General features: G+C 40.9%; 116 protein-coding genes, 1 pseudogene and 6 riboswitches (2 of these 123 cut by a window edge). Of the genes and pseudogenes, 86 read left to right on the plus strand and 31 right to left on the minus strand.

Annotated features, from left to right (window positions below; translation table 11 throughout):
- Both LQ216_RS02230 and LQ216_RS02235 read right to left on the minus strand, forming a co-directional pair.
- On the minus strand, positions 1 to 882 hold the 5' portion of the coding sequence (locus LQ216_RS02230; protein ID WP_230126491.1) for an inorganic phosphate transporter. It extends 117 nt beyond the left edge of the window; the window shows 882 of its 999 coding nt (coding positions 1-882); it begins with the start codon at positions 880 to 882; its stop codon lies beyond the left edge, outside the window.
- A 15-nt stretch (positions 883 to 897) separates the two neighbouring features.
- Positions 898 to 1,515 carry a DUF47 domain-containing protein gene (locus tag LQ216_RS02235; protein ID WP_230126492.1) on the minus strand — a complete coding sequence of 206 codons (618 nt, stop codon included), beginning with the start codon at positions 1,513 to 1,515 and terminating at the stop codon, positions 898 to 900.
- Positions 1,516 to 2,135: 620 nt separating this feature from the next.
- On the opposite strand from LQ216_RS02235, the gene LQ216_RS02240 reads away from it, so the two are divergent.
- Positions 2,136 to 2,966, plus strand: a complete 831-nt coding sequence (locus tag LQ216_RS02240; protein WP_230126493.1) for an aldo/keto reductase — start codon at positions 2,136 to 2,138, stop codon at positions 2,964 to 2,966.
- A 495-nt stretch (positions 2,967 to 3,461) separates the two neighbouring features.
- The gene (locus tag LQ216_RS02245; protein WP_230126494.1) at positions 3,462 to 3,716 is read left to right on the plus strand and encodes a GlsB/YeaQ/YmgE family stress response membrane protein; all 255 of its coding nucleotides are present in this window, start codon (positions 3,462 to 3,464) and stop codon (positions 3,714 to 3,716) included.
- A gap of 51 nt (positions 3,717 to 3,767) precedes the next feature.
- Here the strand turns inward: LQ216_RS02245 and LQ216_RS02250 are convergent, their stop codons facing one another.
- Complete coding sequence (locus LQ216_RS02250; protein ID WP_230126495.1) at positions 3,768 to 4,649, minus strand: RluA family pseudouridine synthase; 882 nt, start codon at positions 4,647 to 4,649, stop codon at positions 3,768 to 3,770.
- 235 nt (positions 4,650 to 4,884) lie between these two features.
- Between LQ216_RS02250 and LQ216_RS02255 the strand changes: the two genes are divergently transcribed.
- A complete protein-coding gene (locus LQ216_RS02255; protein ID WP_230126496.1) occupies positions 4,885 to 5,301 on the plus strand; it encodes a DUF5365 family protein in 417 nt (138 codons plus the stop codon).
- 428 nt (positions 5,302 to 5,729) lie between these two features.
- Here the strand turns inward: LQ216_RS02255 and LQ216_RS02260 are convergent, their stop codons facing one another.
- Entirely contained in the window at positions 5,730 to 6,209 is a 480-nt protein-coding gene (locus LQ216_RS02260) for a thioredoxin family protein (protein WP_230126497.1), read from the minus strand.
- Positions 6,206 to 6,631 (minus strand): disulfide oxidoreductase, encoded by a 426-nt coding sequence (locus LQ216_RS02265; RefSeq protein WP_230126498.1) that lies wholly within the window; start codon positions 6,629 to 6,631, stop codon positions 6,206 to 6,208. The genes LQ216_RS02260 and LQ216_RS02265 overlap by 4 nt, the downstream gene beginning before the upstream one ends.
- A gap of 149 nt (positions 6,632 to 6,780) precedes the next feature.
- Between LQ216_RS02265 and LQ216_RS02270 the strand changes: the two genes are divergently transcribed.
- Together LQ216_RS02270 and LQ216_RS02275 are read left to right on the plus strand one after the other, a co-directional pair.
- Entirely contained in the window at positions 6,781 to 7,320 is a 540-nt protein-coding gene (locus LQ216_RS02270) for a GNAT family protein (protein WP_230126499.1), read from the plus strand.
- Positions 7,321 to 7,646: 326 nt separating this feature from the next.
- Positions 7,647 to 9,197 carry a bifunctional GNAT family N-acetyltransferase/carbon-nitrogen hydrolase family protein gene (locus LQ216_RS02275; protein WP_230126500.1) on the plus strand — a complete coding sequence of 517 codons (1,551 nt, stop codon included), beginning with the start codon at positions 7,647 to 7,649 and terminating at the stop codon, positions 9,195 to 9,197.
- A 131-nt stretch (positions 9,198 to 9,328) separates the two neighbouring features.
- On the opposite strand, the gene LQ216_RS02280 is transcribed toward LQ216_RS02275, so the two are convergent.
- On the minus strand, positions 9,329 to 9,568 hold the full coding sequence (locus tag LQ216_RS02280) for a YhdB family protein (RefSeq protein ID WP_230126501.1): 240 nt from the start codon (positions 9,566 to 9,568) through the stop codon (positions 9,329 to 9,331).
- Between the two features lie 129 nt (positions 9,569 to 9,697).
- Between LQ216_RS02280 and LQ216_RS02285 the strand changes: the two genes are divergently transcribed.
- From LQ216_RS02285 to LQ216_RS02320, 8 genes are all read left to right on the plus strand, one after another.
- Complete coding sequence (locus LQ216_RS02285) at positions 9,698 to 10,717, plus strand: M14 family zinc carboxypeptidase (protein ID WP_230126502.1); 1,020 nt, start codon at positions 9,698 to 9,700, stop codon at positions 10,715 to 10,717.
- A gap of 28 nt (positions 10,718 to 10,745) precedes the next feature.
- Positions 10,746 to 11,060 carry a DUF3889 domain-containing protein gene (locus tag LQ216_RS02290; protein WP_230126503.1) on the plus strand — a complete coding sequence of 105 codons (315 nt, stop codon included), beginning with the start codon at positions 10,746 to 10,748 and terminating at the stop codon, positions 11,058 to 11,060.
- Between the two features lie 125 nt (positions 11,061 to 11,185).
- Positions 11,186 to 12,607 carry a SpoVR family protein gene (locus tag LQ216_RS02295; RefSeq protein WP_230126504.1) on the plus strand — a complete coding sequence of 474 codons (1,422 nt, stop codon included), beginning with the start codon at positions 11,186 to 11,188 and terminating at the stop codon, positions 12,605 to 12,607.
- Positions 12,608 to 12,855: 248 nt separating this feature from the next.
- Entirely contained in the window at positions 12,856 to 13,599 is a 744-nt protein-coding gene (locus LQ216_RS02300) for a GTP cyclohydrolase II (RefSeq protein ID WP_230126505.1), read from the plus strand.
- 6 nt (positions 13,600 to 13,605) lie between these two features.
- Positions 13,606 to 14,706 (plus strand): bifunctional diaminohydroxyphosphoribosylaminopyrimidine deaminase/5-amino-6-(5-phosphoribosylamino)uracil reductase RibD, encoded by a 1,101-nt coding sequence (gene ribD / locus LQ216_RS02305; protein WP_230126506.1) that lies wholly within the window; start codon positions 13,606 to 13,608, stop codon positions 14,704 to 14,706.
- A 1-nt stretch (position 14,707) separates the two neighbouring features.
- Entirely contained in the window at positions 14,708 to 15,286 is a 579-nt protein-coding gene (locus tag LQ216_RS02310; RefSeq protein WP_230126507.1) for an HAD family acid phosphatase, read from the plus strand.
- A gap of 470 nt (positions 15,287 to 15,756) precedes the next feature.
- Entirely contained in the window at positions 15,757 to 16,194 is a 438-nt protein-coding gene (locus tag LQ216_RS02315; protein ID WP_230126508.1) for a C40 family peptidase, read from the plus strand.
- Positions 16,195 to 16,468: 274 nt separating this feature from the next.
- Complete coding sequence (locus LQ216_RS02320; RefSeq protein WP_230126509.1) at positions 16,469 to 18,172, plus strand: methyl-accepting chemotaxis protein; 1,704 nt, start codon at positions 16,469 to 16,471, stop codon at positions 18,170 to 18,172.
- Positions 18,173 to 18,605: 433 nt separating this feature from the next.
- Here the strand turns inward: LQ216_RS02320 and LQ216_RS02325 are convergent, their stop codons facing one another.
- From LQ216_RS02325 to LQ216_RS02335, 3 genes are read right to left on the minus strand one after another with little or no spacing between them, the layout of a single operon-like run.
- Positions 18,606 to 19,781 (minus strand): glycosyltransferase, encoded by a 1,176-nt coding sequence (locus tag LQ216_RS02325; RefSeq protein WP_230126510.1) that lies wholly within the window; start codon positions 19,779 to 19,781, stop codon positions 18,606 to 18,608.
- A 14-nt stretch (positions 19,782 to 19,795) separates the two neighbouring features.
- Positions 19,796 to 22,123: an FtsX-like permease family protein gene (locus LQ216_RS02330; RefSeq protein ID WP_230126511.1), complete on the minus strand. Its 2,328-nt coding sequence runs from the start codon at positions 22,121 to 22,123 to the stop codon at positions 19,796 to 19,798.
- The gene (locus LQ216_RS02335; RefSeq protein WP_230126512.1) at positions 22,120 to 22,818 is read right to left on the minus strand and encodes an ABC transporter ATP-binding protein; all 699 of its coding nucleotides are present in this window, start codon (positions 22,816 to 22,818) and stop codon (positions 22,120 to 22,122) included. The genes LQ216_RS02330 and LQ216_RS02335 overlap by 4 nt, the downstream gene beginning before the upstream one ends.
- A gap of 662 nt (positions 22,819 to 23,480) precedes the next feature.
- Between LQ216_RS02335 and LQ216_RS02340 the strand changes: the two genes are divergently transcribed.
- The 4 genes from LQ216_RS02340 to LQ216_RS02355 all read left to right on the plus strand — a co-directional run bounded on the left by LQ216_RS02340 (position 23,481) and on the right by LQ216_RS02355 (position 28,009).
- Positions 23,481 to 24,824 carry a glycosyltransferase gene (locus LQ216_RS02340; protein ID WP_230126513.1) on the plus strand — a complete coding sequence of 448 codons (1,344 nt, stop codon included), beginning with the start codon at positions 23,481 to 23,483 and terminating at the stop codon, positions 24,822 to 24,824.
- 116 nt (positions 24,825 to 24,940) lie between these two features.
- Positions 24,941 to 25,831 (plus strand): UTP--glucose-1-phosphate uridylyltransferase GalU, encoded by an 891-nt coding sequence (galU, locus tag LQ216_RS02345; RefSeq protein ID WP_230126514.1) that lies wholly within the window; start codon positions 24,941 to 24,943, stop codon positions 25,829 to 25,831.
- A 26-nt stretch (positions 25,832 to 25,857) separates the two neighbouring features.
- A complete protein-coding gene (locus LQ216_RS02350; protein WP_230126515.1) occupies positions 25,858 to 27,198 on the plus strand; it encodes a UDP-glucose/GDP-mannose dehydrogenase family protein in 1,341 nt (446 codons plus the stop codon).
- 22 nt (positions 27,199 to 27,220) lie between these two features.
- Entirely contained in the window at positions 27,221 to 28,009 is a 789-nt protein-coding gene (locus LQ216_RS02355) for a YusW family protein (RefSeq protein WP_230126516.1), read from the plus strand.
- Positions 28,010 to 28,058: 49 nt separating this feature from the next.
- Here the strand turns inward: LQ216_RS02355 and LQ216_RS02360 are convergent, their stop codons facing one another.
- Positions 28,059 to 29,282 carry a glycoside hydrolase family 55 protein gene (locus tag LQ216_RS02360; protein ID WP_230126517.1) on the minus strand — a complete coding sequence of 408 codons (1,224 nt, stop codon included), beginning with the start codon at positions 29,280 to 29,282 and terminating at the stop codon, positions 28,059 to 28,061.
- Between the two features lie 423 nt (positions 29,283 to 29,705).
- Here LQ216_RS02360 and LQ216_RS02365 point away from each other — a divergent pair, with 423 nt between their 5' ends.
- The 10 genes from LQ216_RS02365 (at position 29,706) to LQ216_RS02410 (ending at position 35,911) form a co-directional block, all read left to right on the plus strand.
- Complete coding sequence (locus LQ216_RS02365) at positions 29,706 to 30,359, plus strand: HAD family hydrolase (protein WP_230126518.1); 654 nt, start codon at positions 29,706 to 29,708, stop codon at positions 30,357 to 30,359.
- Between the two features lie 238 nt (positions 30,360 to 30,597).
- Complete coding sequence (locus LQ216_RS02370) at positions 30,598 to 31,011, plus strand: DUF4275 family protein (RefSeq protein WP_290369218.1); 414 nt, start codon at positions 30,598 to 30,600, stop codon at positions 31,009 to 31,011.
- 179 nt (positions 31,012 to 31,190) lie between these two features.
- Complete coding sequence (locus LQ216_RS02375) at positions 31,191 to 31,721, plus strand: GNAT family N-acetyltransferase (protein WP_230126520.1); 531 nt, start codon at positions 31,191 to 31,193, stop codon at positions 31,719 to 31,721.
- A 126-nt stretch (positions 31,722 to 31,847) separates the two neighbouring features.
- Positions 31,848 to 32,150, plus strand: a complete 303-nt coding sequence (locus tag LQ216_RS02380) for a DUF3784 domain-containing protein (protein ID WP_230126521.1) — start codon at positions 31,848 to 31,850, stop codon at positions 32,148 to 32,150.
- 152 nt (positions 32,151 to 32,302) lie between these two features.
- Positions 32,303 to 32,911, plus strand: a complete 609-nt coding sequence (locus tag LQ216_RS02385) for a transglutaminase family protein (RefSeq protein WP_230126522.1) — start codon at positions 32,303 to 32,305, stop codon at positions 32,909 to 32,911.
- A gap of 50 nt (positions 32,912 to 32,961) precedes the next feature.
- Entirely contained in the window at positions 32,962 to 33,444 is a 483-nt protein-coding gene (locus tag LQ216_RS02390; RefSeq protein ID WP_230126523.1) for a GNAT family N-acetyltransferase, read from the plus strand.
- A 49-nt stretch (positions 33,445 to 33,493) separates the two neighbouring features.
- Positions 33,494 to 33,859, plus strand: coding sequence for a nuclear transport factor 2 family protein (locus LQ216_RS02395; RefSeq protein WP_230126524.1), 366 nt, complete (start codon positions 33,494 to 33,496; stop codon positions 33,857 to 33,859).
- A 55-nt stretch (positions 33,860 to 33,914) separates the two neighbouring features.
- On the plus strand, positions 33,915 to 34,232 hold the full coding sequence (locus LQ216_RS02400; protein ID WP_230126525.1) for a hypothetical protein: 318 nt from the start codon (positions 33,915 to 33,917) through the stop codon (positions 34,230 to 34,232).
- Between the two features lie 24 nt (positions 34,233 to 34,256).
- Positions 34,257 to 34,601 carry a hypothetical protein gene (locus LQ216_RS02405; protein WP_230126526.1) on the plus strand — a complete coding sequence of 115 codons (345 nt, stop codon included), beginning with the start codon at positions 34,257 to 34,259 and terminating at the stop codon, positions 34,599 to 34,601.
- Positions 34,602 to 34,636: 35 nt separating this feature from the next.
- Positions 34,637 to 35,911, plus strand: coding sequence for an MFS transporter (locus tag LQ216_RS02410; protein WP_230126527.1), 1,275 nt, complete (start codon positions 34,637 to 34,639; stop codon positions 35,909 to 35,911).
- Positions 35,912 to 36,509: 598 nt separating this feature from the next.
- Here the strand turns inward: LQ216_RS02410 and LQ216_RS02415 are convergent.
- The 3 genes from LQ216_RS02415 to LQ216_RS02425 all read right to left on the minus strand — a co-directional run bounded on the left by LQ216_RS02415 (position 36,510) and on the right by LQ216_RS02425 (position 39,359).
- Entirely contained in the window at positions 36,510 to 37,406 is an 897-nt protein-coding gene (locus LQ216_RS02415) for an ABC transporter substrate-binding protein (protein WP_230126528.1), read from the minus strand.
- A 94-nt stretch (positions 37,407 to 37,500) separates the two neighbouring features.
- A riboswitch (TPP riboswitch) is annotated at positions 37,501 to 37,605 on the minus strand.
- A 92-nt stretch (positions 37,606 to 37,697) separates the two neighbouring features.
- Entirely contained in the window at positions 37,698 to 38,669 is a 972-nt protein-coding gene (locus LQ216_RS02420) for a CopD family protein (RefSeq protein WP_230126529.1), read from the minus strand.
- A gap of 132 nt (positions 38,670 to 38,801) precedes the next feature.
- Positions 38,802 to 39,359 (minus strand): copper resistance CopC family protein, encoded by a 558-nt coding sequence (locus LQ216_RS02425; RefSeq protein WP_230126530.1) that lies wholly within the window; start codon positions 39,357 to 39,359, stop codon positions 38,802 to 38,804.
- A 307-nt stretch (positions 39,360 to 39,666) separates the two neighbouring features.
- Here LQ216_RS02425 and LQ216_RS02430 point away from each other — a divergent pair, with 307 nt between their 5' ends.
- The 3 genes from LQ216_RS02430 (at position 39,667) to LQ216_RS02440 (ending at position 43,301) form a co-directional block, all read left to right on the plus strand.
- Positions 39,667 to 40,035: a metalloregulator ArsR/SmtB family transcription factor gene (locus tag LQ216_RS02430; protein WP_230126531.1), complete on the plus strand. Its 369-nt coding sequence runs from the start codon at positions 39,667 to 39,669 to the stop codon at positions 40,033 to 40,035.
- Positions 40,028 to 42,166, plus strand: a complete 2,139-nt coding sequence (locus tag LQ216_RS02435; protein ID WP_230126532.1) for a heavy metal translocating P-type ATPase — start codon at positions 40,028 to 40,030, stop codon at positions 42,164 to 42,166. The genes LQ216_RS02430 and LQ216_RS02435 overlap by 8 nt, the downstream gene beginning before the upstream one ends.
- A 214-nt stretch (positions 42,167 to 42,380) precedes the next feature.
- Positions 42,381 to 43,301: a cation diffusion facilitator family transporter gene (locus LQ216_RS02440; RefSeq protein ID WP_230126533.1), complete on the plus strand. Its 921-nt coding sequence runs from the start codon at positions 42,381 to 42,383 to the stop codon at positions 43,299 to 43,301.
- Here LQ216_RS02440 and LQ216_RS02445 read toward each other — a convergent pair.
- Positions 43,298 to 43,624 carry a metalloregulator ArsR/SmtB family transcription factor gene (locus tag LQ216_RS02445; RefSeq protein ID WP_290369212.1) on the minus strand — a complete coding sequence of 109 codons (327 nt, stop codon included), beginning with the start codon at positions 43,622 to 43,624 and terminating at the stop codon, positions 43,298 to 43,300. The genes LQ216_RS02440 and LQ216_RS02445 overlap by 4 nt on opposite strands.
- 227 nt (positions 43,625 to 43,851) lie before the next feature.
- Here LQ216_RS02445 and LQ216_RS02450 point away from each other — a divergent pair, with 227 nt between their 5' ends.
- The 11 genes from LQ216_RS02450 to LQ216_RS02495 all read left to right on the plus strand — a co-directional run bounded on the left by LQ216_RS02450 (position 43,852) and on the right by LQ216_RS02495 (position 52,264).
- Positions 43,852 to 44,196, plus strand: a complete 345-nt coding sequence (locus LQ216_RS02450; RefSeq protein WP_230126534.1) for a metal-sensitive transcriptional regulator — start codon at positions 43,852 to 43,854, stop codon at positions 44,194 to 44,196.
- 14 nt (positions 44,197 to 44,210) lie between these two features.
- On the plus strand, positions 44,211 to 44,417 hold the full coding sequence (copZ, locus tag LQ216_RS02455; RefSeq protein WP_230126535.1) for a copper chaperone CopZ: 207 nt from the start codon (positions 44,211 to 44,213) through the stop codon (positions 44,415 to 44,417).
- A 193-nt stretch (positions 44,418 to 44,610) separates the two neighbouring features.
- Complete coding sequence (locus LQ216_RS02460) at positions 44,611 to 47,043, plus strand: heavy metal translocating P-type ATPase (protein WP_230126536.1); 2,433 nt, start codon at positions 44,611 to 44,613, stop codon at positions 47,041 to 47,043.
- 30 nt (positions 47,044 to 47,073) lie between these two features.
- Positions 47,074 to 47,208 (plus strand): hypothetical protein, encoded by a 135-nt coding sequence (locus tag LQ216_RS20315; RefSeq protein WP_290369213.1) that lies wholly within the window; start codon positions 47,074 to 47,076, stop codon positions 47,206 to 47,208.
- A 198-nt stretch (positions 47,209 to 47,406) separates the two neighbouring features.
- Complete coding sequence (locus tag LQ216_RS02465) at positions 47,407 to 47,958, plus strand: VTT domain-containing protein (protein WP_230126537.1); 552 nt, start codon at positions 47,407 to 47,409, stop codon at positions 47,956 to 47,958.
- Between the two features lie 77 nt (positions 47,959 to 48,035).
- The gene (locus LQ216_RS02470; protein ID WP_230126538.1) at positions 48,036 to 48,260 is read left to right on the plus strand and encodes a hypothetical protein; all 225 of its coding nucleotides are present in this window, start codon (positions 48,036 to 48,038) and stop codon (positions 48,258 to 48,260) included.
- Positions 48,261 to 48,484: 224 nt separating this feature from the next.
- A riboswitch (TPP riboswitch) is annotated at positions 48,485 to 48,594 on the plus strand.
- A gap of 96 nt (positions 48,595 to 48,690) precedes the next feature.
- Positions 48,691 to 49,683, plus strand: a complete 993-nt coding sequence (locus LQ216_RS02475; protein WP_230126539.1) for an ABC transporter substrate-binding protein — start codon at positions 48,691 to 48,693, stop codon at positions 49,681 to 49,683.
- Between the two features lie 11 nt (positions 49,684 to 49,694).
- Positions 49,695 to 49,985, plus strand: a complete 291-nt coding sequence (locus LQ216_RS02480) for a thiamine-binding protein (RefSeq protein WP_230126540.1) — start codon at positions 49,695 to 49,697, stop codon at positions 49,983 to 49,985.
- A complete protein-coding gene (locus LQ216_RS02485; protein ID WP_230126541.1) occupies positions 49,985 to 50,752 on the plus strand; it encodes an ABC transporter permease in 768 nt (255 codons plus the stop codon). Before LQ216_RS02480 ends, LQ216_RS02485 begins: the two co-directional genes overlap by 1 nt.
- On the plus strand, positions 50,749 to 51,504 hold the full coding sequence (locus LQ216_RS02490) for an ABC transporter ATP-binding protein (RefSeq protein ID WP_230126542.1): 756 nt from the start codon (positions 50,749 to 50,751) through the stop codon (positions 51,502 to 51,504). The genes LQ216_RS02485 and LQ216_RS02490 overlap by 4 nt, the downstream gene beginning before the upstream one ends.
- Complete coding sequence (locus LQ216_RS02495) at positions 51,488 to 52,264, plus strand: TatD family hydrolase (RefSeq protein WP_230126543.1); 777 nt, start codon at positions 51,488 to 51,490, stop codon at positions 52,262 to 52,264. Before LQ216_RS02490 ends, LQ216_RS02495 begins: the two co-directional genes overlap by 17 nt.
- Positions 52,265 to 52,535: 271 nt before the next feature.
- Here the strand turns inward: LQ216_RS02495 and tnpB are convergent.
- Positions 52,536 to 53,731: pseudogene (gene tnpB / locus LQ216_RS02500) on the minus strand (IS200/IS605 family element RNA-guided endonuclease TnpB).
- Between the two features lie 466 nt (positions 53,732 to 54,197).
- Between tnpB and LQ216_RS02505 the strand changes: the two are divergent.
- Entirely contained in the window at positions 54,198 to 54,884 is a 687-nt protein-coding gene (locus LQ216_RS02505) for a response regulator transcription factor (RefSeq protein ID WP_230126544.1), read from the plus strand.
- 85 nt (positions 54,885 to 54,969) lie between these two features.
- Positions 54,970 to 56,301, plus strand: a complete 1,332-nt coding sequence (locus tag LQ216_RS02510) for a HAMP domain-containing sensor histidine kinase (protein ID WP_230126545.1) — start codon at positions 54,970 to 54,972, stop codon at positions 56,299 to 56,301.
- 40 nt (positions 56,302 to 56,341) lie between these two features.
- Here LQ216_RS02510 and spx read toward each other — a convergent pair whose 3' ends face one another.
- Positions 56,342 to 56,737 carry a transcriptional regulator Spx gene (spx, locus tag LQ216_RS02515; RefSeq protein ID WP_230126546.1) on the minus strand — a complete coding sequence of 132 codons (396 nt, stop codon included), beginning with the start codon at positions 56,735 to 56,737 and terminating at the stop codon, positions 56,342 to 56,344.
- Positions 56,738 to 57,147: 410 nt separating this feature from the next.
- On the opposite strand from spx, the gene modA reads away from it, so the two are divergent.
- Entirely contained in the window at positions 57,148 to 57,921 is a 774-nt protein-coding gene (modA, locus tag LQ216_RS02520; RefSeq protein ID WP_230126547.1) for a molybdate ABC transporter substrate-binding protein, read from the plus strand.
- Between the two features lie 2 nt (positions 57,922 to 57,923).
- The gene (gene modB / locus LQ216_RS02525) at positions 57,924 to 58,580 is read left to right on the plus strand and encodes a molybdate ABC transporter permease subunit (protein ID WP_230126548.1); all 657 of its coding nucleotides are present in this window, start codon (positions 57,924 to 57,926) and stop codon (positions 58,578 to 58,580) included.
- Between the two features lie 10 nt (positions 58,581 to 58,590).
- Here modB and LQ216_RS02530 read toward each other — a convergent pair whose 3' ends face one another.
- A complete protein-coding gene (locus LQ216_RS02530) occupies positions 58,591 to 59,052 on the minus strand; it encodes a GNAT family N-acetyltransferase (RefSeq protein ID WP_230126549.1) in 462 nt (153 codons plus the stop codon).
- 259 nt (positions 59,053 to 59,311) lie between these two features.
- On the opposite strand from LQ216_RS02530, the gene LQ216_RS02535 reads away from it, so the two are divergent.
- The 3 genes from LQ216_RS02535 to crcB (LQ216_RS02545) all read left to right on the plus strand — a co-directional run bounded on the left by LQ216_RS02535 (position 59,312) and on the right by crcB (LQ216_RS02545) (position 60,407).
- Positions 59,312 to 59,509, plus strand: coding sequence for a cold-shock protein (locus LQ216_RS02535; RefSeq protein WP_117307213.1), 198 nt, complete (start codon positions 59,312 to 59,314; stop codon positions 59,507 to 59,509).
- A 143-nt stretch (positions 59,510 to 59,652) separates the two neighbouring features.
- On the plus strand, positions 59,653 to 60,042 hold the full coding sequence (gene crcB / locus LQ216_RS02540; RefSeq protein ID WP_230126550.1) for a fluoride efflux transporter CrcB: 390 nt from the start codon (positions 59,653 to 59,655) through the stop codon (positions 60,040 to 60,042).
- Positions 60,039 to 60,407: a fluoride efflux transporter CrcB gene (gene crcB, locus LQ216_RS02545; protein ID WP_230126551.1), complete on the plus strand. Its 369-nt coding sequence runs from the start codon at positions 60,039 to 60,041 to the stop codon at positions 60,405 to 60,407. The genes crcB (LQ216_RS02540) and crcB (LQ216_RS02545) overlap by 4 nt, the downstream gene beginning before the upstream one ends.
- 198 nt (positions 60,408 to 60,605) lie before the next feature.
- Here the strand turns inward: crcB (LQ216_RS02545) and LQ216_RS02550 are convergent, their stop codons facing one another.
- The 3 genes from LQ216_RS02550 to LQ216_RS02560 form a co-directional block, all read right to left on the minus strand.
- On the minus strand, positions 60,606 to 61,649 hold the full coding sequence (locus LQ216_RS02550) for a ribonucleotide-diphosphate reductase subunit beta (RefSeq protein ID WP_230126552.1): 1,044 nt from the start codon (positions 61,647 to 61,649) through the stop codon (positions 60,606 to 60,608).
- A 420-nt stretch (positions 61,650 to 62,069) separates the two neighbouring features.
- The gene (locus LQ216_RS02555) at positions 62,070 to 64,343 is read right to left on the minus strand and encodes a ribonucleoside-diphosphate reductase subunit alpha (RefSeq protein ID WP_230126553.1); all 2,274 of its coding nucleotides are present in this window, start codon (positions 64,341 to 64,343) and stop codon (positions 62,070 to 62,072) included.
- A gap of 128 nt (positions 64,344 to 64,471) precedes the next feature.
- Positions 64,472 to 64,652: riboswitch (cobalamin riboswitch) on the minus strand.
- A 190-nt stretch (positions 64,653 to 64,842) separates the two neighbouring features.
- The gene (locus LQ216_RS02560) at positions 64,843 to 66,318 is read right to left on the minus strand and encodes a SulP family inorganic anion transporter (protein ID WP_230126554.1); all 1,476 of its coding nucleotides are present in this window, start codon (positions 66,316 to 66,318) and stop codon (positions 64,843 to 64,845) included.
- A 286-nt stretch (positions 66,319 to 66,604) separates the two neighbouring features.
- On the opposite strand from LQ216_RS02560, the gene LQ216_RS02565 reads away from it, so the two are divergent.
- Positions 66,605 to 67,009: a universal stress protein gene (locus LQ216_RS02565; RefSeq protein ID WP_354958373.1), complete on the plus strand. Its 405-nt coding sequence runs from the start codon at positions 66,605 to 66,607 to the stop codon at positions 67,007 to 67,009.
- A 29-nt stretch (positions 67,010 to 67,038) separates the two neighbouring features.
- Here LQ216_RS02565 and LQ216_RS02570 read toward each other — a convergent pair whose 3' ends face one another.
- Complete coding sequence (locus tag LQ216_RS02570; RefSeq protein WP_230126555.1) at positions 67,039 to 67,242, minus strand: hypothetical protein; 204 nt, start codon at positions 67,240 to 67,242, stop codon at positions 67,039 to 67,041.
- A gap of 144 nt (positions 67,243 to 67,386) precedes the next feature.
- Here LQ216_RS02570 and LQ216_RS02575 point away from each other — a divergent pair, with 144 nt between their 5' ends.
- The 3 genes from LQ216_RS02575 (at position 67,387) to ytvI (ending at position 69,768) form a co-directional block, all read left to right on the plus strand.
- Entirely contained in the window at positions 67,387 to 67,701 is a 315-nt protein-coding gene (locus LQ216_RS02575; RefSeq protein WP_230126556.1) for an antibiotic biosynthesis monooxygenase, read from the plus strand.
- A 118-nt stretch (positions 67,702 to 67,819) separates the two neighbouring features.
- Positions 67,820 to 68,527, plus strand: a complete 708-nt coding sequence (locus LQ216_RS02580; RefSeq protein ID WP_230126557.1) for a TrkA C-terminal domain-containing protein — start codon at positions 67,820 to 67,822, stop codon at positions 68,525 to 68,527.
- Positions 68,528 to 68,733: 206 nt separating this feature from the next.
- Entirely contained in the window at positions 68,734 to 69,768 is a 1,035-nt protein-coding gene (gene ytvI / locus LQ216_RS02585; RefSeq protein WP_230126558.1) for a sporulation integral membrane protein YtvI, read from the plus strand.
- A gap of 47 nt (positions 69,769 to 69,815) precedes the next feature.
- Here the strand turns inward: ytvI and LQ216_RS02590 are convergent, their stop codons facing one another.
- Positions 69,816 to 69,968 carry a hypothetical protein gene (locus LQ216_RS02590; RefSeq protein WP_230126559.1) on the minus strand — a complete coding sequence of 51 codons (153 nt, stop codon included), beginning with the start codon at positions 69,966 to 69,968 and terminating at the stop codon, positions 69,816 to 69,818.
- Positions 69,969 to 70,119: 151 nt separating this feature from the next.
- Positions 70,120 to 71,511: a hemolysin family protein gene (locus LQ216_RS02595; protein ID WP_230126560.1), complete on the minus strand. Its 1,392-nt coding sequence runs from the start codon at positions 71,509 to 71,511 to the stop codon at positions 70,120 to 70,122.
- Positions 71,512 to 71,944: 433 nt separating this feature from the next.
- Between LQ216_RS02595 and LQ216_RS02600 the strand changes: the two genes are divergently transcribed.
- Both LQ216_RS02600 and LQ216_RS02605 read left to right on the plus strand, forming a co-directional pair.
- Positions 71,945 to 72,496, plus strand: coding sequence for a YitT family protein (locus LQ216_RS02600; RefSeq protein WP_230126561.1), 552 nt, complete (start codon positions 71,945 to 71,947; stop codon positions 72,494 to 72,496).
- A 324-nt stretch (positions 72,497 to 72,820) separates the two neighbouring features.
- Positions 72,821 to 73,003 (plus strand): hypothetical protein, encoded by a 183-nt coding sequence (locus tag LQ216_RS02605; RefSeq protein WP_230126562.1) that lies wholly within the window; start codon positions 72,821 to 72,823, stop codon positions 73,001 to 73,003.
- 211 nt (positions 73,004 to 73,214) lie between these two features.
- Here the strand turns inward: LQ216_RS02605 and LQ216_RS02610 are convergent, their stop codons facing one another.
- Both LQ216_RS02610 and LQ216_RS02615 read right to left on the minus strand, forming a co-directional pair.
- Positions 73,215 to 74,048, minus strand: coding sequence for a glycerophosphodiester phosphodiesterase family protein (locus LQ216_RS02610; RefSeq protein ID WP_230126563.1), 834 nt, complete (start codon positions 74,046 to 74,048; stop codon positions 73,215 to 73,217).
- A 197-nt stretch (positions 74,049 to 74,245) separates the two neighbouring features.
- Positions 74,246 to 75,127: a cation diffusion facilitator family transporter gene (locus LQ216_RS02615; RefSeq protein ID WP_230126564.1), complete on the minus strand. Its 882-nt coding sequence runs from the start codon at positions 75,125 to 75,127 to the stop codon at positions 74,246 to 74,248.
- Between the two features lie 220 nt (positions 75,128 to 75,347).
- A riboswitch (TPP riboswitch) is annotated at positions 75,348 to 75,452 on the plus strand.
- Between the two features lie 94 nt (positions 75,453 to 75,546).
- On the opposite strand from LQ216_RS02615, the gene thiT reads away from it, so the two are divergent.
- The 3 genes from thiT (at position 75,547) to LQ216_RS02630 (ending at position 77,301) form a co-directional block, all read left to right on the plus strand.
- Entirely contained in the window at positions 75,547 to 76,134 is a 588-nt protein-coding gene (gene thiT, locus LQ216_RS02620) for an energy-coupled thiamine transporter ThiT (RefSeq protein WP_230126565.1), read from the plus strand.
- A 230-nt stretch (positions 76,135 to 76,364) separates the two neighbouring features.
- On the plus strand, positions 76,365 to 76,829 hold the full coding sequence (locus tag LQ216_RS02625; protein ID WP_230126566.1) for a helix-turn-helix domain-containing protein: 465 nt from the start codon (positions 76,365 to 76,367) through the stop codon (positions 76,827 to 76,829).
- 130 nt (positions 76,830 to 76,959) lie between these two features.
- On the plus strand, positions 76,960 to 77,301 hold the full coding sequence (locus tag LQ216_RS02630; protein WP_230126567.1) for a DUF3243 domain-containing protein: 342 nt from the start codon (positions 76,960 to 76,962) through the stop codon (positions 77,299 to 77,301).
- 34 nt (positions 77,302 to 77,335) lie between these two features.
- Here the strand turns inward: LQ216_RS02630 and LQ216_RS02635 are convergent, their stop codons facing one another.
- On the minus strand, positions 77,336 to 77,860 hold the full coding sequence (locus LQ216_RS02635; protein WP_230126568.1) for a universal stress protein: 525 nt from the start codon (positions 77,858 to 77,860) through the stop codon (positions 77,336 to 77,338).
- 250 nt (positions 77,861 to 78,110) lie between these two features.
- Here LQ216_RS02635 and LQ216_RS02640 point away from each other — a divergent pair, with 250 nt between their 5' ends.
- The 3 genes from LQ216_RS02640 (at position 78,111) to LQ216_RS02650 (ending at position 80,763) form a co-directional block, all read left to right on the plus strand.
- Entirely contained in the window at positions 78,111 to 78,311 is a 201-nt protein-coding gene (locus tag LQ216_RS02640) for a hypothetical protein (protein ID WP_230126569.1), read from the plus strand.
- A gap of 159 nt (positions 78,312 to 78,470) precedes the next feature.
- The gene (locus tag LQ216_RS02645; RefSeq protein ID WP_230126570.1) at positions 78,471 to 80,558 is read left to right on the plus strand and encodes a PBP1A family penicillin-binding protein; all 2,088 of its coding nucleotides are present in this window, start codon (positions 78,471 to 78,473) and stop codon (positions 80,556 to 80,558) included.
- Positions 80,542 to 80,763 (plus strand): hypothetical protein, encoded by a 222-nt coding sequence (locus LQ216_RS02650; RefSeq protein ID WP_230126571.1) that lies wholly within the window; start codon positions 80,542 to 80,544, stop codon positions 80,761 to 80,763. Before LQ216_RS02645 ends, LQ216_RS02650 begins: the two co-directional genes overlap by 17 nt.
- Before the next feature lie 148 nt (positions 80,764 to 80,911).
- Here the strand turns inward: LQ216_RS02650 and LQ216_RS02655 are convergent, their stop codons facing one another.
- Entirely contained in the window at positions 80,912 to 81,235 is a 324-nt protein-coding gene (locus LQ216_RS02655; RefSeq protein WP_230126572.1) for an HPr family phosphocarrier protein, read from the minus strand.
- Between the two features lie 112 nt (positions 81,236 to 81,347).
- On the opposite strand from LQ216_RS02655, the gene iadA reads away from it, so the two are divergent.
- Positions 81,348 to 82,526, plus strand: a complete 1,179-nt coding sequence (gene iadA, locus LQ216_RS02660) for a beta-aspartyl-peptidase (RefSeq protein ID WP_230126573.1) — start codon at positions 81,348 to 81,350, stop codon at positions 82,524 to 82,526.
- A gap of 586 nt (positions 82,527 to 83,112) precedes the next feature.
- Here iadA and LQ216_RS02665 read toward each other — a convergent pair.
- Positions 83,113 to 83,901 carry a TIGR00266 family protein gene (locus LQ216_RS02665; protein ID WP_230126574.1) on the minus strand — a complete coding sequence of 263 codons (789 nt, stop codon included), beginning with the start codon at positions 83,899 to 83,901 and terminating at the stop codon, positions 83,113 to 83,115.
- Between the two features lie 404 nt (positions 83,902 to 84,305).
- Between LQ216_RS02665 and LQ216_RS02670 the strand changes: the two genes are divergently transcribed.
- The 6 genes from LQ216_RS02670 (at position 84,306) to LQ216_RS02695 (ending at position 93,209) form a co-directional block, all read left to right on the plus strand.
- Positions 84,306 to 85,136, plus strand: a complete 831-nt coding sequence (locus LQ216_RS02670) for an MIP/aquaporin family protein (RefSeq protein ID WP_230126575.1) — start codon at positions 84,306 to 84,308, stop codon at positions 85,134 to 85,136.
- Positions 85,137 to 85,204: 68 nt separating this feature from the next.
- On the plus strand, positions 85,205 to 86,695 hold the full coding sequence (glpK, locus tag LQ216_RS02675) for a glycerol kinase GlpK (RefSeq protein WP_230126576.1): 1,491 nt from the start codon (positions 85,205 to 85,207) through the stop codon (positions 86,693 to 86,695).
- Between the two features lie 452 nt (positions 86,696 to 87,147).
- Positions 87,148 to 88,899 carry an ABC transporter transmembrane domain-containing protein gene (locus tag LQ216_RS02680; RefSeq protein WP_230126577.1) on the plus strand — a complete coding sequence of 584 codons (1,752 nt, stop codon included), beginning with the start codon at positions 87,148 to 87,150 and terminating at the stop codon, positions 88,897 to 88,899.
- Positions 88,896 to 90,914 (plus strand): ABC transporter ATP-binding protein, encoded by a 2,019-nt coding sequence (locus LQ216_RS02685; RefSeq protein WP_230126578.1) that lies wholly within the window; start codon positions 88,896 to 88,898, stop codon positions 90,912 to 90,914. The genes LQ216_RS02680 and LQ216_RS02685 overlap by 4 nt, the downstream gene beginning before the upstream one ends.
- 69 nt (positions 90,915 to 90,983) lie before the next feature.
- Positions 90,984 to 91,093, plus strand: a riboswitch (SAM riboswitch).
- Between the two features lie 85 nt (positions 91,094 to 91,178).
- Positions 91,179 to 92,438, plus strand: a complete 1,260-nt coding sequence (locus tag LQ216_RS02690; RefSeq protein ID WP_230126579.1) for a homoserine dehydrogenase — start codon at positions 91,179 to 91,181, stop codon at positions 92,436 to 92,438.
- Positions 92,439 to 92,585: 147 nt separating this feature from the next.
- Positions 92,586 to 93,209, plus strand: coding sequence for a rhomboid family intramembrane serine protease (locus LQ216_RS02695; RefSeq protein WP_230126580.1), 624 nt, complete (start codon positions 92,586 to 92,588; stop codon positions 93,207 to 93,209).
- Positions 93,210 to 93,260: 51 nt separating this feature from the next.
- Here LQ216_RS02695 and metC read toward each other — a convergent pair whose 3' ends face one another.
- Positions 93,261 to 94,436, minus strand: coding sequence for a cystathionine beta-lyase (gene metC, locus LQ216_RS02700; protein WP_230126581.1), 1,176 nt, complete (start codon positions 94,434 to 94,436; stop codon positions 93,261 to 93,263).
- Positions 94,433 to 95,545 (minus strand): methionine biosynthesis PLP-dependent protein, encoded by a 1,113-nt coding sequence (locus LQ216_RS02705; protein WP_230126582.1) that lies wholly within the window; start codon positions 95,543 to 95,545, stop codon positions 94,433 to 94,435. Before LQ216_RS02705 ends, metC begins: the two co-directional genes overlap by 4 nt.
- An 86-nt stretch (positions 95,546 to 95,631) precedes the next feature.
- Positions 95,632 to 95,748: riboswitch (SAM riboswitch) on the minus strand.
- A gap of 239 nt (positions 95,749 to 95,987) precedes the next feature.
- On the opposite strand from LQ216_RS02705, the gene LQ216_RS02710 reads away from it, so the two are divergent.
- The 10 genes from LQ216_RS02710 (at position 95,988) to LQ216_RS02755 (ending at position 104,417) form a co-directional block, all read left to right on the plus strand.
- The gene (locus tag LQ216_RS02710) at positions 95,988 to 96,131 is read left to right on the plus strand and encodes a YezD family protein (protein WP_230126583.1); all 144 of its coding nucleotides are present in this window, start codon (positions 95,988 to 95,990) and stop codon (positions 96,129 to 96,131) included.
- Between the two features lie 256 nt (positions 96,132 to 96,387).
- Positions 96,388 to 96,777 (plus strand): GntR family transcriptional regulator, encoded by a 390-nt coding sequence (locus LQ216_RS02715; protein WP_230126584.1) that lies wholly within the window; start codon positions 96,388 to 96,390, stop codon positions 96,775 to 96,777.
- Positions 96,774 to 97,460 carry an ABC transporter ATP-binding protein gene (locus LQ216_RS02720; protein ID WP_230126585.1) on the plus strand — a complete coding sequence of 229 codons (687 nt, stop codon included), beginning with the start codon at positions 96,774 to 96,776 and terminating at the stop codon, positions 97,458 to 97,460. The genes LQ216_RS02715 and LQ216_RS02720 overlap by 4 nt, the downstream gene beginning before the upstream one ends.
- Complete coding sequence (locus LQ216_RS02725) at positions 97,457 to 98,293, plus strand: hypothetical protein (RefSeq protein ID WP_230126586.1); 837 nt, start codon at positions 97,457 to 97,459, stop codon at positions 98,291 to 98,293. The genes LQ216_RS02720 and LQ216_RS02725 overlap by 4 nt, the downstream gene beginning before the upstream one ends.
- Positions 98,294 to 98,306: 13 nt before the next feature.
- A complete protein-coding gene (locus LQ216_RS02730) occupies positions 98,307 to 99,542 on the plus strand; it encodes a hypothetical protein (RefSeq protein WP_230126587.1) in 1,236 nt (411 codons plus the stop codon).
- Positions 99,543 to 99,899: 357 nt separating this feature from the next.
- Positions 99,900 to 100,607 carry a 5-oxoprolinase subunit PxpB gene (gene pxpB, locus LQ216_RS02735; protein WP_230126588.1) on the plus strand — a complete coding sequence of 236 codons (708 nt, stop codon included), beginning with the start codon at positions 99,900 to 99,902 and terminating at the stop codon, positions 100,605 to 100,607.
- A gap of 1 nt (position 100,608) precedes the next feature.
- The gene (locus tag LQ216_RS02740; RefSeq protein WP_230126589.1) at positions 100,609 to 101,610 is read left to right on the plus strand and encodes a biotin-dependent carboxyltransferase family protein; all 1,002 of its coding nucleotides are present in this window, start codon (positions 100,609 to 100,611) and stop codon (positions 101,608 to 101,610) included.
- 13 nt (positions 101,611 to 101,623) lie between these two features.
- Positions 101,624 to 102,388: a 5-oxoprolinase subunit PxpA gene (locus tag LQ216_RS02745; RefSeq protein WP_230126590.1), complete on the plus strand. Its 765-nt coding sequence runs from the start codon at positions 101,624 to 101,626 to the stop codon at positions 102,386 to 102,388.
- A gap of 29 nt (positions 102,389 to 102,417) precedes the next feature.
- Entirely contained in the window at positions 102,418 to 103,608 is a 1,191-nt protein-coding gene (locus LQ216_RS02750) for an NRAMP family divalent metal transporter (RefSeq protein WP_230126591.1), read from the plus strand.
- Between the two features lie 17 nt (positions 103,609 to 103,625).
- On the plus strand, positions 103,626 to 104,417 hold the full coding sequence (locus LQ216_RS02755) for a putative hydro-lyase (protein WP_290369214.1): 792 nt from the start codon (positions 103,626 to 103,628) through the stop codon (positions 104,415 to 104,417).
- A gap of 44 nt (positions 104,418 to 104,461) precedes the next feature.
- Here LQ216_RS02755 and LQ216_RS02760 read toward each other — a convergent pair whose 3' ends face one another.
- Positions 104,462 to 104,716 carry a sporulation protein gene (locus LQ216_RS02760; protein ID WP_230126592.1) on the minus strand — a complete coding sequence of 85 codons (255 nt, stop codon included), beginning with the start codon at positions 104,714 to 104,716 and terminating at the stop codon, positions 104,462 to 104,464.
- A gap of 172 nt (positions 104,717 to 104,888) precedes the next feature.
- Between LQ216_RS02760 and LQ216_RS02765 the strand changes: the two genes are divergently transcribed.
- From LQ216_RS02765 to LQ216_RS02805, 9 genes are all read left to right on the plus strand, one after another.
- The gene (locus LQ216_RS02765; RefSeq protein WP_230126593.1) at positions 104,889 to 105,506 is read left to right on the plus strand and encodes a spore coat protein; all 618 of its coding nucleotides are present in this window, start codon (positions 104,889 to 104,891) and stop codon (positions 105,504 to 105,506) included.
- Positions 105,507 to 105,547: 41 nt separating this feature from the next.
- On the plus strand, positions 105,548 to 105,715 hold the full coding sequence (locus LQ216_RS02770; RefSeq protein ID WP_160118405.1) for a hypothetical protein: 168 nt from the start codon (positions 105,548 to 105,550) through the stop codon (positions 105,713 to 105,715).
- A 193-nt stretch (positions 105,716 to 105,908) separates the two neighbouring features.
- Complete coding sequence (locus tag LQ216_RS02775) at positions 105,909 to 106,604, plus strand: FadR/GntR family transcriptional regulator (protein ID WP_230126594.1); 696 nt, start codon at positions 105,909 to 105,911, stop codon at positions 106,602 to 106,604.
- A gap of 67 nt (positions 106,605 to 106,671) precedes the next feature.
- Positions 106,672 to 107,997 (plus strand): FAD-binding oxidoreductase, encoded by a 1,326-nt coding sequence (locus LQ216_RS02780; protein WP_230126595.1) that lies wholly within the window; start codon positions 106,672 to 106,674, stop codon positions 107,995 to 107,997.
- A 2-nt stretch (positions 107,998 to 107,999) separates the two neighbouring features.
- Positions 108,000 to 109,358, plus strand: coding sequence for a (Fe-S)-binding protein (locus tag LQ216_RS02785; protein ID WP_230126596.1), 1,359 nt, complete (start codon positions 108,000 to 108,002; stop codon positions 109,356 to 109,358).
- Positions 109,358 to 110,818 (plus strand): FAD-linked oxidase C-terminal domain-containing protein, encoded by a 1,461-nt coding sequence (locus LQ216_RS02790; RefSeq protein WP_230126597.1) that lies wholly within the window; start codon positions 109,358 to 109,360, stop codon positions 110,816 to 110,818. The genes LQ216_RS02785 and LQ216_RS02790 overlap by 1 nt, the downstream gene beginning before the upstream one ends.
- A gap of 221 nt (positions 110,819 to 111,039) precedes the next feature.
- Entirely contained in the window at positions 111,040 to 113,220 is a 2,181-nt protein-coding gene (locus tag LQ216_RS02795) for a malate synthase G (protein WP_230126598.1), read from the plus strand.
- Positions 113,221 to 113,366: 146 nt separating this feature from the next.
- A complete protein-coding gene (locus tag LQ216_RS02800) occupies positions 113,367 to 114,569 on the plus strand; it encodes a malic enzyme-like NAD(P)-binding protein (RefSeq protein WP_230126599.1) in 1,203 nt (400 codons plus the stop codon).
- A 13-nt stretch (positions 114,570 to 114,582) separates the two neighbouring features.
- On the plus strand, positions 114,583 to 115,343 hold the 5' portion of the coding sequence (locus LQ216_RS02805; protein ID WP_230126600.1) for a fumarylacetoacetate hydrolase family protein. The gene runs 10 nt beyond the window's last position; 761 of the gene's 771 nt are visible here — the first part of the coding sequence; its start codon is at positions 114,583 to 114,585; its stop codon lies off the right edge, out of view.

The following is a 115,343-nucleotide window of genomic DNA, read 5'->3' on the forward strand; positions in this document are numbered from 1 at the left end:
CCGATGGGCGGAGCCAACACCAAGGATGGAGGAAGAGATAACGTGTGTTGTGCTTACTGGCAAGTGGATTAATGTTGCTCCAAAGATGATAGATGCACCGGTCAAGTCAGCTGCCACTCCGTTTACCGGGCGGATTTTCATAATTCCGCCGCCCACTGTCTTAATGATTTTCCAACCGCCGACTGAAGTACCAAGGCCCATGGCCAGGGCACAAGAGAATTGAACCCAAAGTGGTATATCAGCATTATCGAGCTGGCCGTTTGCTATCAAGGCCATTACGATGATTCCCATAGCTTTCTGAGCATCGTTCGTACCGTGGGTGTATGCCTGTAGGGCTGCGGTACCTATTTGGACATAACGGAAACGCTTATTGGTTTTTGTCAGGTTATTATTTTTAAATATGACTTTAAAAATGCTGTAAACCAGGAAACCAACTCCAAATGCCAACAATGGAGAGATAATCAAGGCTTGAAGAATCTTGAGAAAACCGCCCCATTCCAATACGCCAAAACCGGCAGCCCCAATTGCTGCGCCTGCTATTGAACCAATGAGTGCATGAGAGGAACTGCTCGGTATTCCGTAATACCAAGTAATTAAGTTCCAGGCAATCGCCGCAAGCAGCGCTGCAAGAATAACAAGAGATCCGTTCGGCAAAGTGAACGGGTCTACAATATCTTTCGTAATCGTTTTGGCAACCCCTGTAAAAGTCATCGCACCAACAAAATTCATTGTTGCAGCGAGAAAGATCGCATGCCTTGGTTTTAAGGCCTTAGTAGAAACGGAAGTAGCGATGGCATTTGCCGTATCATGGAATCCGTTAATAAAGTCAAATGCGAGAGCCATGATCACAATCAGTATAGTTAAGATAAATAAAGTATCCATGTTTTAAAGGACTCCTCACGCATTCTTCATGACAATTGATTCAAGAGTATTGGCAACACCTTGACAGCTGTCCGCGATTTCTTCCAGGTTTTCATAAATTTCTTTATATTGAATGATGCGAATAGGATCCTTTTCGACGGAGAACAAGTTTTTAATGGATTGGCGTTGAATGCCATCACAAACCGATTCAAGGTCTTTAATTTTGATTGCATTTTCACGAACGCTTTGTAGTTTCTTCGAAGATAATAAGTCCACAGCCTTTTCGATTTCATACGTGCATTCCTTAATAGCCTCGACAAATTTCAGCATGTATTTATCTGCATTTATGATCGAATACATTTCGAATAACGCGGAAGTATGTTCTAATCCATCTAGGACATCATCCATGCTCATCGTTAAAGCCAGGATGTCTTCACGTTCAATCGGAGTGATAAAGGCATTGTTCAATTCCCTGATGACCTCATGCACCATGTCGTCGCCCTTATGTTCAAACTCTTTCATCTTTTCTTCGAAAACTCTTAAATCACTGACATTATTTAGTTTATAGTCAGCGAAATAGTCTGCGCCTTCTCTTAAGTTTTGTGCAATGCTTAAAAGCAGAATGGCAAACTTGTCCTTTTTCTTGAAAACCATAAGAAAACCCCCATTTTTTAAATGCGCGTTTACGCATAACCCTTCATCCAAAAACGGTATATGCATAATATGAGCGTAGACTATTCTATCTGATTCTCTTCGTTTAGGGGAGCAATTTCGATAAAAATTTACAAAATCTTAACAAAGTAAATATTAAATTTTAAAAAAATACTAAGCAAATTTAAAATTATTGTGGTAAAGACGAGTTTTTTGTCTGAAATTAGCAGGAAACAACAGGTGTTTTGTTGCCGCTTTTTCCGTTTGGTTGCCAGTACTCGGACTTTCATTGCCGGAAATTCTGTTTTGTTGCCAGTTCCAATTTTTGTTGCCGAAGTTTTGATTTTCTTGCGACTTTTCCTGTTTGGTTTCAAGTACGCGGACTTTCGTTTCCGAAAATTTCTAAAAGATCAAATGTCGGCTACAACCCAGGTAGAATCGGCTACAAAATCAGGAGTTCCCGCTACAAAAACGGTCCCCGGCTACAAATCGTAAATCCAGAACAGGCACCTTAAAAAGGTTTGCCAATTGTCGATGTTTCTCTCTTATTTTAAAGGCTAAACGCTAGGTAATACCATTCCTGTAATGATACAATCGGAAATAAGTAAAAAGGAGGTTTGGTTATGATCCAAAATATTCAAGATACGATCACTCTGAATAATGGTGTGAAAATGCCTCAGCTTGGATTTGGGGTTTTTAAGGTGGAGAGCGGCAGCCAAACGGTGGACTCGGTAAAGAAAGCTCTTGAGGTTGGGTATCGGGCGATCGATACAGCCGCGATTTATAAAAATGAAGAAGGTGTAGGCCAGGCAATCAGGGAAAGCGGCATACCGCGCGCGGAGCTTTTTATTACTTCGAAAGTATGGAACAGCGATCAAGGGTATGAATCTACACTTAAAGCTTATGATGAAAGCTTAAAAAGATTAGGTCTGGAATATTTGGATCTCTACTTAATTCACTGGCCTGTAAAAGGAAAATACAATGATACATGGAGAGCGCTTGAAAAACTTTATAAAGATGGAAAAGTTCGCTCTATTGGCGTCAGCAATTTCCATGTCCATCATCTGGAGGATTTATTTGCGAACAGTGAGATCAAGCCTGTCATTGACCAAGTGGAATTGCACCCGCGTCTTTCCCATGAGGAGCTAAGAGATTTCTGCCAGAAACATGAGATGAAAGTACAGGCATGGGGTCCTCTCGGTCAGGGGCACTTAATTGAAGAACCGACCTTAAAACATATTGCGGATAAGCATGGCAAAACGACTGCTCAAGTCTTAATCAGATGGCATTTACAGCATGACATTGTTGTCATTCCTAAATCTGTGACGCCATCCCGCATAGAAGAGAATGCACAGGTTTTTGATTTTGAATTAAGCATGGATGAAATGAACAAGATTGATGCTTTAAATCTTAATGAAAGATTTGGTGCCGATCCGGACAACTTTAATTTTTAAACGTAAAGGAAAAGGCTGTCCAGCCTTTTCCTTTTTTTATATACGCCACTGTATAATTGTGTATAAATATACAAAATAACCATTTGATTTATTATAATTACCCTGTTTTCAATGAATTAACCATTTTATTTATATACCATTTTTTATTCGTTTTTAGGTTTTGATTTTTGTGAATGGGGAAATTAATAAGTACAACGGCGGAACAACAACTAAAGAATAACTTCACAAAGGATTGCCTTTTTAAGGATATTACAAAAATGAAAAATGAATGAAATGCAGATTTACAACAGATAATATCCTTAAAGATGCAGCCCAATTAAAACGCTTTATATGCCTGTAATTCAAAAACAGGGAATTATAAGTTAAATACAAAGGCAAATAAAGCTGTTTTAATTCGAGTTTATTCTTTTGTTGAACTGCCGTAAGAGGAGAAGTTAGGATTCATCCTGCTTTTGCACTCTAAAAACTAATCTAATTTTATAGGAGGAATAAGACATGGGTTTTTTATGGTCATTAATTATTGGTGGAATTATCGGTTGGTTAGCTGGGATGATTATTGGGAGAGACGTTCCATTTGGTATCATTGGTAACATCATCGCAGGTTTCATTGGTGCTTGGTTAGGATCATTAATCTTAGGCGACTGGGGTCCTGTGGTAGGCGACTTTGCGATTATACCAGCTTTAATCGGGGCAATCGTGCTTGTTTTCATCTTAAGCCTTATCTTCAAAAGCATGCGAAAAGCTTCATAATGGATGTTTATGTGAAAAACCTTCCCGTTAGCGGGAAGGTTTTTTTCTGTATCATGGAAGATCAATCTCAGGGAAAATGGCTGGGTCATCTAAAAATGGCGCGCGGCAAACAATCCTTACTTCTGTGATAGGATGGATGAATTCAATTTTGTATCCATGCAAAGCCTGGCGCCCGAAAACAGGCTTTCCGCCATATAAAGTATCTCCCGCAAGCGGATGGCCCATATGGCTGAAATGTACTCGAATTTGATGGGTTCGTCCGCTTTCAAGGGAACACTTTACGAGCGAGAGCATTTTTTTAGAGTAGTGTTCTAATACCTGATAGTGCGTGATTGCTGTTTGACCTGTTGGCGAAACCCTTCGTCTAGTAGCATGATGCCTGTCCCGGCCGATCTTTTCATTGATCGTTCCTTCGTTTTTTTTCAATATGCCTTCACAGAGAGCAACATAGCTACGTGTAATCTTTCTTTCCTCCAGCATTTTATCAAGCAGGGCACCGGTGAGATGATTTTTAGCAAAGAGAACGGCTCCAGTGGTATCTTTATCGAGGCGATGAATATGCTTTAATATCCCCGATTCTTTTTTTAAATGATAGGCTACTCCATTCAGAAGTGTATCGATTTGCCCGGGTGATGAAGGGTGGGTTTCCATTTCTGCCGGTTTGTTGGCGATTAATAAGTGCTCATCTTCATATAATATAGAAGTTTCTAAATTGGAAGCTTTGACACCTGTATGATTGCCCTCATCGAAAATAGGAAGATGTAAATGTTCCCCAGCATGCAGAGGTGAATTCCAAGAGCGATACTCATTGTTAATCGTAACTTCTTTACTCATGCGCCATTCGTGGATCATTTTTTTCGGAACCTTCCAATAATCCCTAAAAATCCCTTCAATAGTCAGCTGATTCCATTTGGCGGGAATGGTGATAATCAAGAATCTTCCTCTTCTGACAGTTTGAATCAAATTTCTCACTACTTTCGACATGGTTTATTATTATTCAATACAATTAATCCTGAAAATGACATCATCAGGAAAAATACAGCATCTTTCTTCCTATGGCTGGATCAGGAGTGGGTATAATTTCCACCCTTTTTTTCATAGGTCTTATGTTATTCTAAAAAAAAGAATTTTACATATACTTCTGTATAATTTAAAAGGTGGGTTGTTAGTGAGGATTGTTTTTGCTTCAACATCTGAACAGGAGCAGGAAATTGGAAATCTTGTCTCATTCTTTTACAGATCTATTTTTCCGAAGTATTTTACTAAAGACGAAATTCTTCATTTCGAAAAAATAGGGGTCTTACAGACTCCTGCAAACAGCATAACTTATTTTGGCACTCTTAAAGATGCATTTCAAGTCATGACCTGTTTACAGGTTATTATCTCAATTCTTGAGAAAAAAGAAAGCAGTAATATGGCCTTAGAGGGGAAATTTATAAGGCTGTTCGAAAACAATGTCAGAATTCTAAATGACTATGGTGTTTTGTTTCCTTTAGATCTTAATCATTTTGACAGCTTAAAAAATGAGGAAAATGACGATTCGTTTCTTTTATATGTAGAAGCTGCCAACCAATACTTGATTTAAGCACTTATCCTAATTAATTATGAAGAACCGGGGCCGGACTTATATTGAGTTCGGCCCCGGTTTTTAACTCTGGGTACGTAAAGCGTGAGACTTGCTAAATATGCCCCTTTTATATACATGTGGTTGCATGTGTCGAAATATAGTGGATATTGTCGAGAAATCGATATATGAGCTAAGTTGATAATATATGTGCCAAAGTTGATAATATAATGGAAAACTTGAAAATAAATAGGTCAAAGTTGATAATAAATTCGAAAACTCGATGATAAATATGCCAAAGGGATGATAAATCCAGAAACTTGATAAAATCACCGGACTTAAGGTTTACGAAATACAGATAGTAAAAGAGGCTGACTCCATAGGGTGCAATAGGAGTCAGCCTTTAAGCGCAATTACGTCTAATCTCCGTCTTACGGCTCGTCAATCGACTAGTTTTCTTTATTTACCTCATTTTTTTCAAACCAGTTTTGAAATACTGATTCTTCATTAGACCCGACAATGCGGTCTTGTTCTTTACCATCTTTAAAGTGAACGATGGTAGGCGTGGATTCTATATAATAATCTTCCCATCCTTGCTCGAACTCCAATAAATTGTATTGGACAAGGTCAATCCCCATATTCTCTGCCAGCGGAGCTACGACCGGAGTAGTTGCCTGACAATGGGAGCATTCCGGGCTATAGAAATAGACGGTGACGTCCTCGTTATTTTTCAGCTTTTTCTCTAACTGCTCCGGCAGAATCAGGTTTTGATAATTGGGATCATCCAGCTGATCGGCTGTGGAAGCCTTTAAGTCTTTCTTGCCGTACGGATTATCTTCAGATTGCTCTTCTTTTTGCATATTCGTGATAATGGCAATTGCCGCGAATATAACGATGATGATGCCTAAAAAAATAAGTATCTTTTTCATGAGGCTGCCTCCCTGGTTTTTTTCCATACGAGATAACTGCAGATAAATATAATAACAAAGGCAGTTAAAGCTAGAAAAGGAATTGTAATAAAGCCGAACCAGTTAATATATTGTCCTGTGCATGGAACCCGACCGCAAGCAGGAGCGCTTTCAGAGAAAAACGTAACCTTCTGAATCAAGTAATGGTATGCAGAAATACTCGCACCGATAGCGGAAAGGACCATGGTGTAAAAGCTGATCCAGTAATCTTTTCTTATAATCGCTATCCCTAATATGACCGTAAAAGGGTACATAACGATTCTTTGATACCAGCAAAGCTCACAAGGTTCATATTGCTTAATCTCTGAGAAGTATAAACTGCCAAACATGGCAATGATGGCAACAGCCCATGCCGTAAAAAAAATATTTTCCTGATTCTTCATTCATTTTCCACCTACCTATGATTTCTTCAAAATTATATTATGTAATCACCTGCGTTGTAAAATATATATTCTTATCATTTATTTTGGGTGGACGTTGTTTCATAATAAAACTAGAATAAATCTTACAATTCAATAGGGGGACCCATGAAATGTTTCCAATAATCGAAACGTCCGGATTAATCCTTAGAGAAGTCACCGAAAATGATGCTGAAGATCTCTTTGAATATTTTTCGCAGGAGAAAGTAATGTCCCATTATGGCCAGGAGGCTTTTGAACGCATTGAAGATATCCAACGTTTAATCGCAATATTCAGGAGCAATTATGAAGCAAAAAAGGGAATAAGATGGGGGATTCAGCCTAAAGAGGATGAGCGCCTGATTGGAACTGTTGGTTTTAATGCCTGGTCGACGAAGCATAAACGGGCAGAGATAGGATATGAATTAAATCCCCTCTATTGGAGAAAGGGAATTACCTCTGAGGCTGTCGAAAGAGTCATAAGTTACGGTTTTGAAACATTGAGCCTGAACAGAATCGGAGCTATCGTTTATCTTGAGAATTCGGGCTCCACTAACTTACTTCAAAAAGTTGGTTTCCGTAAAGAGGGCGTATTGAGGGATTATCTATACTCATATGGAGAATCCCACAGTGTAAATATGTACTCTTTATTGAAGGAAGAATGGCTCAGATAAATGTTGAATGAAAAGAAGCTGCAAGTGAGGCTTTTTTAAAAAAGATAAGAAAGTATAACTATTTTAACTTTGATAGGTGTCTAGCTACGACGTACAGGACGTACTAGTGCCGACGTCGCCACACGATGTGGCGGTCTTAGTCGTTCTTCCTTACTTCCAGGGCGCGTATGCTTTTCTGATTTGGGAATAAATATTAGAAATGCCCCTGCGGTGCAATCGTTTGAGTATTTCACAGGAAGGGTAAAACAGAAACACTACATATATGAAGGTTTGAAACTTATGTCAGCATGGCTGACGGTTCATGTAAAAGAAGGAGTGCAAGACGGATGACAAAGCTTGATTTACACAAGTTTGAAAAAATTATGGAAATACGGAACATGAAGCATGAGGATATCGATCAAATTATCGCGATGCAGGCAGTTTGCTTTCCTGGAATGAGCCCATGGAAGCGGAAGCAGCTAGAGAGCCATCTTGAAATCTTTCCTGAAGGGCAATTTGTTGCTGAATATGATGGAAAAGTCATCGGTTCATGCTCAAGCCTGATCATCAATTTTGACGAATACGATGACCGCCATTCATGGGATGACGTCACAGATAACGGTTATATCACGAACCACGATCCAAACGGCTATAATTTATATGGCATTGAAGTCATGGTTCACCCGGACTTCCGGCGCATGAAAATCGGGCAGCGCCTATATGAAGCAAGAAAAGAACTGGCTGCGGAAATGAATCTAAAAAGCATCATCATTGGCGGCCGGATCCCTAACTATCATAAACATGCCGGTGAACTCTCGCCGAGAGAATATGTTAAGGAAGTCCAGCATCATAAGATTTATGATCCGGTTCTCACTTTCCAGCTGTTAAATGGCTTTACTTTAATGCGGATTAATCCAAATTATCTTCCGGATGATAAGGCATCGAATAAGTATGCGACCTTGATGGAATGGAATAATTGGGATTACCACCCAAAATCAAAGCGGAAGCACTATAAAACGTCAGAGCCGGTCCGGATCTGTGTCGTCCAATATATGATGCGCCAAATCAGTTCCTTCGACGATTTCGCGAACCAGGTGGAATATTTCACGGATGTTGCTGCGGACGCCAATGCAGATTTTGCTGTATTTCCGGAATTGTTTACAACCCAGCTGATGTCGTTTTTAGACGAAAGATCTCCGAGCCTGGCGATAAGGAAATTGACCGACTTCACGGAACAATATATTGAGTTATTCACAACCTTGGCAGTCCGTTATAACGTAAATATTATTGGCGGGTCTCATGTCGTGAAAGAGGATGATGATAATATCTATAACATCGCTTACCTTTTCCGCAGAGACGGAACAATTGAAAAGCAATATAAAATCCATATCACCCCGAATGAACGGAAATGGTGGGGAGTGAGTGCGGGTGACCGGGTCAAGGTGTTTGACACGGACTGTGGCCGGATCGCGATTCAGATTTGCTATGATATCGAATTTCCGGAGCTTGCCCGAATCGCGACGGAAATGGGTGCGAAAATTATTTTTACCCCTTTCTGTACCGAAGATCGCCAGGGCTATCTGCGTGTCAGGTATTGCGCCCAGGCCCGTGCCGTGGAAAATCAAATTTACACGGTCATTTCCGGGACGGTCGGAAACCTGCCGCAAACCGAAAATATGGATATTCAATATGCCCAATCAGGGATTTTCGCGCCGTCTGACTTTGAATACGCGCGCGATGGAATCGTCGGAGAAACCAGTCCAAATCTGGAAATGGTCTTGATTGGGGATGTGGACCTTGAAATATTGCGAAGGCAGCGGCAATCTGGCACCGTAAGGCAATTGAAGGATAGACGACATGATGTTTATAAAATTCAATATAATCTAGGGTCGAAATGAGAAAGAGGCTGACGCGATGTCAGCCTCTTTCGTGTTGTTCCGCTTACCTTAGGAGTACCAGCCAAGTAACCCATTTTTTTGCGTATAGAAATTCCCGATATGCAAAACCTATTTGTAACATAATTTGTAAGCTAGCCATATAAGCAAATATCTTGTGAAGACATTTCCGCCGCATGATCCAGATACCGGAGCAAGGTGTACAGCTTTTCCTCAATGACGTTGTAATCATGGTCAAAGTTGTAGGCATGCAGAAAATGCTCGATCTTCTTTGACAAAAAGTTGTCTTTCGTTCTGACCATTAGAATCAGCAAGTTATCCCATTCAGAGCGATGTGTGTAAAACAAAGCCCGATCATAATCCGCTTTAATCATTTTTCTCTCCTCCTTAAAGGAGTTACTTGTAGTTTGTGCGGGAAGACAAGGAACATTCCCATACAAAATGTGGAGAAGTCCCAAACTGCGGTCTGTATCAATTTACCTGAATAAAAAAGCAGGTGTTCAATGAAACGAATCATCCTTTTAAGTGTAATGTGTTTTTTATTTTTCCCTTTGCCTATACGAGCTGAAGGAATTGTTAAACCACATCATATTTATACATATGAGAAACTGGAAGCAGATTTGAATGTTTTAGAGAAAAAAAACAAAAATATCGTCATCCGGGAAATTGGGAATTCCCATCACGGCAGAAATATTTGGGCGGCGCAATTGGGAAAAGGCGATCAGGCCATTTTACTTGTTGGCGCACATCATGGCAGGGAGTGGCTTACGACTTCGTTATTGATGAAGATGCTCGAAACATATAGTGAAGCTTACGCCAAAAACAGCTCGATAGACGATTTTTCAACCGATATCTTGGATGAGGTCAGCATCTGGTTCGTACCGATGCTTAATCCAGATGGAGTCAGCATCCAGCAGGGTGATCTATCGCACCTTGACTGGAAGGAAAAGATGGCACTTTGGAAAATGAACAAGCTCAGATTGGATTATCGCAGCTGGAAAGCAAATGGAACTGGAATCGATCTTAACCGCCAATATCCTGCCGGTTGGGAAGACAGCAAGACAGAGGTAAACCGTCCGCATTATCAATACTACAAAGGAACTCGGCCACTTCAAGCAAAAGAAGCTCGGGCTTTAGCGGAATTCACAAGGCGAATTAATCCGGAGATCGCAGCAAGCTACCATACCTCAGGAAGAGAAATATTCTGGCATCACAACAATAAAGCGGAAAACGTAATCAGGGATTATCAAATAGCCCGTAAAACGGCGGCCCTGACTGGTTATCAACTTTCCATGCCTGAAAAGCATGCGGTAGGAAGCGGGTTTACGGATTGGTTCATAACTGAATTTAACCGGCCTGCATTAACGATTGAAATTAGTTACCTTGTAAAGGAAACGAATCCTCCGCTTTCGGTTTTTACCGAGGAGTGGAAAAGAAATAAGGCTGCCGGTCTCATGCTTGCAGAAGAAGCCCGTAATCTAAGTAAGAATAAGCATAAGAAGGACAATCTTATCGCATATTAAACATATATGAAGTAAAAGGAGGCGCATCATGAAAAAGATTTTAAGCATCTTATTTGCTGTAATGATTATGTTCCAATCAGGTGTCATCGCAGCAGAGAAGCCGGATTATGAAAAGTATGGACAAATCGCCATCGCGGTTGTGAAGGCTGACTATCCGGGTGAAGCCGTCACCGAATATCAGTACCTTGGCCGTAAAAAGTTAATGAACGATCAGGTTGAGGATGGTTTTCTATTTAACGTGACCGAAAATGGGAAAAAAGTCGATGTGACGGTAAAGGTGCGGCATAGCCTTGCCGACAATAAAATGTTGAATTTGACGGTTGAGGAAATTAGGGGGCAGTAGCAACCTTAATCATACCAATATCTTTAATTGAAAAACGCTTGGAATTCCAAGCGTTTTTTTATCATGTATTTTTTCCGGTTCTTCTATCATACATTGTGGTAAGACTCAAAATGGGGGAGAAGCCGATGAACATTGCGGAACGAAATGCCCTGGAGAATTCAATCAGTGAGATTACCGAGATTGCGAAAGGATTCGGTCTCGATTATTATCCGATGCGCTACGAAATATGTCCTTCTGAAATCATTTATACGTTTGGTGCGTATGGCATGCCGACGCGTTATTCCCACTGGAGCTTTGGGAAGCAATTTCATAAAATGAAGCTCCATTACGATTTTGGTTTAAGCAAGATTTACGAATTGGTGATTAACTCCAATCCGTGTTATGCCTTTTTGCTTGATTCCAACACATTGATCCAGAACAAGTTAATTGTTGCCCATGTCCTGGCCCACTGCGATTTTTTCAAAAATAATGTCCGCTTTCAAAATACGAAACGTGATATGGTCGAAAGTATGGCGGCAACAGCTGAAAGAATCCGGCAATATGAGATTGAACACACAAAAGAGGAAGTGGAAACATTCCTGGATGCCGTCTTGGCGATTGAAGAGCATATTGACCCATCGCTGGTTCGTCCGAAGCTGTCTTGGACAATGGAGGATGCGGCGGAGGAAGAAGAGGAATCAGCCAAACCATCTTCGTCTCCGTATGACGATTTATGGTTGCTTGATCAAAGAGCTGATACCCATACGAAATGGATGAAAAAGAAAAGAAAATTCCCGCCGCAGCCGGAAAAAGACCTTCTTTTATTCATTGAGCAATATAGCCGCGAGCTGACAGACTGGCAGCGGGACATCTTAACGATGATGCGAGAAGAAATGCTTTATTTCTGGCCACAGCTGGAAACGAAAATCATGAACGAAGGCTGGGCATCATATTGGCATCAGCGAATCCTGCGCGAATTGGATCTGACATCGAATGAAGCGATTGAATTCGCGAAGTTGAATGCGGGAGTGGTTCAGCCTTCAAAGACCAGTATCAATCCTTATTATTTAGGATTGAAGATTTTTGAAGACATCGAAGAGCGATATGATAACCCGACAGAGGAAATGAAGGAGCGGGGTGTTAAGCCAGGTTCTGGGCGTGAGAAAATGTTTGAGGTTCGCGAAATTGAAAGCGACATTTCTTTTTTGCGAAATTACCTGACGAAGGATCTTGTCATGCGGGAGGATTTGTATTTGTTCCAGAAGCAGGGCAAGGATTACAAGATTGTCGACAAGGCTTGGGAACAAGTGCGCGATCAGCTCGTCAGTATGCGCGTCAATGGAGGGTTTCCGTATATCACGGTTAACGACGGGGATTATCTGCGTAATGGAGAATTATACCTGAAACATTGGTATGAAGGAATTGAACTTGATGTGAAATACACGGAGAAAGTGATGCCATATATCCACCAGCTGTGGGGACGTTCCGTTCACCTCGAATCGATGATGGAAAATAAGGAAATTCTGTTTTCCTATGATGGGAAAGGAATTCACCGAAAGTATTTATAAAATGACTGGCTGCCGCAAAAAAATGGATTGCGGCAGCCTTTTTCTGTTACGAAGGAGGCATCTAAAGTATAGAAATGAACTAAGCTACATTTTTTTAGTTATTTAAACAAACTTACTTACATTTAGTAAGCGAATTGTTGTAGAATAGAAATGAATTAGGTATTCTTTAAGAAGTACAAAACTAACTGGAATTCCGCATAGATAACAAATTGAGTCGCAAAATAAACGATAAAAAGGTGAATATAAGCATGAATGAAACAACAAAAATCAATCAAGAAATCATTTCAATTTTAGAGGATAAAATTCAGTTAATCAAAAGAGATTCAGGGGCGATTTATTTAGTCGGCCCCATCAGATTGCCAGTTAATTTAGACGGAGAAACCGTTACATTCAAGTGGTATTGTTGGTTGAATTGTGATGAGGTGACGGAGGATTATGAGCGGATCATCGAGAAGCTTTCCTCTGAAAACCTGGCTGAATACCAGCAATCCAGTGTTCTGGTATACGGGGATTTTGAATACGATCAAGAGGCATTAATCCGTATGCATTCCATCTGTCATACTGGCGATATTTTTGGAAGTAAACGATGTGATTGCGGCTTCCAGCTTAAACAATCGATGAAAATGATCGTCGAACACGGAACAGGAGCATTATTTTATTTAGCAAACCATGAAGGAAGAGGCATTGGTTTGTTTAGTAAAGCAATGGCGTATGTTTTGCAAGAAAATGGACTTGATACCGTTGAAGCGAACGAAAGCCTTGGTTTTGTCGATGATTCTCGGAATTACAGCGATGCGATTGAAGTTTTAAAAGCCTTGCGTACGAAGCCCGTAACGCTCATTACGAATAACCCTAAAAAAATGGACGCCCTGCAAAGCTCAGGCATGCGTGTATCAGGCAGGACGCCTTTATGGGGGGATATTTCCGAATTCAACGAGAAATATTTGCAGACAAAAATCAATCGTTCCGGACATATCGAAGACGGAGGGTGAGTTCAAATGACTAACCATGAATTTTACATGGAATTGGCGTTGAAAAACGCACAAGCCATGAAAGGGCAAACAGATCCGAATCCATTAGTTGGCTCTGTGATTGTCAATGAAAATCGGGTTGTCGGCATTGGCGCCCATCTTAAGGCGGGAGAGCCGCATGCGGAAATCCATGCCATTCGAATGGCGGGAGAAAAGGCTAAAGGCGGAACCATCTATGTGACGCTCGAACCTTGTTCTCATCACGGAAAGACCGGTCCATGTGCAGTCGCCATTGTCGAAGCCGGTATCAAGACAGTGGTCATTGCCACGCTGGATCCAAACCCGCTTGTTTCCGGCAGAGGTGTCAAAATCCTTCAGGATGCGGGCATCGAGGTTGTCGTTGGAATTTGTGAAGCAGAATCACGGAAGATGAATGAAGTATTCAATAAATTCATTGTCCGCCAAACTCCTTTCGTGACATTGAAATCCGGCATTACATTGGACGGGAAGATCGCCACCGCTTCAAATAGCAGCAAGTGGATCACATCCGCGGAGGCTCGCCATGATGTCCATCAATTAAGAAACGAAAATATGGCGATACTTGTCGGGATTAATACAGTGATTCAAGATAACCCGGAGTTAACGACAAGAATCCCGAATGGCAGAAATCCGATACGCGTAATTTTGGATTCGACTTTAAAACTCCCTCTCGAATCGAGAGTGGTAACTGATAAGCAGGCGGATACCTGGGTGTTTACAAGTGAATCGCATCAACCAGAAAAGAAAAAGAAACTGGAAGAGCTGGGTATCAAAGTTTTTGTAACGAAAAATCCATCCCGGGTCAATCCATCAGAGGTATTGGAAATTCTCGGAAAACAGCTTGTGTCTTCTTTATTAATTGAGGGCGGAGGAGCGATCAACGCTTCATTTGTTGAAAACAAATTAGTGGACAAAGTGATAATCTATATCGCTCCCAAATTGATTGGCGGCTCTTCTGCGCCTACTTTTTTAGAAGGAGCGGGTATCGATCAGATGGGAGATGCGATCGAACTATCCGATGTGTCCGTTACGAATCTGGGCAAAGACTTTAAGTTTACAGGCTATCCCATCTACAAAGAGGAATCTTGATATGAAGTTTGGTTTTGATATTGATGATACGTTAATCAATTTAAGGGAACATGCCTTTCATATATACAATAAAAATTTGAATCAGAATGTGGCCATCAATGTATTCCAAGCATTAGAGACCGTTGAAATTCATGAAGCATTTGGCTTAAACGCGGAACAAGGCAAGCAAATGTGGAACAGTTCTTTGGAGGATATTTATTATACCTCCTGTCCTCCTTATCCAGACGCGGTTGAAACGCTGAGCGCATTAAATGAACAAGGCCATGAAATTTACTATATTACAGCACGACCAAAAGAACATGGAAAACGGACGAAGAAGTGGTTAATGGCACAGGGATTTCCGGTTCAAGAAGGCAGATTCTTCTGGGGAATGAAAGATGAGGAAAAGGTGAAAATCATTCAAGAGTTGGGGCTGGATTTTTACTTTGATGATAAGCCTGCAGTCCTCGAAACGTTAACGAAGGCTTCATTACAATTATATGTAAAAAACCAATCCTACAATCAACATGTTAATTTGCCTCGGATTACAGATTGGGCTGAAATGAATGAAGTCATCAAGCAAACAATCAAGCCGGAATGAATAGTAGGGCATTACTTCACATTTGAAGTAGTGTCTTTTTGTTTTGAACCGTTGCAAAGTGAAACTTATAAAGATTTGGTTCCTCACTTGACTATATAAGTTGAACTAAAGATTACGTATTAATAAATTTTTGGCTCATTTAAGCTCCAACAGGATAGGCCGGGGAGAAAGCGAGCTTTCTCTCGGCCTATCCTGTTGGAGCAACCTTTCAGCTATGCTGAAAGGCATGTGAAACTCTGGTTTCACATGAATGAGCCAAAATTAAATCATTAATTCAACTTATATAGATTGTTATTCTATTTGCTTTGTTAAAGTTTTGTTGACAAATAAACAGTGATATTTAACATAGCTATTCTAGTAAATTAACGATTTATATTATTTTGTAATAGAATTGTAATATCCCTGTGATGCGACTGTTATGCTAAATCGTTTATATTATGTTTAGCAAATCACAACCGGGGGTAAAGTAAATGCTTAAGAAATTTATTGCTGCTCTATCAATTGCAGCCATCGTTGGAACTGTTGCACCGTCAATTGGAGAAGCTGCACCTCACCATTCAAAAGCTATCTCAACTGCCAAGAGCAATTTAGGAGTTAAGTATAAATGGGGCGGCATTACACCCAAAGGATTCGATTGCTCAGGACTTGTGAAATATTCATACAGCAAGGCAGGAAAAACATTGCCTCGTACAGCAGCCGAAATGTACAAAAAAGGTACACGAGTAAGCAAGCTGGCAGTCGGTGACCTAATGTTCTACGCACCGAATAGAGCTTCTAGACCGACTCACGTCTCTATCTATATGGGAAGCGGGAACATGATCCACGCTGCTTCATCAAAAGGCGTGTCCATCGCAAAGACAAACAACACATACTGGAAACCAAAATACATTGGCGCAAAGCGCATATAATAGTTAAGAGAGCCGTAATGGTTCTCTTTTTTTATGAAAAAATCAGAAGTCTTCAATCAAATGAAGGCTTTTTGTTATTTCTCTATTAAAAGTATTCTAAAAAGCTTATGAAATTATAGTATTTTCCGATAAAAGTAATATGAAGTAAACTAAGAATATTTTGTTATTTCTTGTGGTGCTTGTAATTATTCAGATTTAAAGGGGATATGGAAAATTACAAATACTTCAGATGAACCAAACCAGAGGAATTCAAAACACAAAAAGGGGCCGGGAAATGAGAAAGAATAAGTTAAAGCTAAAATTAGGTACAAAAATAAATTTTATTGTTTTAGGGATTTTACTATCCTTATCGATTGTGATGGGAATCGTGGTTGTACAGCAAGTCACCGCCGGAATTAAGGAATTCGCAGTCGAAAAAGCAAAGGGGGATTTAAGTGTTGCCTACGAGTATTTAAACTCTGAACACCCTGGGGCTTGGAGCGTTAAAGATGGAAAGCTGTCTAAAGGTTCCACCGTATTCAATGATAATTTCGAATTTGTTGATTTGATTGGGGAACAAACGGGCGATACAGTAACGATGTTTCAAGGGGATACGAGAATCGCCACAAATGTTATGGTCGATGGCGAGCGGGCTGTTGGAACACAAGTTTCCCCGGAAGTTGCCGAACAAGTGCTCAATAAAGGTGAAAAATACTATGGGGAAGCAGAGGTTGCCGGCAATGGATATCAAACGGCCTACATGCCTTTGAAAGATGCTGATGGAGAAATAATAGGGATTTTTTATGTAGGGGCGTCACAGAAGATTATAGATAGCACAATAGCCGGTTTTCTTAAATCGTTTATATTAGTTCTTGCAGTTGTGATTGTTGCTGCCATCATTATAACCATATGGTTCACTAGAAGATTAAGAAAAAGATTAACAACACTATCAGAAGCTCTTGGAAATGCCGGGAAAGGGAATTTTACAATGGAAGTTTTAGACCAAGCCGGTGATGAACTTTCAGACCTTTCAAATAGTTATAATGATATGAGAGAAAGCCTGAAAAAGATGATCATAGAAGTAACTGAAACCACTGAGCAGGTTGCAGCATCCGCAGAGCAGCTGAATGCAGGTGCAGAGCAAACGAGTAAGGCCACAGAGCAAATCACTGAGGCGATCCAACAGGTAGCAAATGGCGCCGAAAGCCAAACGGAAAATGTCGAAGAAAGTGCAAAGACAATGGAAGAGATCACAAAAGGGATTCAGGGAATAGCAGAAAATTCCTCATCCATCGCTGAAATTGGCTTGCAGACGACGGAGCAAGCGCAAGCTGGAGAGGTATATGTCAGTAAAACCGTGGAACAGATTAATGCTATCGATAAAGCGGTTAATACAAGCGGTGAAGTTATCACTCTATTGGATAAGCGATCACAGGAGATTGGTAAAATCACAAACGTGATTACAGATATCGCCGATCAAATAAATCTATTAGCTTTGAATGCGGCCATCGAAGCTGCGCGTGCAGGTGAACATGGCAAGGGGTTTGCAGTCGTTGCCGATGAAGTTCGTAAGCTGGCAGAGCTTTCCCAGGCATCATCCTCTCAAATCTCTGAGCTTATTAAAGGGATCCAGGTCGATATGAAACGGTCAAACAGCTCAATGGAGCAGGTGAAGTCAGAAGTTCAAGACGGGTTAAGCATCGTCGAGAAAACTCAAGAGAGCTTTAAGGAAATCCTTGCTTCGACAGAAATAATGGGTTCAAGAGTAGATGAAATGGCAGCAGCTTCTGAACAAGTATCCGCCAGCGCCCAGGAGGTAGCGGCATCAGTCGCGAGTATTTCTACCGTTTCCCATGAAACCTCGATGCATTCCCAGACAGTGGCAGCATCTGCGGAGGAACAACTGGCTTCAATGGAAGAAATCACATCCGCCGCCAATGCCTTATCGGAAAGAGCGATGCACCTGCAGGAAATGATGGGTGAATTCAGTATAAAATAAATCGGCTTCAGAAATGTTAAGTCGTATTGAGTTGCTATATAAGTTGAACTAAAGATTACGCATTAATAAATTTTTGGCTCATTTAAGCTCCAACAGGATAGGCCGGGGAGAAAGCGAGCTTTCTCTCGGCCTATCCTGTTGGAGCAACCTTTCAGCTTTGCTGAAAGGCATGTGAAACTCTGGTTTCACATGAATGAGCCAAAATTAAATCATTAATTCAACTTATATAGTTGCAAAGATAAAAAAAGCGGCTGACTCCAAAGGTGTAATATTGTAGCCTTTGAAGTCAGCCGCTTTTTGTTTTGTTGAACTATGACTCCCTGCAGCTGTTGCTCTATATGATTAGCCAATATAGTTCATAAGTCCTTCAAGGTTTTTTACTCAATAGAAAAGTTTTTACTACAACCATGCTTCAGAACTTTTCAACTAAAAATCAGTGTTCAAGGTTTCCATAAAGCTTATGGAAGATTGTATCTATATAAGCTGAATGTTCCGTTTCACCGTAACCCAGTATTTGTTTTTCAATAAACCGGCAAACTTCAGCTGATGTGTTTAATTCGATTTCGTTTAGATAGGACTGTACCGCTTTGTATTTTTTAAAAGCAACAGGTTGATTTTGAATGAAGGAGAAAATTTGCCCTTCAAAATTTAAATGAGAATGAAGAATATAGACAAGATCTCGGGTTTGTAAATACTCAACATTTTTCTCTTCCTGTCCGGGCAGGACGGAGTGCAGAAAAATAGGCAGCTGCTTTCTGAGTGCTTCACTTACGGTTACACCACCTGGTTTGGTAATGATTAAATCTGCCCAGTCATACAATTCATTCATTTTCTCCTGGCTTGCAATGTAAGGATAGGGAATTACGGAAGGATCTTGTATATCCTTAATGCTTTCATATAAACGTGAATTGGTTCCACATAAAACTTTGTACTCAGCCGAACTGGATCGGGGCCCTCCCCCTTGGGTGAGGTTGAACTCATTGATAAGTCCAAGATTACCTCCAGCGACAAGGATATGTACCGGTATATTATATAATTTTCTTTTCTTCTTTATTGTAATTTTATCATTTACGCAAATACCGGAAATTTTAATGTTTTCTGCTGGAACTCCAGTTTTTTTCAACTCTGTTTTAACATGATGTGAAGGAACAAAGTGCCAGTCAATGTCATTTTTGTTCCATAGGCTATTCATGAAAAAGTCAGTATATATGTTGATAACAGGAATCGTTAGTACCCTATATTTCTTCAGTTTACCCACAAGGTAGGAAGAGAAGCTATGGGTGCATACAATAAGATCTGGTTGTTCGCGCACAAGAAGTTCTTCCATTTTTTCTATAAAGATGGATTCGTAAATCCCTTGAATAAGATGGGAATCTTGGCTGAAAAAATGATGATAGAAGCTGCTGTAATAAGAAGGCGCTTTTTTAATCCAGTTAATATAGAAACGGGAAATTCCTTTTTCAAGAGCCGGACTCATGAAGTGTAAGAAATCCACCTTTTTACAAAGGATCGACGGAAATTCATCCTGAAAGGCTTCTATAATGGCATCTGTCGTTTTATGATGGCCTGATTCCATGGTAAACAGCGGTAAAAACAGTACCTTTTTCATTTTTCTCCTCCATCCTATTTGCCGGCAATAAGGTGCTTTACCGGCTGTTTTACTGCTTTTTGCGCGGGGATTATACTGGCGACGCAGCCAATGATTAGGGACATAATCAGCCATAACCCTACACCTAAGGGTGAAAATGAAAAGTGCAGTGGGGAATGAATTAGCGATTCCCCAATTTTTTGATTTAATATGAATTGCAGTGGAAATGACAATGCAGCGGATATAATCCACGATATAAAAGCGATGAAAATCCCTTCACCTATAAATAACTGATGTATTTTATATGATGGTCCCCCTACAGCACGAATTAATCCAATCTCATGGGTTCTTTCAAGAACATTTCCACTCATCGCTGTAATCAAATTCACTATGCCGACAACTGAAAAAAGAATACCCGTAAATAATAAAGAATAAACAACAAGATCAATTATTTCATGGGGCCTGCTATTCATATTTCCAACTGTATCAAATGCTTCAATTGCAATTTTATTGTTATTAAAAAGCTGCTCCATGTTGTTTATAACTACGGAGGAATATGTTTTCCCGTATGAATCAAGTTTTACAATGACCCTGTTTGGCTGCTGTCCAGGCATCCAGGAATGATAATCGTCAGAAGCCATAAAAATAACCGGACCATTTAATTGTCCCTGGATAACCCCGCCTATCTTCAAGGTTCGTTCTTGATTTCCAACTTTTAACGAAATGGATTGGCCAGTCTGAATGTTTCCTGCCAATGCTTGAAAATCACTGTTAATAACGATATGAGTTTTAGGTAACCGGTCTAACCACAATCCTTCAGTTATGGCAGGCTGTATCATCTTGCTCTCTCTTGGAACCGAAAGCAATAGAGTACTAACCGGCTTTTCTTTTGAAAAAAGTTCTGCTTCAGCACTTCTTCCCGTCCAGCTTTCCGCTTGAAGAACACCCTGTGATTGTTTAGCGAGCTGTGTAACTTCACTAATGTTCAAGCTTGTTCGAATATCCCATTCCAGATCATGCTTCCAAAAGCTTTGCATGTCTTTAACTGTGCCCGTTAAGGAGTTATTCAAGCCGATACAGGCAATAATAACGGCTCCTCCAAAAGAGAGCATTAGAATATTGGTGATAAACTGAATTCTTTTTTTTCCTGCATTTCTTAAAGAGAGGAGAAAAAATGAAAACCTGGAGGCCTTATGTTTGCCTCCTTTGCGGTATGGACGGCTACCATGAATCAATCCCTGGACAATCGGTACTTTCAAAGCAATAGTGATTGGTACAATTCCTGAAACGATCGGAACCAGGAAGGACAGCCCTGTGATAATAATAAGTACATCTTTAGAATATTCAAATTGGAACACACCTATATTCAGCTCTTCTATGAGATATTGGGAAAAATAATAGGAAAGGCCAGCGCTTAATAGCAACGTTACCAAAAATATAACTGATCCGATTATGCCCAGTGTGACACTAAACTCCTTCCATAAGTGCTTCTTCTCTGCACCCAAAACTTTTAAAATGCTCATACTTTGGATCTTTCTTGCTGTAAGGCTATAGAAAAAGTGAATGACAAGAATGATGCCGAGTACTAATGCCAGTGACCCCAGGATGATTAACAATAGGAAAACCGTATCAGTCATTTGTTGTCTAAGCAGGAGGGAATCGTTTGATGATTCAGTACGGTACACCGTAATCTCATCAGGCTTCAATTGATTCTTAGCATTTTGGAGAATTTCCGCTCCATTTTTCTCATATTCCTTTGAATTGACCGTGATTTGAATGGAGTTCTTGTCATCAGTCAATCCAAGCGTTTTTAGTGAAACAGGGGAAATGTAAGCACGCCCCAGACCGCTGTATTTAGCAGGAATATAATCATAATCGGTAATATAGCCTGCGACAGGCACCTCTTTTTTTGCTTTCCCCGGTAAGGTAATGGAAACCATGTCATCCTTTTTCAGGCGAAAATAGTCCATGGTTGTTTTCTCAAGATAAATACCCGATTTATAGGGATGAGCAGGAACTATATTAATCGATTCCTCATGATTAGGTAAAACTATTAATTCGAAATTTTCTTGGGAACCATTGATCTCTAATCGACCCGGGGTTTTAAAACGGGCATCAGCGTTCGTAATTCCTTCTATATCAGTCAATTCAGGAAGCTTATTCCCAAAGAGATTCGTATAAAAATAAATAGTAGAATCTTGCTGTCCGTTACCCGGTTGTAATGAGTCACTGAACGATTTACTCGTATTCAGTAGCGTAGCTAAAGTAGTTAAGCAGATAGAGATAGAAATAATAATTAAGAAGATGTTGGCTCTATCCTGCCATAAATCTCTCCACGCTTTCTTCATATATATAGGGATCATAGCTGGCCTGCTTTTTTGTCCAGAAGAAACTGTTCTGAGACGACCCCGTCCTTAACGAGTAAAGAACGCGATACTCTCTGTGAGAAATCTGTATCATGAGTAACCATAACAATTGTTTTACCTTGCTTTGAAAGCTCATTAAAAAGCGAAAATATTTGCTCGGCATTTTCAGAATCGAGATTGCCAGTAGGTTCATCAGCCAAAAGCAAAGGCGGATCATTGGCTAAAGCTCTCGCTATCGCACATCTTTGTTTTTCACCCCCGGATACGGAGTCAGGGAAAAGATTAGCTTTATGTTGCAGCCCCACACGTTCGAGCAGCATCAAAGCCCGTTCCTTTCTTTTTTTTCGGTTTAAGGAACGGGAAAATTCCATTGGAAGCATCACGTTTTCCAGTAGTGTGAGTGTCTGCAACAGGTAGAAAGACTGAAAGACAATCCCCGTTTCAAAACAACGCCACTTCGTCAGAAGCTTTTCTGGAAAACTAGAAATCTTTTTTCCTAAAACTGTAACCGTTCCTTTTGTAGGAGAATCTATTCCCGACAGGATGTGTAGTAAAGTGGATTTTCCACTACCTGACTTCCCGATGATTCCGACAAACTCCCCTTTATTAATGGAAAGGGTAACCTCCTTGAGTGCTGAAAATTGCCCAGCTTCATTTGAATACAGCTTTGAAACATTTTCTAGTTCTATCATTAACAGGTACTCCTTATGTAACCTTTTACTATTGTAATAACATGTTGCTTTATCGAAAGCAACTTCTCTAGAAGGCTCTATTATTTAAAGGGTTTTTAACTATGAGAAAAAATTCACAAAAAATAGGTTTTATCTCAATGGATTCTATTAGTTTCATCGTCAGATCAAGAAGATTTATGATTTAGGAACTATATATTTTACTTATTTCTTCCAAATTTTTGATTATTAGTATTTATTTTTTTGGAAAATATTCGTTGCTTCTTTTAAAAAAGAAAATTTCAATAAAAAAAATTTAATTAGATATTTTTAAAAAAAGACAAAAATGAAGAAATGTAAAGGGAGAGTTAGCATTTGTATAGTGACTTTTCACCATGATAAAGCGGTGGGATAGAAATAGTAAAGATGAATTTGGAAGATAATGGTTAAACATTAAAGTTATTTTACAAAAGTAACAAAGATATAAAATCGGTAAATGTCACCGTTTCCAATTGCGTAGCAAAAAGGGTTTTAGAATACTGTGGTAAAAAAGAACGGTTTTCTATTCTGTGAAAAACGTCGGATTGATAAAAATATTTGTCGTCATTAATCTAAGTTTGACAAAGGCCATGTCGATTTTTAAAGTGAGCGTGGAAAGTCAACTAAATAGCGAAAGGAGAACTATCATGTCAAAAGTTGTAGAAGATTTATCTGCAGCACAAATGCAGGAAATTACAACAGAAAAAAAGTTTTCCATGAAGGAAAAAACGTTTGTTATCACGCTTTTCAGTCTAACGGTAGCTGCGCTGTTCTATGTTAACTGGTCAGCCTCGGATAAATGGAATTTAACCATCGGCTTATACGGTTCAGTAATGATTGCGTATCTGCTAGGAAAAATGATTCTTTCTTTTAAATACAAAACGGTAGATCTCGATCCGCCGGATTTGAAAGTGTCCGTAGTGATTCCCTCTTATAATGAAGAGCCGGAAGCTGTGCTCGGAACAATTAAGAGTATTTTAAAGCAAGATTACCCGGTTCATGAAATCTTCGTGATTGATGATGGAAGTAAAGATATATCGGCGTATAATGCTTCTCTTAAATTAAAAGAAACTTTGACTGCCAATATGACTGCCATCGAAGGAGTGGAACCTTCCAAACTGCCGGAATTGATCGTCCATCGGCTTCCGAAAAATCAAGGCAAACGCCACGCTCAAATTTGGGCTTTCGAAAGGGCGACCGGTGATGTGTTTGTAACAGTTGATTCTGATTGTACGGTCTTCTCCAATGCGATTCGGGAACTTTTAAAGCCTTTTAATGATTCAGAAGTGGCTGCAACAACGGGGCATGTCAATATCCGAAACAGGACTGATAACCTTTTAACCAGACTAATCGATATGAGATATGACAATGCGTTCCGTGTTGAGCGGGCTGCACATTCTGTTACCGGAAATGTTTTGGTCTGCAGCGGTCCTCTTAGTGCTTATAGACGTAATGTGGTCATGTCAAACTTGGAACATTATGGTACGCAAACATTTTTAGGCCAGCAGGTACAGCTTGGGGATGATAGATGTTTAACCAATTACGCGATCCGTGAAGGAAAGACTCTCTATCAATCAACCGCTCGCTGTATTACAGATGCGCCGACATCACTTTATACTTTGCTTAAGCAACAGTCCCGCTGGAATAAATCTTTCTTTAGGGAAAGCTTAGTAGCACTTAAAATCGGATTGAAAAAACCAAATGTGTTAGTTTGGGTCATGTTAGAATTGTTTTTATGGCTGGCTTTTGGGGTGTCACTCGTTTTGGCGATATATCTTATGTCAACAACGATGGGGTGGATTATGTTGATCTACTACCTGGCATATGTAACGATATCTGCTTATGCAAGAAACGTGTTTTATGCGTATAAGAAGCCTTTTACCTTCTTGCTTGCCCCTGTTTACGGCATCCTGTTTTTAATTTTATTATGCCCGCTTCGTTTTTGGGCATTGCTAACATTACGTTCTACTTCTTGGGGAACAAGAGGCTAAAAATGAGCTTACAACCGGATGAAGAGATTGGAACTAAGAATACTCGTTCCACGCTTCACCCGCTAAATAAAGTGTAGATTGAATAAAAATAAATCATACAAAGAGGAGTTGGTTCCATGAAGGTTCGTAAAGCGATCATTCCAGCTGCGGGTTTAGGGACGAGATTTTTGCCTGCAACGAAGGCACAGCCAAAAGAAATGCTTCCGATTGTTGATAAGCCAACGATTCAATACATTGTTGAGGAAGCAATCAATTCTGGAATTGAAGATATTCTAATAATCAGCGGACGTGGAAAGCGCGCGATAGAAGATCATTTTGATAAAGCTTACGAGTTAGAAGAAACCCTCTATAAAAAAGAGAAATTCGAAAAGCTATCTGAAATTCAAGAGATTTCTAATATGGCGAATATCCATTATATCCGTCAAAAGGAACCAAAGGGACTTGGGCATGCGATACATTGTGCATCAAGCTTTATTGGAGATGAGCCGTTCGCCGTTTTATTGGGGGACGATATTGTAAGATCCGAAAAACCTTGTATACAGCAGCTTATTAACGTTTTTGATAAATATCAGACATCTACTATTGGTGTACAGGAAGTGGATCCTAAAGAAGTTTCAAAGTACGGGATCATTGCACCGTTGGAAAACAAAACGCTCGATGAAGGAATTATCTCGCTCGCATCAGTTGTAGAAAAGCCGCCGGCGGAAATAGCGCCTTCGAATTACGCGATCATGGGAAGGTATGTATTAACTCCTGAAATATTTTCGATTCTTGAATCATTACCTCCAGGTTCCGGTGGCGAGATTCAGCTGACGGATGCGATCCAAAAACTAAACGAAATCGAAAATGTACTAGCTTACGACTTCCATGGAAAGCGGTATGATGTCGGAGATAAATTTGGTTTTGTCCGGGCGACGATCGACTTTTCTCTTGAAAGAGAAGACATTAACCAACAGGTGAAAATGTATTTAAAAGAGCTAGTAGGCCAACAACCTATTGTACATTAATCACTGTCAAAGGAGGAGAAGTTGAGATGAGAGTAGCGATCATAGGAACAGGTTATGTCGGTCTCGTTACAGGGGTATGCTTATCCGATATTGGTCATGATGTAACTTGTATTGATATCAATCCAGATAAAATAGAGATACTGAAAAATGGTGAATCTCCGATTTATGAACCTGGTCTGGAAGAATTAATGAAATATAACAGCGAAAAAGGCAGACTCAATTTCACTACTTCTCACAGTGAAGGCTTCCGCGAGGCTGAAGTGATCTTTATCGCAGTTGGAACCCCGCAAAGTGAAGACGGTTCCGCTGATTTGACTTATATATTTCAGGCTGCGAAAGATATTGCATATAATATTACCTGCGATACGATTCTTATTACGAAAAGTACGGTTCCAATCGGAACAAACTACAAAATAAAAGAAGTAGTGCTGGAGCATTTAAAAGAAGATGTGAAGGTCGACTTTGTTTCAAATCCGGAATTTTTGCGAGAAGGTTCCGCTGTGTGGGATACATTTAACGGAGATCGAATCGTCATTGGAACGGATTACAAAGAAGCTGCCGAAAAAATTGAAGCTTTATACCAACCCTTCCAAATCCCGGTACTTACAACGAGTATCCCGAGCGCAGAAATGATTAAATATGCTGCTAATGCTTTTCTAGCTACGAAAATCTCTTTTATCAATGAGATTGCAAATCTATCAGAAAAAGTAGGAGCGGATGTAGAAGAGGTGGCCAACGGGATTGGTAAGGATGGAAGAATTGGCTCTAAATTTCTTCAGGCAGGCATCGGCTATGGGGGCTCATGCTTTCCGAAGGATACCCATGCTCTTGTAAGAATTTCTGAAGAATCAGACCACGAATTTCATTTATTGAAATCCGTTATTAAAACCAATGATTCCCAAAAGTTCTTATTATACGAAAAAGCTTTAGAACGATTCGGATCACTCGAAGGAAAACGGGTAGCTTTTCTTGGTCTCTCCTTTAAGCCTGAAACAGATGATATGAGGGAAGCAGCCTCAATTACATTGGCGGAGCTGTTAATCAAAGATAAGGCGCAAGTGATAGGATATGATCCTATTGCGACAGAAAACGCTAAAAAGCTACTCCCGGAAGGTGTAGTGTACGCAGAAAACATAGAGGATGCGATTAAACAGGCTGATATCGTCTTTATTTTAACTGATTGGCAGGAAATTGTGGAAAAAGCGCTCATTCTTACAAGCTTATTCCACGATGAACCGGCCATGTTTGATGGACGCAACTGTTATTCGCTTGAAGAAGTGCAAAAGTTCAACGTAGAATACTATTCTGTCGGACGGGAAGTTGTTCATCCAAAAACAAAAGAAAAGCAGCTTGCTGCGTCTTTCTAATACCGAAGAGAGGAAGATAAATATGAAAAAGATGTTATCTGCTGTTTTAGCTGCGGGCCTAGTGTTAAGTACTACTGGCATGGTAAGTGCACAAAGTACGGAAGTGAAGGAACCATCCTCGCAAACAGGCAAATTTGAAGATGCCATACATGCAATTAATAGCCTTCATGCTTCAGTCGTTCTTACGAATGAAAAGTACCATGTCAGGTATTCAGAAGAAAAAGGCAAGGTGAAGATTCATATCCAAAAAGAGAGCGGTAATGAAAAAATTGAAGTTACGGAAGAACAGGCTATCGAAGAAATGAAGCAATTTGTTTCAGAATTAGAGCTTAACAGACAAATGAGCAAGCAAAAGATTGTTCAAAGAATTTCTGATGCCTTGGGTGTAAAGCCGGCCGATGTTCAATTCTCAAAGACGTCTGTTACCTTTAACAATCAGTCACAGTTAACATTTCTCTACAAAAAAGGCAATAAAGCAAGCGATTACGTGGCCCCAAGCAATGTCAACTTGAATGTAGAGGACGTTAATGGACAATTTGTACGGGTAAAATTATCTGCAAAAAATGACAAAATCATCGCGCGTTATGAGATAAAAACAACAGAAGAGCATAAAGTTTACAAAGGATGGGCTGCTCTTAGAGAGCTTAACCGGTTAGGTGTGACCCTGCATCCTGACGAAGATACTGATTTAAACAGTTATTATAATAGTCTGGCCAAAAAGCTTGGAGTTTCAGCGAACGAAGTAAAAAAAGCCAATATGAATCTATTGTTATCTAATCAGACAATGGTTCATTTCAACTATGTGAAGTAGCAAATATTCTACAAAAAAATGAGGGTACCAGCAAATGCCGGTCCCTTCATTATTTAGTTATATTGCTGCTCGTTTGGTCATTCAGATTGGAAAAAGTATTTCCCGAAAGTTTTAATCCGGATACGTTTGCGACCATGTTCACACCATATCTCCCATTCATTAAAGAATTATCCATAATGGAAATATTACTGAATTCACTGGTGCCGTCATATCCTTTGTTTATTCGGATCATATCAGATTTGGAAGAAATATTGCTTTCCCCATTGGCGATGGAATTTCCTATTACTGTTAAGTTATTTCCGCCCGCTATGTCTATGGCCGCAGAAAATCTTCCTATCCCCGCTATCGTATTCTTTTCAACCGAGACATTATCTGCATGAACAGATATTGCTGACCACATATCATAATCATTGTTATCTTTATAGGTTTCATAAAAATTGTTGTAATGAAAGCTGTTAAAAATATAATTGTCTTTAACCAGGACACCAGGCGATTGAATCTTTATTGCCCTTTTATAGGTTTTGTGAAAAGAATTATTGATGATTCTCAGGCCTACATCCTCTGTAAATCCTTGGACGACAATCCCATCCCCGTCATCCTTGGGGCCAATCTCAGAAATCGATGAGTTTTGGATGGTAATATCTTTGCTGGCAGGCTGTGTTTCAAGAGCAGGACTTATTAAAACTCCTCTTGCTACTTTATGGTTCCAGCCTACTTCTGAAGAAATATTTTCAGCAAAGACATTGTGAATAAAAAGATGATTTATCATTACGTTTTCAACTCCGCCTTCAATGCGAATGCCGACTGGAGTAGAGTTAGAAAGTGCACCTTCCGATGGCTGGCCGAAATTTCTAAAGGTAGCGGATTGTAAGGTTATGTTTTTGGTTCCATCCATGATCGTAAGTCCCCGTAAAACATGGTGATTACCATCTACGATAAGGTCATGAATTTTGATATTTCCACCTTTTGCTCTTAGCATTGTATAGCCTTCCGACTTTGCTTTAATCACAGAGTTAGATCCATAAACTTCTGTATTCTCTTTAACTGTTAACGTTTCGGCTATTGAATACGTACCTTCGGGGAAGAATACTTTTTTATTCTTTCCATAATATAAGGCTTTTTTTATCGCTACCGTGTCATCGGCAATGCCATTTCCGATCGCCCCATAATCCTTTACGTTAATGATACTATTCTCTGCATGAATGGAAGCTGAAAGACCAAATAAATATAATAGTGACATAGAAACAATGATACCCGCTTTTTTTATCTTCATAAACGATCCCTTCTAATTGTGTTTCTTAAGATGCTATTCCATATGACTATAGTATCGGCATCTTTTTACCTGTTTTTGCTTTAATTAAACAATTTTTATAGGACTTTTATAGTGTTTTTTGTTTTTGAAGGTAATTATGTCCATAAGATTGAAATGAAAAATGAGAGAAAGGTTGGATTAAATCATATTGAAGAACTTATATCGAAATAATCTTTTCATTTAATAGAACAAAAGAAGCAAGGTTGAAACAGAAGAGGAATTCAAATTCTTCAGGAGAATATGTACAATAGAGGATGATGGAGGATAGGAGAGACAGATAAAGGCGAAAAATGTGTTTTAACTAACCTACACTAGCAGAGTTAAAAGAATAACTGGGATGGCTCATTTGCAGGATAAAACCAGAAATTTAGGGAGATATGAAAAATGATTAAGGCAATGATTTTTGATTTTGATGGCACGATTATTGATACCGAGTCGTTGTGGTATAAAGTATTTTGCGACGTCCTGATGGAGAAGTTTGAACTGGAACTTCCACTTGCAGAATTTGCGAAAGTGATCGGCACGACCGACGAGCTCCTTTTTGAATACATAAGCACTCAAACGGGAAAACCTGCAGATCAAGAGCTTATCAAAGAACTAACAGGCTTAAGGTTTTCCGAGTTAAAAGAAACCCTCGTTTTACGCGAAGGGATAGAAGGAAAAATAAAAGAGGCTAAGAATTTGGGGATTAAGCTGGGCATTGCCTCAAGCTCTGGCCGGGAATGGGTCGAAAGCTTTCTTGAAAAATTCGGGTTACTGGAACATTTCCAAACGATTAAAACAAAAGAAGATGTAAAGATTGTAAAACCAGATCCCGCTTTGTACGTAAAGGCTATGGATGACTTACATGTGGTTCCTGCGGAAAGCTTGGCCATTGAAGATTCAATCAACGGATCTCTTGCAGCTATAAGAGCCGGGATGCACTGTATAGTGGTTCCAAACGAAGTCACTTCCTTCCTTACTTTTGACCAAGAAGTTAAGGTGTTTAATACGTTTTCAAGCTTCCGGCTGGCGGATATTGAAAAAGAAGGTTTATAGATTGTGATTACACTGGCCCCTAATAATAACTATGGATTAGTTACTTTAGGGGGACTAGAATAATTTATCTTGCTGACGGAAGTTACCCAGTTATCCTTTAACAAGTATTCAAAGAAACAATTTCGTGCTTCAAGAGCGGCTCTTATCGCTATTCACGATTTCTTTAATAGTAAGAGGGGTTAAAAAAGAGAATAATAAGACTTAAGAATAAGAGGCTAATTATGAGTCAGCTTAAAATATACTACAGAATAAAAAAGTTATTGTTACTGAATTGAATAATGGAGAAGATTTACGAAAGCAATGGAAACAATGTTTCACTAAAAGTATAAGCAAATCAGTAAAGAAGAATATTTATTTTGATCAATTTTTATGGCATATATTTAGCTATGAGATAATCCAATGCTTAGAAAATGAAGAAGCCATTGAGGCATTCAATAAAGAACATAAAAAGGATTGTTATGTGTTCTATCAAAATATCGACGATGTCTTAATGCTTAACAATGCTAAAGAAATAAAGCCACACGATTTTATATCCGAACCACAGGCTTTTTATTCGGATATTTATATTGTAAATAAAGATTTCACTTGGACATATGTACTTACTCACGAAAAATATTGTGGACCATATTTTTATAAACCGACAAAGGTGTAATTGAAATCACTTTACTCCCTACCAGCAAGTACAAATGCATCGGAATCGATCGAACAAAAGACAGTACACTTATCCTTTGAGAAGAAAAATAATAGCGTTAAGGGAGAGGTTGTTGTTAGGAAAACAGCTTCTCCGTTTTTTAATTATTATTAATCTCAAAATGGGGAGGAGTTAGAACATTGAAGAGAAAGACACTATATTTAATAAAACCTACTATAGAATTTAAACGAGAATATCTTTCCTTTTATCAAGAATGGAAAGAGAGCGGCGAGGTTATGGTACCCTGGGTAATTCGCGAAGACCCTTCGAATTTTCAAACAATGATTAATCAGTTACAGGATTATAAAAAAGGAGAGAATCTGCCGGGAAACTGGATGCTTGAAAATTCTACTTATTGGTTAATAGATCATACTAAAAAGGTCATTGGGGTTGTGAATATTCGCCATCGGTTAACAGAGAGATTATTAAATACAGGCGGGCACGTCGGATACGGCATAAGACCATCAGAGAGATTGAAGGGTTATGCAACCGAAATATTGTCTTTATCTTTAGAAAAAGCAAGAGAATTGGGCATTGAAAAAGCTCTCGTAGTTTGCGATCAAGGGAATATTGGATCAGAAAAGACGATCATAAAAAACGGTGGGATACCGGATAAGGACTATATAGAGGAAAACGGGAACGTCTTGAAAAGGTACTGGATAGAGGTTTAGGAAATATAACTGCAAAGACAAGTGGTTTTATTTATAGAAGCAATTTTTTTGGGCGGAGGAGGGTTACAGTAAAGAAATGGTTATGGTAAAATATAGGGGATAAATAGTAATGGGGAGTTGTTTAATATGGCTAGCACATTGGGAACAGTTGCTGCGGGAATAGCCATTATTATTTTTGGCTACCTTATTGGTTTTAGAAAAATGTTGTTTTTAATCATCGGCTATAGTGAAAGTAATTTCTACGGTAATAAAGATAAATATGCCAAGCGAGTTGGGTTGTTCGTAGTCGCATTTGGAAGTCTAATTATCACAATGCCGTTCTCCGTTATGGTTTTCGGTGATATTGCAACGGAAGTATACAAATATCTCGTTATTACGATGGTCATAATCCTCGTTGTGGTTTCTAATTATTGGAGATTCAGGTATTAGATATAATGACAGAGTGAATAACCCGTTGGTTAACGATATTCAGTACGAGTATCGCTTTTTCTTTTTGCGCTAACTGCCGGGAAAAAATCCAATTCTTATCTTCCGGGAATGGAGCTGATTTATACACTGCAGAAAGGGGAGGATAAATATATATGGAAACTATGCTCGAGTCCACTACTCTAAAAGACTATTTGGAAGAAACATATGTTGTTAACTATTCTCATCCTTTAATTAAAGAAAAGGTTCATGAATTGTTTCATGATAGGCAATCAGACATTGAAAAAGCCAGAGTTGCATTTGAATTTGTGCGGGATGAGATATCTCATTCTTGGGATATACAAAGCAAGAGAGTTACTTGTACAGCTTCTGAGGTCCTTGAATATCGGGAAGGGATTTGTTATGCAAAATCCAATTTATTCGCAGCGTTATTAAGGTCGGCAGGAATCCCGACAGGATTTTGCTATCAAAGGCTGATGATATTTGATACACCGGAGAAGGGCTATAGTATCCATACTCTTAATGCATTTTTTCTTACATCATTAAATCGCTGGATCCGCATCGATGCCCGTGGAAATAAACCAGGGGTTCAAGCAGAATTTTCTATAGATGAAGAAATATTGGCATTCAAAGTCCAAGAAAAGTTCGATGAAAAAGATTATCCAGTCATTTATACAAAACCAAACCCTCAAACGATTACTACACTAGAAACCCACACGGATGCATTACAGATGTATAAATATTTTTTGCCGGAGTACTTATAGTTGCTTCACAGTACATAACTAGAATCTTAGAAAGGATGGGGAAGTAAGTGGTGGAGCAATCATCATGGTCAAAAGATGGCTTTACGATAAGCACCAATAAAAGCAATCTGGATACGGAAGTCATTTATCGGTTTCTTAATGAGGAGTCTTATTGGGCAAAAGGCATTGCGAAGGAATTGGTAGTCTCATCGATTGAGAATTCAACAATTTGCTATGGAATCTATGAAGGAAATCCTGCGAATGGCCGTACCAAGCAAGTCGGTTTTGCCCGTGTGGTATCCGATCTTGTCAGGTTTGCTCATCTGGCAGATGTATTTGTTATCCCGGAATATAGAGGCCGGGGTCTTAGTAAATGGCTGCTGAATGTCATCACCGAACACCCTAAATTAAAGGGAACAAACTTCTCGCTAACGACAGAAGACGCTCATTCATTATACGCGCAATATGATTTTGAACCGATAACTGACATTGAAAAAAGAATGGCCAGACCTTTGGATTGGGAGGCTGTTTACAAGGGGCACGGATTAAAGTAAGCGATTCATCTATTTGGATCGAAAATAATCATAAAAAGGAGGCTAAGATATGGATCATCGAGAAGCCTTACACCAATACATAGAAGCAACGAATACTCATGAATTTAGTAACGTAGAAAAAATATTGCATCATCAAGCTCTATTTTGGTTCACGAATCAAACATATTCATCAAAAAATGAAATCCAGCGGTACTTTGAAAAAGCGTGGGACATGATTAAAGAAGAAGTTTATCGTGCGAACGATGTGGAGTGGTTAACCGTCGACAAAAATTCGGCAACTTGCATATATACATATCATTATGAAGGGTATCATAACGGCGAATTTATTTCGGGCGGCGGCCGGGCCACTAATGTGTTCTGCAAGAACGAAGAAGGAGAATGGAAATTGATCCATGAGCATTTAAGTAGTATTTGAAATGAATTTCCGGTTTCGGCAATTAAACTAATCAAATCGGCAACAAAATTGAAATGTGGGCAACGAAATCTGGATCTGGCAACAAAACGAAAATTCCGGCAACAAAATTCGGGATACTGGCAACAAAACTAGACAAACTGGCAACAAAACTGAAATGTTGGCATCGAAATCTGGGCTTGGCAACAAAACGAAAATTCCGGCAACAAAAGTTCGGATTCCGGCAACAAAACTAGTCAGTCTGGCAACAAAATTGAAATGTGGGCAACGAAATCTGGACCTGGCAACAAAATTGAAATGTTGGCAACGAAATCTGGACCTGGCAACAAAACGAAAATTCCGGCAACAAAAGTCGCGATACTGGCAACAAAACTAGACAAACTGGCAACAAAATTGAAATGTGGGCAACGAAATCTGGGCTTGGCAACAAAACGAAAATTTCGGCAACAAAAGTCCGGATTCTGGCAACAAAACTAGTCAGTCTGGCAACAAAATTGAAATGTTGGCAACGAAATCTGGTCTTGGCAACAAAACGAAAATTCCGGCAACAAAAGTCGGGATACCGACAACAAAACCAGAGAAACTGGCAACAAAATTGAAATGTTGGCAACGAAATCCAGACCTGGCAACAAAACGAAAATTCTGGCAACAAGGCAACAAAACTAAAATTCCGGCAACAAAAGTCGGGATTCCGGCAACAAAACTGAAATTTTGCAACGAAAACAAGAACTTAAGCAGTATTTGAGCATGCTGTTATTGAACCGTGAAAGAAGGAATACTATGAAGTTTAGAGATTTCCATAAAAATATTAAAATACGAATCATTGAGACATTTATAAGTAGATTTATTAGCGGCATGATTTTTCCTTTTATGACGATTTATTTGGTGAACCATTTCGGTGCGAAAACAGCGGGGTTATTGCTGCTGATTAATGTCGCAGCAGGTATAGCCGTATCCTTTATCGGCGGGTATTTTTCAGATCAATTTGGCAGAAAGAAAATCATGCTTTGGGCGGAAATCCTGAGACTGGTTGCATTCTTTATGATGATGGTTAGTAATTCACCATGGTTTGAGTCCGCGCTGCTTACTTTTCTAATGATGACGATCAACAGCATCTGCTGGGGGCTTGCCGGTCCGGCTAACCAGGCGATGTTGATTGATGTAAGCACGCCTGAACAGCGCAAGCTTATTTATTCGATTACATATTGGGCCAATAACCTTTCTATTGCCATTGGCGGGATATTAGGAGCCGTCTTATTTAAAGACTATTTATTTGAGTTGCTTATCGCTTTGACATTTGTCGCTGCCATTGTGGTCATCCTTGTCGCCTTCTTCATTGATGAGAGCTATGTTCCGGCATCATCCGTTAGAAATGCGAAACAACATGTTTTTCAATTGTTCCGCAGCTATAAGCTGGTGTTAAAGGATCGGTTGTTTGTATGGTTCGTTTTCGCCGGTGTCTTAGAGCTATCCATGGAGATGCAATTAACGAACTATGTTGGAATCAGATTAACTGATGAAATGCCTACACAACGATTTCTATCCTGGGAAATAGATGGCCTCACGATGATGGGCTTTCTTCGAAGTGAAAATACGATTCTTGTTGTCCTGCTTGCGTTGTTTGCAAGCAAATTAACAGACTATATGAAAGATAGAACCGTATTAATTGCCAGCTGCGCGTTATTTTCTATAGGATACGGAGTTCTGGCTTATTCAAATAATATATGGGTGCTTTTTGCGTTCATGATATTGTTGACAGTAGGCGAAGTGTTTCGGGTGCCTGTTGAACAATCGTATATGGCTTCGATTCCGCCGGATCATGCCCGAAGCTCGTATATGGCTGTACACGGGCTGGAATATAACCTTTCGATGGTAATCGCTTCGTTAACCGTTACTTTGGGTTCGTTTTTATCATCTCTAATCATGGCGATTCTAATTACCGCTATAGGGCTAGCTGGTACTTTGATTTATGCCGCCATAATTCCTGGATTGGATATGAGAAGGAGTAAAGATGGTGAAATCCAACAAGCAAATAATTTAAATGCGGCCAAGTAGAGGGAGTACAAAAAGCTAAGATACAAAACATACACTATTAAGGAAAACAATGTCATGTACATAATATGAGGTTTGGAGAGATGGATTTGGAAACAAAATATATTAAAATAAATGCGCTTTTACTATTTGCCATCATACCGCTTTCTATTGTGGGATATCTATTTGCAATATCTTATGAATCTTTGTTTTATATATATGAATGGCTCCTTGCTTTATTGATTATCAGTTCAATTACTTGGGCTGTTGTTAGTATTGTTAAAATTAAAACGCCATTAAGATGGATTTCCAGTTCAATTTTGGCTTTTCTTGTTCAATTTTCCGTACTTTGTTTGTTTTTAGGCCCTTTTACTGTAAACCGTTTTTTCTACGTTTTTTACGTCATAACATTCTTAGAAGTTATCCTATTGATTATAACTCTTAAGAAAGTGAAGACATTCAGGTATCTGCCGATTCTCTTTCTAATCATTTCTGCAATCCTGACGCTTTATATGATATTTTTGAATAGTTTGTGGGGAAGCAATTTGAGTTAGACGAAAGACCTTAGTATTTTTACGAAGGTCCTTCTCTTTAGATATCTCTATATATAAAGAAGTCATACTTAAAAACAAAACCGATTCGTCCAGTATTCCTGCGGGTCTATCATTTGGTCTATCTTTCCTGATTCTTTCATCCAGTTTTGCAGGCGGTCATAATATTCAGCTGTCATCGAAAAATCAAAGGTGAAACAGGGAATGGTGGCGGCGGTAGTTTCTGCTGTTAATGGATCATTCCTGTCAGCATTGGTAAAATCGATATAAATATTTTTCGTTTCTTCTGGATTCTCATACATAAAATCGATAGATCTTCGAATCACTTTTATAAACTTTTCGATAGCATTTTGGCGACGGTTAAGTATTTCGGGGGAAGTAATAAAAATTAATTGGCAAAAATCCGGCACTCCCCAATTTCTAAGCGAAAAAAATCCTGCATCCAGCCCTTTATGTTTAGCCTCAATCATTTCGAAATTCCTGAAAATCAGTGTTGCGGCATCCGCTTTGTCTTTTTTTAGAGCATCGGTATGATAGAAACCGTTATTAATAGGCTGAAAGTCTTCTAAACGGCATGTGCCTCCATCTGCTTCGACCATTGTCTTGACAATCGAGAGCCCTCCTAGGCCAGGGGCACCCGGATATTGAATCCTCTTACCTATCAGATCAATTGGGCGGTTGATGCCTTTTCCCTTCATGTACATGACTCCGCCATTCGTATGTAAAAATCGGCTGAAGCCGACGATGGAATGATCATTTGCCCTATCCTCTACTAGATGGATTGGTTCGGTGATCGCGATATCCATATTGCCGGCCTTGATCTCATCGATAGCATCAAAATGCTCTTTTGGTTCAATCATGTTGATTTCCAAGCCTTCTTCCATAAACCATCCTTTAGTAACCCCGATCATCATCGGAATATGGTCAGGATTCATAAACCACTCAAGTCCAACTGAAATTTTCTCCATAAAGCTTCCTCCTAATTGTATGATAAAAATAAAAAATGCAGATCCCCTCATAGGAGAGGGATCTGCATTTATGACAACATAAGAAAATTGCCTAAAGTAGTCCTGTTCACTTTCCTACGCTGGTATTAACCAAATCAGGTTCAAGGGTTGAAGAATGATTTCTTCTCTCAGCTCTACAAAAGCACCCCTAGTGAATGAAACATAATTTTTATACTGTTTTGAATAGAATAACATTCAATATATCCAACACGCAATTATTAATAAGAACCGGGCTACTTCTACCCGATTTTATTACGCTTTTATACTTAAAATTAGTGATAAATAACTTGAACACACAAATAGAACACTCATTAAGAATGAAAATATCGCAGGCGACTTCTTAATAAAAGAAAACACAGTTAAAGCTAAGAATAGCAGAGCTAATATAAGCAACGTGATACTCGTTACATTCAAAGCAACGTAGACGGACATGCCGGGTTGGAATATCCCTTGATATAACAGAGTAAATAGCTTCGAAGGTCCCTCGCTTTGTAGCGTGGACAATAGGTTGTGGGGCGGTGATTCCTGACCTAAAGCAGCCGTAGCTGAAAAGATGAGTAAAATCACGATGCTTTCTGCTTTCGTCCAAGGCTTTGGATTAAATTCTATATCCTTCATTAGCTTCTTTCTCATGAGCAGGCTGTTGATCACGGCATAGACCAGCAACGGGATGATTAATAAATGCTTTATCAATAGAGATTGTCCATATGACAGTACCCATGCATTCGTATAGTCTTTCAAATCCACTACAAATGTCATTAAAACCAGTCCGGTTACAATGGTAGTCACAAAACAAACGAAAGCTACCGGTGTAAACCATTTCAGAAAATTCAACCAGTTAGCATGTTTTTTTGAGAACCAACTCACCACAAGTAAAATACCAACCCAAAAAGTCACAGCGATAAAATGAAAGGTGTGTGCAAAAAATCCGGGCCATTGAACCAAAGAACTGGCATGACCCGACCAAGCTAATGAAAAGATTAAACACAAGACAAAGGCGATACCGATATACGAATACAAAGGTTTTTTTCTGTAGTCAAACCATACAACAAATATAAACAAAAGATTTGAAAGAATATAAGTAAAAATCCAACCCTTTCCTACTTCAAAGGTAAACAGCACAGACTGAAGGGTTTGAGATAGTCCAATGTCCTGATATAAGTGCAAAACCAACTGCAGCACCGGAATAAATGAGAAGAAAGCTATTCCGGCAACGGCTAACATGATTGCTCCCTTAGGCACATGAATAGCCGGACGATAGGAGTCCGGGACAATATATAAGAGAAAACTCCCTACAATAAATGAGAAGCATAGATATAATAATATTTCACTGATAATTCCAATGAATAACATGAGTTATTTACTCCTTCTCATGATCCACAGGAAACTCGCAACAAATAAAGCAATCAATAAGCCGATGGCGGTAGGAATCACATAGGAAGGCAGTTGGTTTTGGTCACTTGCCTCTTCCGAATTACTTGTTTCTGGTTCCTTGGTTGTTTCATTTTCTGCCGCTTGCTCAGTTTCTTTTGATTCATCAGCAGGGGTTTCTGCGGTTGGAGCATCTACTTGAAAAGAAAACTCTCCTTCGATCGGGTGACCATCCGCGCCAATAATCTTCCAATTGACCTGATAACGACCATTATCTAATGGACTTGATAACGTCCCAACCATCTGATTTTCGTTTAAAGAGATTTCTTCAATCGGTATAGGTTCACCGTTTGAATTTTCCAGTTCAAATATACTGCTAAGTTCTATTTTTGTTTCGAATGTTAAAGTAATGGTCTTTAATTCTTCTGTAACGACTTCTTCATTCTTGGGTGAAGAATCCTTTAACCCTGTATGGGCCAGTGCATGGCTGTTAACAAACGCAATAAAAAAGATAAAAGTAAATAAAATTGATTTTTTAATCATAGAGGCCTCCTAAACGTAGTAACAGTTTTAATTCTAGCAAAGTTAGCAATATGATTTAAAGGAGTTGCTAAAGTTATTGGTGACAATATTTCGAACAAACCTATTTTTACAGTTTATCTTCTTTGTTTATGTATAATACAAAATTATTGTTCTAGTAAGTTCTAAACAAAGGAAGATAACCTACAAAGTTTTTAGTTTTAGATCATCTCCTGTTAATTTTCCATGAACATTCTTATAATCATTTGAATAAAAAAGAAAAAGGGTTATAATATATTCAAGTGAATGTTTGAATGAGGGAGTGTTAATTATGAGTAAAAAAGACACTTGTGAGATTTACTGTTATAACGAAGAAAAAGTAAACCGGATACAAGGACAGTTGCAAAAGGAAAATATATCTAGTGTTGCCCAATTATTTAAAGCATTTGCCGATGAAAATCGTGCGAAAATCGCTTATTCCTTATGTCAGGATGGGGAATTATGCGTTTGTGACATTGCCAATATTATCGGCTCTACTGTCGCAACCGCGTCCCATCATCTTCGAACGCTTTATAAACAAGGAATTGTAAAATACAGAAAAGAAGGCAAACTAGCGTTTTATTCCTTAGAAGATGAGCATATCAAGCAGTTAATTCTGATTGCTTTAGCCCATAATCAGGAGGTGGAAGTAAATGTCTGAACAACAATTGGCGAAAACATCTGATCAAGAAGCAAAAACGTACCGTATCCAAGGCTTCACCTGAGCTGGCTGTGCCCAAACGTTCGAATCGAACGTAAAACACCTGGATGGTGTTTCTGATGCAAAGGTTAATTTTGGTGCAGCCAAACTTACGGTTTATGGTGATACAACTATTGAAGAATTAGAAGAAGCTGGAGCTTTCGAAAACTTAAAGGTCCGAGATGAGAAAGAGCGACGTGTAGAGCGTGAACCATTCTGGAAGCAAAAAGAAAACATTAAAGTCTATATTTCAGCGCTATTGCTTATTATCAGTTGGTTTTTAGGTGAGCAATACGGGGAAGAACACGTCATTCCGTCAATTGGATATGCAGCATCAATTCTTATAGGAGGATACTCACTTTTTATTAAAGGATTGAAAAATTTATCTCGTTTTAAGTTTGATATGAACACGCTTATGACAGTTGCTGTAATAGGCGCGGCTGCGATTGGTGAATGGGGCGAAGGGGCAACTGTTGTCATCCTCTTTGCCATCAGTGAGGCCTTAGAGCGCTATTCAATGGATAAAGCGAGACAATCGATTGAATCCTTAATGGACATTGCTCCAAAAGAAGCGTTAATTCGGCGCGGTCATGACGAAATGATGGTTCACGTTGATGATATTCAAGTAGGCGACATCATGATCGTTAAGCCTGGTCAAAAGGTAGCGATGGACGGTGTTGTGGTTAAAGGTACGTCCACTTTAAACCAGGCTGCCATTACAGGAGAATCCGTTCCGGTTGCGAAAACGATTGATGACGAAGTATTTGCCGGTACATTAAATGAAGAAGGTCTGCTCGAAGTTCAAGTAACAAAACGAGTGGAAGATACAACTCTTTCGAAGATTATTCATTTGGTTGAAGAAGCTCAAGCAGAACGGGCTCCTTCTCAAGCATTTGTCGATAAATTCGCCAAATATTATACACCAGGAATTATCATCTTAGCGGTGTTATTGGCTATTGTGCCTCCATTACTCTTTGGAGGAGACTGGAGTGAATGGATTTATCAGGGGCTGGCTGTACTCGTGGTAGGTTGCCCTTGTGCGTTAGTCGTTTCAACTCCTGTTGCCGTTGTTACGGCAATTGGCAATGCAGCGAAAAATGGTGTCTTAATTAAAGGTGGCGTCCACTTAGAAGAAGCAGGTTCCTTAAAGGTGATTGCGTTTGATAAAACAGGAACGTTAACAAAAGGAGTTCCGGCAGTCACAAATATGGTTACGTATCACGGCAATGAAAATGAATTATTGACGTTTACGGCAGCGATTGAAAAAGGCTCACAGCATCCACTCGCTTCAGCCATCATGAGAAAGGCTGAAGAAAACGGGTTGAATTTTAATGATGTAGCCATTGAGGAGTTCCAATCCATTACCGGTAAAGGTATAAAAGCAAAAGTAAATAACGTACTGTATTATGTCGGCAGCCCCAATCTGTTTACCGAGTTGCATCAATCAATTCGAGATGAAATCAAAGAAGAGATTTCAATGATGCAAACACAAGGTAAAACAGTAATGGTATTAGGGACAGAGAATGAAGTCCTTGCGTTAATCGCTGTCGCCGATGAAATGAGAGAATCTTCAAAAGAAGTCATCCGAAAACTTCATCAAATCGGTATTGAAAAAACAGTCATGTTAACTGGCGATAACCAACGAACAGCTGAAGCGATCGGAAGAGAAGTCGGAGTTTCTGACATAAGGGCCGATTTACTTCCGGAAGACAAATTAACTTTTATTAAAGAACTTCGCAGAAAACATCAAAGTGTTGCGATGGTCGGAGATGGCGTGAACGATGCACCGGCTCTTGCAGCTTCAACGGTCGGGGTTGCGATGGGCGGTGCCGGAACGGATACAGCACTGGAAACAGCTGATATAGCGTTAATGTCTGATGATTTAAGCAAACTGCCATATACGATTAAACTAAGCCGTAAAGCGTTAGGGATCATCAAACAAAACATAACTTTCTCTTTAGCCATTAAAGTAGTTGCTCTGCTATTGGTTGTTCCAGGCTGGTTAACTTTATGGATAGCGATATTTGCTGACATGGGGGCTACACTACTAGTAACCCTTAACAGCTTACGTCTATTAAAGATAAAAGAATAAAAATTAAGAGCTGTCTCAAAAGGTCGTTGGATCAACATCTTTTATGAGATAGCTTTTTTTACTTTAATAACCAGATGAAAATTCTGTTTAAATGCCCATGTTAAAAGGAAAAGGGATTATAACAAAGAATAAAAAAAAAGGTTGAACTTTTTCCGAAAATATAACATAATATATATATGAACATATACTCATATATAGAGAGAAGTGATTAACTATGGGACATCATCACGGACATTCACACGGCCACGGCCATAGCCATGGTTCAGGAAATAAAAAGGCATTGCTTTGGTCTTTTCTTTTAATTGTGACCTTTATGGTTGTTGAAGTAATAGGCGGTTTACTTACAAATAGCCTGGCGCTCCTATCGGATGCCGGCCATATGCTCAGTGATGCAGTTGCACTAGGTTTAAGTTTTTTCGCCATTAAGCTGGGAGAACGGAAAGCAACACTTTCAAAAACATTTGGGTATAGACGATTTGAAATTATTGCAGCATGCTTGAATGGAATTACCTTGATCCTTATATCACTTTATATATTCTATGAAGCATTCCAGCGTTTCTCTAATCCACCGGAAGTTCAAAGTTCGGGGATGTTAATTATTGCTGTAATCGGTTTGTTTGTAAATATTATCGCCGCATTCATTTTGATGAAAGGTGATAAAGATGAAAATCTAAATGTAAGAAGTGCGTTTCTCCATGTGATTGGAGATATGCTTGGTTCAGTCGGTGCGATTGTCGCCGCATTGCTGATGATGTTTTTCGGATGGGGGATTGCTGACCCGATTGCGAGCGTAATCGTATCAGTTCTGATCATCATAAGTGGCTGGAGAGTGACAAGAGATTCCTTCAATGTATTGATGGAAGGCACCCCATCCCAAATTGATGTTCAAAAGGTGAAGGAATCCCTTCAGGCTATACCGCTTGTAAAAGAAGTGCATGATCTTCACGTTTGGTCTATCACTTCAGAGCTTCCGATGCTAAGCTGCCATATGGCGATAGCGGGAGAAGGAAATCACGATGAGGTGTTGAATCACGCGCAGTCCATTCTCCACGATGATTTCGGAATCGAGCACAGCACGATTCAGGTGGAGCATGCGGACAACGGATGCCCGAGCCCGCATGGCACCTGTAATTAATGATGGTGGGCATGTTCGATCGTTTGTTTCAAAATATCCATAACATGTTCATCATCATGGGTATAGTAAAGAGAAGTCCCTTCCCGCCGGAATTTTACCAGGCGCAAGTTTTTCAGGAAACGCAGCTGGTGCGAGACGGTGGACTGGAGTAAAGAAAGTTTCTCGGCAATATCATTAACGGAGTATTCCCCATCAAATAACAAATGAAGAATACGGAGCCGGGTAGGATCCGATAAAGCTTTAAAGGTTTGGGAAACGATAAATAGTGTTTCTTCGTCCAATTCCCCTATTGGAGTTGGCTGTTTTTCTTTTTCATCTTTCACTTATATCAACCTCCTAGGCTTATTATAGCGATAATTAGATAGAAAAAAAATCATGGCTTCCTCAAAGTCCATGATTTTTTTGTTATCAAATGGAATGGAAGGGCAAATTAAGTATGGAATTGTGAAGGCTTGATGACAGTTCGTATAGAAAAGAAAAATATTTATGCATAAATCTTTACATACGGTACGGGGGTATCATATAATAATTTTATGAAGGAGGCGAAGCGATGTCTTTAGATATAAATAATGATGAAACGTTGGCAGAAGATTTAAATTCGTTAGAAGTTAGCGATAGAAAGAGCCATCATTCCGATAAAGTAAAGAAAAACCTGGTCACCCGGTTAAATCGCGTGGAGGGACAAATACGCGGTATCAAAGGATTAATTGAAAGAGACACTTACTGCGATGACGTGATTACCCAGATCGCTGCGACACAATCAGCTTTAAACAGTGTCGCTAAGATTTTGCTGGAAGGCCATATGAAAAATTGTGTAGTGGAACGAATTCAAGAAGGAGATCTTGAAGTTCTTGATGAGGTTCTTATAACCGTACAAAAATTAATGAAAAAATAATGGAGGTAAGAATTATGGAAAATGTAACATTAAATGTTAGTGGAATGACTTGTGGTCATTGTGTGAAAGCAGTTGAGGGAAGCGTAGGAAAACTGGAAGGTGTAGAAAATGTAAAGGTTGACCTCGAAAATGGCAAAGTAGATGTTAAATTTAACGCTAATGTTGCTACTTTAGATAAAATTAAAGAAACAATTGATGATCAAGGATACGAAGTGAAATAATGAATGAACATAACAGAACGTGTAGGAGAAGTTAGCACGTTCTGTTTTTATATCGCTAATTGAATATGAGCTTGCTTCTACATAAAAAATAAAATTTGAGAAAATAATGGTTTGACATATACGCTAGGGGGGTATAGTATATAAACTATAAAGGAGCTAAAAAACCTTTCTTACGTATAAAGGAGTGATAATAATGAGCAGTACGACTATAAAAGAAGTTCAATTGCCTATTTCGGGAATGACTTGCGCCGCCTGTGCAACCCGGATTGAAAAGGGTTTGAGTAAAATGGAAGGCGTTGAAAATGCCAATGTTAATTTAGCCCTGGAAAAGGCGTCGGTTGCGTATAATCCTGATGTAACCAATGTTCAGGACTTTGAGAAAAAAGTGAATGACCTTGGGTATGAAGTTGTCAAAGAAAAGGTTGAGTTCGACCTGATAGGCATGACCTGTGCGGCCTGTTCTACCCGCATTGAAAAAGGACTAAACAAGCTTGAAGGTGTCAATCATGCAACGGTCAATTTAGCACTTGAAACGGGAACCGTGGAGTACAATCCTTCAGAGGTCAGCATTCAAGACATGATCAAGAAAGTGGAAAACATCGGCTATGAAGCAAAATTAAAGCAAGATAGTGAAGAAACCGCTGATTATCGGGCATTGGAAATTGAGAAGCAAAAAGGGAAATTTATTTTCTCATTAATCCTTTCGTTTCCATTATTATGGGCCATGGTCGGACACTTTGAATTTACATCTTTCCTCTACGTACCTGATATGTTCATGAATCCTTGGGTACAGCTAGCTCTTGCCGCCCCTGTACAGTTTATTATCGGTAAGCAGTTTTATGTTGGAGCATACAAAGCTCTTCGCAATAAAAGTGCCAATATGGATGTATTAGTGGCGTTAGGAACATCAGCTGCTTTCTTTTACAGTTTGTATAAGTCATTTGAATCGATAGGCACGAATGCACATATGGTCGAGCTATATTACGAAACAAGTGCTATTTTAATTACTTTAATCATTCTAGGGAAATTATTTGAAGCCCGAGCCAAAGGCCGCTCTTCAGAAGCAATCAAAAAATTAATGGGTCTCCAGGCAAAAACAGCGATGGTGTTACGGGATGGGAATGAAATGGAGATCCCGCTTGAAGAAGTAGTGGTCGAGGATATCGTTTATGTCAAACCAGGTGAGAAAGTACCGGTTGATGGAGAAATTGTCGATGGACGCTCGGCGATGGATGAATCGATGATTACTGGTGAAAGCGTTCCGGTTAGTAAGTCGATCGGAGATACGGTCATCGGTGCTACACTCAACAAAAATGGATTCTTAAAAGTAAAAGCAACGAAAGTCGGAAGAGATACAGCCTTGGCTCAAATCATTAAAGTAGTGGAAGAAGCTCAAGGTTCAAAAGCCCCGATTCAACGGGTAGCCGACCAAATTTCCGGTATATTCGTACCGATCGTTGTTGGAATTGCAGTCGTTACATTCTTGATCTGGTTCTTCTGGGTAAGCCCTGGAGAATTTGCCGAAGCCCTGGAGAAATTAATTGCCGTTCTGGTCATTGCTTGTCCTTGTGCGCTTGGTCTCGCAACACCGACTTCCATCATGGCAGGATCCGGCCGGGCAGCAGAATATGGTGTGTTATTTAAAGGCGGAGAACATCTGGAAGCGACGCACCGGATTACAACGGTTATTTTAGATAAAACAGGTACGGTTACAAACGGGAAGCCGGTTTTAACTGATGTGGTCATTGAAGGAAACATGGATGAAGCAACATTCCTTACCCTTGTCGGATCAGCGGAAAAACAATCGGAGCATCCACTCGCGGAAGCGATTGTACAAGGAATCAAAGAGAAAAATATCACTTTACCGGATGTACAAGAATTCGAAGCGATTCCCGGTCACGGAATAAAGGCAACCGTTAATAATCGTGAATTATTAATCGGTACAAGAAGACTAATGAAAAAATATGAAATCGCCATAGATTCAGCCGCGGGTAAGATGGAAACTCTTGAGGATAACGGAAAAACAGCGATGCTTGTCGCCGTTGATGGAGTTTTCATGGGAATCGTCGCTGTCGCAGACACGGTAAAAGATACTTCTAAAGAAGCGATTAAACGGTTGAAGGACGCAGGGATTGAAGTGATCATGATGACTGGAGACAACAAGCGCACTGCCGATGCGATTGCGGGCGAAGTCGGTATTGACATAGCGATTGCGGAAGTTCTTCCAGAAGGAAAAGCGGATGAAGTGAAAAAGCTGCAGGAACAAGGAAAACGGGTAGCGATGGTTGGCGATGGAATCAACGACGCACCGGCGTTGGCAATGGCCGATATCGGCATGGCGATTGGTACCGGTACGGATGTGGCCATGGAAGCTGCGGATATTACACTCATGAGAGGGGATCTAAATAGCATTGCCGATGCCATCTTAATGAGTAAAAAGACGATCCGCAATATCAAGCAAAATCTATTCTGGGCATTGGCCTATAATTCCCTTGGCATCCCGGTTGCGGCAGTAGGCTTGCTTGCTCCATGGCTCGCAGGCGCAGCAATGGCGTTCAGCTCTGTATCCGTTGTCTTGAATGCCCTTCGTTTGCAACGGGTAAAGTTAAATGAAAAAACAGCTTAACATGAAACTGGATAGAAGGAGCGCTGGCTTATGAAAAAATGGGCATTGGCAGCTATCATTTATTTGGCAGCTGTGATCGGCGGTTATTCAGCATACGATGCGTTCATTGCAGATGAACAGGTACCTGTACAGGAACATGAAAACCATACCGAAGAAACGGAATAACAAATAGTTAACAACAAAAGGGGGTGTCCAGCTTGGGACACTCTCTTTTGTGTTATCAGGAGTAACTGTGAATACAATATCCGGGTTTTGGCGAGGAAACCAGAATTTTCGCTACAAAACCATGACCTATTAGTATAGTATATGCTACAAAGTAGCGGAACAATAGAATATATAGGATATCTAGACAAGGTGGGTTATATGGAAGAGCAAGTAGTACTATGGTTTAGCGAAAGTGGACTATACGCAATCTGGATAAGTATTTTATTAAATATTGTTATTAGTCTGCTGGGCTTTGTTCCAAGCGTGTTCTTAACCGCGGCAAATATCACCTTTTTTGACTTTGTCAATGGGGTAATTATTTCAATCATAGGTGAAGCGATCGGAGCGATTGTAAGCTTTTATTTGTACAGGAAAGGAATCCACAGGTTTCTGCCAAAAAAGGAACTTAACAATAAAATTTTGAACAGATTGCAGACAAGCAAGGGTTTCGAGGCGTTTATATTAATATTGGCTCTGAGAATTTTCCCCTTTGTTCCATCAGGGCTTGTCACCCTTGCAGGAGCATTAAGCAAAGTAAATATGATTACCTTCGCCATTGCCAGTACTGTCGGGAAAATCCCTGCGTTATTGTTAGAAGTATACGCGGTTTACCAAGTCCTTGCGTGGGAAGGACAAGGCAAAGTTATTTTGGCCGTAGTAGCTTTTTTACTAATCTTGATCCTTATAATGAAAAGTTCAAGAGCAAAATAATCATTTAAACAGATTATACATAAAATGGGTTAAACCATCTAGATTTGGGGAAGATATCAGCAAAAGGAGGGATTGATATGAAGGGAAAAGAAAACAAGGTTAATGTACAAGAAACCCATCAGACTGAAAATCAAACCTCGGATGGAGTTATGGATCTTTTTGAAATTATGGAAACCAAAGACGAAGAGGAAGAAATACTAACCATGGCGGAAAACGAAGTCAATCATAGCTTGGTCTGCAACAACGAGCTGTTTAATAAAGAATTATGGGCGATCGTCGACGATACAGTGCATGAAGAATGAAGTTGGTAGCTGGCAGGTTTTAAAGAGATAACCTGTCAGCTTTATTGCAGTTAATAAACGAAATTAAAGGGTCTTAAGAAATGTAGTATTTTTAATTGGTGGCAACTCGAGTTAAAATATGTTTAACCATACAAGGAGCTTTGGATTTCACCAGGAGAACCTGAAAAAAATAGTATAATTTTCTAGTAATCTGCTATAATGAAGTCGAATTGATAATTTAATAGCAAGAGATGTAGGGGGACCGGTGTTGCCGGTTGAGATTTCATCCGTTAGATGATGACCCTTTGAACCTGAACTGGTTAATACCAGCGGAGGGAACATGATTCTGTACTCTTTTGAATGTTTGTTCTTTTCGCGCTCGGGTTCTGCCCTGGGCGTTTTTATTTTGCGCTCGGGCTTGCTGATTCTAATTTACAGGAGGAATGTAACAATGAAAAAGTGGCTTTTTTTGTTTTTTTCAGCCGCGCTCTTAACAGGATGCAGCAGTGAGAATGCCAGTACATCTGAAGGCAAAGAAGAAAAATCGCTAAAAAAAGTGTCGGTCGTTTTGGATTGGACACCTAACACCAATCACACCGGTTTATATGTTGCGAAAGAGAAGGGCTTTTTTGAAAAGGAAGGGCTGGATGTTGAAATTAGAATGCCGGGTGACGCAGGGGCTGACCAGCTTGTCGCAACAGGAAAGGCTGAATTCGGGGTCGGTTACCAGGAAGGCATAACCCAGGCGCGTATCCAAGGGGTTCCGATTGTGTCCCTTGTGGCAGTGATCCAGCATAACACCTCAGGTTTTGCATCGCCGGCCGGAAAAAATATTAAAACACCGAAGGATTTCGAAGGAAAGACATACGGGGGCTGGGGCTCACCGGTTGAAAAGTCGGTCATCAGCTCGTTAATGCAAAAAGAAAAGGCTGATGTCGATAAAGTTTCAATCGTGAATATGGGAGATACGGATTTCTTCACAGCTGTAAAAAGAGATGTTGATTTTGCATGGATCTATTACGCCTGGACGGGCGTTGAAGCAGAGCTTCGCGGCGAGGAATTGAACATGGTCTATTTAACCGATTACTCTAAAAATCTCGATTATTACACCCCTGTGTTAACGACAAACGAAAAGAAAATCTCGGAAGATCCAGAAACTGTAAAAGCATTTGTCAGCGCGGCATCAAAGGGCTACGAGTTTGCGATCGAGCATCCCGGGGAAGCGGCTGATATTTTAATAGAAGCCGTACCGGACCTTGATCCGATTCTTGTGAAAAAGAGCCAGGAATGGCTGGCTCCAAAGTATCAGGATGATGCACCAAGATGGGGCGAGCAGAAGCTGGAAATATGGGAAAATTACGCGTCCTGGATGCATGAAAATGGCTTATTGGAAAAAGAGCTTGATGCCGAAAAAGCATTTACCAATGAATTTTTACCAGAATAGGAGGAAGAAAGATGGCTAACACGCTAGTAAGTATTCAAATTCTGCCAAAGACAAAGGGAGGGGAAGATGTGATTCCATATGTGGATGAAGCGATAAAAGTCATTGATGAATCAGGGGTCAAATATAGGGTCAATCCGCTTGAAACAACGATGGAAGGCGAACTGGAACAGCTATTAAAAATCATTGCGGATATGAATGAAAGAATGATTCAGATAGGCAGTAAAAATGTCATTTCGCAATTGAAAGTTTTATATCAGCCAGAGGGAATTACAATGGATGAGTTAACGGAGAAGTACGATTAATGACAAAAGTAATTCATAAAGGATGGAAGCCACTGCTGTTTTTTTTTCTTTTAATCATTGGATGGGAAATAGGGGTAAGGTTGGCTGCAACCCCTGACTGGCTGTTGCCGGCTCCGTCCAAAATTGCTTTAGAAGGGGCGGCCGGCTGGGCCAATTTTTATCCGGATGCGTTCTCTACAATCAAGATTGCCCTGCTCGGCTTTGCAGCGGGAACTGGATTCGGCATTTTGACGGCCTGCCTTTTGCATATGGTACCGGTTCTTAGAGCCTCCGTTTATCCGCTGCTGATTTTAACGCAAAATGTACCAATTATTGTGCTAGCACCCTTGCTCGTTATTTGGTTTGGGTTTGGGTTGCTGCCGAAAATTATCGTCATAACGCTTGTTTGCTTTTTCCCTATCACCATAGCCGCCTTGGATGGATTCAGGCAAACCCCTCAGGAACTTAAACACTATATGATGATGGCCGGATCTACAAAACCACAGTTGTTTTGGAAATTGGAATGGCCACACTCGCTTCCATCGATTTTTTCCGGATTGAAAATCTCGGCGACATACAGTGTAATGGGGGCAGTTATCTCGGAATGGCTGGGTGCAGAAAAAGGAATCGGCGTTTATATGACGCTTGCTTCTTCCTCGTTCCGAACAGACCGGGTGTTCGTGGCGATCTTTATGATTATACTCCTCAGCCTGTTATTTTTCCTGGTTATTGTCCTGGCTGAAAGACAAGCTGTTCACTGGCAGAGAAAAGGAGAGGATTATCAATGAGCCTGCTTACCGTTACAAACCTTTCGAAACGATTTGGAACGGACGAAATTATCCGGGACCTTTCCTTAACTGTCGAAAACGAAGAGTTTGTTTCGATCATCGGCCCATCCGGCAGCGGGAAAAGCACGATTTTCAATCTGGTTGGCGGGTTAATAACACCAGATGAGGGGACCATCCAGCTTGAAACCAAAACTATCAACGGGACAAGAGGAGAAATCAGCTATATGCCGCAAACCCCGTCGCTATTTCCGTGGAGAACAGTTGTGGATAATGCTTTGCTCGGCCAGGAATTGAAGGGAAAGCCGGACCGGGAAAAGGCAAAGCAAATGCTTGAAATAGCTGGCTTATCCTCTTATTTGCAAGCTTATCCTCATGAATTGTCCGGGGGAATGAAGCAAAGAGTTGCGTTTATTCGTGCCTTATTAAGCCCGCAAGCCGTCATCTGTCTGGATGAGCCGTTCTCGGCCCTGGATGAGCTGACGAGGCTCACAATGCAAAAATGGCTATTGTCGATCTGGGAGGAAAATCGCAAGACGGTACTATTTGTCACCCATAACATCGATGAAGCTTTGTTTTTATCAGACCGAATTCTCGTATTATCAAATAAACCGGCAAAAGTGAAAGCGGAATTCCATATCCCATTCGGGCGGCCAAGGGATGAAAGCATTCTGCTTACGGAAGAGTTTCTACAATGGAAAAGGGAGATTTTCTATACATTGCAAGGGAGCGGAGATAATGGAAAAAATGATTGATGCCCATATCCATCTGGACCGTTATGGAGCAGAAGAGATTAGTGGGATGGTTGAAAACTTGCTGTTTCTGGAAGCCATGGTCACAGTATCATTCGATCTGGCATCATCTGAAAAAAATCTGCAGCTTGCGAGGAAGTACGACAAAGTGAAGCCTGCTTTTGGGTTTCATCCGGAACAGCCGCTTCCCGGGGAAAAACAGTTTGAAACACTTTTGAACTGGATGAGTGATTACAAGGATGAAATGATTGCAGTCGGGGAGGTCGGTCTCCCATATTATCTACGGAAAGAACAGGGGTTGTCTCCATATCAGTCTGGACAGTATCTCGAGCTTTTGGAACAGTTTATTAAACTCGCTAAACAATGGGGAAAACCGGTTGCTCTGCATGCGGTGTATGACGATGCGCCGATTGTCTGCGATCTGCTCGAAAAGTACTCGCTGACTAAAGCTCATTTTCATTGGTTTAAGGGGGACAGCAAAACAATCGATAGAATGATCGGAAATGGCTACTTTGTCTCCATCACGCCTGATATCCTCTATGAACCTGAAATCCAGGAACTCGCGGGATCCTATCCGCTGGGGCAAATGATGATTGAAACGGATGGACCATGGCCGTTTGAAGGTCCCTTTAAAGGGAAGAGGACCCATCCTGGAATGATGGCAGAATCGGTGAAACAACTGGCAGCAATCAAAAAGATTCCGGAAACAGACGTGTCCCGCATCTTATTGGAAAATACGAAGAAATTGTATCGGTTAAGCTAGTTTTTAAAGTAGTTCATGATTTTTTTTTTTTCTAAAATCAAAACATGGACATTCAAAAGGTAATTCAGGAATTAAAACTAAAGAAATGATTGATTCAAATAAGTATAGGCAGTTAGATGGCGGGACAACTAGCTCTTATACCTTGTAGACATTGACACTCCCACTGCAATAAGTCGCCATATCTCTCGACAGGGTTTCTTGCCATGAGTTTTCCTATGTCGTTTGAGCCTTTGGCTCAAAAAAGACAGCGGTGTTACTTACTTGCTATCCATTAGGCTATCCCCGCTAGTCCAGCGGTTAGGAGTCGTATCCCTTCTTTCAGAATGTTCTTGGCTGCGTTGTGATCTCGATCATGATGCGCTCCACATTCACATGTCCATACTCTAATCGAAAGGTTTTTAACGGCCTTGTTTTTCTTTTCACAACTGGAACATCGTTGCGAACTGGGAAAATAAGAACCGACTACCACTAGATGTTTCCCGTACCATTTACACTTATATGCTAGCATTCTACGGAACTCAGACCAGGACACTTCTGAAATGGCTTTGGCTAACTTTCTGTTTTTTAACATATTTTTCACACGCAAATCATAATCGCCATCACTTGGTTTTCGCGAACCAGCGAAGAAGAGAGTTTATGCAAAAAGTCTTGTCGGGCATTCGTGATGTCTTCGTGGATTTTTGCCACTTTCCGTTGTTGTTTATGCCAATTGGAACTGCCCAACTTCCTTCTGGAGAGAGACGCTTGAGCCTTTGCCAGTTTTTCTTCCAGTGAACGAAACCATTTAGGATTGGAAATCGTGGTCCCATCCGAAAATGTGGCAAATTCTTTCAAACCAACATCTATTCCTATTTCAAACAAGGAATATTGTATCGTTTCTATTTCTTGTTCGGTTAGAATAGATACAAAGTATTTGCCTGTAGCCGCCTTTCGAACCGTGGCAGAAAGAATTTTTCCTCTCACTTCACGGGGCTTCGCAATCTTCACTAATCCAATTTTCGGCAAAAGGAGAAAATCGTTATTTCCAATGCGGTCCATACGAACGCTTCCTACGCCTTTATTATAGTTGTATTTCGCTTTATAGGATTGAATGTTGTTCTTTTTGCTTTTAAAACGAGGTTTTCCTTTTGATTTATGATACAACTCTTTGAATGCTTTCCCTAAGTCTTGAAGTGTGCTTTGAAGTGCCGCCCGATCCACTTCGTTTAACCATTGCATTTCTTTCTTCATGGAGGTTAGTTCCTTTTGAGCGTTCGAAGCATTAAAAAATTCCGATTTCCATCTATTTTCGGTCAGCTGTCCGTTTTGAACCATCTCGTGTACGATATACCAATAAACGTTCTTTTTATCTTGTTTGGCTAAAGCTTGATTAAACACAAAACGACAACACCCGATGGTTTTATGAATCAAAGTGGCTTGTTTATCCGTTGGATACAACCGAAATTTATAAGCTTTATGAATGTTCATGGCGATTAGCCTCCCTCCCAAAAAGATGATGGCAAGTTTATTTTACCAGAACAAACGTTCTGAAATAACATATACGCACTTAAAACAGAAAAATCGAACCATGAACGTATCTAAAGATACGCCTGGTTCGACCTCACTTTCATCCCCCCTAAAGGAGTGGGGTTTCTCGTTCGGGATATCTGTAAAATTGCATAAATGATCAAGTCAATAAGCAGAAGGACAACTCCAAACAAAAAGGACTTTTTAATCCGCCTCACCACCGTATTTTTAGTAAATTATAGCATATTCGTAAATAAATTTTATCCATTATTTTACATAAAAATGTTGGCTGAACTTCAGCTAATCAATTTCAACATCTAACTGACACATTACTGTGCTATTATTATCTTCAATTGTGGAAACTTTTGTAGACTATTGGCGAATGTACTTTGATTTTATATACTTTTGTGTAAAGGATGAGGTCCTTTTGAAAACGATTTTGATAGTGGAGGATGAGAAGGCCATTTCGATGGTACTGAAGGCTTATCTGCAGCGTGAAGGGTTTCAGATCATCCAGGTCTTTGACGGAGGAGAAGCACTGGCCGTTTTTGAGAAGAGTAATCCTGATCTCGTTTTGCTGGATGTCATGCTTCCCGGTAAAGATGGTTGGGAGATCCTGAAGGAAATCCGCCAAAGGGACTCATGTCCGGTGATCATGCTTACGGCGTTGGGTGATATCGATTATAAATTAGAAGGCTTTAAAACAGGGGCGGACGACTATATCCCAAAGCCATTCGTTGCCGAAGAGGTGGTTGCCCGAGTACATGCTGTTCTGAGACGATCACGAGGCATTTTTGGAGAAGATAATAAAATCCAATATGGAAGCTTAAAAGTGGATTTGGATTCGTACGGTGTCCAGGTGAACGGGCAAGACATCAGCCTTACACCAAGGGATTTATCCTTGTTCATTTTCTTTGCCCAAAATCCGAATCAGATCTTTACAAGAGAGCAGCTAATCGAGCAGGTGTGGGGACTGGATTACGATGGCAGTGACCGGGCTGTCGACCTTGCCATAAAGCGGATTCGTAAATCGCTGGAAGCTTGGCCGACTTCTGAAGGGGAAATCAAAACTCTACGAGGATTGGGGTATCAATTGAGTGTCTATGAAAACTAAAAAAAGAACCACACTTCTAAGGTATTGGACAACTCGCTATGTGATTACCCTTTTCGTTGGCCTGATTTTTCTAGGGGTCTTTTCGATGTGGTGGATGCAGCAAACAGCGCTTGAATACAGGCTGAATTTGCTGAAGTATTTAGCGGATGAAACGTCTGACCGGGCCATCAAGGAGAATGGGCAAATTGTCATCGGTCCGATTTTATCAGGGATTATCAATGAACGGGAAAAAATTCTCCATCTGAACAAAGAACCAATTATCTATATAACTGATCCAGATGGCCAAATTATCTTTACGAACCCGCAAATCTATATAAAAGAAGGAGAAGACCGAATACAGAAATCGATTCTCCAAGGTAAAGACAGCATTCAAAAGGTCGACCTGAACGATGGCAATCAAGTATATGTGGTGAAATCTCCGATTGATTATTCGGAAGAGAGGATTGGCTGGGTATTTATTGTTCAGGACGAAAATTCACTGATGGAGATCAACCAGGATCACGGATTGTTAGCGATCATGCTGTTTGGTCTTGGTATTCTCGGATGGGCAGTCATCTATGTGTTATCACGAAAAATTTCCAAACCGATTCAAGATGTAGCGGAGGCCGCTGTGCAAATCCGTAAAGGCAATTATGATATCCATTTACACGAAGATGCCCGTGAAGAAGAGATTTATGAACTGGTGCAATCGTTTAAGGAGATGACCAACCGATTGACACAGCTTGAAAAGCAGCGGGCAGAATTATTTGCCGGTGTTACGCATGATCTGAAAACTCCGGTTACCTCCATCAGTGGTCTCGTGCAGGCTGTTAAGGATGATGTGGTCACCGGGGAAGAACGCAAGGAATTCCTGGATATATCCCTAAAGGAAATCAGACGGCTTCAGACAATGATTGAAGATCTCCTGGATTTCAATGCCATTTCGGCTGGCGCATTTACCATTAAAGTAAAACAAATGAATTTGAATGAGGTTGTTGAGGAAATTGCCTATCAATGGAAGGCTACCCAAGAGGAGCAGAATTTCGAATTGGATGTGAAGCTGCCGGAAAAATTAATTTTCGGTATGGCCGATTCACTCCGTTTGCAAGGAATTATCATTAACTTATTAAATAATGCCAAACAAGCTTTATTGGACGATGGAAAAATTGAGATTTCCTTGTACATCAGCGGAGAAAATAAAATAAATATCGACGTAAAAGATAATGGAAGAGGAATACCTCTGAATGAACAGGATAATGTCTTTGAACCGTTTTACAGAGGGGAAAAGAAAAAGCTTGAGGTTCGCGGCCTTGGACTTGGGCTTCCATTCAGTAAAATGCTTGCTAAGGCGCAAAAAGGGGATCTTGTGCTGAAAGAGAGCAGTGAGAATGGAACAATCTTTACCATATCTCTTATGCAGACACCCGATTCGAATTAAAAAAGGTTGTCCAGTTAATAAAAACTGGACAACCTTTTTCTTAATTAATTAAGCTGATTGCTCTCCAAAGCTGGATATTGCGGACTTTACGGGGCAAGAATCGTCCCATTTCCTCTTCGTTATAGCCTGCATGTAAATTTTTGTGATCAAAAACAATCGGACGGCGCAATAGATCAGGGTTCTTCTGAATGATTTCGCAGAGTTCGTTAAGAGGCGTGTTGTTAATATCGATGTTTAGGTTTTTGAACTTTTTAGATCGGGTCGAAACGATTTCATCCGTACCGCCCTCTGTTTTTCTCAATACTTCTTTTATTTCTTCCACCGATAAAGGTTGTGCATAGATATTTCGTTCATTATAGGCAATGTTATTTTTTTGAAGCCAAGACTTTGCTTTCCTGCATGCAAGGCTGCTTGGTGTAGTATAAATCGTAACCAATGTGATCGACTCCTTTAGTTTTTATAATTACATTTTTAGTTTTTATTTGATAATTGTTGATATTCTTACTTTATCGTTATAATGTGTCAGCCAAATGTCAGGAGAAAAACTTTTTTATGTTAAATATCTCTGTTGATTTTTGGTTCATTTTGCTCCCATCCATGAAACGATTGGAGAAAGCTCGCTTTCTCTTTCGTTTCATGGATGGGAAGCTACCTTTCAGCAGAGCTGAAAGGCGTTTGAAACCATGGTTTCAAACAAATGAACCAAAAATAAATTTTTATTATTTATTCACAATCATGTTTAACTTGCTCTTATTTTCCCTGCAAACCCATTAATGTGTATAATCAGTTTGTAGATAATCTTTTGATTTATCGATAAGATTGCAGATTTTAGAGGGAAGTGCAAAGATGAAGAGGCTTCAAGTAATGTTATCTCTAATGCTGCTTTTCACAATACTCAGCGGATGTAACAGTACGAACCAGAATGAGAACACTGAGGATGTTGAACTTACTGTCTCAGCAGCCGCCAGTTTGAAGGATGTCCTTGAGGAAATTATAAACGAGTTTGAAAAGGAAAATAAAAACATCAAGATCCATTTTAATTTAGGTTCTTCAGGTGCGCTGCAGCAACAGATATCCCAAGGTGCGCCCGTCGATTTGTTTATTTCGGCAGCAGAAGATAAATTTGATAGGTTAGTTCGTGACCAAATGATTGAGCAGAAAAAACACCTGGCGGGAAATGAAATCGTGCTCGTTGTCCCTGAAAATTCAAGTTTAAAAATAGCTTCCTTTCGTGACTTGGAGAATGCTTCAAGAATCGCAATCGGGACACCGGAAACCGTACCGGCCGGGGAATATGCGCGTCAATCGTTAAAAGCGTTGAAGCTTTGGGATGATGTTGAATCCCAGCTTGTCTATACGAAGGACGTCAGGCAGGCCTTATCATTTGTGGAAATGAATAATGTAGATGCCAGCATTGTGTATAGTACAGATGCTCGGCAATCTAAGGATACTGAAATAGTAGAAGTGGCACCGGCAGAGAGTCACGAGCCGATTGTTTACCCTTTTGGTATAATAAAAAATACGGAACACCCTGAGGAAAGTAAACAATTTTTTGATTATTTGCAAGGAGATAAGGCAATGAACATACTTAGTAAACACGGATTTAAGGATTTAAAATAACGATGGCCGTAGATTTTTGGACGCCGGTCAGCCTATCAATCAAGGTAGCCATTCTTTCGGGGGTTATTGTTTTCTTCCTGGGCATGTGGGCAGCGCGAATCCTGGCCAGAAAGAGGTTCAGGGGAAGGGTACTAGTTGAAACTATATTTCTACTGCCGCTCGTACTCCCTCCATCGGTTGTCGGCTTTTTGCTGATTGTCGTGTTTGGGCATAATAGTCCGGTGGGTAGGACTATTGAGTGGATGTTCCACCAGCCGGTAATGTTCACCTGGTGGGCTGCGGTCATCGCCTCCATTGTCGTCGCTTTTCCGTTGATGTATCAGTCTGCGAAAGCCGGCTTTGAAGCGATTGACGGCGAAATCGAAAATGCAGCCCGTGTAGACGGAGCTAATGAACGGAAGGTGTTTCTCCTGGTCACCTTGCCTCTCGCGGTTAAAGCTATTATTGCCGGCGCCATCCTTAGCTTTGCACGGGGACTTGGAGAATTTGGCGCTACGTTAATGTTTGCCGGGAATATCCCTGGCAAAACACAGACGATTCCAACAGCGATTTATGTGGCCATTGATTCAGGGAATATGCAAATGGCATGGCTTTGGGTCGGGACGATGGTTGTCATTTCTTTTGTTATGCTTTTACTGGTTCATATTATCAGAGATTAATCTTCACAGTTCAGCGGTCTGTCTTTTTGATCTTTTCTAGCATCGTAATGAAAAAGCCGGGAGCCGCTTCCATATCCCTGACGGAGCTAAAGCCATGTTTCTTGTAAAGGTTGATTGCCGGTTGATTCTCCTTTCCAGTCGAGACAATTATCTTTTTGTGGTTTGGTACTTTTTCAAGATGATTTATTAATTTTTCGGCTATTCCTTTTCTAAAATGCTCGGGGTCAACGATTAATCGACAAATAACGAGCGTGCCGTTTTCAGGAGAGTATGAAATGGCACCGGCGAGCTTCTCATCAATGAAATAACCGACAAACTCTTCTTGACTGGTCATAAGTTGCTCTATTGTTTCTTTAAGTGGAGGTATATCGTAAAACCCGATCAACTCAGCTTCAACGGCATAGGATTTCTTCTGGAGGCTATCCAATTCCTTGACTAACAAAAGATTATCCAAATCAATTTTCCTTAACATAAACTTAGGCCGCCTTTATCCAAAAGTATGTCTTAATTTTATCAAAATTTGTCGTTTTTTACTGTTGACTTTTGGAAGAACTTGTCGGCAAAAACCCGGCTGAAAACCTTGTTTTTTAAAAATCCAGCATGATATACTAAAGACAATTATTTTTGTGCGGAATAATTGTAATAGAGCGATCCAAAAGGTTTCCTCTTAAGACATTATCCTAAATCAAGAATAGTAATTCAAGGATTTTTTCCAATAGGAGGAAACATACATGGTAACAGGTAAAGTAAAATGGTTTAATGCAGAAAAAGGTTTCGGTTTCATCGAAGTAGAAGGTCAAGACGACGTATTCGTACACTTCTCTGCTATTCAAGGTGAAGGTTTCAAAACTCTTGAAGAAGGCCAAGAAGTTACTTTCGAAATCGAGCAAGGCGCTCGCGGACCTCAAGCTGCAAACGTTCAAAAGTAAATTGAACGCTAAAAAAGACTCCTCATAGGAGTCTTTTTTTATGTGATTTTTTGGACGATTCTCATCTATTCTGTATAAGGTGAACGCTAAATGGTATCATTTAGATAAACAACCCATGTCCACTGATAACGAGGTGTAAGGTAATGAAACTGGTTCTTATTATGCTCGGCGGATTTCTGGGATCGGTATGTCGCTTTTTTATTGGAGAATGGCTACCTGTTCAATATGGGTTTCCGGTTGCGACTTTTTGTATAAATCTCGTCGGCTGTTTCTTTCTTGGCTGGCTGCTTTCCTTTTCGGCATATAAAAAAAGGATGGATCCGCATTTTGTTTTGTTTTTGGGAACCGGTTTTATAGGATCTTTCACGACGTTCTCAACCTTTTCACTGGAAACCATCCGGCTGGTAGGAAAAGGTCATATCGTAATGGCAGTATCATACGTTTTACTGAGTATTTTTTGTGGTATCTTTCTTGCATTTGCGGGAAAAACCTTTGCTAAGTCCTTCGCGTTTAAAAAAGGTGAAACAGTATGATCTGGATAATTGGGGCTGGCGGGGCAATAGGAGCAGCAGCCCGTTTTTTATTAGGCGGTTTGATGAAGAGAGCAAAGGCAGAATTTCCGTTGGGCACTTGGGTCATTAATATCTCTGGATCATTTTTGCTGGGCATCCTTGCTGCATTCCATATCTCGAATTTACTGTCAGAGTGGCTATGGTCTTTTGTTGGCATAGGATTTTGCGGGGCTTATACGACCTTTTCGACATTTGGGACAGAGACCGTTACATTGTTAGAAGAAAAAAATTATCCAACAGCGATGGTCTATGTGATTTCATCTGTATTGATAGGCGTATTGGCTGCTGCTTTCGGTTACTATTTCGTTTTGAAACTAATGGTTTAACAAAATCAAAGGATAGTCGGCCATGCCGACTATCCTTTATTAATCCACAAAATTCTTTATCATAAATAACCATTACCAGGAACATCATCCCTGATACCCCCGTCGGGACGTGAGACACATCCGTCAAGACTCTTAACAATGAACAAAACAATTTTACCTCAATGGTCCATGTAAAATATTATAGAGATATGCTAATTATTATAGATCATCAAATCCATTATCGACATTATTGACCTTCGTATATTGCCGTGACTTTTGCTCGAAGAAATCCGATTTGCCGAGGTCGACTTCTTCATAGGCTTTGATCCAACGTAACGGATTTTCCCGGAACCCTTCAAAGGGCCGGTCGAATCCTAACTGATTACAGCGCACATTGGCATAGAATTTAATATAGTGTTCAAGGTCTCCCATTGAGATTCCTTCGATTTTGTTGCCAATAATATGGCGGCCCCATTCAATTTCCAATTCTGCCGCTTTTATGAAGGTTTCTTGAACAAAGTCCTTTAATTCCGGAGTATCGTATCCTTGATACTGATTAAGCACCTCCTTGAAAATTTTCACAAACAGGTCGACATGGAGCTGTTCATCCCTGTTAATATAATTGATCATCGTCGAAGTGGCGACCATCTTCTGGTTTCTGGCAAGGTTATAGAAATAGGCGAAACCTGAATAGAAGAAAAGGCCTTCCAAAATAACGTCGTAAACAATTGACTTTAAAACATTCTCCACAGACGGATTGTCGGCAAAGCTTTTATAGCCATTGGTAACGAACTCGTTTCGCTCAATAAGAGCGGGCTCGTTTCTCCAAAATTCAAACACTTCCTCTTGCTTCTGTTTCGGCACGATGCTTGATAATACATAAGAGTAGGAATGGTTATGAATGACTTCCTGCTGTGCCAGGATAATCATTAGCGCATTCATGCTCGAATCCGTTAAATAATCGGCAACTCTACCGGCATAATCCGTTTGGATACTGTCAAGCAGGGCAAGGAGGCCGATGATTTTCAGAAAGGATTCTTTTTCGACTTCACTAAGCTGCGGAAATTGCTTGATGTCCTGCGACATGTTGATTTCAAAGGGCGTCCAAAAATTAGCGAGCATTTTTTTATATTTTGGGTAAGCCCAAGAGTATGCGACATCATCCCAATTCAAGATGTTGGAACAGCTGCCGTTTATAATGGCAGTAGAGCGGTTTGGGGCTGTGGCATCCATGATGCTGCGTTTATTTAAGCTAACCGACATATATATACATCACCTTTTCTTTTGAAAATAAATCAAGTGTAGCTTTTTCAATATGAACGCCCGTCAAATACGGCTGAGCGAGCACAAATCTGAATAATCGAGCACAAATCCGTATGATCGAGCACAAATTCAGATTATCGAGCACAAATCCGTATGATCGAGCACAAATTCAGATCAGCGAGCACAAATCTGAATAATCGAGCACAAATCCGGATAATTAAGCACCAATCCAGTTATCAAGCCGAAATACAATTCTACGAGCATAAAGTTCACTAATTCTATGAGCTGCGAAGCAAATTCTAAGCAGCCTTCATTCATTCTACTGAGGCGGAGAGGCCATTTAAGAATCTTCAGAGTTTACCACAGAACCTGCAGTCTATACTGGACGTTTATGACTTACAAGTCTTATGTTTTGTTAGTTTAACTCGCACACGACTCACATTCGACGATGTCGCTTGAAGTCGAACGTAGATAATAAGTTGTTTTCAATCCGGCTTTCCAGGCTTCCAAATGATAGTTTAGTAAGTCCTTTGCTTTAACGGAATTTTGGACATAGATATTAAAGGAAATCGACTGATCAATATGGCGCTGTCTGGCCGCGTTCTGCCGGATGCTCCAAAGCTGGTCAATCAGGAAAGAAGATTTGTAATACCATGTCGTTTCACTGTTCAAATCAGGTACCGTTACAGGGATCTTATAATCCTTCTTTTCTTCTGAATATACCTTTAAAAAGATTGGATCGATACTTGCGGTACTGCCTGCAATAATGGATGTCGATGCATTGGGGGCAACTGCCATAAGATAGCCGTTGCGAAGTCCGTATTTCTGTACATCCACCCGTAAACCTGACCAATCAAGCCTCGAATTACCTTTAAGATATCCTCTTTTTGAAAAATACGCACCGCTTTCCCAGTCCGAACCTTTAAACAATTGGTAAGCACCCTTCTCACGGGACAGGTTCATGCTTGCCTCAACAGTCAGGTAAGCAATGCGCTCATATAAATGATCCGCAAAACTAATTGCTTCTTCGCTTTCCCATTTGATATTGCTTTTAGCAAGAAGGTGGTGCCAACCAAATGTTCCGAGTCCAATCGAACGATATTTTTGGTTCGTTAATTGAGCCTGCAGGACTGGGATCGTGTTCAAATCAATGACATTGTCGAGCATTCTGACCTGGATCGGGATTAACCTTTCCAGAACACCACTGCTCACAGCCGTGCCCAGGTTAATCGAAGAAAGATTGCATACAACAAAATCACCTGGTTCCTTCACCGTAATGATTTTTCCATCTTCTGTGTACTGTTCAACAACAGCGGTAGCGCTTTGGTTTTGGGTGATTTCCGTGCACAGGTTGCTGCAATAAATCATGCCGGCGTGTGCATTCGGGTTCATCCTGTTCACTTCATCCCGGTAAAATAAAAAGGGTGTGCCTGCTTCCAGCTGGCTTTTCATAATTCCTTTCATGATCTCAATGGCAGGAACCTCTTCTTTGGACAGCTGCGGATGATTGACACATTCCCAGTACTTTTCCCGGAAGCTGCCGCTGCCACGTTCCTCATCATAATAATCTTCCAATGAAAATCCCATTATCTTTCGGACTTCATGGGGATCAAACAAATACCACTGCGCACGGGCTTCTACCTGTTCCATGAATAAGTCAGGAAAGCAAATGCCTGTAAACAAGTCGTGGGTACGCAATCTTTCATCACCATTATTAAGCTTAGAATCGATGAAAGAAAAAATATCTTTATGCCACACATCAAGGTAGACAGAAATCGCTCCTTTTCGCTGGCCGAGCTGGTCTACGCTCACAGCTGTATTGTTCAGCTGCTTCATCCAGGGAATCACTCCTGAGGAAACACCTTTAAAACCTTTAATATCGCTGCCCCTGCTGCGGATCTTCCCAAGATAAACACCGATTCCGCCTCCGGATTTAGACAGGTTTGCTATATCTGTATTACTGTCATAAATGCCCTGAAGGCTGTCATCTACCGTATCAATGAAACAGCTGGAAAGCTGCCCATAGCTTTTTCCGGCATTGGAAAGGGTAGGAGTGGCAACCGTCATATAGAGATTGCTAAGGGCCCAGTAAGCTTCCTTGATTAATTGTATCCGTTGTTCCTTCTTTTCCTCGGACATGAGCGTCATCGCGATGATCATGAACCGCTCTTGAGGAAGCTCATAAACCCTCTTGCCATAATCTCTGGCAAGGTATCGGTCTGCAAGAGTGCGCAGGCCTATGTACGTAAAAAGCTCATCTTTGCTAAAGTCAATATAAGTACCAAGATCTTCCAGTTCTTTCTTGGAATAACGGTCAAGCAGTAAAGTACTGTATATCCCTTCAGCAGTCAGTGATTTAATTAGTCCGTGGAAAGAGATATTTAGCATCCTGTTTTGCTGTGCTTCCCGATAGAGCTTTTGCAAGTAAATCCGCGAACAGACAAATGTCCAATCGGGCTCAAACTCCGATATATTCGCCAGGCCCTCCAGGATTAACTGGTTCGTCAATTGTTCGTTCGTAATAGAATCCCTATAAGAAAGGGATGCTAATAATCTTTCTTTGTAGCTATCTGCTTTCAGGTGAGGAAAATCATTAAGGATATCATCGAGTGAAGATAAAAATCTATCGAATGAAAAATTTTCCTCTGTGCCATCATCGTTAATAAAAGTGAGTTGTTTTGTTTGTTCAACCATCTACTTACCTCCTTAAAATAAAAGATCCACTCAGGAAATTGAGTGGATCAAACGATAGGTTAAAAGGAAGAAAGACACGAAAGCTCTTAAACCATCGTTTCATCTCCTCAATCCCCGAAGAATAAGAAACTTTTTGCAAGAATAAAGGCAGGTCTCCTGACTTGTGTTCTACCTACTTTGAGACCTTCCCGTACTAAAAAAGTACAGTGGTTTCCTCATTTCGTCACACTTACAGTTGCGGGGACAGCTCCGGAGTTTCACCGGATTCCCTTTTCAGCCATCTCTGGCACCTTACTCGCAGTTCCTATATGTAGTTGTATTTAATTAAATGAAATCAATATATAGTATTAATCTGTATTAATCGTAATCTATCATAATGGAAAATACAACCCGTTTAGACAAATTTTTTTGTAGGCGATCATTTTGAATGGGAAAAAAGCTTGGATAAGTTTAAATATCCAAGCCTTTTTCTGAATATATTTTTTAATTTCTGTTTTAGTTAATTAGTATTCGCTACTTTGGCATTTGGTTTATCATAAACGGCGAGTTTTTCGATTAAGACGGAGCTATCCTTATTTAGCCCAAGTAACTGTACGGTCTTCCCATTGTCCTGATATTTCAATACAACCTTATCAATAGCTCCTACTGCTGAGTCATCCCACACATGGGACTGTGAAAAATCAATGATAATCATATCAGATGGTTCTCTGTAATCGTACTTAGAAACGAAATCACTTACAGAGGCAAAGAATAACTGCCCTTTTACATAATACGTGCTTCTTTTTGCGGTTTGTTCTATTTTTTTTTCAACCTGAACCTTGGAAATTTTCACCGCAAAGAAAACCATGCTTAGGACTACGCCGGCGAACACACCTTTAGATAAATCATGCGTATAAACTACAGTTGCTACGGTGACTAGCATTACGACTGTATCCGTTTTTGGAACAAGATGAAGCTTTGTTAGCGATGACCAGTCGAAAGTTCCGATACAAACCATAATCATTACCCCGACAAGAGCGGCCATTGGTATTTTTACGAGCACACCATTCAAGGAAACGATCAAGACCATTAAGAAAACACCAGCAACTAAGCTTGATAATCTGCCGCGGCCGCCGGATTTAATATTGATACCAGACTGTCCGATCATAGCGCACCCTGCCATTCCGCCAAAAAAGCCGGTTATAATATTGGCGATACCCTGTCCTCTTGCTTCTTTGTTTTTATTGCTATCCGTATCAGTTAAATCGTCTACAATTTGTGCTGTTAATAACGATTCCAGCAGTCCGACAAAGGCTAATGAAATCGAATAAGGCAAGATAATCAAAAGCGTATCCAGGTTTACCGGGATATCCGGCAGCATAAACATCGGCAAAGCCTGTTTAAGTTCTCCCATGTCACCGACTGTCCGCGTGAGCGTGCCTGCTATAACGGATATTATCGTGATAATGATAATCGCAACAAGCGGGGAGGGAACAGCTTTTGTTACCTTAGGAAACAAATAGATGATCGCGAGTGCTCCAGCAGTCATCGCATACATAACCCATGTTTCACCAACAAAGTGAGGTAGCTGGGCCATGAAAATTAAAATCGCGAGTGAATTTACGAAGCCAATCATGACGGAGCGGGGAATGAATTTCAGTAGCCGCCCAATTTTACACACACCAAGGATTACCTGAATGACACCTGTCAAAACGGTAGCCGCCAATAAATACTGCAACCCGTGATCCTTTACCAGATCCACCATAACTAACGCCATAGCCCCTGTTGCAGCGGAAATCATGCCTGGCCTGCCGCCAACAAAGGCAATGACAACCGCAATACAAAAAGAAGCGTACAATCCTACCATCGGATCAACACCTGCAATAATGGAGAAGGCAATCGCTTCAGGAATCAATGCTAAAGCCACTACAATGCCGGATAGAACATCGCCCCTGATATTGCCAAACCACTCCTGTTTAATTGTTTGTAAATTCAAAAGAACACCCCTTTATATGTTTAAAACTATTTTTTTAATGACTTTCAACTCTCATGAAAGTCGGGTCCGTTATCAATGCTTCTGATTATAGCATGTTTACATATATCATTGAAGTGAATATGAAAGCGGATAAATAACACGATTTCTCTTGTAATCGTCTATTTTCTCCGATTCTGGCATATCGATTATCTCTCTATGAAATTGAAAAATTATAATGAATCATTACCCTTTGATGGTAAAATGAGAAAGAGCAATACATAGGAGGGGATAGATCATTTTTCATAAAATCCTTTTAGCTGCGGATGGTTCCCAAAATGCGGTGCGAGCCGCGGAAAAAGCCGCCTATATGGCAAAATTAGAAAACGCAATGATTACTGTCCTTTATGTAGTTGATAGCTCCACATCAAAAAGTGATGTATTACTTGAAGGTGACAGGGGTGCGGTTGATGAGAGGCGGAAACAGCGTTTAGCTCCGGTAGAGGAAATCCTGAACAAAAAGGGTATAGGGGCGGAGATAAAAATATTGAAAGGGGACCCTGGACCCTCCATTGTTAAGTATGTCAATGAAAATCAGTTTGACTTGGTCGTAATTGGAAGCAGGGGGCTGAATTCTCTTCAGGAAATGGTCCTGGGCAGCGTTAGCCATAAGGTCGCGAAGCGGGTACAGTGCCCGGTTATGATCGTTAAATAATAAAGAAGATGCGGTGTGCGCATCTTCTTCTATATTCTGTCGCTCGATGATCGATTCTTCGTTTCTTCTTTATCCCGTTCTTCCTCTTTTTCCATATCAATGTCCTCTAGTGGCAGATCATCGATCGGCATAACAACTTGATCTCGTTCTTTTTGTTTTTCCCAGTTTTCTTTGAAGGCCTTGGATTTGTCATTTCTTTCTTCAAGCACCTGGTCTTTTTCAGAGTTTTTCATAGTAGCCATTCCTCCATAACTATTTTTATTTCTTTTCCCTATTGGCCAAGGAGTGAAACGCCTAAGCTGTATTATGAAAAAAATAAAGGACTTTTAAACGATGTGTCAAAATCCATATAGGTGAAGTCCAGAGGGGGAGAGGAAATGATTTTGGAAGCCGTTATGCTTCAAGTCAAACCAGGCATGGAGAAAGAATATGAAGATGCTTTTCGAGAAGCATCGACTATCATTTCTTCCATGAAAGGTTACACATCCCATAGCTTGCAGCGGTGTATGGAAGTGAAAGGGAAATACTTGCTGCTGGTTAATTGGGAGCAGTTGGAAGACCATACAATCGGATTTAGGCAATCGGATGAATATCAGGAATGGAAAAGGAGATTGCATCATTTTTATGATCCATTCCCGACAGTGGAACATTTTGAAAAAGTGAATCTATCGGGAACGCCGTCCGGTTTATAAGGACGGTTTTTTTTATGGAAACCAACTAATTGAGCCATAATAGTTATATCTTACAATGAACTGGTTTTTGTATTCATCCAATATGGGTAAATGGAAGTGAGGTGTAGGAGGGATGTCGATGAAGACGGAGTTATTATTTATATCACTATATTTTATAATCATTGCTCTTGTAATTGAGATAGCGGTCGTACTTTTTAATTTCACCGGGATGAATTCGAAGATTTCCCGCTTCCAGGTTATCTCGATGCTCACGGCTACAGGATTTACGACAGATGAGGCCAAGGTCGTTATAGATCATCCAGTCCGCAGGCGTATTGCAACCTTTCTGATGTTGTTTGGAGTATTCTCCCTGGCGGTCATCATTTCGTCTATAAGCAGCATCCTGTCCGATGATTTACGGACCAAGGAGCTTTCTTTTATTTGTATCGGGTTTGCTTTAATACTTGCGATTGTACATACACCTTGGGTCAAGAAAAGGGCTTCAATAATGGAAGGAAAGATTGAGAAAAGTTATCAAATGTACGAGCTTCCTATTAAGGATGTCCTTTATTTAAATGAAGATGACCTGGTCACGGACATAGTTGTCGGCGATGATTCAAAACTGATTGGCAAGAGTATCGAGGATATAATCTCTAAGGGAGATGATATTAGCATTCTTTTTATCAAGAGGGGAAAGGTCCAAATACGCAGGGATTTGTATGATAGTGAAATAAACGAAGGCGATCAAGTGTTTCTTTATGGAGACAAAAAAGAAATTGAAAAGAAGTTTAAAACGGAACTGGATGAAAAAAAGAAAGCTGAGGAAAACGGAGAATTAGTTGAATAATAATGGAATCCTGTGTCGGTCACTATATGGTCGGCACAGGATTTTTTAGGACCACATTATTTTCTTTAAAATTGCCGTTTGAAAGAGCTTTTATAAAAATGTATGATAGGTATGTAATGAAAGTGTTAAAGAAACGATACATATTGAATATATTCGTTTAAAATTAATGAGGATAAATAAGCAAGGATGGGAATGAAACAGGCACTATGCTTCTACGATGGTTTTGGAGGATTGTCATCCTTCTGTTAGTTATATTTCTTGTACCATACTCCTGGACGCTGATTTTCGCACTTGTCACTGCGATGCTTCTTGATGGCCTTGTCTCGTCAATCAGCGATACGTTCAAATTGAAAAAACGGCTTTGGTCCGTATTAATCGCATTCCTTGTGTATGTTGGCGGTTTACTGGGCCTTATCTTTATCGTCATCTCCGTATTGACAATACAAATCATAAATTTCTCTCAAAAAACTCCCGGGCTTGTTAGGGAAATCTATTCATCCGCCATCCTGCCCTTTATTAGGCAATGGGAGAAATATTCACAATCGCTGCCTTCCGAGGTCATCAGGTCCGTTGAGGATGCGCTTGAAAGAGGAATTACATCGCTGGAACGGTTCACACAGAATCTTGTTGAAAGCACTGTCCAATTAGTGGCGGTCGTTCCTGGATTTTTGATTGATTTCTTAATCTATTTAATTGCTTTGTTTTTAATCTTGCTGGAATTTCCTTTAATTAAGTTGAAGCTCCGTGCATTCATGAAAGAGTCCACGTACCAGAAAATGTCCCTTGTCTTTCGAGATTTAAGCAAAGCGGGAATTGGGTTTTTAAAAGCACAAGTGTTTCTGAGTTTGATTACATTCACAATGGCATACACAGGCCTCTGGCTGTTGAATGTACCTTATACATTGCTCTTGTCCATCTTGATTGTTATTGTGGATGTCCTGCCAATTCTCGGTACCGGATCGGTATTGGTGCCATGGGCTATCGTAGCCCTTTTTCAAGGGAATCAGCACCTTGGTATTGGCTTGCTCATCATGTTTATTGTCATCACGATTATAAGAAGGATCGTGGAGCCGAAGGTATATTCCGCCAATATGGGCTTGACACCTCTTGCGGCTTTGATCAGTCTTTATTTAGGTTTTAAGATCCTTGGATTCATCGGTCTCTTCCTGGGACCTGCTTTGGTGATTGTTTATGAAACATTGAAAAAAGCTGGAGTCATTAAAATGAATATCCGAATCTAATAAAATTGTATAAATGATTATTCGACGAAAAAAAGGCCTAAGACATTTCAAATAAATGTTCTTACGCCTTTTTTCATATCAGTAATACTTTTCGTTGTTTTACCCTGGCCGCTGCAGTGAGTACAAGGACGTGAGAAAAATTGGAGATAAGAAGTTTTTCCTTTTCCATCGCAATGCTGGCAGATTTCTATAAGTTTCATTAAAATGCCTCCTGTTACATGATATGTTTCCCGAAAGATCATCGGGCATACATAAATAAAAAGACATATGAAAATAAGAAAATAATCTACTTTATAATATGCGGCGAAGCATGAAAAAGCCGGCCAAAACTAAATGGGCCGGCTAGGTTGTTTAGGAAACAACCTCACTTCGAGGATTACCTACATTTTTAGCTTCTGCTTCAATGCTTTCATCCACTGGGACATTTTCCTCAACTTCATCAGGTTCTTCTGCTTTTTTATAAATTTCAATATATCGTATATGATGCTCTTCCATTTCCGTTATTTTAAAACTGTAGGAGCCATGATGCAGTTCATCGCCCTGCTGTGCTTCATAGTTTTCAGTCAGAATCCAGCCCCCGATTGTATCGATGTCTTCGTCAGCTATTTCAAGTCCAAGTAATTCATTGACTTCGCTAATTAATACTTTTGCATCCATAATATAGTGGTTGTCTTCCAGCTTTTGAATCATTGGAACTTCATCCAAATCGAATTCATCGCGAATCTCCCCGACTATCTCCTCGAGAATATCCTCAACCGTAACGAGTCCGGATGTACCGCCATATTCATCCATGAGGATCGCCATATGAATTCGTTCTTTTTGCATTTTAAGCAGCAAATCGTGAATCGGGATGCTGTCAATTACCCTAATAATCGGCCGTATATAATTTTTAATTGACTGATCCAGTTTTCTATCGTTCGAAATCATTTCGGTAAACAGTTCTTTTACGTTAACGATCCCGATAACATGGTCTTTATCACCGTCAATAACCGGGTATCTGGTAAACTTTTCTTCGGTTACGATCTCGAGGAAATCTTCAATTGTGTCCTCTTGTGACAGTGTGATAATCTCCGTACGGGGTACCATGATTTCTTTAGCGATCCGATCATCAAATTCAAAAATCTTATTCACGTATTTAAACTCAGATTGGTTTATTTCGCCACTTTTATAGCTTTCGGACAAAATGATGCGAAGTTCTTCCTCTGTATGGGCAAGCTCATGCTCAGAAGCAGGCTTTAAACCAAACATTCTCGTAAGAAGTCGAGCAGAACCGTTTAGAACCCAGATGAAAGGATACATAATCTTATAGAAAAAGATCAAAGGCTTTGCCACTAACAGTGTCACAGCTTCAGCTTTTTGAATGGCCAACGTTTTCGGAGCCAATTCTCCAATCACCACATGAAGAAACGTGATGAAAGCAAAAGCCAAACCGAATGAAAGAATCTGGGAAACGGTCAGCGGGATATTTAACGTAAGCAGCAAAGGATGCAACATGCTGTTTATAGTTGTTTCTCCAATCCATCCGAGTCCGAGGGCTGTCATTGTAATTCCAAGCTGACAGGCCGATAAATATTCATCAAGACTCGTAATCACATTTTTCGCCGGTATGGCGCTATTTCTGCCTTCTTCGATCAGTTGATCGATCCTCGAACTTCTCACTTTGACAATCGCAAACTCCGAAGCTACAAAAAATGCTGTCAGAGCAATTAAAATGGCTATCAAAACCAAGTTTAATATGTCCAAATAGTCTTCCTTTACCCGCCGGTATGACGAATAAAGAAATCCACCTCCTAAGGTATTAAAAGATAAATCTTATATTCTTACAGTTTTCCATTAACTACAGACGGTGATGAGGTTTTAGTCTGTATTATCTGTCCGTCTATTTGAAACAATATTAATACCCCATCTTATCACCCCTGGTTAACATCCATTAAATACTTTAATTATAAAAAAACTAGTTTCTCTAGTCAAATCACCTAAAAAGTGGATAAGAATAACGATTATTAAATATATATGGTTATCAGTTACCGTATATTAATGATGTTAAACAATATGAACAAATTATTTTTTTAATTCTGTTTCCCGCGTATTAATAAATTTAAGACTAAATCAGGATAATAGCCATAATCTATTATTATAGGAAAAGGACAAGGGGGGAACCGGCATATTTGAAAAAATGACAGCTATCTTGATTGGCAGCCTGTCGGTTGGCATTGGGGTGAATTTCTTTCTGGCTCCTTATCACTTATTGGATGGTGGGTTGATTGGGATTGCCCTACTTATGCATTATTATTTTGGTTCTCCGGTGGGATTAACGACAATTATTATCAGCATTCCGCTTTACATATATGTGTGGAATTCAGCAAGAAGGTATTTTTTCCATAGCATTCATGGATTGCTTTTTTCTTCTTTTACTATCGACTTGTTTTCTAATTTTGAGACAGGCTGGGAACTGCCTATCTTTGTAAGTGCGATTCTCGGCGGTGTTATCATCGGGTTAGGGGTAGGATTAATGCTCAGGTATGAAACAAGCACCGGAGGGACAGATTTGATAGCTCAGATCATTTCTAAAAAGACAGCGATAAACGTAGGGGTGCTTATTTTTGTAATTGACGGATGCATCATTTTATCAGGGATTGGGATCGTTGGGATTGGGGCGTTTTTCTATTCCAGCCTGACCATTATGATAGTTGGAATCTTAACCTCATTAACAACCATACATGAATAGTGAAGTGCAAAATAGTGAATGATATGAGAAAAACGTAGAAATGGAACTTTTACATACAAAAACGGAAACTGGCTACAAAAACAAAATTCCCGCTACAAAACCGAAACTTCCGGCTACCAAACTGATCAAATCGGCTACAAAATCGAAATTCCAGCTACAAAAACGGGAACGGGCTACAAAACGAAAATTCTCGCTACAAAACCGAAACTTCCGGCTACAAACCTGATTAAACCGGCTACAAAAAAATATTTATCAAAACATGTTTCATAGCAAAAAGTTTTGGGTAGGTAATGTAAGAATACATAAAATCTAACAGAGGTGAGCATGTTGGAGAATGAATTGATTACGAAATTCAGAGACAAAGGAATCAAGATTGAAAAAACAAAGTCACGCCATGAGGTTTTTTCAAATGTTTATCAGGCGGATCCTTCTTTACTTATTCAATCTTCGTCTCTAGCTGACACGTGGAATGTTCAAGCAGATGAACAAAAAATTATAGAACTTTAATATTCTAAGCACACTGACAAACGGGTGTGCTTTATTTTATTCTCTGGCGGCAGTTCTCTTCAATAATATTGTACAAGGAAGAAAATAAAATGCCGGGGGTCCCATCATGACAGTTTATCAATAAACGATAGGATAACGGTCATATACATAACAAATTGAAGCCTTGCTCCAAAATGGCAGCAAGGCTTCTTGAATGTTGTCTAAAAAAGATTTATTTTCTTGGATCTACGTAATCCGGATAATCCGTAATAATCCCATCGACTTTCATATCCAATAAAAAATCGGCAGTTGCTTGGCTGCGCACGGTCCAGGAAGCGATTTTCATATCAAGCGAGTGGACACGTTCTACCAAATCTTTCGATACAATGCCGTAATTCGGATTAAAATATTCAGCATAGGTTGAAAATTCCTTCAGAGCCTGTTCCGAAGTATGCAATCTTGATGAAGTAAGGACGCCGACTGGAACTCTTGGGAGAAGGCGGTCCATTTTTTTCATAGAATCAAAATTAAAGGATTGAACAATGATCTTTTCATTTCTTGGTTTATCCATGTTACGCTCTTTTAATTTGAGGGCGACACTTTCTTCAATCCCCGGATAGAGCTCTGGATTCTTTAATTCTATTAATATACCGGTTCTCCCGCGATATCTATCGAGAATTTCATCAAAAGTCGGAACCTTTTCTCCTGTAAATTCCTCACCCTTCCAGCTTCCCGCATCAAGATTTCTGATTTGGTCGAAGGTTAAATCTTTAACATAACCTGTGCCGTCTGTAGTACGGTCGACTTTATTATCATGAATGATGACCAGTTCGCCGTCCTTCGTTCTTTGAACGTCTATTTCAATATAATCGGATTTCATTTCAACAGCTTTGTCAAAAGCAGCTATGGTATTTTCAGGAGCATAACCTGAAGCACCGCGATGTGCGATATTGTCGATTTTCCTGACCTCACCCGTTCCATTATACTCCGCGGCAAATGTCTCCTGAAGCGGACTAAATAGAGCGATTAATGCAATACCTGTTCCTGCTAACATTGACTTGTTCAAATTCTTCAACTCCTATCCCAAAAGTATGGTACACATTGATTCTATTGGAAGAATGTTTAGACAGGATGTGATTCATATGTCGAAAGAGTTACTTTGTTGTAAAAAATACAAGGAAAATGTTCCTGCTTTTGTTAACAAATTGAGATAGTGAGAGAAGAAAAACGCTTGGATTTTTGAAAATCCAAGCGTTTATCTCGTCAATTATTATTTGTAATAAAGTGTGGTTCGACATGTATGATGGCATGTTTGATATGATGCTTTTCCTGAAGGGTGTTTTCTATTTCCTCCGTGATATCATGACCTTCGATGACCGTTAACTGTGGGTCAACATGGACAGTCGCTTCAAGAAAAATCTCATTTCCGTGCATGCGTGCTTTTATATCGCTTGTAGCTTTGACTCGATCGCCGCTCGCGATTGTCTCGTTGATTTCTTGTAGCAAGGCTTCATCAAAGCCGTCGGTTAACGTGTGAGAAGCGTCTCGGAAAATACTCCAGGCTGTTCTGCAAATGATTAGGCCCACGGCTAATGCCGCCACGGAATCAAGCCAACCTAACCCGAATTTTGTTCCAATAATTCCGATAAAAGCACCGATGCTCACTAATGAGTCAGATTTATTGTCTTGCGCCACTGCGTGAATCGCTGCACTATTAATCCGTTTGCTGAGCCTAATATTATAAAGGTACACACCGAGCATAAGTAGCGCGGAAAACAAGGCGGTATAGGCCGTAAGCATGCTTGGCGTTTCTTGGTTCTGCCGGATGAATGATTGGACGGCCCCAATGATGACCTGTAGACCAACTGATACCATGATAAACGCAGCTATGAGTGATGCAATCGTTTCCGCTCGCATATGGCCATATAAATGATCATCATCAGGCGGCCTTTTTGATATTTTCAATCCGACTAATACCGCAATGGACGCGATAATATCTGTTGAGTTGTTTAGTCCGTCCGCCCATAGTCCTTGTGAATTCCCGTAATGGCCAATTGTCAATTTTAAAGCCGCTAAAAACAAATAAGCGACAATACTGATATATGCTCCTTTTTCCGCGGAGCTGATTTTATTTTTTTGCAACATCACTTTACCTCCATCAAATCGTAACACTAAATAAAGATAACAAACGATATTTGAGTATGTCTATAGAAACAATGTCGGGCCCATCCATACAAATTGGCCTTTATCATTTCAATTGTTCGCAGGTAAAGAAGTTGGTTTAGACCAAATGACAATGAAATATTTATATTGCTTGAATTCTCATGAAACTAGTAGTATATTCTTACCGAGGAATAAAAAAAAATACGTCCACAAGGGGAGCCGTAAAATGGCTGAGAGTGAGCGAGTGAGTTCTGACCCTAAGAACCTGTTAGTTAATGCTAGCGTAGGGATGTGGTTTTGGATATGAGCAATGCTGGGATGATCCATTACCGCCCTGGCATTGCTTTTTTATGTGCCAGGTGTACTCATGAAAGCTTCCCGAGTAGGAAAGGGGAAGGAAAATGAACAAAAGAACGTTATTTTTAGTAGAGGTTGCCATCTTTGCGGCACTAGCTTTATTGCTGGATTTGGTTTCGGGCCTAATCTTTCAGAGAATATGGCCGCAGGGAGGATCTGTCTCAATCACGATGGTCCCTGTATTCTTGATGGCTTTCCGCTGGGGAATTAAAGGCGGACTGGCAACAGGGTTTTTATTAGGTTTATTACAGGTGGTTATCGGGTTCTCTTCTATCTTACATCCCGTACAAGGTTTCATTGATTACTTTATTGCATTTTCTGTTGTAGGGTTTGCGGGAGTATTCGCAAAACAGGTGACCGAAGGATTCAAAGGAGAAAATAAAAGCAAAGGAATTACCTATGGAATTCTTGGTATATTCATTGGCAGTCTTCTAAGGTTTCTTTGTCACTATATGACAGGTATCGTGTTCTTCGGTTCATATGCACCGGAGGGACAGCCTGTAGCACTTTACTCTCTTGTCTACAACGGAACTTATATGCTTGCAAGTTTTATTCTGTCAGCGGTCGTAGTCGTATTGCTTTATTCGACGGCAACACGGGTGCTCACGAAAAATGCCTATTATGCGAATTAAGTCCGCATTGATCGATTATAAATTAGGGTGAATCACTCATATAATCGTGTGAACGCTCATAAATCTGGATAATCGCTCATATTATCGGGTGAACGCTCATAAATCAAAATAATCACCTAATAATTATTCTCTGTCTTAAGCTGCTTCCTTCACGGGAGCGGCTTTTTCTATGGCTTGAAAAAAATAAAAAACAGTGTAAAATTACACTAAAACAGAAGCGGTGAGTGGAGATGACAAAAGAAGAAATAATCGAAATCATTTCTGAGAATTTGAAGCTTGTTAGAGTTGAGATGGGGTATACCCAGGAAAAGTTAGCAGAAATGATTGGTGTATCGAAAAAGACACTTGTCCAAATTGAAAAAGGCAGAATTATGCCCGGATGGACCGTGTCCATTGCGATTTGTGCGCTATTCCGAGAAAGCAATGTCATTCAGTCCTCTTTTGGGGGGGATCCATTGGAGTTGCTTGAGACAATCGCCAGAGAAGGGATGGATTACCGGAAAGAGAAAACTCTCGGCGGAAAAGTATGGTGGAAGGAGCTATCCCGGGAAGCGGGTTATATCTTGCAGCAAAACATCATCAGTCGACATTTTCGTATTTTGGATGGAGCTGATTACCGCATTTACAGTTCATTAGAAGAAAACGAAGCAAAAGCCAGGTTTGAGGAAGTCATACAAGACAGTGGGAACCAATAGAACACAAAAGTATAATTTGAGCACACATAGCAAACAGTAAAAAAAGATAAGGATTCAGTTATTCGAAAATCGGGTATTACATAAGATGTACCAGTGAAAATTTTGAAAACACAAGTAGGAGGAACTCATATTGGCGGAAAAAGAACATGTTGTGCAAAAGGATGGGAACGTCAACACAGAAAATGTGGATGAGGCCCTTGATAAAATTGATCCGGAAAGAATGGACCATATTTTATCGAATTTTAATGAATTTAAAACATATTTACACAAGAGGTTGGATGTGGCCAAGAAGATCGGTTTAAATGAAGAGCAACTTGCCAGTACCGCCGAAAAGGTGGCAGATTATCTCGCTGATAAGGTAGAACCAAAAAACCGTGAAGAAAAGCTTATTCAGGAGCTTTGGAAAGTCGGCAATGAAGAAGAACGCCATAAGTTAGCCCACATGCTCGTAAAATTGGTTGATCAACCATAAGAAAGCTGTCACATATCTTTGTGACAGCTTTTGGTTATTTAGCAATCAATACCGGACAATGCGCTTCGTTGGCTACCGTACTGCTCGTGCTTCCGAGAAACAGTTTTTTTAAGCCGGTTTTACCGCTGCTGCCGACAATGATGATATCAGCGTTTGTTCTCTTTGCGTAGCTGCAAATGCTTTCTGCCGGATTTCCTTCCAATATTTCGAAATGCCCTTCTGTCTTGAACTCATCCAATATTGAAAATGCTTTATTCTTCGCCTTCGAACTGCTGTTTTTAACAACAGAATGTGTATCTCCACCTTGATTCATCGAATTTTGTTCCGTGGTATTCACGGGATATGTCTGTGTCGGGTCGATATAAATTCCATCATTGGCAAATCCCCTGCCGGAAGGATTTCCAACACTCTTTTGCTCGACTCTTTCTTTGAAGACATGAACGATCGTTAAAGTAGCATCAGGAAAAGATCTCTTTAGCCTCGCACCCCATTCAACTGCTTTTTCGCTGCCATCGCTGCAATCAAATGCAGCGATGATATGATTGAATTCCGCTAACATACTCCCCATCTCCTAACTGTATTGTTATCGAAATCGATTTAAAATAATTAGTTACTGTTTTCCCTAACTTTCATATAATTATGCCAAAATCTTCAGGAAAGATTCACTTCTCCCTCATAAGTGAGAAAAAATACTCATTCATTTAAATAGAATTATGTTGGAACTTCATAGAAATGAGTCAAAAGTCTAATGTAACATTTCCAAAAATAAGATAATCTTAAATTATGCTAGTGAATAAGAGGTGGTAACTATGCTTCAAGCTGATGCAAAAATGCACCCTACGATTAAGCGATGCTTAAAACATTTGGATATTTTGGGAACCGACGATAAAACAAGGCAAATCGTTTATATGTATATGGAAACGTTGATTCAGGAGTTCTCCACTTCAAAAAGTCTTGAAACTGCGGATACCGAACAAGCTACTGGGAAAAATGAAAAGAGAAAAGTATAAAAACAACTTCTCGATAATAATCGGTGGTTGTTTTTTTGTACAAAAATAACGTAATTTCCGGACTAGTTTAAGTTTAGAGATATATGGGTACAGAAAAATGGGTATATTTATGCATAAAAAACGGACAAAAGATGGATTTTTGATAATTAGGGGGTCTATATGAACGGATTCAGAGGGTTCTTCAGAGGAATAAGAGAGATTACACCCTCCTGGCTTATTCAAGGAAGCTTCATTTTATTATCAGCTGTAACCATTCTTGCAGTTGGTTTTTTTACGTTCTTTAAGCCTGAAACCAATATTAGCAATCTTAAGGATCAACTGGAACGTTCAACGGAAATATACGATGAAAATGGGGAGCTTGCAAGCAAAATTACCGCGAATAAAACGGAGGGCCTTTCGATAAAAAAAATGCCGAACCATGTGAAGAATGCTGTAGTCGCCATAGAGGATCACCGATTTTATGAACATAATGGCATTGATTATAAAGCACTTTCCCGGGCGTTTTATACAAATCTCAAAGCTGTTGGTATTGAGGAAGGCGGCAGTACGATCACACAACAGTTGACGAAGATAGCTCTGCTCGAATCCGACAGAACCTTCAAGAGGAAGGCGGAGGAATATTTCCTAGCCAGGGAAGTAGAAAAGGAATATAGCAAGGACGAAATATTGGAAATGTATCTCAATCAAATTTATTACGGACATGGAGCATGGGGAATTAATAAGGCAGCACAAGTATATTTCGCGAAAGAAGTGGAGGAACTGACTGTCGCGGAGGCTGCCATGCTTGCAGGAATCATTAACGTCCCGTCGGCCCTTGATCCTTATAAGCATTTAGATAAGTCTATGAACAGACGCAATTTGGTTTTATCGAGGATGGAAGAGCACGGCTTTATCACCAATCAGGAATATGAATCAGCAGTTAAGGAAGAAGTAGTCCTGGATGACTCCGTGCCGAGCGATCCGTTAAAGGGAAAATATCCTTATTACGTGGACCATGTCCTTTCTGAAGCTTCCAATAGATATGAAATAGAAATGGAGGAGCTTCTGACCGGCGGATATAAAATCTATACATCTTTAAATCAGGACATGCAAAAGGCAGCGGAAGAAGTGTATGAACACGACAGCATTTTTCCGAAAGGCACAAGTGATAAACTGGTGCAAAGCGGGGCAGTCTTGTTGAATCCAAAGACTGGCGGTATTCAAGCGCTTGTCGGAGGAAGGGGCGAACATCAATTCCTCGGTTTCAACCGGGCGACCCAGTTAAAAAGAAGCCCGGGATCTACGATAAAGCCGCTTGCAGTTTATTCGCCGGCACTTGAGGAAGGCTATGAAATTTCCTATATGTTAAAGGATGAAAAGATGGCTTTCGGTGGGTATAAGCCTTCCAATCTCGGAGGGCAGTACAAAGGCGAAGTTCCGATGTATGAAGCAGTTATGAATTCCTTGAATGTACCTACTGTATGGCTGTTAAACGAAATAGGAATTGGAAAAGGGATCGATGCGCTCGAAAGGTTTGGAATTCCGCTCGAGAAAGAGGATAGTAATTTGACCATTGCCCTTGGTGGAATGTTCGATGGAGTTTCTCCGCTTGATATGGCGGGTGCCTATTCTACATTTGCCAATGATGGTGAAAGAATGCAATCCCACGCCATTTTAAAAATCGAGGATGCAAAAGGAAAAGAAGTAGCAACTTGGGAAGACAAGAAAACAAGGGTGACGACAAAGGCTGTGACGGATCAAATAACTGCGATGCTGCTGGGTGTCGTCGAATACGGAACTGGAAAAAACGCGGCAGTGAACGAATGGGAAATTGCCGGAAAAACCGGCTCAACCGAGCTTTCGATCGAGGGAGCAGAAGGCGGCGTACAGGATCAATGGTTTGTGGGTTACACGCCAACTCTGGTCGGCTCGGTTTGGACGGGATATGACAAAACGGATGCCGAAAATCATTTAACAACCCACAGCAGTGAGGGTGCCGCAATTATTTTCGGGCGGCTAATGACTGAGGCTCTGAAGAATCAGGAACCTAAGGATTTTAATGTTGACGATATCGGCCCGTTAATTGAACAGCGTGAAAAAGAAATCGAAAGTGAACAGAGACGCAAATATTGGAATGATAGAAAAAAAGATGTTCAAGATGGCCTGAAAAGGTGGCAAGACAGATTCTTCAATAAGAATGAGGAAGAAGAGAAAGAAAAAGAACGCCCATCTGGTAATGATCCGGCGGCAAATGACTCTCAAGATTGAAAAGCTGGAATTGAAGATAAAAACAAAGAAAAGGAACGTCCAATGGAACCTGAAAAGCAGGGACATTCCCCTCCTGATCCAGTCGAAGAAGATGAACAAGAGCAGCCATGAAGGCGCAGATGATAAAAATGAGGACAAGAAAGGAAACGGGCGCCCGCCGGTTTCCTTTCTTGTTTTATTAGCTGCATGCCAGAAGGTTATTTGACGCAAAATAAAAAGCCACCATTAAAAAATGGCAGCTTCTCATATTTAAAATAAGAAATTTGCAATAATGGCAATAACAACGATAGCACCGATAATCATTAAAATTGTTCGCATCTTTTTCACATCCCGTGGCATTGGTTTAGTTTTGGTTAAATCTGAACTGTCTCAGTAGGGTTGATGTAGAATTTGTAGTTATGACGCTCCTCGTGGGAAGCGGGATTACAGCATTTAGATACTTTATCAAGAATGTCTTGAACGTTCTGTCCCTCAACAACCACTTTAATTTTGGAATCTTCATCTACAGTCAACATAAAAGAAACTAATTTTGATAAACTGATTGCGTCCACGACCTTGTGTTTGCAAAGCAAATAAATATTGCCTTCATAATTTTTCATTTCTTGATGAAGATCCATGATTTGTCTCATGGTCAATTTATTTTTAATTTTTAAGTCAGATGAGATAATTTCGTACATAACGTCCTTCTCCTTTTGAAAAAAATAATTGTTTTGTTTGGTTATGTACTCTATTTACCCGGGACACTTAAAATAAAACCTATTTTTAAATTGAAAGGAGAGGCTGGTAAGAATGTTAACTCTTATTAAAAATGGGGAGACCTACGCCCCGGACTATCTTGGAAAAAAAGATATTTTGATCGTCGGGAAGCAAATTGGCTTTATCAAGGACCATATCGAGATACCGGAGCAATTCGTTGATATTAAAGTGATTGATGCGAAGGGAAAGTTAGTAGTGCCCGGATTTATCGATTCTCATGTGCATATTATCGGTGGAGGCGGTGAAGGCAGCTATAAAACACGGACACCGGAAATACAACTAACTGATGTGACCATAGCAGGTATTACAACACTAATAGGTGTGATTGGGACAGATGGGACAACGAGAACGATGCCAAATTTGATCGCGAAGGCAAGGGGGCTAGAGGAAGAGGGGATCACCTGTTATGTACATACAGGTTCCTACCAGGTGCCGGTAAAAACCCTAACAGGAAAAATCGAGGATGATCTCATTTTGATTGATAAAGTCATTGGAGCGGGTGAAATTGCGATTGCGGATCACCGTTCTTCGCAGCCAACCGTTGAGGAAATGGCTAAAATCGCTTCAGCTGCCCGGATTGGCGGCCTCTTATCCGGGAAAGCAGGAATCGTAAATATCCATGTCGGCGATAGCCTTGATCATTTGGATGTGATCGAGCAGGTCATTGAAAAAACAGAGATCCCGATCCAACAGTTTTACCCTACGCACATTAACCGAAATCACCATCTTTTCGAAGCAGGCATCCAGTATGCCAAAAAGGGAGGATTCATTGATTTTACGACAAGCTCAATTAAGAAGTTTATTGAAAATGGCGAGGTGAAATCGTGCAAGGCTCTAAAAAAAGCCCTTAATGCAGGGGTAGAGATCAGCAGGATTACTTTTACCTCTGATGGACAGGCAAGTCTTCCGGATTTTGATGAAAGCGGTCATTTAAGGGGGATGAATATCGGGAAATGTTCTTCTCTATATAACGAAGTCCGGGCTGCTATCGTTGAGGAAGGAGTCCCTATAGAAACTGCCATACGAGTGATTACGGAAAATCCCGCCCGCATTCTTAAGCTTGTTCAAAAAGGAAGCATTAAAGAAGGCAAAGATGCAGACCTTGTGCTATTAAATAAAGAAACGTATGAAGTGGATACTGTATTTGCGATGGGCCAGATGATGGTTGAAAGCGGGAAAGCGATAGTGAAAGGGACATTTGAAGAAAGTTAACGAATAAATTGAACGATTTGATTTGAGAAATAAACAGGCTGAAATGATCCGGGAGGAAGCGGGGAATAAGAATGGATGAAAGCAACCTGATTGCTAAGGCGATGAATGAAAGGTGATACAGAAGCGTTTGCCGGCTATTTCAGCAAAACTATGACTTTTTTGTAAAATATTTAGTATAAATAATGTATTACAGAGAAATGGCGGAAGATATCGCTTAGGAAACAATGGCAAAAGCGATCGAACATTCAACACAAGTATAATGGAAAATCGAAGTTTTCAACTTGGCTTATCTCAATTGCCACTAATTTTCATGTTGATCAAACAAAAAACTCGTGCTGCCGCCGTTAGACTGGCGGTATTTTTGCTGTGTGTGGATTTATTATCGAGTTTTGGGATTTATCAGCGAATTTGATTCATTTATTATCAACTTTCTGGATTTATCATCAACTTCGGCACATTTATTATCAACTTTTTACATATATCGATTTCTCGACAAAAAATGCTATATTTCTGGGAGGCACTCCAATAAAGGGGAGCGTTTTACTTCAAATTTAAAAGCCAGATCAACAGATCTGGCTTCCGACAATCAGTCTCCATCAAACATCCTGAATACTCCTCCGAGGACGCTTCCTTCATCTTTGGAACCGCCGCCCGATGGGGCTGCGGCAAATACCCGGCTTGCCAATCGGCTGAATGGCAACGATTGAATCCAAACCGTTCCTGGACCGCGCAGTGTTGCGAAGAAAAGGCCTTCTCCGCCGAATAAAGCGGTTTTTACACCCTTAACCATTTCGATATTGTAATCTACTTCACTTGTCATGGCGACTAGACAACCTGTGTCGACCCGCAGGACTTCACCGGGAGCAAGCTCTTTCTTATGGATCGTCCCACCTGCGTGAACAAAGGCCATTCCGTCTCCTTCCAGCTTTTGCATGATGAACCCTTCGCCACCGAAGAAGCCGGCACCGATTTTTCTTTGAAATTCAATGCCTACAGAAACACCTTTTGCTGCCGCGAGAAAGGCGTCTTTTTGACAAATGATTTTACCGCCTAATTCGCTTAAGTCCATGGGCACGATTTTTCCCGGATAAGGGGAAGCAAAGGATACATGTCTTTTTTCAGATCCTTGATTCGTAAATGCGGTCATAAATAAGCTTTCTCCGGTTAGCATCCGTTTGCCGGCACTGAACAATTTCCCCATAACGCCGCCGCCTTCGCCTGAACCGTCCCCGAAAATCGTCTCCATATGGATGGAGTCCTCCATCATCATCAAGCCTCCCGCTTCCGCGATGACGGTTTCATTTGGGTCCAGCTCCACTTCTACGAATTGCATATCGTCTCCATGAATTTTGTAATCAATCTCATGATTATTCATATATACCTCCACCTTGTATGTACTAGAATCTAATTCGATTGTAAAAGAAAGTTCAGGGTTACGCCATTACTTTTTAATCTCTCCCATTCTTTAAACAAAAATAGTTCTCATCTTTCCGTCTCCAACATATTAATCTAGTGACAGACTTTGGCTTGTCAACGAATATTGGGAGGTAGGAGGGGGTTTTGAAAAAAGAGGGAAAATTTAATATGTAAATGGGTGATTTTGTTTAAACTTGACAGCGCTTTCATAATCTTTTATACTTCATATAACAAGTTAAAACAGTGACGGAGATTAGGAGATCACACAGATGCACTCTCATTTTTATGAGGATTGATTCTGTTGTGATCTCCTTTTTTATCGCGGCTTGTTATAGAAAAGTCTAAAAAAAGGGGGAACCTGAAATGACGCCATTTTGGGGAGAAGTAATAGGCACGATGATTTTAATTGTATTTGGTGCAGGCATCGGGGCAGGTTCGACATTAAACAGATCTTTTGCCAAGGATGCAGGCTGGATTACGATAACGATTGCCTGGGGTCTTGCGGTTGCGCTGGGTGTATTCGCGGTCGGATCGATAAGCGGTGCCCATTTAAATCCTGCTGTTACGATAGCGCTGGCTATAAATGGGGACTTTGCCTGGGGAGATGTTCCGGGTTATATTTTGGCCCAAATGATTGGCGCAATATTAGGAGCAACACTAGTATTCTTGCATTATCTTCCGCACTGGAAAGCAACGGATGATCCAGGTGCAAAGCTAGGCATTTTTTCGACTAGCCCTGCCATTCCTCATACTGTTTCCAATCTATTAAGTGAAATAATCGGAACATTTATTCTAGTATTAGGATTGCTGTTTATTGGGGCAAATCAGTTTACGGAAGGTTTAAATCCATTTGCGGTCGGGTTATTGATTGTAGCTATCGGTATGTCGCTTGGAGGAACAACCGGTTATGCGATTAACCCTGCAAGGGACCTTGGACCTCGGATCGCCCATTTCCTGCTTCCGATTCCGGGTAAAGGCGGATCGAATTGGGGATATTCTTGGGTTCCGGTCGTTGGCCCGATACTTGGAGGCAGCTTGGGAGCAGTGTTCTATAGAGCAACCTTTGCCGGAGAAGTAGATCAATATTTTTGGATTGTATTGGCAGCAATTGCTATCGTATTAATATCGGTTGCTCTATTTGGAAAACGACCGGCCGTTCTTGAGATTAATAGGAAACATAAAAACGCGCAATAAGCCGAAGTCTGGCAATCTCGATATGTGGGTATGGTACAGTATATTAATTGGATAAAGGAGAGTTGAAAATGGAGCAATATATTTTATCTTTGGATCAAGGAACAACTAGTTCACGTGCTATTCTTTTCAATAAGAAGGGTGAAATCGTTCATATCGCACAAAAGGAATTCACCCAGCATTTCCCTAAACCAGGCTGGGTTGAACACAACGCAAACGAAATTTGGGGAACCATTCTTGCCGTTATTGCTTCATGCTTATCTGAGTCAAACGTAAAACCTGAGCAGGTAGCGGGAATTGGCATTACGAATCAAAGGGAAACGACGGTAGTATGGGAAAAGGAAACAGGCCGTCCGGTATATAATGCGATTGTTTGGCAATCCAGGCAGACAAGCGATATCTGTAATGTATTAAAAGAAAATGGCCATAATGACTTGTTCCGCGAGAAAACGGGATTATTAATTGACGCTTATTTCTCTGGAACAAAGGTTAAATGGATCCTCGACAATGTAGAGGGTGCACGTGAAAAGGCGGAAAACGGGGAACTATTATTTGGCACGATTGATACGTGGTTAATCTGGAAGTTATCAGGCGGCAAGGCGCATGTGACTGATTATTCCAATGCTTCCCGTACACTCATGTATAACATTTATGATCTAAAATGGGATGAAGAGTTGCTTGAGATTTTGACAGTGCCGAAGTCGATGCTTCCTGAAGTCCGTCCTTCCTCTGAAGTCTACGCGAATACGGTGGATTATCATTTCTTTGGTAAGGAAATTCCGATTGCCGGGGCTGCAGGGGACCAGCAGGCCGCCTTGTTCGGGCAGGCTTGCTTTGAAAAAGGCATGGCGAAGAACACGTATGGAACTGGCTGCTTCATGCTTATGAACACCGGTGAAAACGCGGTCCGTTCTGAAAACGGGTTATTGACCACCCTTGCCTGGGGGATTGATGGCAAGGTCGAGTATGCACTTGAAGGAAGCATCTTCGTTGCGGGATCCGCGGTTCAATGGCTGCGCGACGGCTTGCGTATGCTGAAGGATTCAAAAGATAGCGAGGAATACGCGAAAAGAGTGCCTTCGACCGATGGTGTCTATGTTGTACCCGCTTTTGTCGGGCTCGGTACACCGTATTGGGACAGTGATGTTCGCGGGTCAATTTTTGGCCTTACGAGAGGAACTTCAAAAGAGCATTTTATCAGAGCCACACTAGAATCGCTCGCCTACCAGACCAATGACGTTCTTGGCGCGATGGAAGCTGATTCCGGGATCCAATTAAAGACGCTCCGTGTCGATGGCGGTGCTGTTAAAAATGATTTCTTGATGAACTTTCAAAGCGATATGCTGAATGTTCCGGTTGAAAGACCGAAAATTAATGAAACGACTGCACTAGGGGCGGCTTATCTGGCTGGACTTGCGGTAGGGTACTGGGAAAACAAGGAAGAAATTGCAGAACAGTGGGCGATTGATAAGACATTTGAACCTTCCATGGAAGATAACGAACGGGAAGATTTATATGAAGGCTGGAAAAAAGCTGTAAAAGCAGCCATGGCTTTTAAATAAGATCATCACACAGGACTGTGGCATATACCCAGAAATCTCAATTGACAAATTATTCTTATTATTGTAATCTTACAATGAATCAAACAAATTTTTCTAAGGAAGGTGAACGTTATGATGTTAATCAATAGGCGAAATGAGCAGCTTAACATTTCACATAACGCAGCCTGTCCTGTTGCTTTGTTCTGATCTTTGGAACAAAAGCGATCAAGAATGTATCTGCTAAGTGCAGGCTGCGACATAGGTCGTAGCATGCACTTTTTTTCATTTTGTGTGATTTTTCCGCATATAAATGAGCTTCGCATGTTTTTGCGGAGCTTTTTATTTTTATCAAATACTAAGTAAAGTATAGGAGGAATGATGATGAGATGTTTATCTGAAGTGAGGCCGATTTATGCAGTGGATACAGACAGCGGGTAGTCAAGTGCTATGGACAAACAGAAGGAGGTTACAACATGTTTTCGATTTTCAAGAAGCTATCCTGGTTCTTTAAAGAACAATGGAGACGCTATACATTTGCAATTTTATTTTTAGCCATCGTTAATATTCTTGAGGTTATTCCGCCAAAGCTGGTTGGTATGGCGATTGACGATATCAACAACGGCAATTTAACGAACGGGGTAATTGTGGAGTATATCAGCTATATAGCTCTTCTAGGGCTCGGTAATTATGTGTTCGGATACCTTTGGAGCTACCAGCTTTTCGGCGGTGCCTTCCTGGTCGAAAGGAAGATGCGCTCCCAATTCATGGGGCATTTATTGAAGATGACGCCGACATTTTTTGAAAAGAATCGGACCGGAGACTTGATGGCCCGGGCCACGAACGATTTAAAAGCCATTTCCAACACGGCAGGATTCGGAATCTTAACGTTAGCGGATTCGATCCTCTTTACGTTTACGATCCTGATTGTCATGGGTGCGACAATAAGCTGGCAGCTAACCATCACCGCGATTCTGCCGCTTCCAGTCATGGCGATCATGATGCAAATATTAGGGAATAAAATTCACAAGCGATTCACTCAAGCGCAGGATGCGTTTGGGGAATTGAATGATAAAGTCCTGGAATCAGTATCAGGAGTGCGGGTTATCAGGGCGTACGTCCAGGAACGGGAAGACGAAGGGCGCTTTCAGGATATGACAGAGGATGTGTACCAGAAAAACGTGGAGGTTGCCAAGATCGACTCGATGTTTGACCCGGTCATCTCCGTTTTGATTGGGATCAGTTATTTAATCGGGCTCGGCTATGGAGCTTATATGGTATTCCAGCAACAGATAACCCTCGGGGACCTTGTCTCTTTTAATGTGTATTTAGGGATGCTGATCTGGCCGATGATTGCGATTGGGGAATTGATCAACATCCTACAAAGGGGCAACGCGTCACTTGATCGGGTCCAGGAAACCCTTTCTTATGAAGAAGATGTGAAAAACGAAGCATCAACGATACACTTGGAAAAACCCGGGAATATTTCATATGATGCGGTCAATTTTACGTATCCGACCTCGAAAACTCTCAACCTGGATGAAGTTTCCGTATCGATTGAGCGCGGGCAAACCCTCGGTGTCGTCGGTAAAACCGGCAGTGGTAAAACGACGTTCGTGAAACAACTGCTTCGTGAATATCCACTGGGTAACGGGAACATCTCAATCGCCGACATACCTTTAGAGAAAATTGCGATAGGAGATGTCCGGAATTGGATCGGGTATGTTCCCCAGGATCATTTCCTGTTTTCAAGATCGGTGAGGGAAAATATCCTATTCGGAAAAGAAAACGCGTCGAATCAAGAGCTAAACGACGCCATCCGTCTTGCTGACTTTGAGAAAGACCTGGAAATACTTTCTGATAAATTAGAAACGCTTGTCGGAGAAAAGGGTGTCGCTCTTTCTGGTGGACAGAAGCAAAGGATTTCGATTGCAAGGGCGCTCATCAAAAATCCAGAAATCTTAATTCTCGATGATTCCTTATCAGCTGTCGATGCGAAAACGGAAACAACAATCATCGAAAATATTCAAAAAGAACGATCCGGTAAAACGACCATCATCACGACGCACAGATTATCAGCGGTCCAGCATGCTGATTGGATCATTGTCCTTAATGACGGAAAAATCATTGAAGAAGGGCGACACCCGGAGCTTCTTGAACAAAACGGCTGGTACAAAGAACAATTCGTAAGACAGCAGATTGAAGAAGGAACGGAGGTGGATGCATGAATGTCGTAAAAAAGCTCTATCACTATGCCACCCTATATAAATCGATCATCATCGCAGCCCTGATCATGCTTTCCGTTTCTGTTGCAGCCGATTTAACAGGACCATTTGTGGCGAAAAGAATAATTGATAACCATATCCTTGGTATTGAATCAAAATGGTATCAGACCGAAAAAGGCGAAGATGCTGTCTCGTTCCAAGGTGCATCATATAAACGGGATGAATACTTTTCCGACAATGAAGAAAAGGGAAAAGAAGTGAGAATCTTTCAGGTTGGCACAAAATTCGCCTTTGTCGATCAGTCTGTTTCCTTTGATGGGAAAAGGGAGCTTTCTGGAGATAAGCTGACCATTTCGAAAGGAGATGAAAGGGCCAGCTACAATGCTATATTATTAAATAGTCAGGAGCTGATGCGTTTTTATCAGCCGGAAATTTCGAGGATTTTAACGCTTGTCTTTGTCTATTTCGGGCTTGTTGTCGTTTCATCGATTTTTCAATACGGGCAGAGATTTTATTTGCAAAAAGCGGCAAATAGAATTGTGCAACGAATGAGGACCGATGTGTTTTCTCATATATCAAAACTGCCGATCCGGTATTTTGACAATCTTCCTGCAGGTAAGGTCGTCGCGAGGATTACCAATGATACAGAAGCGATCCGGGAATTATATGTCACCGTACTTGCGAACTTTTTTTCAAGCACAATTACGATCTTCGGCATATTCATTGCGCTCTTTATCCTTAATCCTCAAGTTGCGATGTTTGCGCTCCTGCTGATTCCGATTTTGGTCGTTTGGACGATCGTTTACCGGAAATTTGCTTCGACATATAATCAGGTCATCCGTGCGCGTGTCAGTGATATAAACGCAATGATTAACGAATCCATTCAGGGTATGACCGTCGTTCAGGCTTTCCGGCGCGAAAAGCAATCGAAGGAATCCTTTGAAAAGCTGAATTATGAACATTTCTCGTATCAAAATAAAATACTCAGCTTGAATTCATTGACCGGCCATAATTTAATTGGTGTTTTAAAAACCATTTGCTTTGTTGCGTTCATCTGGTATTTTGGCGGTCAGTCTTTAACCGCCACGTCCGTGGTTTCCCTTGGAATGTTGTATGCGATTGTCGATTTTATCAACCGTTTGCTATATCCGGCCCAAGCAATCGTCAATCAATTTGCTAATCTTGAGCAGGCACTCGTAGCCGGTGAAAGAGTATTCAAATTACTGGATGAACCAGGAATTTCTGTAAGTAGGGAAAGCATTCCAAGATATAAAGGCAATGTCGATTTTAATCATGTATCGTTTGGCTATAAAGAAGATGAATATGTCCTAAAGGATATCACGTTCTCTGCGAGTCAGGGAGAAACTGTTGCACTTGTGGGACACACCGGTTCGGGAAAAAGCTCGATCATGAATCTTCTTTTCCGTTTCTATGACTGCAATGAAGGCAGCATTACGATTGACGGAATGGATATTAAAAACATGCCGCACCAAACGTTGCGCCAGCATATGGGGATTGTCTTACAGGACCCGTATCTGTTCACCGGAACAATAGCGTCCAACGTCAGCCTTGAAAATGAAAAAATTACCCGAGAAATGATTGAAAAGGCATTGAAGGATGTCGGCGGGGAGAATGTGTTAACACATCTGGAAAAGGGAATGGATTCGCCAGTCATTGAAAAAGGAAGCACTCTTTCCTCCGGGCAGCGCCAGCTTATTTCTTTTGCCAGGGCATTGGCCTTCAATCCAGCTATCCTGATTCTGGATGAAGCAACGTCAAGCATCGATACCGAGACGGAAGCGATCATTCAAGAAGCGATGGATGTATTGAAAAAAGGCAGAACAACCTTCATTATCGCCCACCGTCTTTCCACGATCAAAAAGGCGGACCAAATTCTTGTTCTCGACAGAGGTAAAATTGTTGAGCGCGGGAATCATGATGAGTTGATGGGATTGAAAGGCAAGTATTATCAAATGTATGAACTCCAGCAAGGACAGCAAAAAGGGATGGCTGGATAGGAAATGATTTTTGGAAAGGTATTTGTTGTTAGCGGGGAATTACTCTGCTAAAATAGAATTAATTGAATAGTCTTATCAAGAGAGGCGGAGGGAATGGCCCTGTGAAGCCCGGCAACCTTCAAACAATCGTTTGAAAAGGTGCTAAGTCCTGCAAAGTTTTTAGCTTTGCGAGATAAGAGACGGATAATGATGAAACAGCCTCTCTATCTCCATGGTAGAGAGGCTGTTTTTTTGTTAAATAGGAACTTGGAGGGGGAATGAAAAGTGACTACTTTAAAAGTTGCGCTACTGGGATTAGGAACAGTGGGGCTTGGTGCTTTTGAGGCAATTACCGAGCGAAAAGAACAGCTAGAGTCCTTAATTGGAAGAAAGATTGAGTTAGCAGGTGTGTTAATAAAAAATGAGCAGAAAACAAGAAATATTCATGAGGATGTTTTTATTTCAAAGGACTTTGAAGAAATCATTGCCAGAAAACAGCCTGAAGTTGTGATTGAGGCGATTGGTGGGATGGAACCCGCACGCACATATATTGAGTTTGCGTTAAGAAATGGCTGTCACGTCGTTTCGGCCAATAAGGATTGTATTGCCCATCATGGCAAGGAATTTCAAAAGATTGCAGAAGAAAATGGAGTCCGGTTTGTGTATGAAGCAAGTGTCGCCGGAGGAATACCGGTCTTGCGGACGCTTCGGGAATTATTGGCGGTCAACAAAGTGGAGCGTCTTGAAGCGATTTTGAATGGAACCTCCAATTTTATTCTGAGCATGATGAGAACAAAAGGGGCATCGTTTGAGGAAGCGCTAGCCGTTGCCCAGCAAAAAGGCTATGCTGAGCAGGACCCGACAAATGATATTGAAGGTCTCGATGCCTTTTATAAATCGATGATTTTAAGTGAATGGATTTATGGTGACCAGCCAGATTGGGACCAAGTAGAGGTAAAAGGAATTTCAGCCATCAAGATAGAAGAAATCCAGGCAGCGGAACAGTTAGGGTTGCGGGTGAAACATCTTGTCACGATAAATGATGACCTGAAGGTTGAGATAGGACCGGAGTTCGTCGATTCTGAGCACCCGCTCTATGGTGTGGAAAACGTAAATAATGCTGTGTTAATCAAAACAGATTTGCTAGGAGATTTGACGTTGATTGGTGCAGGAGCAGGTGCAAAGCCGACTGCAAGTGCGGTGATCGAGGATTTTATCTCGCTTTATTTAACGAAAGAAAACCTGCCCATTCGTAAAGAGCGGAAAGTAGAAATTCCAACCGAACAGGAAGGACGGAAGGAAGAAACCAGTTTATTGTTTTTTGGCAATGTAACGCTGACAGATTTAAGCCAAATAGAAGGCGATCTGGAAAAGCGGGGAACCATTCTTTCATACACGGAGATGGAAGATCCGTTAGTAGGCGTTTTATTCAAAGGAAGCCTTACCAATTATTCTGACGATAAATTGCAAAGTGTATATCCGGCAAAAGCAAGTAATATTACCTTATCCACGAACAGATTAAGGCAACTTGCGCTAAATAAATAATGAGAAAGAAAACCTCCTGATCATGATCTCAGGAGGTTTTCTTTGGAAAAGAACGATACATTTTGCACATAGGGTAATATCGTTTACTATTAATATGTATAGGAAAAAATGACCAATATGGAAATTTATAAAGAAAGGTATGAGTAAATGCTCTTTATTAGAAGGGAATCTTTCAAAGAATTTTTATCGGCATATCCGATTACAAGCCTGATTGTTTTTCTGAATACCATCATGATGATTGTGACTATTTTTCTTGGTGACTGGATGTATAGATGGGGAGGAATAAACCGAAGCACAATTATCGGCGGAGAATTTTATCGGTTGCTGACATATGCTTTCATACACGGCGGAATGATGCACTTCTTAACGAATATGATTTTCACTATCATAACGGCACCGGCCATTGAGAAGTTGCTTGGACCACTCAAATTCATCACCTTGTTTTTCTTTTCGATATTGACCGCAGCGCTCGTTATCATCCTGATTCCTGCTGGCCCTTTCCAGTTCGATGTCGGTGAATCTGGTTTTGGATACAGCTTATTTGGATTTTATTTTTATCTGGTTCTCTTTAAGAAGAACTTTCTTGATAAAGAATCAAGCAACGTCATTTTGGCCCTTATAGCGATTGGCTGGCTCACGACCTTAGTGATACCTGGTACAAGCTTCGCTGGTCATTTGGGCGGATTTGTCGCTGGATGGTTATTCGCTTTCCTTGTGAACAAAACCCTGAACCGTTTGAAGATAATAAACAATCGATCATATTACCGATGAGAAAACCGCCTAGGCAAACAGTCTAGGTGGTTTTTTCATCGATTATTAGAATTATTGATTCACGCTTATTCTGCTTTTCTCAAGTGCCGCCGCAAAGTCCTTGATTAAGTCATCCGGATTTTCTAAACCGGCCGAGAGACGAAGGAGGCCGCTGCTGATTCCGCGTTTTTGTCGTTCTGCTTCAGGCATGGCGGCATGTGACATTTTAGCGGGATAGGATAAAATCGATTCTACCGCGCCGAGGCTTACCGCAAAAACAGGCAGCTCCACGTTCGAAACAAAGGCATTCACTACATCTTCATTCTCGAGTTCGAATGACAATACAGCACCAGCACCGCTTGCCTGTGACTCTTGGATGCTGTACCCAGGATGATCTTCAAGGCCCGGATAATGCACTGCTTTTACAAGCGGATGGGATTGCAGGAACTCCGCTAGCTTTCGTGCTGATTTCATTGAATGCTCCATTCTGACATGCAGGGTTTTCAGACCGCGCATCACAAGCCATGCATCCTGTACGCCAAGTACGGCGCCAAATGAGTTCTGCAAGGCATATAGCCGATCGGCAAGCTCGGGGTCTTTTACGACAGCAAGGCCCGCGATGACATCACTATGGCCGGATAAAAACTTTGTGGCACTATGAAGGACGATATCGGCTCCAAGATTTAACGGTTTTTGCAAGGCGGGTGTTAAAAAAGTATTGTCTACATATGTTAACGCCCCAATTTCCTTAGCAAGTGTGCAGATTGCTTTGATATCGGTTACTTTAAGCAACGGATTGGAGGGTGTCTCCATATAGATCGCCTTCGTATTCGATCTTACCGCTGCTTTCACGTTATCAATATCCGTCATGTCAACAAAAGTATGCTCGATTCCAAACCGGGTCAAAACACTTGTCACCATCCGGTAAGTTCCCCCGTAAACGTCCTCCGTAACAATGATATGATCTCCGGCAGACAGCAGCAGGAGGGCAGTAGAGATGGCAGCCATGCCGGAAGAAAAAGCAAAGCCTCTTGTGCCTTCTTCCAGTTCGGCAATGATATCCTCAAGCGCTTCCCGGGTCGGGTTGGCGCTGCGGGCGTAATCATATTTGCCGTATTGTTCCGGATTGCTTTGGTGAAACGTAGAGGCATGCTGAATCGGAACGCTGACTGCGCCTGTGGCACTGTCGAATTTATGCTGGTTATGCAATAAAAGCGTTTCGAATGAATACTCTTTGTATCCCGTCATACTCTAGCCTCCTTGTTCACTGCCACTAGTGCCTTTTCTAAATCTTGAATCAAATCTTCTCCGTCTTCAATGCCGACAGAAAAACGCAATAGTCTATTACAAACCCCATTGGCCGTCCTAATTTCTTCGGGAATATCGGCATGAGTCTGGGTTGCCGGATAGGTTATGAAGCTCTCGGTTCCGCCCAGGCTTTCAGCAAAGGTAATCAAAGACAGTTCCTGTAAAAACGGATTGACCCATGCTTCTTCCCTGATGCGGAATGAAATCATCCCACCTTTGCCAGGATAGAGAACATCATCGATATAATCATGGTTTTGTAAGAACTCTACCAATAACTTTGCATTTTTTTCGTGCCGATCCATACGAAGCGAAAGGGTCTTCATACCGCGCATGAGCAGCCAGGAATCGAACGGGCTAAGAACAGCTCCTGTGCCGTTATGATAAAGAGCGAGCGATTCGGATAATTCAGCCCCCTTTGCGACAATCAGACCAGCAAGTACATCGTTGTGGCCACCAAGATATTTTGTAGCGCTATGAATCACTATATCTGCTCCTAGCTTGATAGGCTGTTGGAGAAGAGGGGTATAAAATGTATTATCGACAATCAAAAGCAAACCATGCTGCTTGGCAATTTCAGCCACAGCGGCAATATCGGTTTGTTCCATGAGGGGATTGGTCGGGGTTTCGATAAAGATCGCTTTCGTTTGAGGAGTAATGGCACCTTCAATTTCCTCTAGACAGCTTGTGTTCACGTATCGACAGTCTAAGCCCCATTTTTTAAAGCCTTGCTCCAACAAACGATATGTACCACCGTATAAATCCTTGGAAATCACCCATTCATCCCCAGATTTGAATAAAGAAAGTACAGTTAGGATTGCGGCCATTCCTGAACTGCAGGCGAACCCCTGGTCGCCGCCTTCGAGATCGGCAATGGCCTGTTCAAGAAGCTGGCGTGTTGGATTGCCGGTTCTTACATAATCATATCCGGATGATTGTCCAATTCCTTCATGTCGATAGGCAGTGGAAAAGTAGACAGGCGGGTTCACGGTTCCTGTTGCAGATTCACTTCTGTTTCCGATTTGTGCTAAAAATGTGTCAATTTTATACATGGCTCACTTCTCCTTTAAATTATGGATAAAAACAAAAAAAGCCTTCTATAAGAAGAAGACTTTTGAAAATACATGGGCAGTCGTTCTCCTTATCTCTCAAGTTCCAAATAACTTGATGGATTTAGCACCTTTCCAATGACGAAAATACATGGAAGGTTGCTGAGGCGTCTTAGGGCCATTCCCTCGACCTCTCTGGATAAGAAATATCAATAATTCAATTTCTTTTGAATTTACTATACAATATCCATTGTGTCAACCTGCGAAAGAGTAATACGTAAAATTATCTTTACAAGACCGGGGAGATAGATTATTCTGTATATTAAATTCTGACTAATTCAATCAACAAACTATTATTAACCGAGATCTGAATAAAATTAACAGAGATAGTTAACAGAGCTATTAACTAAAAAAATGGGGTTTTTAAATAGGGGGGTGACTCATTATGGGGGAACACAAACAGATCGCCAAAATGGCCGACCAGCTTCAAAATATGCTGGATTCCATGAAATACGGGTCTATTACTCTCGTTATCCAGGATGGAAAAATCATTCAAGTCGAAAAGAATGAGAAGATAAGGATCAAATAATCAGCGGAAAGAAATTGGAGGCAGTCTTACCTTGCGGGGTATGGCTGCTTTTTTCATGGGATTATTTAAGAAATTGTTGATGTATCAAATTCTTTATCTGGAGTTTAAAGGGTTTCCGCTATATTTATTCGGGGTTTTCTTTATATTTTAAAAAATCAGTTTGACAGGCATGGTGTATTATGGGTATAGTACATATATAAGGTGTATGAACCACTTAATACATACACTTGAAAGGAAACAATTAGGAGTTGTTTGGATGAATGTTAATTTTAATAATCGTGATCCATTGTACTTGCAGGTTGTTCGCTACTTTAAAGAACAGATTGCCATCGGACAATTGGAAGCCGGACAGGAAATCCCGTCCCGACGCGAGCTTGCTTCCATGTTGAAAATAAATCCGAATACCGCCCAAAAAGCATATAAGGAAATGGAGGAACAGGGATTGATCCATACAGAAAGAAACTTTCCAAGTCGAATAACAACAGATGAACAAATCTTAAATTCGATCCGGGAGGAACTGATCATGCAGGCAGTCGAGATCTTCATTACCTCAATCAAGCCGATTAATGTTTCCCTGGATGAATTAGTAGCAATGGTAAAAGAAAAATACACGTCTGAAAAGAAAAATGGAGGAGATCAACCATGATTGAGGTTACGAATCTGGAAAAAAGATATGGACGCAGAAAAGTGCTCGACGATATTTCATTCACAGCCAATAAGGGTGAGATTACTTGTTTGATCGGGATTAACGGGGTCGGTAAAACGACAACCCTCAAAGCGATTATGGGGCTTACACCATATAAAGGGAATATCCTTATTGACGGAGAAAAGCTAACCAAGGATAGCTATGAAAATATAACCTTTATCCCGGATGCGATTACAATGCTTCCGCAAATGACCATTAAAGAGGCATTTTTGTTTATGGAAGACTTTTATTCTGCCTGGAATAAGGAACGTGCCGCAGAATTATTAACGTTTTTCAAACTGAAAGAAGAGTATAAGATTGCCGAGCTTTCAAAAGGAAATACAGCGAAAGTCAACCTTATCCTTGGGCTTGCGCTGGATGTCGATTATTTACTGATGGACGAACCGTTTTCCGGCATTGATATGTTTAGCCGCGAACAAATTGCAGATGTTTTCTCAAGCCATTTAGTCGAGGAACGCGGGGTACTCATTACCACTCATGAAATAAACGATATTGAACATCTGATTGATAAAGTCGTGCTGATGGATAACGGCAAAGTACTGAAAGAATTCAGTACGGAGGATATGCGTCTGAATGAAGGGAAATCAGTGGTAGATGTGATGAGAGAGGTGTACCAAGGGTGAATAAATATTTTAAACTAGTTAATTTTGAACTCAACCGTTTTATAAAAATTTACATATCTTTATTGGCGATTACGATCATTTCGCAATTTTTAGGCGTGGTTATTAAATCAAGAAGCTATTTGACAGAAGCAAAGAATAGTATGTCTGATCAATCCATGACTCAAACTGAATTCGTGGAACAATACGGAAAATTCGATTTTTCGCAAATCATGAATAGCTTTTGGTTTTTGGGGCCGATTGCAATTTGTGCCGTTGCACTTATCTTTTACATTTTTTTAATCTGGTATCGTGACTGGTTCGGCAAGAATACTTTTATTTACCGCCTCTTGATGCTGCCGACTTCCAGATTGAATATTTACCTTGCGAAGGCAACTGCCATTTTCCTTATGGTCTTTGGTTTAGTAGCCCTGCAAATCATCCTACTTCCGTTGGAAAATCTTCTTTTTCAGTCGCTTGTGCCGGATGTTTTTAAAAGTGTTAAAGGTACGAGAAGTTTAATTCAAAGCAATGTAGCGTTAATGGTCATTATTCCAAAGACATTTGTTCAATTCCTTTTATACTATGGACTCGGTTTTACAGCAGTGTTCATCTTGTTCACCGCTATCTTGCTGGAAAGAAGCTACCGTATTAAGGGAGTTGTGATGGGGATCCTTTACTGTCTAGCTGCAGGTGCGATTTTTCTTTCCCCGATCTTGATTAGCGCGATTTTTTATAATGATATGTTCTTTTATCCTCTGGAACTGCTAGTCATAGAAACTATTCTGTGCTTGATAATCATGGCTGTCTCCATTTGGATTGGAAATTTATTGATAAACAAAAAAGTAAACGTGTGAGGAGAATCATAATATGAAGCGATATTGGAAAATAAGTTCACTTATCGTCGTTATCCTATTAGCCATCAGCAGTTTTTACATTCATTCTGCGTATTCAATAAGCCAGCTTCCTGAATATATCATCAAAAAGCAGGAAGGAAATTCAAAGACTGTCGAAAATCTGATATTAAGAGGGTTTTATGGTAATGAAACAGAAACTGCCTCAGAAATGGTCGAGATTTCATCCGAGGGATCCGAGTATGCAAGTGAACGGTCTTTTTTTACCCAAATAAAGAGTATGGACTATGATGGTGAGCAAATAGAAAATCTCAAAAGAAAATACCGCAGCTTTATGAGAGGAAAAAATAGCCCGGATTTCTTTTATGAAGATAAACGTAATATCGTGTATGCACAAGTAGAGTATCAGTTCAAAGATAATAGGCAGAAATTCAATTTCCATATTGCTGCTTTGGATAAAAAAGATAAGGAAGAGATTTCGCTTAAAATGCCGGTCCCTAAAGAGGAAGAATACTCTACTGTCGAGTTGAATGATGTCCAGTTTACAGATGGCCGGGTAAACGTATTTACTAAAAATTATCTGGTTACTAACGACGGTGGGCAGGAAACATCGGAAGTGCATTTATATTCCTTCAATTTGTCAGACAAGAAATTGTTAAGTGAAGAGACCATCCTTTCTGAACCGAACAAAAGGAAAAATGTCTATACAGACTATACAGAATTGCCCGAAGTAAACAGTATGGATGCTGCCGACTACATTCTATATTACAAATCCGTTAATGAACAGAAGCAGCTGGAAAACGGGGAAATCGAAGAGCAAAATGTAGAGAATGGATTGGTCGTTTACAACGTTAACGAAAAAAAATCGGAAGAAGTAAAACTGCCCAAAGAAATTGCAGCATTAGTCGGTCCCGGAAATTACTATGACGATACAAACCTCTATGTCACTGAGGAAAAGGAAGGCAAGATTCGTGTTATCGTTTATGATTTGGAGCAGAAAAAAGCTGTAAACGAATTTCAGGTGCCGCTTGGAGAAAAGGACATGAAATCATTAGCAACTATCATCAAAGACGGAAATATATATTTACTCGCTACCGAAGAACCAGAAGCTGAACATGGCTTTGAATATGCATCCGTCATTGTTGCTGACTTGAAAACAGGCAAAACTGAGTATAGAGGAACGATCGTAAATAAAAAAGCTGATCATCAATCAGATAGTCAAGTTCAATTGAATGAGTTAACAATTAAATAAAATCTTTGGGTATAGCTAGAATGGCGTTTCCACCTTGGAAGCGTCCTTTTTTCTTTTTGATTGACATAAAACATGCCGCTGGAATAGCATGTTAATCATATTCATAAATTTACTGATAAAAAGAAAGAGATGTTTCGAAAATCGATTATTCGGTAAATAGACTGTATCCATAGAAAAGGTTTTTCACGAGATATGGGGCAAGATAATATTCATTACTTTAATAAATGAGTTCAGGACATATCCTTCCGGGGAGAAGAATGGTAAAGCAAGTAACTCCATCCCATTCCGAAAGAAATATGGTCAATCATTTATATTCTAAAAATAAACCAGCAGGATAACAAAGTTTGGGGGGGTAGTATGGAATACAGTTTCCACCGGTTAGGTGATAATGCGGTCATTATCGAAATCGGCAAAGATATAAGTATTGAAACACAGCAAAAAGTACAAGTAATTACTTCATTTTTGGACGAGCATCCTCCACCTTGGATGATTGAATACATACCAGCGTTTACGACGGTCACTGTTTTTTACGAACCGGTCCGGATTTTAGCGGTTAGGGAGGAGAGTCTTTCTCCATATCAGTATGTTTGTAATCTGCTTAGAGAATTATTTTCAGGTTTAACGGCAGGTAGATCAGTGGAATCACGAATAGTGGATATACCAGTTTGCTATGGGGGAGAATTTGGTCCGGATTTAGAGTATGTGGCAAGAATCAATGGCTTAACGACCGAGGAAGTCATTCACATTCACTCCTCTGGAGACTATTTGGTCTATATGATTGGATTTGCACCGGGGTTTCCTTATATCGGTGGGATGTCTGAGGAAATCGCAACACCAAGAAAAGAATCTCCACGTTTGCAAATTCCGGCCAGAACAGTGGGAATTGCGGGAAAACAAACGGGGATTTATCCAATCGAAACACCGGGAGGCTGGCAGTTGATCGGACGGACCCCGGTAAGACTATTTCGGCCTGAGAATGAAGCACCAAGTCTTCTAAGAGCAGGAGACAAGATTCGATTTTTACCGATCAGCCGGAAGGAATACATAGAATGGGAGAACGATTAGGATGATAACAATCACCAAGCCGGGCCTGCTAACAAGTATTCAGGATCTTGGAAGGTACGGGTTTCAAAAATTCGGAGTGATTGCGAGTGGGGTTATGGATCCCATCTCTCATCGAATTGCCAATTTATTAGTTGGTAATGAAGAAAATGCACCAACGATAGAGATCACTTTACTTGGTCCTACTATTGAATTTAACGAGAGTGCTCTCATCTCGATTTGTGGCGGTGATTTATCTCCAACTATTGATGGGAAGCCTGTTCGATTGTGGCGTTCAGTTCTTGTCAAAAAAGGCAGCACGCTTCAATTTGGGAAATGCAGGTCTGGGTGTAGGGCTTATCTCGCAGTGGCAGGCGGCTATGTTGTACAAAGTATCATGCAAAGTAAATCTACCTATTTAAGGGCTGAAATTGGCGGATTTAACGGCAGGGCACTTCAAGCAGGAGACCAGGTTTCATTTAATCCCCCCGGAGAACTTTCAACCAAAGTCATTCAATATTTAGCTAGGAACTTGTCTCCGCATGCTTTTGTTCAAAGTGAATGGTCAGTAGCTTCAGACTTAATTCCCAACAACAAAAACAGTCCTTCTATACAGGTTATAAAAGGCCGGCAATTCGATTTATTTACAAAAGAAAGCCAGAATATGCTTTTTGAGAATGTTTTCGAGATAACATCGCAGTCAGATCGAATGGGTTATCGTTTAAAAGGGTCAATCCTTTCCCTTGATAAAGCAGAAGAGATGATATCTGAAGCTGTTAATTTTGGCACGATCCAAGTCCCGGCGGATGGAAATCCCATTGTTTTGTTAGCGGATCGGCAGACAACAGGCGGATATCCAAAAATCGGCCAAATTGCAACGGTTGATTTGCCATTACTCGCTCAAGGAAAACCAGGGGATCGAATCCGTTTTGCCGAGCTGACACATGAAGATGCCGAACTTCTGTATTTAGAAAAAGAAGTACAAATGCAGCGGCTTAAAACTGGGATTGCACTAAAATATAGATAGGGGTGTATAAGTCGTGCATTTTGTAGACATTAATTGTGATATGGGAGAAAGCTTTGGAGCTTACCATTTGGGCAGAGACGAAGAAGTCTTAGATTATATTACCTCCGCGAATATTGCCTGCGGGTTTCATGCGGGTGATCCAGCAACCATGCGAGAGACCGTTAAATTAGCCTTAGAAAAAAATGTCGGAATTGGCGTCCATCCCGGACTTCAGGATTTAGTCGGCTTCGGCAGGAGGGATATGAAAATAACGCCACAAGAGGCTTATGACCTCATCGTGTACCAAATCGGCGCCCTCTATGCTTTTGTTAAATCTGAAGGCGGAAAGCTTCAGCACGTCAAGCCACACGGCGCTCTTTATAATATGGCTGCAAAAAGCGCGTCATTATCAGAAGCGATGGCCGAAGCGGTCTATAAGGTTGATCCGGAGCTGATCCTTTATGGACTGGCTGGGAGTGAACTAGTGAAAGCAGGAAAAAAAATCGGCCTTCGCTCCGCGAATGAAGTGTTCTCTGACCGCACCTACCAGGAGGATGGTTCCTTAACCCCGAGACGGGAGGCTAACGCGCTTATTAAAAGTCAAGAAGCGGCCGTTAGCCAAGTCATCTCGATGGTGAAAGCGGGCAAAGTCACATCTCTCCAAGGATTGGATATATCCATCAAGGCAGATACGATCTGTATTCATGGAGATGGAGAACATGCATTGGATTTTGCGAAATATATTTCAAAAGCGTTAAAAAACGCAGACATCACAATCGCGAAAATTAGTGACTATTAAATTACATCAATGATGCTAGGAGATAAGGTATGGAAAAAAACTCAAGATTAAGTATATTAATGGGAGCTGCCTTCCTGATGGCGACATCAGCTATCGGACCAGGTTTCCTGACTCAAACCACCGTTTTTACGGAAACCCTTCTTGCCAGCTTTGGGTTTGTCATCTTAATATCTATCATTATTGATATCGGCGCCCAAATGAACATATGGAGAATTATCGCTGTATCGGAAAAAAGGGCACAGGATATAGCGAATGAGGTACTGCCAGGGTTAGGTTATTTTTTGGCCGTGCTTATTGTAATCGGCGGCCTGGCGTTTAACATCGGCAACATTGGAGGAACCGGGCTTGGCATGAATGTATTGTTTGGTATTTCTCCTGAACTGGGCGCCTTACTGAGCGGAATCATGGCAATTGGGATCTTTCTAGTGAAAGAAGCGGGTAAGGCAATGGACCGTTTCGCTCAAATCATGGGTTTTGTTATGATTGCACTGACAGTTTACGTAATGTTTAAGGCACAACCTCCATATGGGGAAGCGGTCGAAAGGACGTTTGTTCCCGATGAAATTAATCTTGTGGCGATTGTCACGCTTGTTGGAGGAACAGTTGGCGGCTATATTACATTTGCTGGAGGCCATCGATTGTTAGACGCAGGGCTGAAAGGAAAAGAAGCGGTTCCTGAGGTTACAAGAGGGGCAATCAGCGCGATCGGAATTGCCTCCATTATGAGGATTTTCCTTTTCTTGGCTGCCCTCGGTGTTGCGGTGCAAGGGTTGCCTCTTGATCCAAAAAACCCTGCAGCTTCCGTTTTTCAACATGCTGCCGGCAATATTGGGTATAAGATTTTTGGAGTGATCATTTGGGCAGCTGCCGTTACGTCCGTAGTGGGAGCAGCTTACACATCAGTTTCTTTTATAAAAACATTGAGTAAGACAGTAGCTAAATACGAAAAATGGGTCATTGTCGGATTTATTACAATATCGACTTTAGTGTTTATTGCGATCGGTGAGCCTGCAACGATACTGGTTCTTGTCGGATTGTTAAATGGCCTTATTCTGCCCATTGCATTAGGTGTAATGTTGGTGGCGGCTCATAAAACAAAAATTGTCGGCGATTATAAGCATCCGATATGGATGACGATTTTTGGAGCCATTATTGTGGTCGCGATGGCTTATATGGGCGGTTATTCTATAATTAACGGGATTCCACAACTATTGAAATAAGATTGGGGGAAAAAGCGATGTCTTCTATTACGGTAATGAGCCCTTCTGAGGCCAGAGAAATGATCCGCAATAACAATTGGGAAAAACCTACATCAGGTGTTTCCAATGGATTTATCCAGGCTAATTTAGCGGTGCTGCCAAAAGATTTGGCGTTTGAGTTCCTTCTTTTTTGCCAGCGCAATCCGAAGCCCTGCCCGATTATCGACGTAACAGAACCGGGATCAGGGGTACCGACAATAGCTGCACCGCACGCTGATATCAGAACGGATATCCCCAAATACCGGGTATATCGGAATGGTGTGTTGACAGAAGAAACCAGTGATGTAACAGAGCTATGGGATGAGAATATGGTTGGATTTTTGATTGGCTGCAGCTTCACATTTGAAGAGGGATTGCTCAAAAATGGCATTCCAATCAGACATATCGAAGAAAACTGTAATGTTCCAATGTACAAAACAAATATTCAATGCGTAAAAGCAGGCAGGTTTGAAGGTCCGATGGTCGTCAGTATGCGGCCGATGCCTGAAAAAGACGCAATCAGAGCTGTTCAGGTAACCAGTCGTTTCCCTTCAGTCCATGGGGCTCCGGTCCATATTGGCAATCCTGCGAGCATCGGGATAGCAGATATTCATAAACCGGATTTTGGAGATAGAGTGACCATTAAAGATGGAGAGGTTCCTGTTTTTTGGGCGTGCGGTGTGACGCCACAAGCAGTAGCAATGGAAGTGAAGCCGGAAATTATGATCACCCATGCACCAGGGCATATGTTTATTACAGATTTACCGAATGAGCAATTTGCTGTGTTATGAACAGAGAGAAGGCGCCCTACTATATGAAAAGGCGCTTTTTTTGGTTAAATCATTAATAACTCAAACACTTCAGTGAGTTGCTTAGACCTTTCATGATCTTGTTCCTGGTTGGAATATTCAATCGCTTCCTCGAGCACCTGGTTGAGATAATACATTTCTTCGGCCGTTAAATTTTTTACAAACAATCGTTCAGTATCATATTGTTTATTTGAGATTTTATCATATATTTTCTTTCCGATGGTATCATTCTCCGTATGCCCGGCAAGAATTTCCCTTACATATGCCAAAGATTGGTTCATTCAAATCCCTCCTTGAAAAAATCCTCCTGGTGTTATGTAAGTATTTTACCCATCAGACTCCAAAATACTTAATAAAAAAGGTAATAACAAAAACGGTCTGAATATGAATAACTCCTGTTTGATAAAACATAATAAGGGAGAAGTGCTATTGAATCAAACAGGAGGGAATCTTATGGAAAACCAACAGGGACATACGCATGAAAATATGCACGCAGGTAGCGTATCGCAGCAATTTAATCATGGGGCCCATGAAGTTCTTGATGTTCGTGAGGCGCTTACCGGTTCAATCGGGGCAATGAATCAATATACCGTATTGCGCCAATTCGTAAAAGATCCAGAATTGCTTGATATAATGGACAGGCAATATAAATTCATGAAGGAAGAGTATAACATTACTGTAGAATGCTTTAAAACGGGACAGGATCCTTCCAAGCCAACTCAAAGCTACAAGATGAAGCAGGATAACGACTTTATCTATGGTTTGAAATCTGGTCAACCTGCGGCACCGATCCAATCTGCATCCGAAATGAATGAGCAAACTGTTTCCGGCTGCTTGCTTGGAGCCCAAAAATCTTCAGCTTCCATGAAGACAATGGCGGCATTGGAGTCAACAAATCCTGTCGTTCGCCGCGTGCTTGCGGATTCTGTACCAAACTGTGTTGAAATGGTGTATGAACTTTCCCTATACCAAAACAAGCACCATTACTACCAGGTACCGCAGTTTAATGAGCAGGATATGGCTCAAATGTTAAATGGTTTTGCACCGGCACAGGGAACGAATACACACTAACTTACGAATTTTATCGAACACTTTAATAAAAGAGGTGGATCATGGTTAACATGAATTTTGATAAATTCAATAGCATTCAACAAAAGCACAAATCCCGTTATATCGGCGGCGACAAAACGCAGCAGCAGGGAATCAACGATCACAGGTACAATGACAATCAAAACAGTCAGAAATCACCTGGTGCAACCGGGCGAAAATTCCCTTTGTAGGATGAATAACTGAACATATACCGTTCACTGGTACAAAAGGACCAACACTGGCGTTGGTCCTTTTTCTTATACTTTTTTAATTATTCAATGAATTCTAAATACTTCTTGATAAATATTAATTTGAATGATTTAATGAAAGTAACTTTTGTTACTTATCAGATATGTGATGTCTGAAAGGGGAGGAGACAAGTGCGTGAATGTCGAAAAAATCTCCACAAAGAAATTATCGGATTCGGTTGGAGAGCAAATCGAGAAAATGATTGACTCTGGTACGTTTCACGCAGGTGAAAAACTCCCTTCTGTCCGGGAGCTCTGTGAATTGTTCGGGGTCGGGCGCTCTGCTGTCCGGGATGCCATCAGTATGCTGAGTGGAAAAGGTATTGTTTATGTAAAACAAGGGGAAGGAACATACATATGTGAATTTGATTCCACTAAACTATTCAATAATCATATGTTACTGCCTGCCTCCGGAGACATTACTGAACTGTTTCAAGTTAGAAAAATATTAGAGGCGGGTATTGCCGAGATGGCGGCTTTCAATCGTTCGAAGAAAGATTTGAAGGGCATGGAAAAACTTCTTTCCACGCAATTAAGCAACGGTTGGGAATCAGACTATGAATTTCATATGGCCATTGCCCAAGCAACAGGCAATAAAATTCTCATTGAGTTAATCCAATTCATCTCAACCACATTGAAAAAAGCGATGATCGACTTCCACAGGCATATCCAAAAAAATGAGACCATGGTTCAAACGATTGGCGAACAGCATGACAAAATCTATGAATCCATTAAAATTGGTGAACCAAAACAAGCGAAACAGGCGATGATTGAACACTTAAATTATGTGGAAGAGCTTATGCAGGGAAGTATCATGCATAAGGCTAAATAACCTATTTTTTTGCAACAAAAAAGAAACGGTGTTTGTTATTACAAAACGATAGTGAGGAGGCTAGGAATTGATTACAACAGATTTACTATCTGATTTAAAATCTATTGTATCTGATGAACAACTGATTGAAAGGGAAAACACGAGCCATCCACTAGGAAACAGTGCACAGGTGACCGTCTATCCAAAATCTGAGGACGAAATCGCAAGCGTTTTAAAGTATGCAAATGACAGTGGGAAAAAAATAGCGGTTGTTGCGGGAGGAACAAAAAGAGGATTCGGTGGGCTGACCGAGTCCGTGGATATCTTATTATCTTTAGCGAAATATAAAGGAATTGTTGAACATACGGTTGGGGACATGACATTGACGGTAAAGGCCGGAACGCCGTTTAAGGAGTTGCAGGAATATTTGGCGGAACACAATCAAAAGGTTTCACTCGATCCTGCGTGGCCGGAATATGCAACTGTTGGCGGAATTATCGCTTCGAATGAAAGCGGTCCCAAGCGTTTGGGATATGGTGCTTCGAGAGATGTGGTGATTGGGCTTCGAATGGTCTATCCCGATGGAAGTGTTAACCGTTCCGGCGGCAAAGTAGTAAAAAACGTGGCCGGATATGACATGAACAAGCTTTTTATCGGTTCAATGGGGACGTTGGGTGTCGTATCTGAAGTGACTGTGAAGCTTCGGCCGCTGGCAAAGTATGAAAGCCTAGTCTTATTATCCTTTCCTGAAGGGGATGTAGAGAAGATTCGAGCAAATGCAATCAAACTGTTGGATTCTGTAATAGAGCCAACTTCTCTAGAATTGTTAAGTCCGTCTCTAGCGGAAAGAATGACGGGGCAAAATCAGTATACATTGGCAATCAGCTTTGAAGATGTCGAAAACTCGGTCCATTATCAGGAGGAGTTTGTTAAAAACATTCAACCACTCCATACAAACATGGTGGTTCTTCAACAAAAAGAAGCACAGGCCTTCTGGGATCAATTTTATACAATCGGTCCAAATGGAGCTGTGCTTGTTGAAGGCTCTGAAATAGAAGCTGCTATGAAAATAGGCGTGGTCAATCTCGATGTTCTCAAGGTTATCAAAGAATGTCAGAGTTTAGTAGATTCCGGACGCCTGGCAATCGATGCTCACGGTGGATTGGGACATGGATTGTGCCAGGTAAATTTAAAGGGTTCTGCTGAGGAAATAGAATCAGCAATCAATTACCTGAGGAATTCCGTTACGCAATTAGGTGGATACTCAATTGTTAAACATTTGCCTTTTTCTCTCCGTCAAAAAATCAATATTTGGGGAGAAAACCCTTCGCATTTCTTTTTATTACAAGGGATTAAGGCGAAGATCGATCCGAACAAAGTTCTAAATAATAAACGTTTCGTGGGAGGGATTTAGTAGTGAGTCTAAAAGAAATGGCATTGAAACTTGACCCGTCCTGTACGACCAATAGCCTAAGCAATTATCTTTGGAGCGACGCACCCGACGAAAATAAATGGGCGGACTGTGTACATTGTGGAATGTGTTTGGAATCATGCCCCACTTATGAACTAACCGGCCAGGAGCAGCATTCCCCCCGCGGCCGTGTCCATCTCATTAAATCAGTTGCAGAAGGAAAGCTTGAAGTGAATGAGCAGTTTATGGATCCCGTTTTTACTTGCCTTGACTGCCGCGCGTGTACAACCGCTTGCCCGGCGGATGTTGATGTCGGTGGACTGATTGAAGAAGCCCGCGGCCAGATCCGTCAGGCGATGCCATTAACAGGATGGAAAGGATCGGTAAGCAAACTGTTCCTGCAAGGGATTTTCCCTCATCAAAATCGCTTAAATTCAATGGGAAACTTGCTCAAGTTCTATCAAAAGAGCGGCATGCAGAAGGTTGTCCGCAAAACGAAGCTGATTAATGTTATGCCTCGGCACTTAGTTGAAATGGAAGCGATCATGCCTGAAGTGAAAGAGCCTGTACGAAAAAAATATAAGAACGAAAAGGTCATTAAAGCAAAGGGCGAAACGAGACATGAAGTGTCGTTTTTAACCGGATGTGTCATGGACGTCATGTTCAGTGATATCAATGAATCGACGATTAACGTATTAACCAGGAACGGCAATGACGTTAACATCCCGCAAAACCAGACCTGCTGCGGTGCGCTTCATGTCCACGCTGGTGATCGTGAAACAGGCAGGAAGCTTGCAAAGCAAAATATTGAAGCATTTAAAGATTCAGAGAAGGTTATCGTCAATGCGGCCGGCTGCGGCTGCGCTATGCAGGAATACTCGGAATTGTTCCGGGATGACCCCCAGTGGCATGAAAAAGCGGAAGAGTTTTCCGCAAAGGTGGAAGACATCACCAAATATCTCCATGATACTGGTTATGAAAAACCAAAAGCGAAACTGAATAATCGCATCACCTATCATGACGCCTGCCACCTTGCACATGGACAGGGAGTGCGCCAGGAGCCGCGGGATATTCTGCTTGATATACCGGGAGTGGAAATGGTGCATATGCCGAACGCGGACCGTTGCTGTGGCAGTGCGGGAATCTACAATATCACTAATCCGGAAATGGCTGGAGCCGTGCTGGAAAGCAAGATGCAAAATGTTCCTGAGGATGTGGAAATGATCTCGATGGGGAATCCTGGCTGTATGCTTCAGATGGCAATTGGTGTGCAAAAATACGGAAAAAATCAAAAAATCGTCCATACGATCCAGCTGCTTGACTGGGCTTATCAAAAAGAGGGCGAGCTAAAGGAGGGAGAGTAATGGCTTTAAAAATCAAAACGAAGGATAAGCATATTAAGAACCTGGCGAACCTTGTTACAGGACCACGATCAATTCTATATCACCACGAGGATCTGATCGCCTATGATTGCGACGGGTTCACCTTGCATAGGCATTTGCCTAAAGCGGTCGTGTTCCCGAAGGACACTGAGGAAGTCGCGAAGCTTGTAAAATACTGCTCCGAAAATAAATTGCCTTTCCTCGCCCGCGGAGCCGGCACAGGTTTAAGCGGTGGGGCGATTCCATTAAATGGGGAAGTAATCATTAGCTTAGTCATGATGAAACGCTTGTTAAGTGTGGATCTTGAAAACAGGAGGGCGGTCGTTGAGCCGGGTTATGTCAACCTTAAGCTGACAAATTCGATCGCCGACAAAGGCTATTATTATGCTCCTGATCCCTCAAGCCAATCATGCTGTACAATCGGCGGAAATGTCGCGGAAAATGCTGGAGGAGCACACTGCCTTAAATATGGAGTTACGACAAACCATATTCTCGGGCTCGAGGTTGTCCTGCCAAATGGGGAAATTGTTGAAATTGGCAAAAATGGCATCCAGGACGAACCTGGTTATGACTTGCTCGGTCTGTTGACAGGATCTGAAGGTACCCTGGGCATCGTAACCAAAATAACGGTTCGGATTCTAAAGAATCCTGAAGCGAAGCAAACAGTGCTGGCTTATTTTGATAAAGTTTCAGACGGAAGCCAGGCTGTATCGGATATTATCTCTGCAGGCATCATTCCTGCTGCTCTTGAAATGATGGATAAAACAGCGATTGAAGGGGTGGAGGCGGCTGCGTTTCCTGTTGGACATCCCAAGGATATCGAAGCAGTCCTGCTTATCGAAGTCGATGGAATTCTGGCGGGTATCGATGAGCAGATCAATCAGATACTCGATGTCTGCAACAGTAGAAATGTCCGTGAAGTGAAAGTAGCACAGGATGAGCTGGAAAGGGGCAGATGGTGGGCGAACCGCAAAACAGGTTTTGGAGCGATGGGAGCGATTTCCCCGGACTACTTAGTGCAGGACGGCGTAATCCCGCGGAGCAAGCTACCTGAGGTGCTAAGTAAAATCAACCAAATCAGCGAAGAATCAGGCCTCCGAATCGCCAATATATTTCATGCGGGAGATGGAAATCTTCATCCGTTAGTCCTCTTCGATGCAAGGATTCCAGGTGAAAGCGAAAAGGCATTGGCGGCAGGAAGTGCCTGTCTGCAAGCATGTGCCGACGTGGGCGGTACAATCACTGGTGAGCACGGCGTTGGAATTGAGAAAATAGAAGAGATGCGGTTTGTCTTTACTGATGAAGAAATCATCTCTCAGACTAATATACGGGAAGTGTTCAACCCTGATAATCTATTAAATGGGGGCAAATTATTTCCAATGCCGGGACGTTGTGTGGAAATTAAGAGAGATCTTAAAGAAAGAGAAACGGTTATTTCATAAAAGAGAAACTTTTGTTGGCAGGCAGACGTAACATGGACAGTCTGCCTGTTCTTTACACAGTTTATACGGATGTAAAAGATTAATTGAACAAATTTTATGAAAATTGTTAACAAATACGGAATTCCATGATATTATTTTTTTATATTCCATATTGAAACACCGTTTCGTAATAACAAACAAAAATAATTAAGAAGCAATTGATTCAAAGGAGGAGATCTTCAATGACAAACTATGTAAAAGCAGGGAATCTTCAGGTGGCTCCGGAACTTTTTGATTTTATCAATTCAGAAGTCCTGCCGGAAAGCGGATTGGATCGGGATAAATTCTGGTCTGATTTTGGGAAATTGGTTCATGATTTAACGCCGAAAAACAAAGAATTATTGGACCGCCGTGATCAAATCCAGGACAAAATAAACGCCTGGTATCGGGAAAATAAAGAGAGCTTCGATTCAGAACAGTATAAATCATTTTTGCAAGAGTTGGGCTATCTGGAACCGGAAGTGGAAGATTTTCAAATCACGACAAAAGAAGTGGACGATGAAATTGCTGTCCAGGCAGGCCCGCAACTGGTCGTTCCGGTTAATAATGCCCGCTATGCGATTAACGCTGCCAACGCTCGCTGGGGAAGTCTGTATGACGCTCTTTATGGAACAGATGCGATCAGTGAGGAAGACGGCGCTCACCGGGAAGGCAGTTACAATCCGGTTCGTGGAGAGAAAGTGATTCAATTTGCGAGGGAATTTCTGGACCAAGCTGCTCCTTTAAAGCAAGCTTCCCACATAGATGCCGTGCGTTATAGCATTGATGGCGGAAAATTGTCTGTTGAACTTCGCAACGGGGAAAAAACCGGGCTTGAACACGTTGGCAAATTTGCCGGCTACCATGGGCAACCTGAAAACCCAGCAACCATATTATTGAAAAATAACGGACTGCATTTTGAAGTTCAAATTGATCCGAATCATCCAATCGGCCAGACGGATGCAGCCGGTGTGAAAGATGTACTTATGGAAGCTGCTACGACGACAATCATGGACTGCGAAGATTCAGTAACAGCCGTTGATGCTGAAGACAAGGTGCTCGTTTACCGCAATTGGTTAGGTTTGATGAAAGGGGATTTGTCTGCCACCTTCACAAAAGGTAATAAGACAATGACGAGAACACTTAATCCTGACCGCAGCTACACCTCGCCAACAGGAGATGAATTAACACTCTCAGGCCGCTCGCTTTTGTTTGTCCGCAATGTGGGACACTTGATGACGAATAATGCGATATTGGATCAAGCAGGCGAGGAAATTCAAGAAGGGATTCTGGATGCAGTCTTAACAAGCCTTATTGCTAAGCATACGCTTTTAGGAAGTGGGCCTTATCAAAATACTTCCAAGGGCTCTATTTATATCGTGAAGCCGAAAATGCACGGATCAGAAGAAGTCGCATTTGCGAATCAGTTGTTTGACCGGGTTGAAGACATTCTTGATTTAAAGCGCAATACTCTAAAAATTGGTGTTATGGATGAGGAACGTCGCACATCTTTGAACTTAAAAGCTTGTATCCGTCAGGTAAAAGACCGGGTTGTATTCATCAATACCGGATTCCTTGATCGCACCGGTGATGAAATCCATACATCCATGGAAGCAGGCCCGATGATCCGCAAAAGTGAAATGAAATCATCAATATGGCTGCAGGCGTATGAACAATCCAATGTGAATACTGGCCTTGCGAGCGGTTTCCAGGGCCGGGCCCAGATCGGTAAAGGAATGTGGGCCATGCCCGACATGATGGAGGAAATGCTAAAACAGAAGATCGGCCATGTGAAAACCGGTGCAAATACAGCATGGGTGCCGTCACCGACCGCAGCTACACTGCATGCTCTCCACTACCATCAAGTGGATGTTAATAAAGTGCAAAATGAGAAAATCAAAGAATCAAAAGATCTTAGAAATGAAATTCTGGAGTTACCAGTTGAGAAAAATCCACAATGGAACACTGAAGAAATCCAGGAGGAACTCGACAACAATTGTCAAACGATGCTGGGTTATGTTGTCCGTTGGGTGGAACAGGGAGTGGGCTGCTCTAAAGTACCGGATATTAACGATGTTGGGCTTATGGAGGATCGTGCTACACTAAGGATTTCCAGCCAGCATATGGCGAACTGGCTGCACCACGGAATCATTTCGAAAGAACAAGTGCTAGGGACTTTAAAACGGATGGCCAAAATAGTCGATGAGCAAAATGCCGCTGACGCCGGATACCGTCCGATGTCCAAGAATTATGAAGAATCAGTAGCTTTCCAGGCCGCTTGTGACTTGGTTTTTGAAGGCTATGACCAGCCAAGCGGATACACTGAGCCAATCCTGCACCGCCGCCGTATTGAAGCAAAGGCCAAGTTTGCCGTGAATCAATAACCAGACTAAATTACCGGGACATTCTAGTTTTTAGGAGGTTCCGGTGTATCACTCTATTTTACCTGTTGAAATGAAGAGACTACCCCCTTGCCGAAGAACAGCAGTTTCAACAACAACCAAAAAAAATGATTGGAGGAGTTGATGCTATGCGAAACCTTCGGGAAGAATCGCTAGAACTACACAAGCGGTCTAAAGGAAAAATAACTGTGAACGTCAAGGTACCTGTAAAAGATGCATATGATTTGAGTTTAGCCTATTCACCGGGGGTAGCAGAGCCTTGTAAAGAAATCTTTCAAAACCCCGAGAAAATTTATGATTACACGATAAAAGGCAACCTGGTCGCGGTGGTATCAGATGGATCTGCTGTATTAGGCTTAGGCAATATCGGTGCCGCGGCATCAATGCCTGTTATGGAAGGGAAAGCTGCTTTATTTAAAGCATTCGCTGATATTGATGCGTTCCCGATTTGTTTAAATACAAATGACGCTGAAGAGATTATCTCTATAGTAAAAGCATTGGAACCGACATTCGGCGGAATCAATCTCGAAGACATTTCGGCACCAAACTGTTTCATCATCGAGGAAAGACTTAAAAAGGAAATGAACATCCCCGTTTTTCATGATGATCAACATGGAACTGCGATTGTGACAGCGGCCGGGTTAGCCAACGCTTTGAAGGTAGTGAACAAAGGGATTGAAGACATCAAGGTGGTAGTAAATGGAGCAGGCGCTGCCGGTATTGCGATTACGAAATTGCTGATTAGGTTGGGCGTTCAGGACATCATCATGTGCGATACAAAGGGAGCGATTTACAAAGGCCGGGAAAATGGCATGAATTCCATGAAGGAAGCCGTTTCAGAAATTACCAATAAAAGCAGGGTGACAGGTTCATTACAGGAAGTCATGAACGGTGCCGACGTGTTTGTCGGCGTATCCGTAGCTGATGCAGTAACGCCGGGGATGGTGCAGTCGATGAACAAGGATGCCATCATCTTTGCGATGGCCAATCCCATCCCGGAAATCATGCCGGATGCTGCAAAGGCAGCCGGAGCGGCAGTTGTCGGAACAGGGCGTTCAGACTTGCCGAACCAAGTAAATAATGTGCTTGCATTCCCTGGAATTTTTAAAGGGGCCCTACAGGTTTTCGCTTCAGAAATTAATGAAGAAATGAAAGTGGCAGCCGTATATGCGATAGCGGGTTTAATTCATCCGCATGAGCTTTCATATGACTATGTGATCCCCAATGCATTTGATGACAGGGTGGTAGAAGCAGTAGCAAATGCTGTTGCTGATGCAGCTGTTAAATCTGGAGTCGCCCGCAAAAAAACAGAACTGGAAAATTTGGTTTGAGAGGAGAAAAACGATGAAGTTTACTAGATTTACAACAAACTCTGTCATTTATACTGGGGTTATAAAAGAGGAGACGATAAGAGAAATTAAAGGTGATATGTTAGGTGATTGGGAGTATACCGGCCAAACGTTTTCCGTGAGTGAAGTAAAACTTCTGGCTCCGCTTAAGCCAAATCAAATCATCGGAATTGGCGCCAACTACGTTTCCAAAGTGGAAGATATCCCGCAAGAACTTCCGGAAATTCCAGTATTCTTCTTCAAGCCAACATCATCAGTAATTGGTCCTGAAGAAGAAATTAGGCTCCCGGAAGGAATCGATCAAGTAAAATTTGAATCAGAATTAGCCATCGTTATTGGCAAACAGGCAAAAAATGTCCCTGAATCCGAGGTATTGGATTATATATTCGGGTATACGGTCGGAAATGACGTTACGGCGCCTCAATTCTTCCATAGTGATGGCCACTGGACGATTGGTAAATCATTCGACACATTTACTCCATTAGGCCCTGTAATCGAAACAGAACTCGACCCTTTTAACGTGAATGTTGAAGCAAAACTGAATGATACAGAAAAACAAAACAGCGCAACTGAATTAATGATCATACCACTTCGTAAAATGGTCTCTTATTTGACGAATGTGATGACACTCCAGCCTGGAGATGTAATCCTGACGGGAAGTCCTGTTGGAGCAGAGCTGGTAGGGGCGGGAGATGTCATTGAATGCGAGATAAAAGAGATTGGAACTCTCAGGAATACGTTTGCAACAGCTCAGGC

Origin of the sequence: Bacillus sp. CECT 9360 (assembly GCF_918741275.1) — a bacterium.
Lineage (GTDB): Bacteria > Bacillota > Bacilli > Bacillales > DSM-1321 > Peribacillus.

Coding starts and splice junctions, on each gene's coding strand:
- LQ216_RS02800 (WP_230126599.1), top strand. CDS start 113,367: ATGCGAAACCTTCGGGAAGAATCGCTAGAACTACACAAGCGGTCTAAA.
- LQ216_RS02570 (WP_230126555.1), bottom strand. CDS start 67,242: ATGAAAAACTCTGAAAAAGACCAGGTGCTTGAAGAAAGAAATGACAAA.
- LQ216_RS02770 (WP_160118405.1), top strand. CDS start 105,548: ATGGTTAACATGAATTTTGATAAATTCAATAGCATTCAACAAAAGCAC.
- LQ216_RS02290 (WP_230126503.1), top strand. CDS start 10,746: ATGAAAAAGATTTTAAGCATCTTATTTGCTGTAATGATTATGTTCCAA.
- LQ216_RS02240 (WP_230126493.1), top strand. CDS start 2,136: ATGATCCAAAATATTCAAGATACGATCACTCTGAATAATGGTGTGAAA.
- LQ216_RS02495 (WP_230126543.1), top strand. CDS start 51,488: ATGGAAAAAATGATTGATGCCCATATCCATCTGGACCGTTATGGAGCA.
- LQ216_RS02590 (WP_230126559.1), bottom strand. CDS start 69,968: ATGAAACTTATAGAAATCTGCCAGCATTGCGATGGAAAAGGAAAAACT.
- LQ216_RS02755 (WP_290369214.1), top strand. CDS start 103,626: ATGTCTTCTATTACGGTAATGAGCCCTTCTGAGGCCAGAGAAATGATC.
- glpK (WP_230126576.1), top strand. CDS start 85,205: ATGGAGCAATATATTTTATCTTTGGATCAAGGAACAACTAGTTCACGT.
- LQ216_RS02315 (WP_230126508.1), top strand. CDS start 15,757: ATGCTTAAGAAATTTATTGCTGCTCTATCAATTGCAGCCATCGTTGGA.
- LQ216_RS02575 (WP_230126556.1), top strand. CDS start 67,387: ATGATTTTGGAAGCCGTTATGCTTCAAGTCAAACCAGGCATGGAGAAA.
- LQ216_RS02265 (WP_230126498.1), bottom strand. CDS start 6,631: ATGAAGAATCAGGAAAATATTTTTTTTACGGCATGGGCTGTTGCCATC.
- modA (WP_230126547.1), top strand. CDS start 57,148: ATGAAGAGGCTTCAAGTAATGTTATCTCTAATGCTGCTTTTCACAATA.
- crcB (WP_230126550.1), top strand. CDS start 59,653: ATGAAACTGGTTCTTATTATGCTCGGCGGATTTCTGGGATCGGTATGT.
- LQ216_RS02340 (WP_230126513.1), top strand. CDS start 23,481: ATGTCAAAAGTTGTAGAAGATTTATCTGCAGCACAAATGCAGGAAATT.
- LQ216_RS02750 (WP_230126591.1), top strand. CDS start 102,418: ATGGAAAAAAACTCAAGATTAAGTATATTAATGGGAGCTGCCTTCCTG.
- LQ216_RS02365 (WP_230126518.1), top strand. CDS start 29,706: ATGATTAAGGCAATGATTTTTGATTTTGATGGCACGATTATTGATACC.
- thiT (WP_230126565.1), top strand. CDS start 75,547: ATGAACAAAAGAACGTTATTTTTAGTAGAGGTTGCCATCTTTGCGGCA.
- LQ216_RS02300 (WP_230126505.1), top strand. CDS start 12,856: ATGAATGAAACAACAAAAATCAATCAAGAAATCATTTCAATTTTAGAG.
- LQ216_RS02795 (WP_230126598.1), top strand. CDS start 111,040: ATGACAAACTATGTAAAAGCAGGGAATCTTCAGGTGGCTCCGGAACTT.
- LQ216_RS02295 (WP_230126504.1), top strand. CDS start 11,186: ATGAACATTGCGGAACGAAATGCCCTGGAGAATTCAATCAGTGAGATT.
- LQ216_RS02380 (WP_230126521.1), top strand. CDS start 31,848: ATGGCTAGCACATTGGGAACAGTTGCTGCGGGAATAGCCATTATTATT.
- LQ216_RS02465 (WP_230126537.1), top strand. CDS start 47,407: ATGGAAGAGCAAGTAGTACTATGGTTTAGCGAAAGTGGACTATACGCA.
- LQ216_RS02705 (WP_230126582.1), bottom strand. CDS start 95,545: ATGTATAAAATTGACACATTTTTAGCACAAATCGGAAACAGAAGTGAA.
- LQ216_RS02650 (WP_230126571.1), top strand. CDS start 80,542: ATGACTCTCAAGATTGAAAAGCTGGAATTGAAGATAAAAACAAAGAAA.
- LQ216_RS02275 (WP_230126500.1), top strand. CDS start 7,647: ATGACAAAGCTTGATTTACACAAGTTTGAAAAAATTATGGAAATACGG.
- LQ216_RS02490 (WP_230126542.1), top strand. CDS start 50,749: ATGAGCCTGCTTACCGTTACAAACCTTTCGAAACGATTTGGAACGGAC.
- LQ216_RS02670 (WP_230126575.1), top strand. CDS start 84,306: ATGACGCCATTTTGGGGAGAAGTAATAGGCACGATGATTTTAATTGTA.
- LQ216_RS02550 (WP_230126552.1), bottom strand. CDS start 61,649: ATGTCGGTTAGCTTAAATAAACGCAGCATCATGGATGCCACAGCCCCA.
- LQ216_RS02765 (WP_230126593.1), top strand. CDS start 104,889: ATGGAAAACCAACAGGGACATACGCATGAAAATATGCACGCAGGTAGC.
- galU (WP_230126514.1), top strand. CDS start 24,941: ATGAAGGTTCGTAAAGCGATCATTCCAGCTGCGGGTTTAGGGACGAGA.
- LQ216_RS02325 (WP_230126510.1), bottom strand. CDS start 19,781: ATGAAAAAGGTACTGTTTTTACCGCTGTTTACCATGGAATCAGGCCAT.
- LQ216_RS02320 (WP_230126509.1), top strand. CDS start 16,469: ATGAGAAAGAATAAGTTAAAGCTAAAATTAGGTACAAAAATAAATTTT.
- LQ216_RS02460 (WP_230126536.1), top strand. CDS start 44,611: ATGAGCAGTACGACTATAAAAGAAGTTCAATTGCCTATTTCGGGAATG.
- ribD (WP_230126506.1), top strand. CDS start 13,606: ATGACTAACCATGAATTTTACATGGAATTGGCGTTGAAAAACGCACAA.
- LQ216_RS02470 (WP_230126538.1), top strand. CDS start 48,036: ATGAAGGGAAAAGAAAACAAGGTTAATGTACAAGAAACCCATCAGACT.
- LQ216_RS02655 (WP_230126572.1), bottom strand. CDS start 81,235: ATGTACGAAATTATCTCATCTGACTTAAAAATTAAAAATAAATTGACC.
- LQ216_RS02235 (WP_230126492.1), bottom strand. CDS start 1,515: ATGGTTTTCAAGAAAAAGGACAAGTTTGCCATTCTGCTTTTAAGCATT.
- LQ216_RS02330 (WP_230126511.1), bottom strand. CDS start 22,123: ATGATCCCTATATATATGAAGAAAGCGTGGAGAGATTTATGGCAGGAT.
- LQ216_RS02425 (WP_230126530.1), bottom strand. CDS start 39,359: ATGATTAAAAAATCAATTTTATTTACTTTTATCTTTTTTATTGCGTTT.
- LQ216_RS02310 (WP_230126507.1), top strand. CDS start 14,708: ATGAAGTTTGGTTTTGATATTGATGATACGTTAATCAATTTAAGGGAA.
- LQ216_RS02555 (WP_230126553.1), bottom strand. CDS start 64,343: ATGGTTGAACAAACAAAACAACTCACTTTTATTAACGATGATGGCACA.
- LQ216_RS02480 (WP_230126540.1), top strand. CDS start 49,695: ATGGCTAACACGCTAGTAAGTATTCAAATTCTGCCAAAGACAAAGGGA.
- LQ216_RS02695 (WP_230126580.1), top strand. CDS start 92,586: ATGCTCTTTATTAGAAGGGAATCTTTCAAAGAATTTTTATCGGCATAT.
- LQ216_RS02360 (WP_230126517.1), bottom strand. CDS start 29,282: ATGAAGATAAAAAAAGCGGGTATCATTGTTTCTATGTCACTATTATAT.
- LQ216_RS02385 (WP_230126522.1), top strand. CDS start 32,303: ATGGAAACTATGCTCGAGTCCACTACTCTAAAAGACTATTTGGAAGAA.
- LQ216_RS02410 (WP_230126527.1), top strand. CDS start 34,637: ATGAAGTTTAGAGATTTCCATAAAAATATTAAAATACGAATCATTGAG.
- LQ216_RS02615 (WP_230126564.1), bottom strand. CDS start 75,127: ATGTTGCAAAAAAATAAAATCAGCTCCGCGGAAAAAGGAGCATATATC.
- LQ216_RS02680 (WP_230126577.1), top strand. CDS start 87,148: ATGTTTTCGATTTTCAAGAAGCTATCCTGGTTCTTTAAAGAACAATGG.
- LQ216_RS02335 (WP_230126512.1), bottom strand. CDS start 22,818: ATGATAGAACTAGAAAATGTTTCAAAGCTGTATTCAAATGAAGCTGGG.
- LQ216_RS02740 (WP_230126589.1), top strand. CDS start 100,609: ATGATAACAATCACCAAGCCGGGCCTGCTAACAAGTATTCAGGATCTT.
- LQ216_RS02685 (WP_230126578.1), top strand. CDS start 88,896: ATGAATGTCGTAAAAAAGCTCTATCACTATGCCACCCTATATAAATCG.
- LQ216_RS02450 (WP_230126534.1), top strand. CDS start 43,852: ATGTCTTTAGATATAAATAATGATGAAACGTTGGCAGAAGATTTAAAT.
- LQ216_RS02605 (WP_230126562.1), top strand. CDS start 72,821: ATGTTGGAGAATGAATTGATTACGAAATTCAGAGACAAAGGAATCAAG.
- modB (WP_230126548.1), top strand. CDS start 57,924: ATGGCCGTAGATTTTTGGACGCCGGTCAGCCTATCAATCAAGGTAGCC.
- LQ216_RS02415 (WP_230126528.1), bottom strand. CDS start 37,406: ATGGAGAAAATTTCAGTTGGACTTGAGTGGTTTATGAATCCTGACCAT.
- LQ216_RS02430 (WP_230126531.1), top strand. CDS start 39,667: ATGAGTAAAAAAGACACTTGTGAGATTTACTGTTATAACGAAGAAAAA.
- LQ216_RS02710 (WP_230126583.1), top strand. CDS start 95,988: ATGGGGGAACACAAACAGATCGCCAAAATGGCCGACCAGCTTCAAAAT.
- LQ216_RS02350 (WP_230126515.1), top strand. CDS start 25,858: ATGAGAGTAGCGATCATAGGAACAGGTTATGTCGGTCTCGTTACAGGG.
- LQ216_RS02625 (WP_230126566.1), top strand. CDS start 76,365: ATGACAAAAGAAGAAATAATCGAAATCATTTCTGAGAATTTGAAGCTT.
- LQ216_RS02730 (WP_230126587.1), top strand. CDS start 98,307: ATGAAGCGATATTGGAAAATAAGTTCACTTATCGTCGTTATCCTATTA.
- LQ216_RS02720 (WP_230126585.1), top strand. CDS start 96,774: ATGATTGAGGTTACGAATCTGGAAAAAAGATATGGACGCAGAAAAGTG.
- LQ216_RS02260 (WP_230126497.1), bottom strand. CDS start 6,209: ATGAAAAAGATACTTATTTTTTTAGGCATCATCATCGTTATATTCGCG.
- LQ216_RS02580 (WP_230126557.1), top strand. CDS start 67,820: ATGAAGACGGAGTTATTATTTATATCACTATATTTTATAATCATTGCT.
- LQ216_RS02475 (WP_230126539.1), top strand. CDS start 48,691: ATGAAAAAGTGGCTTTTTTTGTTTTTTTCAGCCGCGCTCTTAACAGGA.
- crcB (WP_230126551.1), top strand. CDS start 60,039: ATGATCTGGATAATTGGGGCTGGCGGGGCAATAGGAGCAGCAGCCCGT.
- LQ216_RS02285 (WP_230126502.1), top strand. CDS start 9,698: ATGAAACGAATCATCCTTTTAAGTGTAATGTGTTTTTTATTTTTCCCT.
- pxpB (WP_230126588.1), top strand. CDS start 99,900: ATGGAATACAGTTTCCACCGGTTAGGTGATAATGCGGTCATTATCGAA.
- ytvI (WP_230126558.1), top strand. CDS start 68,734: ATGCTTCTACGATGGTTTTGGAGGATTGTCATCCTTCTGTTAGTTATA.
- copZ (WP_230126535.1), top strand. CDS start 44,211: ATGGAAAATGTAACATTAAATGTTAGTGGAATGACTTGTGGTCATTGT.
- LQ216_RS02510 (WP_230126545.1), top strand. CDS start 54,970: ATGTGGTGGATGCAGCAAACAGCGCTTGAATACAGGCTGAATTTGCTG.
- LQ216_RS02645 (WP_230126570.1), top strand. CDS start 78,471: ATGAACGGATTCAGAGGGTTCTTCAGAGGAATAAGAGAGATTACACCC.
- LQ216_RS02280 (WP_230126501.1), bottom strand. CDS start 9,568: ATGATTAAAGCGGATTATGATCGGGCTTTGTTTTACACACATCGCTCT.
- LQ216_RS02270 (WP_230126499.1), top strand. CDS start 6,781: ATGTTTCCAATAATCGAAACGTCCGGATTAATCCTTAGAGAAGTCACC.
- LQ216_RS02640 (WP_230126569.1), top strand. CDS start 78,111: ATGCTTCAAGCTGATGCAAAAATGCACCCTACGATTAAGCGATGCTTA.
- LQ216_RS02420 (WP_230126529.1), bottom strand. CDS start 38,669: ATGTTAGCCGTTGCCGGAATAGCTTTCTTCTCATTTATTCCGGTGCTG.
- iadA (WP_230126573.1), top strand. CDS start 81,348: ATGTTAACTCTTATTAAAAATGGGGAGACCTACGCCCCGGACTATCTT.
- LQ216_RS02665 (WP_230126574.1), bottom strand. CDS start 83,901: ATGAATAATCATGAGATTGATTACAAAATTCATGGAGACGATATGCAA.
- LQ216_RS02790 (WP_230126597.1), top strand. CDS start 109,358: ATGGCTTTAAAAATCAAAACGAAGGATAAGCATATTAAGAACCTGGCG.
- LQ216_RS02440 (WP_230126533.1), top strand. CDS start 42,381: ATGGGACATCATCACGGACATTCACACGGCCACGGCCATAGCCATGGT.
- LQ216_RS02530 (WP_230126549.1), bottom strand. CDS start 59,052: ATGTTAAGGAAAATTGATTTGGATAATCTTTTGTTAGTCAAGGAATTG.
- LQ216_RS02355 (WP_230126516.1), top strand. CDS start 27,221: ATGAAAAAGATGTTATCTGCTGTTTTAGCTGCGGGCCTAGTGTTAAGT.
- LQ216_RS02760 (WP_230126592.1), bottom strand. CDS start 104,716: ATGAACCAATCTTTGGCATATGTAAGGGAAATTCTTGCCGGGCATACG.
- LQ216_RS02535 (WP_117307213.1), top strand. CDS start 59,312: ATGGTAACAGGTAAAGTAAAATGGTTTAATGCAGAAAAAGGTTTCGGT.
- LQ216_RS02395 (WP_230126524.1), top strand. CDS start 33,494: ATGGATCATCGAGAAGCCTTACACCAATACATAGAAGCAACGAATACT.
- LQ216_RS02715 (WP_230126584.1), top strand. CDS start 96,388: ATGAATGTTAATTTTAATAATCGTGATCCATTGTACTTGCAGGTTGTT.
- LQ216_RS02635 (WP_230126568.1), bottom strand. CDS start 77,860: ATGTTAGCGGAATTCAATCATATCATCGCTGCATTTGATTGCAGCGAT.
- LQ216_RS20315 (WP_290369213.1), top strand. CDS start 47,074: ATGAAAAAATGGGCATTGGCAGCTATCATTTATTTGGCAGCTGTGATC.
- LQ216_RS02600 (WP_230126561.1), top strand. CDS start 71,945: ATGACAGCTATCTTGATTGGCAGCCTGTCGGTTGGCATTGGGGTGAAT.
- metC (WP_230126581.1), bottom strand. CDS start 94,436: ATGACGGGATACAAAGAGTATTCATTCGAAACGCTTTTATTGCATAAC.
- LQ216_RS02245 (WP_230126494.1), top strand. CDS start 3,462: ATGGGTTTTTTATGGTCATTAATTATTGGTGGAATTATCGGTTGGTTA.
- LQ216_RS02485 (WP_230126541.1), top strand. CDS start 49,985: ATGACAAAAGTAATTCATAAAGGATGGAAGCCACTGCTGTTTTTTTTT.